Source organism: Streptomyces kronopolitis (assembly GCF_014646275.1).
Lineage (GTDB): Bacteria > Actinomycetota > Actinomycetes > Streptomycetales > Streptomycetaceae > Streptomyces > Streptomyces kronopolitis.
In genome coordinates, this window is sequence record NZ_BMND01000003.1 from 171,630 (window position 1) to 283,846 (window position 112,217).

General features: G+C 70.9%; 103 protein-coding genes and 2 pseudogenes (1 of these 105 only partly in view). 76 read left to right on the forward strand and 29 right to left on the reverse strand.

Translation table 11 applies throughout. The features are described 5' to 3' along the window. Positions 1-520 precede the first annotated feature (520 nt). Both IEY78_RS05010 and IEY78_RS05015 read right to left on the reverse strand, forming a co-directional pair. A complete protein-coding gene (locus IEY78_RS05010; protein ID WP_189096335.1) occupies positions 521-1,288 on the reverse strand; it encodes a DUF4097 family beta strand repeat-containing protein in 768 nt (255 codons plus the stop codon). A 149-nt stretch (positions 1,289-1,437) separates the two neighbouring features. Further along, positions 1,438-1,935 carry a MarR family winged helix-turn-helix transcriptional regulator gene (locus IEY78_RS05015; RefSeq protein ID WP_189096336.1) on the reverse strand — a complete coding sequence of 166 codons (498 nt, stop codon included), beginning with the start codon at positions 1,933-1,935 and terminating at the stop codon, positions 1,438-1,440. Between the two features lie 229 nt (positions 1,936-2,164). Here IEY78_RS05015 and IEY78_RS05020 point away from each other — a divergent pair, with 229 nt between their 5' ends. Next, entirely contained in the window at positions 2,165-3,874 is a 1,710-nt protein-coding gene (locus IEY78_RS05020; protein ID WP_189096337.1) for a DHA2 family efflux MFS transporter permease subunit, read from the forward strand. Positions 3,875-3,949: 75 nt separating this feature from the next. Here the strand turns inward: IEY78_RS05020 and IEY78_RS05025 are convergent, their stop codons facing one another. Continuing rightward, entirely contained in the window at positions 3,950-4,738 is a 789-nt protein-coding gene (locus IEY78_RS05025) for an SDR family NAD(P)-dependent oxidoreductase (protein ID WP_229699711.1), read from the reverse strand. Between the two features lie 485 nt (positions 4,739-5,223). On the opposite strand from IEY78_RS05025, the gene IEY78_RS05030 reads away from it, so the two are divergent. The 5 genes from IEY78_RS05030 (at position 5,224) to IEY78_RS05050 (ending at position 10,395) form a co-directional block, all read left to right on the forward strand. Beyond that, positions 5,224-5,679, forward strand: coding sequence for an anthrone oxygenase family protein (locus tag IEY78_RS05030; RefSeq protein ID WP_189096338.1), 456 nt, complete (start codon positions 5,224-5,226; stop codon positions 5,677-5,679). A 68-nt stretch (positions 5,680-5,747) separates the two neighbouring features. Next, the gene (locus IEY78_RS05035; protein WP_189096339.1) at positions 5,748-6,377 is read left to right on the forward strand and encodes a class I SAM-dependent methyltransferase; all 630 of its coding nucleotides are present in this window, start codon (positions 5,748-5,750) and stop codon (positions 6,375-6,377) included. 311 nt (positions 6,378-6,688) lie between these two features. Beyond that, complete coding sequence (locus IEY78_RS05040) at positions 6,689-8,584, forward strand: AfsR/SARP family transcriptional regulator (protein ID WP_189096340.1); 1,896 nt, start codon at positions 6,689-6,691, stop codon at positions 8,582-8,584. After that, complete coding sequence (locus IEY78_RS05045; protein WP_229699712.1) at positions 8,584-9,780, forward strand: cytochrome P450; 1,197 nt, start codon at positions 8,584-8,586, stop codon at positions 9,778-9,780. The genes IEY78_RS05040 and IEY78_RS05045 overlap by 1 nt, the downstream gene beginning before the upstream one ends. A 69-nt stretch (positions 9,781-9,849) precedes the next feature. After that, the gene (locus tag IEY78_RS05050) at positions 9,850-10,395 is read left to right on the forward strand and encodes a DUF1707 SHOCT-like domain-containing protein (protein WP_189096342.1); all 546 of its coding nucleotides are present in this window, start codon (positions 9,850-9,852) and stop codon (positions 10,393-10,395) included. Between the two features lie 72 nt (positions 10,396-10,467). Here IEY78_RS05050 and IEY78_RS05055 read toward each other — a convergent pair whose 3' ends face one another. Both IEY78_RS05055 and IEY78_RS05060 read right to left on the reverse strand, forming a co-directional pair. Then, a complete protein-coding gene (locus IEY78_RS05055; RefSeq protein ID WP_189096343.1) occupies positions 10,468-11,676 on the reverse strand; it encodes a cytochrome P450 in 1,209 nt (402 codons plus the stop codon). Positions 11,677-11,797: 121 nt separating this feature from the next. Further along, the gene (locus IEY78_RS05060; RefSeq protein ID WP_189096344.1) at positions 11,798-12,802 is read right to left on the reverse strand and encodes an acyltransferase domain-containing protein; all 1,005 of its coding nucleotides are present in this window, start codon (positions 12,800-12,802) and stop codon (positions 11,798-11,800) included. A 273-nt stretch (positions 12,803-13,075) separates the two neighbouring features. On the opposite strand from IEY78_RS05060, the gene IEY78_RS05065 reads away from it, so the two are divergent. The 17 genes from IEY78_RS05065 (at position 13,076) to IEY78_RS05145 (ending at position 26,303) form a co-directional block, all read left to right on the forward strand. Continuing rightward, the gene (locus IEY78_RS05065) at positions 13,076-13,405 is read left to right on the forward strand and encodes a TcmI family type II polyketide cyclase (RefSeq protein ID WP_189096345.1); all 330 of its coding nucleotides are present in this window, start codon (positions 13,076-13,078) and stop codon (positions 13,403-13,405) included. Then, positions 13,395-13,835: a cupin domain-containing protein gene (locus tag IEY78_RS05070; protein WP_189096346.1), complete on the forward strand. Its 441-nt coding sequence runs from the start codon at positions 13,395-13,397 to the stop codon at positions 13,833-13,835. Before IEY78_RS05065 ends, IEY78_RS05070 begins: the two co-directional genes overlap by 11 nt. Then, on the forward strand, positions 13,832-15,103 hold the full coding sequence (locus tag IEY78_RS05075; RefSeq protein WP_189096347.1) for a beta-ketoacyl-[acyl-carrier-protein] synthase family protein: 1,272 nt from the start codon (positions 13,832-13,834) through the stop codon (positions 15,101-15,103). Before IEY78_RS05070 ends, IEY78_RS05075 begins: the two co-directional genes overlap by 4 nt. Beyond that, the gene (locus tag IEY78_RS05080) at positions 15,100-16,356 is read left to right on the forward strand and encodes a ketosynthase chain-length factor (protein ID WP_189096348.1); all 1,257 of its coding nucleotides are present in this window, start codon (positions 15,100-15,102) and stop codon (positions 16,354-16,356) included. The genes IEY78_RS05075 and IEY78_RS05080 overlap by 4 nt, the downstream gene beginning before the upstream one ends. Before the next feature lie 46 nt (positions 16,357-16,402). Then, complete coding sequence (locus tag IEY78_RS05085; RefSeq protein WP_189096349.1) at positions 16,403-16,660, forward strand: acyl carrier protein; 258 nt, start codon at positions 16,403-16,405, stop codon at positions 16,658-16,660. 2 nt (positions 16,661-16,662) lie between these two features. After that, a complete protein-coding gene (locus tag IEY78_RS05090; RefSeq protein WP_189096350.1) occupies positions 16,663-17,139 on the forward strand; it encodes an SRPBCC family protein in 477 nt (158 codons plus the stop codon). After that, positions 17,136-17,594: an anthrone oxygenase family protein gene (locus IEY78_RS05095; protein ID WP_189096351.1), complete on the forward strand. Its 459-nt coding sequence runs from the start codon at positions 17,136-17,138 to the stop codon at positions 17,592-17,594. Before IEY78_RS05090 ends, IEY78_RS05095 begins: the two co-directional genes overlap by 4 nt. A 22-nt stretch (positions 17,595-17,616) precedes the next feature. Beyond that, positions 17,617-18,366, forward strand: coding sequence for an SDR family NAD(P)-dependent oxidoreductase (locus tag IEY78_RS05100; protein ID WP_189096352.1), 750 nt, complete (start codon positions 17,617-17,619; stop codon positions 18,364-18,366). A 1-nt stretch (position 18,367) separates the two neighbouring features. After that, positions 18,368-18,700 carry an antibiotic biosynthesis monooxygenase family protein gene (locus tag IEY78_RS05105; protein ID WP_189096353.1) on the forward strand — a complete coding sequence of 111 codons (333 nt, stop codon included), beginning with the start codon at positions 18,368-18,370 and terminating at the stop codon, positions 18,698-18,700. Further along, on the forward strand, positions 18,697-19,029 hold the full coding sequence (locus tag IEY78_RS05110; protein WP_189096354.1) for an antibiotic biosynthesis monooxygenase family protein: 333 nt from the start codon (positions 18,697-18,699) through the stop codon (positions 19,027-19,029). Before IEY78_RS05105 ends, IEY78_RS05110 begins: the two co-directional genes overlap by 4 nt. Before the next feature lie 31 nt (positions 19,030-19,060). Beyond that, positions 19,061-19,282: a DUF6059 family protein gene (locus IEY78_RS05115; RefSeq protein WP_189096355.1), complete on the forward strand. Its 222-nt coding sequence runs from the start codon at positions 19,061-19,063 to the stop codon at positions 19,280-19,282. 23 nt (positions 19,283-19,305) lie between these two features. Then, positions 19,306-20,349 (forward strand): dTDP-glucose 4,6-dehydratase, encoded by a 1,044-nt coding sequence (rfbB, locus tag IEY78_RS05120; protein WP_189096356.1) that lies wholly within the window; start codon positions 19,306-19,308, stop codon positions 20,347-20,349. Then, on the forward strand, positions 20,346-21,413 hold the full coding sequence (locus tag IEY78_RS05125) for a glucose-1-phosphate thymidylyltransferase (protein WP_189096357.1): 1,068 nt from the start codon (positions 20,346-20,348) through the stop codon (positions 21,411-21,413). The genes rfbB and IEY78_RS05125 overlap by 4 nt, the downstream gene beginning before the upstream one ends. 10 nt (positions 21,414-21,423) lie before the next feature. Continuing rightward, entirely contained in the window at positions 21,424-22,905 is a 1,482-nt protein-coding gene (locus IEY78_RS05130) for an NDP-hexose 2,3-dehydratase family protein (RefSeq protein ID WP_189096358.1), read from the forward strand. Next, on the forward strand, positions 22,902-23,921 hold the full coding sequence (locus tag IEY78_RS05135) for a Gfo/Idh/MocA family protein (protein ID WP_229699713.1): 1,020 nt from the start codon (positions 22,902-22,904) through the stop codon (positions 23,919-23,921). Before IEY78_RS05130 ends, IEY78_RS05135 begins: the two co-directional genes overlap by 4 nt. A 61-nt stretch (positions 23,922-23,982) precedes the next feature. Beyond that, the gene (locus IEY78_RS05140) at positions 23,983-25,608 is read left to right on the forward strand and encodes an FAD-dependent oxidoreductase (protein ID WP_189096359.1); all 1,626 of its coding nucleotides are present in this window, start codon (positions 23,983-23,985) and stop codon (positions 25,606-25,608) included. Then, entirely contained in the window at positions 25,605-26,303 is a 699-nt protein-coding gene (locus IEY78_RS05145) for an N-acyl homoserine lactonase family protein (protein WP_189096360.1), read from the forward strand. Before IEY78_RS05140 ends, IEY78_RS05145 begins: the two co-directional genes overlap by 4 nt. Before the next feature lie 66 nt (positions 26,304-26,369). On the opposite strand, the gene IEY78_RS05150 is transcribed toward IEY78_RS05145, so the two are convergent. The 3 genes from IEY78_RS05150 to IEY78_RS05160 all read right to left on the reverse strand — a co-directional run bounded on the left by IEY78_RS05150 (position 26,370) and on the right by IEY78_RS05160 (position 30,370). Then, on the reverse strand, positions 26,370-27,566 hold the full coding sequence (locus tag IEY78_RS05150) for a cytochrome P450 (protein ID WP_189096361.1): 1,197 nt from the start codon (positions 27,564-27,566) through the stop codon (positions 26,370-26,372). 131 nt (positions 27,567-27,697) lie between these two features. Then, positions 27,698-28,999, reverse strand: a complete 1,302-nt coding sequence (locus IEY78_RS05155; RefSeq protein WP_189096362.1) for a glycosyltransferase — start codon at positions 28,997-28,999, stop codon at positions 27,698-27,700. A gap of 174 nt (positions 29,000-29,173) precedes the next feature. Further along, the gene (locus tag IEY78_RS05160) at positions 29,174-30,370 is read right to left on the reverse strand and encodes an amidohydrolase family protein (protein WP_189096363.1); all 1,197 of its coding nucleotides are present in this window, start codon (positions 30,368-30,370) and stop codon (positions 29,174-29,176) included. Between the two features lie 267 nt (positions 30,371-30,637). On the opposite strand from IEY78_RS05160, the gene IEY78_RS05165 reads away from it, so the two are divergent. From IEY78_RS05165 to IEY78_RS05175, 3 genes are all read left to right on the forward strand, one after another. Then, positions 30,638-32,128: an FAD-dependent monooxygenase gene (locus IEY78_RS05165; protein WP_189096364.1), complete on the forward strand. Its 1,491-nt coding sequence runs from the start codon at positions 30,638-30,640 to the stop codon at positions 32,126-32,128. 74 nt (positions 32,129-32,202) lie between these two features. Next, positions 32,203-33,000 (forward strand): FkbM family methyltransferase, encoded by a 798-nt coding sequence (locus IEY78_RS05170; RefSeq protein WP_189096365.1) that lies wholly within the window; start codon positions 32,203-32,205, stop codon positions 32,998-33,000. Between the two features lie 98 nt (positions 33,001-33,098). Next, positions 33,099-34,217, forward strand: a complete 1,119-nt coding sequence (locus IEY78_RS05175; RefSeq protein WP_189096366.1) for a nucleotide disphospho-sugar-binding domain-containing protein — start codon at positions 33,099-33,101, stop codon at positions 34,215-34,217. Between the two features lie 65 nt (positions 34,218-34,282). On the opposite strand, the gene IEY78_RS05180 is transcribed toward IEY78_RS05175, so the two are convergent. After that, positions 34,283-34,714 (reverse strand): SCP2 sterol-binding domain-containing protein, encoded by a 432-nt coding sequence (locus tag IEY78_RS05180; RefSeq protein ID WP_189096367.1) that lies wholly within the window; start codon positions 34,712-34,714, stop codon positions 34,283-34,285. A 215-nt stretch (positions 34,715-34,929) separates the two neighbouring features. Here IEY78_RS05180 and IEY78_RS05185 point away from each other — a divergent pair, with 215 nt between their 5' ends. The 3 genes from IEY78_RS05185 to IEY78_RS05195 all read left to right on the forward strand — a co-directional run bounded on the left by IEY78_RS05185 (position 34,930) and on the right by IEY78_RS05195 (position 37,033). Next, positions 34,930-35,703 carry an NAD-dependent epimerase/dehydratase family protein gene (locus IEY78_RS05185; protein ID WP_189096368.1) on the forward strand — a complete coding sequence of 258 codons (774 nt, stop codon included), beginning with the start codon at positions 34,930-34,932 and terminating at the stop codon, positions 35,701-35,703. Beyond that, positions 35,700-36,704 carry a beta-ketoacyl-ACP synthase III gene (locus IEY78_RS05190; RefSeq protein ID WP_189096369.1) on the forward strand — a complete coding sequence of 335 codons (1,005 nt, stop codon included), beginning with the start codon at positions 35,700-35,702 and terminating at the stop codon, positions 36,702-36,704. Before IEY78_RS05185 ends, IEY78_RS05190 begins: the two co-directional genes overlap by 4 nt. A 68-nt stretch (positions 36,705-36,772) precedes the next feature. Further along, positions 36,773-37,033: an acyl carrier protein gene (locus IEY78_RS05195; protein ID WP_189096370.1), complete on the forward strand. Its 261-nt coding sequence runs from the start codon at positions 36,773-36,775 to the stop codon at positions 37,031-37,033. 212 nt (positions 37,034-37,245) lie between these two features. Here IEY78_RS05195 and IEY78_RS05200 read toward each other — a convergent pair whose 3' ends face one another. The 3 genes from IEY78_RS05200 to IEY78_RS05210 all read right to left on the reverse strand — a co-directional run bounded on the left by IEY78_RS05200 (position 37,246) and on the right by IEY78_RS05210 (position 39,356). Then, entirely contained in the window at positions 37,246-38,103 is an 858-nt protein-coding gene (locus tag IEY78_RS05200) for an NAD(P)-dependent oxidoreductase (RefSeq protein ID WP_189096371.1), read from the reverse strand. Between the two features lie 75 nt (positions 38,104-38,178). Beyond that, entirely contained in the window at positions 38,179-38,577 is a 399-nt protein-coding gene (locus IEY78_RS05205) for a SchA/CurD-like domain-containing protein (protein ID WP_189096372.1), read from the reverse strand. Between the two features lie 53 nt (positions 38,578-38,630). Next, positions 38,631-39,356 (reverse strand): SDR family NAD(P)-dependent oxidoreductase, encoded by a 726-nt coding sequence (locus IEY78_RS05210; RefSeq protein ID WP_229699715.1) that lies wholly within the window; start codon positions 39,354-39,356, stop codon positions 38,631-38,633. A gap of 1,229 nt (positions 39,357-40,585) precedes the next feature. On the opposite strand from IEY78_RS05210, the gene IEY78_RS05215 reads away from it, so the two are divergent. The 9 genes from IEY78_RS05215 to IEY78_RS05255 all read left to right on the forward strand — a co-directional run bounded on the left by IEY78_RS05215 (position 40,586) and on the right by IEY78_RS05255 (position 48,600). Beyond that, positions 40,586-41,566 carry a hypothetical protein gene (locus IEY78_RS05215; RefSeq protein WP_189096374.1) on the forward strand — a complete coding sequence of 327 codons (981 nt, stop codon included), beginning with the start codon at positions 40,586-40,588 and terminating at the stop codon, positions 41,564-41,566. Continuing rightward, a complete protein-coding gene (locus IEY78_RS05220; RefSeq protein ID WP_189096375.1) occupies positions 41,563-42,324 on the forward strand; it encodes a hypothetical protein in 762 nt (253 codons plus the stop codon). Before IEY78_RS05215 ends, IEY78_RS05220 begins: the two co-directional genes overlap by 4 nt. Positions 42,325-42,453: 129 nt before the next feature. Continuing rightward, positions 42,454-43,224: a hypothetical protein gene (locus IEY78_RS05225; protein ID WP_189096376.1), complete on the forward strand. Its 771-nt coding sequence runs from the start codon at positions 42,454-42,456 to the stop codon at positions 43,222-43,224. Then, entirely contained in the window at positions 43,221-43,850 is a 630-nt protein-coding gene (locus tag IEY78_RS05230) for a hypothetical protein (protein WP_189096377.1), read from the forward strand. The genes IEY78_RS05225 and IEY78_RS05230 overlap by 4 nt, the downstream gene beginning before the upstream one ends. Positions 43,851-44,981: 1,131 nt before the next feature. Next, entirely contained in the window at positions 44,982-45,191 is a 210-nt protein-coding gene (locus IEY78_RS05235) for a hypothetical protein (RefSeq protein WP_189096378.1), read from the forward strand. A gap of 683 nt (positions 45,192-45,874) precedes the next feature. Continuing rightward, positions 45,875-46,084, forward strand: a complete 210-nt coding sequence (locus IEY78_RS05240) for a hypothetical protein (protein WP_189096379.1) — start codon at positions 45,875-45,877, stop codon at positions 46,082-46,084. Between the two features lie 299 nt (positions 46,085-46,383). Beyond that, positions 46,384-47,922, forward strand: a complete 1,539-nt coding sequence (locus IEY78_RS05245; protein ID WP_189096380.1) for a toxin glutamine deamidase domain-containing protein — start codon at positions 46,384-46,386, stop codon at positions 47,920-47,922. After that, a complete protein-coding gene (locus IEY78_RS05250; protein WP_189096381.1) occupies positions 47,919-48,185 on the forward strand; it encodes a YrhB domain-containing protein in 267 nt (88 codons plus the stop codon). Before IEY78_RS05245 ends, IEY78_RS05250 begins: the two co-directional genes overlap by 4 nt. A 247-nt stretch (positions 48,186-48,432) precedes the next feature. Beyond that, positions 48,433-48,600, forward strand: coding sequence for a hypothetical protein (locus tag IEY78_RS05255; protein ID WP_189096382.1), 168 nt, complete (start codon positions 48,433-48,435; stop codon positions 48,598-48,600). A gap of 51 nt (positions 48,601-48,651) precedes the next feature. On the opposite strand, the gene IEY78_RS05260 is transcribed toward IEY78_RS05255, so the two are convergent. After that, positions 48,652-49,503 (reverse strand): LysR family transcriptional regulator, encoded by an 852-nt coding sequence (locus tag IEY78_RS05260; protein ID WP_229699716.1) that lies wholly within the window; start codon positions 49,501-49,503, stop codon positions 48,652-48,654. An 80-nt stretch (positions 49,504-49,583) separates the two neighbouring features. Between IEY78_RS05260 and IEY78_RS05265 the strand changes: the two genes are divergently transcribed. Together IEY78_RS05265 and IEY78_RS05270 are read left to right on the forward strand one after the other, a co-directional pair. After that, the gene (locus IEY78_RS05265; RefSeq protein ID WP_189096383.1) at positions 49,584-50,087 is read left to right on the forward strand and encodes a cupin domain-containing protein; all 504 of its coding nucleotides are present in this window, start codon (positions 49,584-49,586) and stop codon (positions 50,085-50,087) included. A gap of 230 nt (positions 50,088-50,317) precedes the next feature. Then, positions 50,318-51,523 carry a PP2C family protein-serine/threonine phosphatase gene (locus tag IEY78_RS05270; protein WP_189096384.1) on the forward strand — a complete coding sequence of 402 codons (1,206 nt, stop codon included), beginning with the start codon at positions 50,318-50,320 and terminating at the stop codon, positions 51,521-51,523. 68 nt (positions 51,524-51,591) lie between these two features. On the opposite strand, the gene IEY78_RS05275 is transcribed toward IEY78_RS05270, so the two are convergent. The 3 genes from IEY78_RS05275 to IEY78_RS05285 all read right to left on the reverse strand — a co-directional run bounded on the left by IEY78_RS05275 (position 51,592) and on the right by IEY78_RS05285 (position 54,098). Beyond that, positions 51,592-52,140, reverse strand: coding sequence for a DinB family protein (locus IEY78_RS05275; protein ID WP_189096385.1), 549 nt, complete (start codon positions 52,138-52,140; stop codon positions 51,592-51,594). A gap of 148 nt (positions 52,141-52,288) precedes the next feature. Continuing rightward, entirely contained in the window at positions 52,289-52,840 is a 552-nt protein-coding gene (locus IEY78_RS05280) for a hypothetical protein (protein WP_189096386.1), read from the reverse strand. A gap of 109 nt (positions 52,841-52,949) precedes the next feature. Then, positions 52,950-54,098 carry a hypothetical protein gene (locus IEY78_RS05285; RefSeq protein ID WP_189096387.1) on the reverse strand — a complete coding sequence of 383 codons (1,149 nt, stop codon included), beginning with the start codon at positions 54,096-54,098 and terminating at the stop codon, positions 52,950-52,952. A 461-nt stretch (positions 54,099-54,559) separates the two neighbouring features. Here IEY78_RS05285 and IEY78_RS05290 point away from each other — a divergent pair, with 461 nt between their 5' ends. Genes IEY78_RS05290 through IEY78_RS05300 form a run of 3 tightly spaced genes read left to right on the forward strand, consistent with a single transcriptional unit; the run spans position 54,560 to position 56,860 of the window. Continuing rightward, positions 54,560-55,015, forward strand: coding sequence for a MarR family winged helix-turn-helix transcriptional regulator (locus tag IEY78_RS05290; RefSeq protein WP_189096388.1), 456 nt, complete (start codon positions 54,560-54,562; stop codon positions 55,013-55,015). Next, entirely contained in the window at positions 55,012-56,037 is a 1,026-nt protein-coding gene (locus IEY78_RS05295; protein WP_189096389.1) for an ATP-binding cassette domain-containing protein, read from the forward strand. The genes IEY78_RS05290 and IEY78_RS05295 overlap by 4 nt, the downstream gene beginning before the upstream one ends. Continuing rightward, the gene (locus tag IEY78_RS05300; protein WP_189096390.1) at positions 55,997-56,860 is read left to right on the forward strand and encodes an ABC transporter permease; all 864 of its coding nucleotides are present in this window, start codon (positions 55,997-55,999) and stop codon (positions 56,858-56,860) included. The genes IEY78_RS05295 and IEY78_RS05300 overlap by 41 nt, the downstream gene beginning before the upstream one ends. A 147-nt stretch (positions 56,861-57,007) precedes the next feature. Here IEY78_RS05300 and yczE read toward each other — a convergent pair. Further along, a pseudogene (yczE, locus tag IEY78_RS05305) lies at positions 57,008-57,676 on the reverse strand (membrane protein YczE); the annotation flags it as partial. A gap of 115 nt (positions 57,677-57,791) precedes the next feature. Here yczE and yczR point away from each other — a divergent pair. Both yczR and IEY78_RS05315 read left to right on the forward strand, forming a co-directional pair. After that, positions 57,792-59,279: a MocR-like transcription factor YczR gene (gene yczR, locus IEY78_RS05310; RefSeq protein ID WP_189096391.1), complete on the forward strand. Its 1,488-nt coding sequence runs from the start codon at positions 57,792-57,794 to the stop codon at positions 59,277-59,279. 722 nt (positions 59,280-60,001) lie between these two features. Continuing rightward, positions 60,002-61,039 carry a methyltransferase gene (locus IEY78_RS05315; RefSeq protein ID WP_189096392.1) on the forward strand — a complete coding sequence of 346 codons (1,038 nt, stop codon included), beginning with the start codon at positions 60,002-60,004 and terminating at the stop codon, positions 61,037-61,039. Between the two features lie 221 nt (positions 61,040-61,260). On the opposite strand, the gene IEY78_RS05320 is transcribed toward IEY78_RS05315, so the two are convergent. Continuing rightward, the gene (locus IEY78_RS05320) at positions 61,261-62,418 is read right to left on the reverse strand and encodes a magnesium and cobalt transport protein CorA (RefSeq protein WP_189096393.1); all 1,158 of its coding nucleotides are present in this window, start codon (positions 62,416-62,418) and stop codon (positions 61,261-61,263) included. Positions 62,419-62,638: 220 nt separating this feature from the next. Here IEY78_RS05320 and IEY78_RS05325 point away from each other — a divergent pair, with 220 nt between their 5' ends. From IEY78_RS05325 to IEY78_RS05355, 7 genes are all read left to right on the forward strand, one after another. After that, entirely contained in the window at positions 62,639-63,028 is a 390-nt protein-coding gene (locus IEY78_RS05325) for a cell division protein SepF (RefSeq protein WP_189096394.1), read from the forward strand. Positions 63,029-63,083: 55 nt separating this feature from the next. Beyond that, positions 63,084-64,556 (forward strand): P-loop NTPase family protein, encoded by a 1,473-nt coding sequence (locus IEY78_RS05330; RefSeq protein ID WP_189096395.1) that lies wholly within the window; start codon positions 63,084-63,086, stop codon positions 64,554-64,556. Continuing rightward, a complete protein-coding gene (locus tag IEY78_RS05335) occupies positions 64,553-64,915 on the forward strand; it encodes a nucleotide pyrophosphohydrolase (RefSeq protein ID WP_189096396.1) in 363 nt (120 codons plus the stop codon). The genes IEY78_RS05330 and IEY78_RS05335 overlap by 4 nt, the downstream gene beginning before the upstream one ends. Positions 64,916-65,520: 605 nt before the next feature. Further along, on the forward strand, positions 65,521-65,976 hold the full coding sequence (locus IEY78_RS05340) for a DUF6099 family protein (RefSeq protein WP_189096397.1): 456 nt from the start codon (positions 65,521-65,523) through the stop codon (positions 65,974-65,976). Between the two features lie 465 nt (positions 65,977-66,441). Next, complete coding sequence (locus tag IEY78_RS05345; RefSeq protein WP_189096398.1) at positions 66,442-67,677, forward strand: arginine deiminase; 1,236 nt, start codon at positions 66,442-66,444, stop codon at positions 67,675-67,677. A gap of 133 nt (positions 67,678-67,810) precedes the next feature. After that, positions 67,811-68,815, forward strand: a complete 1,005-nt coding sequence (argF, locus tag IEY78_RS05350; protein ID WP_189096399.1) for an ornithine carbamoyltransferase — start codon at positions 67,811-67,813, stop codon at positions 68,813-68,815. Positions 68,816-68,996: 181 nt separating this feature from the next. Continuing rightward, positions 68,997-70,454, forward strand: coding sequence for an amino acid permease (locus IEY78_RS05355; RefSeq protein WP_229699718.1), 1,458 nt, complete (start codon positions 68,997-68,999; stop codon positions 70,452-70,454). 82 nt (positions 70,455-70,536) lie between these two features. Here IEY78_RS05355 and IEY78_RS35230 read toward each other — a convergent pair. Continuing rightward, positions 70,537-70,659, reverse strand: a pseudogene (locus IEY78_RS35230) (ATP-binding protein); the annotation flags it as partial. Between the two features lie 1,098 nt (positions 70,660-71,757). Between IEY78_RS35230 and IEY78_RS05365 the strand changes: the two are divergent. Both IEY78_RS05365 and IEY78_RS05370 read left to right on the forward strand, forming a co-directional pair. Next, positions 71,758-72,585, forward strand: a complete 828-nt coding sequence (locus IEY78_RS05365; protein WP_189096400.1) for an enoyl-CoA hydratase family protein — start codon at positions 71,758-71,760, stop codon at positions 72,583-72,585. A gap of 2 nt (positions 72,586-72,587) precedes the next feature. Next, entirely contained in the window at positions 72,588-74,912 is a 2,325-nt protein-coding gene (locus IEY78_RS05370) for a bifunctional salicylyl-CoA 5-hydroxylase/oxidoreductase (protein WP_189096550.1), read from the forward strand. A gap of 113 nt (positions 74,913-75,025) precedes the next feature. Here IEY78_RS05370 and IEY78_RS05375 read toward each other — a convergent pair whose 3' ends face one another. After that, on the reverse strand, positions 75,026-76,003 hold the full coding sequence (locus IEY78_RS05375) for a ScbA/BarX family gamma-butyrolactone biosynthesis protein (protein ID WP_189096401.1): 978 nt from the start codon (positions 76,001-76,003) through the stop codon (positions 75,026-75,028). A gap of 146 nt (positions 76,004-76,149) precedes the next feature. Then, positions 76,150-76,746, reverse strand: a complete 597-nt coding sequence (locus tag IEY78_RS05380; protein ID WP_229699719.1) for a ScbR family autoregulator-binding transcription factor — start codon at positions 76,744-76,746, stop codon at positions 76,150-76,152. Between the two features lie 213 nt (positions 76,747-76,959). Here IEY78_RS05380 and IEY78_RS05385 point away from each other — a divergent pair, with 213 nt between their 5' ends. After that, a complete protein-coding gene (locus IEY78_RS05385) occupies positions 76,960-77,988 on the forward strand; it encodes an MDR family NADP-dependent oxidoreductase (RefSeq protein ID WP_189096403.1) in 1,029 nt (342 codons plus the stop codon). A gap of 54 nt (positions 77,989-78,042) precedes the next feature. On the opposite strand, the gene IEY78_RS05390 is transcribed toward IEY78_RS05385, so the two are convergent. Next, positions 78,043-78,675, reverse strand: coding sequence for a TetR family transcriptional regulator (locus IEY78_RS05390; protein WP_189096404.1), 633 nt, complete (start codon positions 78,673-78,675; stop codon positions 78,043-78,045). A 450-nt stretch (positions 78,676-79,125) separates the two neighbouring features. On the opposite strand from IEY78_RS05390, the gene IEY78_RS05395 reads away from it, so the two are divergent. After that, complete coding sequence (locus IEY78_RS05395) at positions 79,126-79,890, forward strand: HAD family hydrolase (RefSeq protein ID WP_189096405.1); 765 nt, start codon at positions 79,126-79,128, stop codon at positions 79,888-79,890. 34 nt (positions 79,891-79,924) lie between these two features. Here the strand turns inward: IEY78_RS05395 and IEY78_RS05400 are convergent, their stop codons facing one another. Together IEY78_RS05400 and IEY78_RS05405 are read right to left on the reverse strand one after the other, a co-directional pair. After that, positions 79,925-80,773 (reverse strand): PaaX family transcriptional regulator, encoded by an 849-nt coding sequence (locus IEY78_RS05400; protein WP_189096406.1) that lies wholly within the window; start codon positions 80,771-80,773, stop codon positions 79,925-79,927. Positions 80,774-80,793: 20 nt separating this feature from the next. Next, positions 80,794-82,395, reverse strand: a complete 1,602-nt coding sequence (locus IEY78_RS05405; protein ID WP_189096407.1) for an AMP-binding protein — start codon at positions 82,393-82,395, stop codon at positions 80,794-80,796. Between the two features lie 205 nt (positions 82,396-82,600). Here IEY78_RS05405 and IEY78_RS05410 point away from each other — a divergent pair, with 205 nt between their 5' ends. The 6 genes from IEY78_RS05410 (at position 82,601) to IEY78_RS05435 (ending at position 89,163) form a co-directional block, all read left to right on the forward strand. Next, positions 82,601-83,734: an acyl-CoA dehydrogenase family protein gene (locus IEY78_RS05410; protein WP_189096408.1), complete on the forward strand. Its 1,134-nt coding sequence runs from the start codon at positions 82,601-82,603 to the stop codon at positions 83,732-83,734. 145 nt (positions 83,735-83,879) lie between these two features. Continuing rightward, entirely contained in the window at positions 83,880-84,686 is an 807-nt protein-coding gene (locus IEY78_RS05415) for a VOC family protein (RefSeq protein WP_189096409.1), read from the forward strand. A 150-nt stretch (positions 84,687-84,836) separates the two neighbouring features. After that, entirely contained in the window at positions 84,837-85,526 is a 690-nt protein-coding gene (locus tag IEY78_RS05420) for a response regulator transcription factor (protein WP_189096410.1), read from the forward strand. 94 nt (positions 85,527-85,620) lie between these two features. Continuing rightward, the gene (locus IEY78_RS05425; protein WP_189096411.1) at positions 85,621-86,283 is read left to right on the forward strand and encodes a Pvc16 family protein; all 663 of its coding nucleotides are present in this window, start codon (positions 85,621-85,623) and stop codon (positions 86,281-86,283) included. Continuing rightward, positions 86,280-88,361 (forward strand): ATP-binding protein, encoded by a 2,082-nt coding sequence (locus IEY78_RS05430; RefSeq protein WP_189096412.1) that lies wholly within the window; start codon positions 86,280-86,282, stop codon positions 88,359-88,361. Before IEY78_RS05425 ends, IEY78_RS05430 begins: the two co-directional genes overlap by 4 nt. 94 nt (positions 88,362-88,455) lie before the next feature. Continuing rightward, positions 88,456-89,163, forward strand: coding sequence for a DUF5701 family protein (locus IEY78_RS05435; RefSeq protein WP_189096413.1), 708 nt, complete (start codon positions 88,456-88,458; stop codon positions 89,161-89,163). A 10-nt stretch (positions 89,164-89,173) separates the two neighbouring features. Here IEY78_RS05435 and IEY78_RS05440 read toward each other — a convergent pair whose 3' ends face one another. Beyond that, a complete protein-coding gene (locus IEY78_RS05440) occupies positions 89,174-90,526 on the reverse strand; it encodes an RICIN domain-containing protein (protein ID WP_373294071.1) in 1,353 nt (450 codons plus the stop codon). 368 nt (positions 90,527-90,894) lie between these two features. On the opposite strand from IEY78_RS05440, the gene IEY78_RS34185 reads away from it, so the two are divergent. The 5 genes from IEY78_RS34185 (at position 90,895) to IEY78_RS05465 (ending at position 95,732) form a co-directional block, all read left to right on the forward strand. Then, a complete protein-coding gene (locus tag IEY78_RS34185; RefSeq protein WP_229699720.1) occupies positions 90,895-92,937 on the forward strand; it encodes an eCIS core domain-containing protein in 2,043 nt (680 codons plus the stop codon). Between the two features lie 54 nt (positions 92,938-92,991). Then, positions 92,992-94,569, forward strand: coding sequence for a phage tail sheath subtilisin-like domain-containing protein (locus IEY78_RS05450; RefSeq protein WP_189096415.1), 1,578 nt, complete (start codon positions 92,992-92,994; stop codon positions 94,567-94,569). Positions 94,570-94,639: 70 nt separating this feature from the next. Then, positions 94,640-95,083 (forward strand): phage tail protein, encoded by a 444-nt coding sequence (locus IEY78_RS05455; RefSeq protein ID WP_189096416.1) that lies wholly within the window; start codon positions 94,640-94,642, stop codon positions 95,081-95,083. Next, positions 95,083-95,577, forward strand: a complete 495-nt coding sequence (locus IEY78_RS05460; protein WP_189096417.1) for a hypothetical protein — start codon at positions 95,083-95,085, stop codon at positions 95,575-95,577. The genes IEY78_RS05455 and IEY78_RS05460 overlap by 1 nt, the downstream gene beginning before the upstream one ends. Further along, positions 95,574-95,732: a DUF6760 family protein gene (locus IEY78_RS05465; protein ID WP_189096418.1), complete on the forward strand. Its 159-nt coding sequence runs from the start codon at positions 95,574-95,576 to the stop codon at positions 95,730-95,732. The genes IEY78_RS05460 and IEY78_RS05465 overlap by 4 nt, the downstream gene beginning before the upstream one ends. A gap of 554 nt (positions 95,733-96,286) precedes the next feature. On the opposite strand, the gene IEY78_RS05470 is transcribed toward IEY78_RS05465, so the two are convergent. Next, on the reverse strand, positions 96,287-96,547 hold the full coding sequence (locus tag IEY78_RS05470) for a hypothetical protein (RefSeq protein ID WP_189096419.1): 261 nt from the start codon (positions 96,545-96,547) through the stop codon (positions 96,287-96,289). Between the two features lie 2,823 nt (positions 96,548-99,370). Here IEY78_RS05470 and IEY78_RS05475 point away from each other — a divergent pair. From IEY78_RS05475 to IEY78_RS05505, 7 genes are all read left to right on the forward strand, one after another. After that, a complete protein-coding gene (locus tag IEY78_RS05475) occupies positions 99,371-99,808 on the forward strand; it encodes a phage tail protein (RefSeq protein WP_189096420.1) in 438 nt (145 codons plus the stop codon). A gap of 1 nt (position 99,809) precedes the next feature. Beyond that, complete coding sequence (locus IEY78_RS05480; protein WP_189096421.1) at positions 99,810-100,592, forward strand: CIS tube protein; 783 nt, start codon at positions 99,810-99,812, stop codon at positions 100,590-100,592. Next, positions 100,589-102,508 carry a VgrG-related protein gene (locus IEY78_RS05485; RefSeq protein WP_189096422.1) on the forward strand — a complete coding sequence of 640 codons (1,920 nt, stop codon included), beginning with the start codon at positions 100,589-100,591 and terminating at the stop codon, positions 102,506-102,508. The genes IEY78_RS05480 and IEY78_RS05485 overlap by 4 nt, the downstream gene beginning before the upstream one ends. Before the next feature lie 75 nt (positions 102,509-102,583). Beyond that, entirely contained in the window at positions 102,584-103,006 is a 423-nt protein-coding gene (locus IEY78_RS05490; protein WP_189096423.1) for a GPW/gp25 family protein, read from the forward strand. Next, the gene (locus IEY78_RS05495; RefSeq protein ID WP_189096424.1) at positions 103,006-105,015 is read left to right on the forward strand and encodes a putative baseplate assembly protein; all 2,010 of its coding nucleotides are present in this window, start codon (positions 103,006-103,008) and stop codon (positions 105,013-105,015) included. Before IEY78_RS05490 ends, IEY78_RS05495 begins: the two co-directional genes overlap by 1 nt. Then, entirely contained in the window at positions 105,012-105,560 is a 549-nt protein-coding gene (locus tag IEY78_RS05500) for a phage tail protein (RefSeq protein WP_189096425.1), read from the forward strand. Before IEY78_RS05495 ends, IEY78_RS05500 begins: the two co-directional genes overlap by 4 nt. Positions 105,561-105,618: 58 nt before the next feature. Further along, positions 105,619-106,935: an NADase-type glycan-binding domain-containing protein gene (locus IEY78_RS05505; RefSeq protein WP_189096426.1), complete on the forward strand. Its 1,317-nt coding sequence runs from the start codon at positions 105,619-105,621 to the stop codon at positions 106,933-106,935. A gap of 774 nt (positions 106,936-107,709) precedes the next feature. Here IEY78_RS05505 and IEY78_RS05510 read toward each other — a convergent pair. Next, positions 107,710-108,171, reverse strand: a complete 462-nt coding sequence (locus IEY78_RS05510; protein WP_189096427.1) for an SUKH-3 domain-containing protein — start codon at positions 108,169-108,171, stop codon at positions 107,710-107,712. Between the two features lie 231 nt (positions 108,172-108,402). Further along, positions 108,403-109,932 carry a helix-turn-helix domain-containing protein gene (locus IEY78_RS05515; protein ID WP_189096428.1) on the reverse strand — a complete coding sequence of 510 codons (1,530 nt, stop codon included), beginning with the start codon at positions 109,930-109,932 and terminating at the stop codon, positions 108,403-108,405. A gap of 120 nt (positions 109,933-110,052) precedes the next feature. Between IEY78_RS05515 and IEY78_RS05520 the strand changes: the two genes are divergently transcribed. Both IEY78_RS05520 and IEY78_RS05525 read left to right on the forward strand, forming a co-directional pair. Next, positions 110,053-111,045, forward strand: a complete 993-nt coding sequence (locus IEY78_RS05520; RefSeq protein WP_189096429.1) for a DUF1648 domain-containing protein — start codon at positions 110,053-110,055, stop codon at positions 111,043-111,045. A gap of 1 nt (position 111,046) precedes the next feature. After that, complete coding sequence (locus IEY78_RS05525; RefSeq protein WP_189096430.1) at positions 111,047-111,406, forward strand: GntR family transcriptional regulator; 360 nt, start codon at positions 111,047-111,049, stop codon at positions 111,404-111,406. A 47-nt stretch (positions 111,407-111,453) separates the two neighbouring features. On the opposite strand, the gene sigJ is transcribed toward IEY78_RS05525, so the two are convergent. Beyond that, on the reverse strand, positions 111,454-112,217 hold the 3' portion of the coding sequence (gene sigJ, locus IEY78_RS05530; RefSeq protein WP_189096431.1) for an RNA polymerase sigma factor SigJ. 121 nt of this gene lie beyond the right edge of the window; only the last 764 of its 885 coding nucleotides appear in the window; the start codon falls outside the window, past its right edge; its stop codon occupies positions 111,454-111,456.

Below are 112,217 nucleotides of genomic sequence, written 5' to 3' on the forward strand. Positions count from 1 at the left end.
CGTATGGATGGGAGTGCACCGAACCTGATGCAGTGACGGGAGGGTGCCACGAGTCGTCTGTCGTCGGTTTCGGGGTGGCAGGGGGACGGCTGACGTGGTCTTGGGCCCGCATCGTTGGCTGGAGTGGAGACGGTTTCGCGGTCTGTACGAGTCCGGCGCGATCAGCCTGTGGCAGATCGCGCCGGAGACCGGACTGAACCGTCACACGGTCGCGAAGCACTTGTCGAGTGAGGCTCCGGTCGCGCCGCCGGAAAGGCTGGTCGAGGGGCGGCAGCTTCGGCGGGCGGTCGATGAGGTCGCTTTGCTCGTCGATGCGATGTGCAGGTCGGAGATCCTGCTGAAGGCATCTGTGATCCACGAGCGTCTGGTGCCGGAGTACGGGGTCGTCATCAACTACGAGCGGGTCAAGATCTACCTCCAGGAGGCCCGCCCCCGGTTCGTCGAGGAACTCGGCATCAGCCCGGGCGAATTGGCACGCTCGCTGACCGCCTACGGACCACTGACCCTTCGCATCCGTCATCTAGTCCGCGATGCGGGTACCTTCGGTTTTCTCCAGGTTGTCGCCGTTGAGCAGCACGACGCGGCCGGAGACGCTACTGGCCCAGATCGAGGCGCTGCCGCTGCCGAAGTCACCCTTGGCCTTGTGGTGTCCAGGCATCCTGACCGGGACGATTCCCCTGAACTGGCTGGAGACCCGTCCGTTGACGGACTCCAGGTGAACCCTGGCGTCAGCTGTCTCCGACAGGCAGACGCTGATGTCACCCGACACGCTCGACAGTTTCAGCGCACGGGTCCTGCGGGGTGTGGCGTACAGGGCGACAGTGCCGGACACGGACCGGATCTCGACGTCGCCGCTCAGGTTGATGGCGTCCACGTGTCCCGAGGAGGTCTCCACCTCCACGGCACCGGACAGCTGGTTTAGCGTGGTCCCGCCCTCCCCGTTGTGCACCTGGACGTCGCCCCGGCTGTCGCCGACCAGGACGTCGGCGGACACGGACCACAGGTCGAGATGGCAATGGCGTGGCACGGCGAGGTAGATGACGGCATGTTGGGACGGTCGGTGGCGCAGTCGGCCCTTCGCGACGTGTTGCCGGCCGGTGCCATGGTGCCCCAGGAAGAGTAGACCGTCCCGGTGCTGGACGCTGATCGGGTGCCGGTCGATCTCGGACACGTCCAGCGTGACGTCGTCGTCGTCCGTCCCGATCACCTGGATGCGTCCCCTGGCAGTGAAGGACCGGACGGCTGCCACCCCTTCCAGAGTCATGCGCCGCGGTCGATCGATCTTCAAGTGCGTCATTGCGCTCCTTTGTTCCCATGGACCGTCACGCCTGGTTCGGAGCCGATGAAGCCCCGGTGGGGATATCTCTGACGGGGGGCAGCGATATCCCCACCGAGGCGGCCGGTGGGCGGTTACCTGGATCGGTGTCCGGTGCGGGGTCAGCTGCGGGCAGCAGGCATGCCCGTGCTCTGCTGGAGCTTCGTCGCCTCGTTGTGGGTGGTCTCCGCCGCGTGGCTGACGAAGTCGAGGACCAGCGCCAGCTCGTGGTCGGCGTAGCGGGAGCACAGCTCCATCATCGAGTCCGTTATCGAACCGAAGAGTCCGAGGACCTTGTCGGGCACGTTCGGGTTGACAACGATGATCACCTTTCGCCGGTCGTTCGGATCCTGCTCCCGGTTCACCAGTCCGGCCTTCTCCAGGCGGTTGATCACTCCGGTGATGGCGCCGGAGGTGAGTCCGGAGACCTCGGCCAGCCGACCTGCGGTGACCGGCCCGGGGCCGGAGGACGCGAGGTCGAGGCACTTCAAGTCAGTTGGGCTGATGCCCAGTCGGTCGGCGATCGCCTGGTGGAACAGGACAGTCTCACCGCTGAGGCGGCGCAACTTCCACGAGAGCGCACCGACGAGGTCCTCCCTTGGGGGCAAGCCAGTTGACATGTGTGCTAAAGCCTCCCTAATATCTTGCCTCGTAAGATAAGATACTTCATGGTGGACGAGTTCTCAACCGTGCCGCTACTTCTTCTGACTCTCCCTGATCCAGGTCCAGCTCTCCCTCAGGCGGGGAAGCGCTGTTCATCTTGTCGGGTCGGGAAGCGTCTGGCCGTCTCACCCGCGACTGTTACGCGTTATGGACGTCGGGCCGTGGGCAAGCAACGAGGAGACTGATGTGACTGCAACCGATGTGGAAGTGCCCGCCGGTGCGGGCGGCAGCGCGGCCCAGAGCTCTCGACGATGGTGGGCGCTCATCGCCTTGCTCCTGGCGAGCTTCATGGACCTGCTCGACGGAACCATCGTGAACGTGGCCATCCCGTCGCTGCAAAGGAACTTAGGGACGAGCGACTCCGACGCTCAGTGGGTGGCCTCGGGGTACGCGCTGGCGTTCGCGCTGGTGCTGATCACCGGTAGCCGGCTGGGAGACATCTTCGGCCGCAAGAACCTGTTCATGATCGGCGTGGCCGGTTTCGTGCTCTCCTCGGTCCTCTGCGGAGCGGCCCAGGGCCCCGAGATGCTGATCGTCGCCCGCGTGCTGCAGGGCGCGATGGCCGCGCTCATGGTGCCGCAGGTGCTCTCCACCCTGATGGCGACCTTCCCGCCCAGGCAAGGGGCCATGGTGGCCGGCATGTTCGGCGGGGTCTCCGGCCTCGCTGTGGTCAGCGGTCCTATGCTTGGCGCGCTGCTGATCAAGGCCGACTTGTTCGGCCTGGAGTGGCGGTCGATCTTCCTGGTCAACGTCCCGGTCGGGATCATCGCGCTGATCGGCGCCGCCCTGTACGTGCAGAACACCAAGTCCGAGCATGTGCAACGAGTCGACATTGTGGGCAGTCTGCTGGTCACGGCAGCCATGCTGCTGCTGGTCTATCCCCTGCTCCAGGGCCGAGACCTGGGGTGGCCGGCGTGGACGTATGTGTCCATGGCGATGTCGGTTCCGGTGCTCGCGCTCTTTGCCTTCGTGCAGATCCGCAAGGGCCGCGCCAACAAGTCGCCGCTGGTTGAAATGAGCCTCTTCCACAAGCTCTCCTTCAACGCGGGTCTGCTCATCGGGTTCCTGTTCTTCGCCGGGCTGATCGGGTTCTTCTTCGTCTTCATGATGTACCTGCAGATCGGCCGCGGCTTCGAGGTCGTGCACGCGGGTCTCACCGCCCTGCCCTGGTCGCTCGGCATGGCGATTGGTTCGGCGGTCTCCGGCGCGGTCCTCGCCCCCAAGCTCGGCCGCAAGCTGCTCAGTACCGGGGCGCTGGTCATGTGTGCCGCCTTCGTCGGGCTCATCCTGACGCTGCACTACGAGGGCATCAACGCCTCGTCCTGGCAGATGCTGCCCAGCCTGGTGGTGGCCGGACTCGGCATGGGTGCTGTCGTCTCCTCGCTGTTCGGCATCGTGCTGGCGGCCGTGGAGCCGCGGGAGATCGGGTCCGCGTCGGGTCTGGTGAACGCCATCACCCAGGTCGGGGCCTCGGCCGGCATCGCGATCCTCGGCGTCGTCTTCTTCTCGCTGCTCGGCTCCCAGTCCACCGGTATCGCGGACCGGGTGACCCCGCAGCTGAGGGTCGAGATGTCGGCGGTGCACGTGCCCAGCACGGTCCAGGACCAGGTGATCGCGACCTTCCGGTCCTGCTACCACGACCGGATGGTGGCGAAGGACCCGTCGCAGACGCCCGCGAGCTGCGGCGGCGCCAAGTCCGGAGACGGGGCGACCGCCCAGGTGCCGGACTCCGTCAGTAAGCAGATGGCAGCGGTGTTCGAGCACACCGGCTCCCGGGCGAACGGTGAGAACTTCACCCTGGCGCTCCAGCGCACCCTGTGGTGCGCGGCGGGAGCCATGATGCTGGTCTTCCTGCTTTCCTTCCTCCTCCCGGCCCGCGCGCGGAAGTGGGGATAAGCACCGGGAGCACTGATCGCGGTGGAGTCAGGACCTTGATGTCCTGGCTCCACCGCGATCGCCGTGCCCCAGGTCCTAACGCCCCCAGAGACGTTCGAAGACGCGGTAGGACACCGAGCGCGGCAGGATCTTGCTCAGCTTGACGGCCGCCCGGTAGTGCCGCCCGGGGATGCAGACCGGCTCCCCGGACCGCACGGCCGCGATTGCCTCGCGGGCCACCTCGTCCCGGTCGAGCCAGACGAACTCCGGCAGGCGGATGCTGCGCATTCCGCCGTGCGCTCCGCCCTCACCGCGCCGGACGAAACCGGGGCAGAGCACTGTGGCGTGGACACCGGACTTGCGTGCCTCGCAGTACAACGTCTCCGTCATCGACGTAAGGAAGGCCTTGGTCGCGGCATAGGTCGCGCCCTGGGGCTGAGGGAGGAAGCCAGCAATGGACGAGACGTTAAGGATGCCGCCGTGCCGACGGGGGATCATGATGGACAGTGCCGCGTGGGTCAGCCGCAGTGGTGCCAGTACGTTGAGGTCCACCTTCCCCAGTTCGTACTCCAGCGGTTGGTCTGCGAGCGGGCGGGGGGGACGAGAGCCTGCACCGGCGTTGTTGACCAGCAGGTCGATCGGACGGTCGGGGTCGGTCAGCCGCTCGGTGACCGCGGCCAGTTCCTCCGGCACGGTGAGGTCGGCCGTCAGCACCTCGATGGACACCTGGTAGTGGCTACGGAGCTCCTCTGCCAGGCTCTTCAGGCGGTCACCGCGTCTCGCGACCACCACGACATCGGCCCCCTGCTCCGCCAATCGTCGGGCCAGACTCTGACCGATACCACTGGATGCCCCGGTCACCAGGGCGGATGTGTAGGTCACCATCCCGTGCCACCTTGTCTCTCGCTGGGCGCTCGCCAACCGGGCGAAGACGGAGCGCACGCCATTGTTTTGGCGACGATGCTGGCCAACGGAGCTAGCGCGCTGCTGGACAGCGGTAAGGCGGCGGCGAAAACAGCGTGAGGCCCCGTCGATCGCGACGAACCGGCCCCGCGGGCAGAAGTTGCGGACTCCCGCCGACCGATCACGACGACGGTCACCGGAACCCGAGACAGGGGCTGCACCCCGGCCTCGGCCGTCCACCCGAGGTTTTCGGTCAGATTTAGAACACTGGTTCTGCCCGGCAACGCGGGGTGAGCCGTGACCTGGTGGCATCAAGTCAGCTCGGTTGACTTGAAACCTTCCATGCCGCCACCGCCGCGTCCATTGAGCCGCTAGTGCGCTTATCGAACATCGGTCAGGTTGCAGGTCCAGGACTGCGGGACCTCTTCGAACAGGAAGAGGAGCGCGTGACAGAGAGGGAAACTCCAGTGGTCCAGCTTGTCGGAGTCGCGGTTCTGATCGGCAGCGGTCTCATATCCGGAGTCTTCTTCGCGGTTGCCGTCAGTGTTCTACCGGCGCTGAACGCGATGACACCTGACCGCTATCTGCAGGCCCATTCTCTGCTGGGCCAGGGGTATCACCCGACCATGCCGCTGTTGGTCAATGCGACCCTGGTGGCCGACATCGTGCTGGCCGTGGCCGCACCGTCCGCGACCATCCGCTCCCTGCTGATCACGTCGATTGTCGGGATCGTGGTGGTGGAGGCGGTCTCCCACCTCTGCAACGTGCCCTTGAACAAGGTGGTCAGGGGCACGGACGCCGATGCCGTTCCGGTCAACTGGCAGGATCCCCGTCCCAGGTGGCGCATGTGGCACATGATCAGGACCGTTGCGGCGCTCGTGGTCCTGCTGCTCAACAGCCTCGCGATCACGTTCGCCAACTGACGACGCCACACCGGGCCGGTTCCGGCCCGACCTCACACATGGGCAACACTCAGTCGAAGGGAACTGGGATGAGACCGTGGTTTTACACATGGCTGTACAAGCGAGGAGCCGCGTGGGAGCGCGTCGGTGTCAGCCCCGAGTTGCGCGAGCTCGTCACCGAGGGGCGCATCAAGGCACCGTCGCAGTCCGAAGGCCGTCCGCGCGCCGTTGACCTGGGCTGCGGTACCGGATCCAACGCTGTGTTTCTCGCTCAGAATGGCTTCGACGTTGTGGGAGTCGACTTTACCGATTTCGCCCTGGAGCGGGCCCGCGTGCGGGCCCGTGAGGCGGGCGTCGGACAGCACTGCCGATTCATCAACGGAGACCTCTCGGCGGCGGAGATCCCAGGTGTCGTCGGGCCGTTCGATCTGCTGGTCGACTACGGGACCCTGGACGACACCACCGGTTCCGTGAAGCGCGGCATAGTGAACACCGTGTTGCGGCTCTCGCGCCCTGGATCGCAGTTCTTCCACTGGTGTTTCGCGGCGGACAAGAAGGACCTGCCCTGGGTGGCTCGCAAGAGAATGTCCAGGCTTCTTCACACGGTCATGGCACCGGGAGAATCGGAGCGTCTTTTCGGCCACGCCTTCGACGTCGAACGGCTCCCCGATCCGCCCAGGCCCGCGCATGCCGCCTGCTTCCTCATGGTGCGTAGCTGAAACCAGCGGGATCAGGCCAGGGTGCAGCCCGGTGAGCGGCTGGATGAGCGCACGAAGCCGCGGCCGCAACCGCATCCCAAATGGGCCGTCAGTAATCGGCCAAAACGAAGGTGGAAAGGGCTGGAGGTAGTCGTCGGCAGCCATTCTGTGTGCAAGATCGTGCCAGTATCTATGGGATGTCGGATGCCTGAGCTTCAGGGGACGTGACCGGTCCGGCCGAAACGATATCGGCTGGCAAAACGCGTATGTTGCAGTAGAAGAGCATTCGAAGCTCAACGGGGGTCTGCATGCGATTCAGCATTCTTGGAAGTATGGAAGTGTACGACGGGGAACACCTGGTCACTCCGACATCGCCGAAATTGCGTCACGTACTGGCCGCTCTGCTTCTCCATGCAAATCGGCCGGTCCGGCCCGAGTCGCTGATCGAGGAACTGTGGCTGCACGAACCACCGGCGACGGCTGCCACCACGCTCCAGACCTACATCTACCGGCTCCGGAAGAAGCTCGGCCTGTACGAGGGGATTGGTGAGCGGGAGATCCTGGCCACGGTCAACTCGAGCTACCTCATGCGGGCCAAGGCGGAGCAGCTCGACGTGACTTTGTTCGAGCAGCTTTCCCGACTCGGGCAGGAGGCGCTCCAGGACGGCAAGCCCGAGCAGGCGTCTTCACTGCTCGGCGAGGCCTTGACCTTATGGCGCGGAAACATGCTGGAAGGCGTGCCGGTCGGTCCGCTGCTGGAGGCGCACCTGGTGCGCTTCGAGGAGGCCCGGCTGCGCGCACACGAGATGCGGATCGATGCGGGCCTGCAGATGGGCCAGCATCATGAACTGATCGCCGAGCTGAGGTCGCTGATCGCCAGTCACCCCCTGCATGAGGGGTTCCCCGCCCAATTGATGCTGGCCCTCTACCGTTCGGGCCGCCGACTGGAGGCGCTGGAGGTCTACCGTTCGCTGCGTCGTCGGCTCGTGACCGAACTGGGGCTGGACCCGTCGGGCGAGTTGGTGGGGCTGCACCGTGCCATCCTCAGCGCCGATCCGTCCCTGAATCTCCCCGCCGGAGAGCGGAAGGTCGTCCGGCTGAACAGCGGACCGGCTCAACTCCCGTATCAGAATTCCGATCTGGTCGTTCACAAGGGTCTGGCCGCGCAGCTGGAAGCGGTGCTGCGAACAGCTGCCGACCGGCCCCGGTACTGGGACGGCACAGCGGCTGTGGTCTCCCTTCACGGCATGCCCGGCGTGGGAAAGAGCACCTTGGCGCTGCGCACAGCGCATGAGTTGCGTCCGCTGTTCCCGGACGGTCAGCTCTACGTCGACCTCCGCGACCAGCACGGTCGGCCGCTGCCTTCCGCCGAGGCCGTCGACGGATTCCTGAGAGGGATCGGACTGCAGCCGGATTCGTCCGACCGGCTGGAGGACCGCGCGGAGCACTTCCGCGCCTGGAGCACGGACCGCAAGGTGCTGGTCGTCCTGGACAACGCGGTGTCCGCCGAGCAGGTGCTGCCGCTGCTGCCCAGCGGACCGCAGTGCGCGACCATCCTGACCAGCCGGTCGCACCTGGCCGGACTGGGCGAGGAGATAGCGCTCGAACTCTCGCTGCCGTCCGTCGAGGAGGGTGTCCATCTGCTTGAGTCCCTGCTTCCGGCCGGACAGGTGTTGCAGGACCGGCAGCATGCCGAGAAGGTCGTCCTGCTGTGCGGCCGCCTGCCGGCCGCCATCTGCGCGGCTGCGACCCAGCTCGGTTCGAGCCCCCAGTGGCGGCTGCGCGACCTCGCCGACTGGCTGGCCGACTCGGCGGGCAGGCTGAGCACCCTCATGTCGCCAGACGCAAGCCTGCGCAACACCCTCGAGCTCATCTGCCGGTCGTCCGGACACAGTGTTCAGAGGATCTTCGAGCGGCTGGGAATGCTTCCCGAGACGTTCACCCGTGAGGAACTCCTGGGCGGCGGCGACGATGTGGACGGCGCGCTGAAGCACTTGGTGGAATCCCGGCTGGTGGAGCGGGTCATCCGGATCGAGGACGGCAGTTATCGACCGGCTTATTGCTGTCATGAATTGGTAAGGCTGTATGCGCAGGAACGCTGGCGCGCGGCCATGCCGCGGCGGGAAGACCCCCTGCCGCCCGGGTCGTACCTCGGGCCGGTCACCACCCCTGATATGTTGCCCGACTGCGCAGTGCCGGGTGCCCGCCTGTATGTGATGGAGCGATGATGGACCAACACAGCGCGCTGCCCTTCCCGTTCCAGAGCCCGGGTGCGCTGGAGATGGCCGAGGAGTGGGAGCGGCTACGTCGCTCCTGTCCGGTCGCCCGCGTCGGTTTCGCGACCGGGGACAACGGCTGGCTGGTGACCCGGTACGAGGACGTGCGCACCGTGCTGACCGACGCACGCTTCAGCCGTGCGGCCGCGGCACTTCCGGACGCGCCGCGGATGCGTCCGCTGGCCGCCGACGCGGCGACCATCCTGTCGAAGGACGCGCCCGAGCACACCCGGCTGCACAAGCTCGTGGCACGAGCCTTCGGGAAGAAGCAGATCGAGCGGCTGCGCCCGTTCGTCGAGCAGACCACCCAGGAGCTGCTGGACGTGATGGAGCAGGCCGGCCCGTCGGCCGATCTGGTGGCCGACCTCGGGCTGCCCCTGCCGGTCGCCGTCATCTGTCAGCTGCTCGGCGTGCCCTTCGCCGACCGTGACCGGTTCTGCCGGTGGGCTGACGTGATGCTCAGCCTCGGCACTCATACCTCGGACCAGGTCCGGGCCGCGCGCTCTGAGCTCGCCGGCTACCTGGGGGAGCTGATCAAGGTCAAGCGCCAGAGGGAGGGCGACGACGATCTGCTGAGCACGCTGATCGGCGCCAGCGAGGCCGGCGACCGGCTGAGCGAACACGAACTCGTGGTCTTTGGTGTCACCCTGCTGATCGCCGGCTACCACACGACGTCGAGCACCTTCGCTAACGGAGCTCTGCAACTCCTGCGCCGCCCGGACCTGACCGCGAGCATCGCGGGGAACCCCGAGCGGATCCGGGCCACGGTCGAGGAGATCCTGCGGTACAGCACCGCCGGTGTCAACGGCGGAACCATCAGGGTCGCCACCGAGGACGTCGAACTGGGCGGGGTCCTGGTGCGGGCGGGCGAGGCGGTGCTGCCCGCGATCACCTCGGCGAACCGGGACGAGACGGTCTTCGCGAACGCCGCCGCCTTCGATCCCGACCGCGACCACAACCCCCACCTGGCCTTCGGGCTCGGGACGCACTATTGCCTCGGTTCCCAACTGGCCCGGCTGGAGCTGACAGTGGTCATCGATGGGCTGCTGCGCCGGTTCCCCAAGCTGCGCCTCGCCGTGCCGGAGGAGGAGCTGAGCTGTACTGCGGGCGTCATCCGGAGTCTGACGGCGCTGCCGGTCGTCTGGTGACCGCGATATCCCGCGAAACATGACTAGGCTACGGTCATGGCGACATGATCAGGAAAAGGGGTGCGGATCGTGGCAGACGATCTGGAACATCAGGAGCCGCCAAGGCCGTTGAGGATCTCTGACGCGGAACGCGATCGGGCCATCGAGCAGTTGCAGACCGCGCTCGGCGAGGGGCGTATCTCACTGGCCGAACTCGACAAGCGGCTTTCCCTGGTCTACTCGGCCGACACCAGGCCGGAGATCGACGCCGTCATGGCCGACCTGCCGGCCGCCCGTCCGCTGGAGGCGCTTGAGGTCCACCGGGTCAAGTCGATCGCGCGGATCCACGGTCGCTGGGAGGTGCCGGCGTTCCTGACCGTCGGCTGCTACGACGCTTTGATCCGGCTCGACTTTCGCCAGGCGTCCATCGGACACCCGGCGGTCCGCATCGACCTGTCCGCCGCCAAGAGCATCGTCCGTCTTCAGCTGCCCCCCGGGGCATCGGTCTCGGCCCACGGACTGGCGGTCCACAAGGGTCTCATCCGCAACCGGGTGGCCGACCGGAGCGGTCTCCCTGGCGGTACCGAGTTCATGATTACCGGCCATCTGACGAAGGCGCTGCTGTTCCTCAGGTGACATCCCGGCCCGCATCGGCCGGCAAATGGTTCGGGCCGCGCACCAGATCGGTGCGCGGCCCGAACCATGTGGTCACCACTGCACGGGAATCTCCACGAAGTTCTGGATCAGCGCGCCCTCGTTCCGCGGCAGTTCGTCCGCGGGAGCGGTGAGCCGCAGCTCGGGGAAGCGGCGCACCACGCCCTCCACGGCCACCTGCAGCTCCATCCTGGCCAGGGCGGCCCCGGCACAGAAGTGGATGCCGGTGCTGAAGGTCACGTGGTGGTTGTCCCGCCGGGTGATGTCGAAGGTCTCCGGGTCGGTGAAGACGTCGGGGTCCATGTTGGCCGACTCGATCGAGGGGATGATGCTCGAACCGGCGGGGATGAGGACGCCGCCGACCTCGATGTCCTCCTTGACGTAGCGCAGCATGGACAGCGAGGAGCCCATCACCTGGAGGCGCAGTAGCTCCTCGACGGCCGACGGCACGAGCGACGGATCGGCGTGCAGCCGGGCGAGGTCCTCGGGCCGGCTGAGCAGGACGACGAGGCTGGAGCCGAGCTGGCCGGCAGTGGTCTCGTACCCTGCGATCAGCAGCAGCATCACCCAGTAGACCAGCTCGTACTCGCTCAGGCCCGACTCGTCGTCGTCCTGGACCGCGATCATCGCGCTGATCAGGTCGTTGCCGTGCGTCTCCCGCTTGGCGGCCACGAACTGCTGGACGTAGGCGATGAGCTCGCCGCGGGCCCGGCCGATCTCCTCACCGGTGAACCGGCTCACCGACAGGAAGTGGTCCGTCCAGCTGCGGAACTTGTGCTGATCCTCAAGCGGGACCCCGAGCAGCTCGCAGGTCATCCGGATCGTCAGCGGGAACGCCAGCGCCTCGTTCAGATCAGCCGGGCGGGGGCCCTTCTCCATCGCGTCGAGGAGTTCTGCCACCACCTTCTCGGTGCGCGGCCGCAGCTCCTCGACCCGCCTGGGGGTGAAGGCCTTGGTGATCAGACGGCGCATCCGGGTGTGCTCCGGCGGGTCCGGGCTGATGTGCGGGTCCTGGAACATGACGTTGTCCTTCGTCATGCGGGCGGTACCCGGTCGGGTCAGGTCGCGGCTCACGCGCTCGTCGGACAGGACCGCCCGCATGTCCGCGTACCTGGTGATCAGCAGGGCCCGGTCTCCGCTCGGGAGCTCCACCGGGACGACTGGCTCGTCCCGGATGCTGCGCAGCTCGGCGGGCTGTTCCAGCGCGGACGGCCGCTTGAACGGGTACGGACACGCACCGGTTGTCCGGGGGCTCGTAGTCATGCGTCTCCCTCAGAGATGAGATCCGATCTGTTCGACCGGCTCGGTAGTGGTGCAAGTTGGGAACTTCGCTCCCAGCGCGGCCGGTTATGCCGATGAGACTCTGGCAGCCGGTGATGGACGATCACTGGACGCTCAGCCGGTGCCCTTCCGACCGAATCCGCCGTACAGCGCTCGGGAGCGCACCGTGCACGAGGTCGGCGGCGGCGCGCGCGGGTGGGAGCACGGCGACGACGTCGCTGCGTCCGGAGGCGATCGCCGGGTGCCGACGGGCCAGGCTCAGCAGGCTTTCGCCGGGACCGGCGTCGATCAGCAGGAAGTTGCCGTTGGCGAGGAGCCGGTCGAGCGCGGGGCCGAAGAGCACCGGCTCGGCGATCTGGCGGGCCCAGAAGCTGGGGTCGACGGCCTCCGCCGACCCCAGCGGGTGCCCGGTGTAGGCCGAGTAGAGCCGGACGGCGGGCGGGCGCAGGGCCGTCCGCGCGACGTCGGGCAGGGCAGAGGCGACGACGGGATCCATCAGCTGGCTGTGGAAGCCCTGGCGGGCCCGGGCCCGGCGGCACAGCACGCCCTGTGCGCGCAGCCGGCTCTCGGCCTCGGCGAGCGGCGCCTTGGCACCGGCCAGCAGGATCTGGCGGGGGCCGTTCAGCGCCCCGACCACCACCCCCTCGGGGAGCAGGGAGGCCAGCGTGTCGGGCGACGCGGCGACGGCCAGCATCCCGCCGGGAGGTGTCCGCGTCGCAGCCTCCGTCCGCGTGATCAGCAGCCGCACGGCATCCGGCAGGGACATCACGCCGGCGACGACGGCCGCGACGGCCTCGCCGACACTGTGGCCCAGCAAGGCCGCCGGGCGGACACCCCAGCTGCGGATCAGACGCGCCGTCGCGTAACCGAGGGCGAACAACAGCGGCTGAGCCTGCTCGGCCTCGTCGAGACCGTCCTCGCGCCCGGCCAGGAAGTCGGCCCGCAGCCGCTCCGCCCGCACCCCGAGCAGGTCGAAGACGTTCTCCATGGCGGCGGTGAACACCGGCTCGGCGCCGTAGAGGTGCCGTCCCATGCCAGGGTGCTGAGCACCCTGGCCCGCGAACAGCAGCACTACCGGGCGCGGGCCGGACTTGGCGGTGGTCTCCATGGACGCCTCCGAAGGCAATGGTCAGGCGCCCAAGGGCGGGGCGCCGCACACCGACCATGGGGTGGCGGAATCTCGGCCCACTAGCGGGCGGCTGGACCGCCGCTCTTACAGGGATGCCAGCTTCTCGCCAGCCCGCGTCCAGCGGAGCCGCCCAGCCTGGTGCACCGGGGGTCTGCCGGTGATCGAACCGGCCGTGACGCAACGGCGTGGTGCGCCCGGCCGGATCCCTGACACGTCCCCGCCACCTCACACCGTTCGACTCGGGGAGGACCCGTGTATCAGAACTTGATCGTTGCCCGGATGGATCCGTCGCAGGCGGATTCCGTCGCGGAGATCTTCGCGGAATCGGACGCTTCCGAACTGCCGCACCTGATCGGGGTGTCCCGGCGCTCGCTGTGGCGCTTCCACGACCTGTACTTCCACCTCGTGGAGGGAGACCAGGACGTCACCCCCAACCTCTACCGGGCCCGCAGCCACCCGCTCTACGAGGACATACACGTCAGGCTCGCGCGGCACATCCAGCCGTACGACCCGGCGTGGAAAGAGCCGAAGGACGCCATGGCCAGCCCGTTCTACACCTGGGAGAACAAGCGTGAGTGCTGAAGTGAAGAAGGTCGCCGTCACCGATGTGACACCGAACCTGCGCCGGGGCGGGGACGTTCGAGTCCTGCTCAGCCCGCTGACGGTCGGCGCCACCTCGGGATTCATGGGGACGGTCACGCTGGAGCCGGGCGAGTACGTGTGCGAGCACTACCACCCGTACTCCGAGGAGTTCGTCCACCTGGTCCGCGGGATCGTGAGCCTCACCATCGATGGCACGACGCTGGAGCTGCACCCGGGCGACTCGGCCATGGTGCCGATCGGCCTGCGGCACCGGCTGGTGAACACCGGCTGCGTCCAGGCGCAGGCCGTCTTCCACCTGGGCCCCTTGGCGCCCAAGCCCGAACTCGGCCACGTGGACACCGAGTTCCTGCCCGGCCACGAGGACGTTCCGGCGCCTCAGGTCGGCGGGCCGGTCGGGGCGGACGCATGAGGACGATGGATGTCGCGATCACCGGCATCGGTGTCATGGCCCCCGGAGGCCTGGGCTGTGACGCGTTCTGGGACCGCATCGTCTCCGGCGGGGCGGCCACCCGCCGGGTCAGCCTGTTCGACCCGACCGGGTTCCGCTGCCAGGTGGCGGCCGAGATCGACTTCGACCCGGCCGCCCACGGGCTGACGCCGCAGGACTGGCGCCGCATGGACCGGGCCGCACAGTTCGCGGTCGTGGCGATGGACGAAGCCGTGGCCGACAGCGGGCTCGACCTCGCCGGCATGGATCCCGGGCGGGTCGCCGTGACCGTGGGCAACGCGGTGGGCTGCACCACCGGGCTGGAAGAGGAGTACCGGGTCCTCAGCAACGACGGTCGGCAATGGGCCGTGGATCACACCTTTGCCGTCCCCCAGCTCTACGACTATCTGGTGCCCAGCTCGATCGCCACCGAGGTGGCGTGGCGGTCCGGCGCCGAGGGCCCGACCTCGGTGGTCTCCTCCGGCTGCACCTCGGGCATCGACGCCCTGGGCTACGCTGCCGGTCTGCTGGCCGAGGGCAGCGCGAACGTCGTGCTGGCCGGATCCGCCGACGCGCCGATCTCGCCGATTACCATGGCGTGCTTTGACGCGATCAAGGCCACCTCCACCTACAACGACGACCCGAGCGGGGCCTGCCGGCCTTTCGACCGGGACCGCCGGGGCCTCGTCCTGGGTGAGGGCGCCGCGATGTTCGTGTTGGAGAATGCCGACGACGCCCAGCGCCGGGGTGCTCATGTCTACGCCCACATCCTGGGCTACGCCACCCGCGCCAACGGCTTCCACATGACCGGCCTGCGCGCGGACGGCCGCGAGATGGCGGAGGCGATCACCGTCGCCCTGAACCAGGCCAAGTTGGACCCGAAGGACATCGACTACGTCAACGCCCACGGCTCCGGCACCAAGCAGAACGACCGGCACGAGACCGCGGCGGTCAAGACGAGCCTGGGAAGCCGGGCCTTCGAGATCCCGATGAGCTCTATCAAGTCGATGATCGGCCACTCCCTGGGCGCCATCGGATCCATCGAGGTGGCGGCCTGCGCGCTGGCCATCGAGCACGACGTGGTCCCCCCGACGGCCAACCTCCACGAGCGCGACCCCGAGTGCGATCTGGACTACGTTCCCCTGACCGCGCGTGAGCAGAAGATCTCCACGGCACTCTCGGTGGGCAGCGGATTCGGCGGGTTCCAGAGCGCGATCGTGATGGCCGCACCCGACAAGGCGGCGGCATGAGCGAATCGCGGGAACGGCAGAGCACCGACGGCGGCCGTGCGAGGGCGGTCTTCACTGGGATCGGTGTCGTGGCTCCCAACGGGAAGGGCACCGAGGACTGGTGGGCTGCCACCCTGGCCGGCAAGAGCGGGATCGACACGGTCCGCAGCTTCGACGCCCGCTCCTACCCGTCCCAACTCGCCGGAGAGATAAAGGGCTTCGACCCGGGGAAGCGTTTGTCGGCCCGGATCGTCGTCGAGACCTCGCGGATGAGCCACTTCGCCCTGGCCGCCACAAGGATGGCCCTGGACGACGCTACCGTGGACCTGTCGCAGATCCCGGAGTACGAACTCGGGGTGATCACCGCGAACGCCAGCGGTGGCGCCGAGTTCGGCCAGCGCGAGCTCCAGAAGCTGTGGCGCGGCGGTCCCAAGGACGTCAGCCCGTACATGTCCATTGCCTGGTTCTACGCCGCGACCACCGGCCAGATCTCCATCGGCCACGGGATGCGCGGGCCGTGCGGTGTGATGGTCAGCGAGCAGGCGGGCGGCCTGGACGCACTGGGACAGGCCCGCCGGGTGGTCCGCGACGGCACCCGCCTGGTCGTGACGGGTGGGAGCGACTCGTCCCTGTCGCCGGCCGGGTTCGTCTCGCAGCTGCCCACAGCAAACCTCACCACGGTCAACGATCCGGCCCGCGCCTACCTGCCGTTCGACACCGACGCTTCCGGCTTCGTGCCTGGCGAGGGCGGCGCGATCCTGGTGCTGGAGAACGCGGACACCGCACGGGAACGCGGTGTCGACCGCCCTTACGGTGAACTCGCGGGCTACGCCGCCACTTTCGACCCGCGCCCCGGCTCGGGACGTCCGCCTACGCTCACCCGCTGCGCGCGCGCTGCCCTCGCCGACGCACGGATGCGGCCTGAGGACATCGACGTCGTCTTCGCGGACGGGCACGGCACCGCAGAGAAGGACCGCCAGGAGTCGCGGACGCTGGCCGAGCTCTTCGGCCCACGGGCGGTTCCGGTGACGGTGCCCAAGACCACGACCGGTCGGCTCTACGCGGGGGCCGGCGCGCTCGACACCGCCGGTGCCCTGCTGGCGCTGCGCGACCAGGTCGTGCCGCCCACCATCCACGTCAAGAACCCGGTCGCTGCGTACGAGCTGGACTTGGTCATCGATCAGCCCCGCGAGACCGTGCTGCGGACCGCCATGGTCATCGCGCGTGGGCACGGCGGGTTCAACGCCGTCGCCATCGTGCGACTGGCCGACTGACCGACCGGCACAGCAGAACCACCACTGTGAAAACGGAGGCACGACCATGAGCGCTTTCACTCTCGACGAACTCAAGACCATGCTGCAGGAGGCGGCGGGCGTTGACGAGTCGGTCGACCTCAACGGCGCCGTGCTGGACACGCCGTTCAGCGGCCTCGGCTACGACTCGCTCGCGATGCTGGAGCTCGCGACCCGCATCCAGAACCAGCTGGGCGTGCCGATCCCGGACGACCACATCGAGTTCATGACCACCCCGCGGGCCGTCCTGGAGTACATCGACAGCCACCTGCCGATGGGAGCGTGACCATGACCGCACGGACCGAGAACACCGTGGTCATCGACGCCCCCATGGACCTGGTGTGGGAGATGACCAATGACATCGAGTCCTGGCCGCACCTGTTCGACGAGTACGCCGCGGCCGAGATCCTGGACCGCTCACCGGACGGGACCATCCGCTTCCGGCTGACCATGCTTCCCGACGAGGACGGCAAGGCCTGGAGCTGGGTTTCGCTGCGCAAGCCCGATCCCGCGACCCGCACCGTCCGGGCCCACCGGGTGGAGACTGGACCCTTCGAGTTCATGAACATCGCCTGGGACTACCAGGAGGCCGAAGGCGGCGTCCGGATGCGCTGGATGCAGGAGTTCCACGTACGGCCGGAGATGTCGTTCGACGACGCGGAGATGGCCGAGCACCTGAACACCAGCACCAAGGTCCAGATGGCCAGGATCAAGAAGTTCGTCGAAGAGGAGGCGGTCGGCCGCCGCGGGGAGTCGGGCCGATGAGCCAGATCCTGCTGCCACTGGCCCTGATCGGCAGCGGGATGGGGGCCGGCGGACTGATGATCGCCACGCTGGGAGGCGCGCCACTGCTGCTCAGCCTCCCCGCTGACCGCTACATCCCCGTCCACCAGTTCCTGGTCACCAGGTTCGATCCGTTCATGCCGATCTGCATGATCACGGCGATGCTCTCGGATATCGCCGCGGTCACGCTGACCGACGGTTCGGCCCACGGGCCCGAAGCTGTCGCGGCCGTGCTGCTTCTGGGCGCGATCGTGGTGTCGCTCGTCAAGAACGTCCCGATCAACAAGTGGATCGGAACGCTGGAGCCGGGGGTCGTACCGCCCGACTGGGAGCGGATCGACCCCCGGGTCCGATGGCGCAACTGGAACGTCGTCCGGACCGCCTTCGCGGTCACCGCGCTGCTGGCCAATGCGCTCGCAGCGGCACTCGCCCTGTAACTCCACACCTTACGGAGAGTCCATGAACCTGTCTCTCGACGGGCAGAACGTGCTCGTCACCGGCGGCACCCGCGGCATCGGCCGGGCCATCGTGCTGGCCGTGGCCACTGCCGGCGCCAACGTCATCACCTGCCACCGCAACGACACCGAGGACTCCCAGAGCCTCGCACGTGAGCTGAAGTCGGTGCCCGGCCACCACCACCTGGTGAAGGCCGACATCGGCCGGGCCGACGACATCGAACGGCTGCTGGACGAGTGCCGGAGCCGGTACGGCACGCTCAACACCCTCGTCAACAACGCGGGGGTCATCTCCCACATACCGTTCGCCGAACTGGCGCAGGACGAGTGGCAGCGCGTCATCGACACCAACCTCACCGCCCCGTTCCTGATCGCCCAAAAGGCGCTCCCGCTGCTCGCGGAGAAGCCCTCGATCATCAACGTCGGCTCCCGGGTGGCCACCGTCGGACTCGCCCTGCGCGCCCACTACACCGCCAGTAAGGCGGGCCTGATCGGGCTTAGCCGGTCGATGGCGAAGGAACTCGGCCCCAAGGGCATCCGGGTCAACGTCGTCGCGCCCGGTGTCATCGACACCGAGGAGGCGGCGAGGCTCACGCCGGAGGAGTACGAGGCGCTCCAGCAGCGGTACCGCCACATGACCGCCCTCGGCCGGCTCGGCCTTCCCGCCGAGGTCGCCTCGGTGGTCGTCTTCCTGGCCAGCCCCGAGTCGAGCTACCTGACCGGCGAGATCATCCACGTAGACGGAGGTATCTGACATGGCACACCCCGAGAAGGCCTTCCGGGTCCTGCTGCGGGTGGAGACCCGCCCCGGCATGGCGGCGGACTTCGAGCGGACCTGGCTGGAGATCGGCGCCGCGGTGACCTCCAACCCGGCCAACCTCGGCCAGTGGCTGATGCGCTCCACCGAGGAGGAGCACATCTACTACATCATCAGCGACTGGACCGACGAGCCCGGCTTCCGTGCCTTCGAGCACAGCGAGCAGCACGTCAAGCACCGTGAGCGGCTGCACCCCTTCCGCTCCGGCGGCTCGATGGCCACCATGCAGGTCGTCTGCCACCTGCCCAAGGCCGAGGCGGCGACGGCATGAGTGGCGAGATTCGGGTGATCATCTACTGCCGGGTGCCCGAGGAGGGAGACGCCCCGCTGGAGGCGGCCTTCCACCACATCAACGAGGACCTGGGCAAGGTGCCCGGTCTGCTGCGTAGCGAACTGCTGCAGTCCACCCTCGACGGCGAGAGCTGCTCCTTCGCCGTCCTGAGCTACTGGAAAGACGTCCAGTCGTTCCAGGCCTGGGAGCAGGGGGCGGCGCACCGCAAGCAGACCTCGCCGCTGCGCCAGTACCAGGACCGGGGCGGCAGCCGGCACTACGGGATCTACCAGGTGCGCGCCACCTTCGCGGTCCCCGAACAGGCCTGACGGCGCTTCACCACGAGAAAGGAGTCTGGCGATGCGCAGCCTGCTGCGTGCGCTGGTACTGAATCTGTACGAGGGATTCAAGGCGCTGGGAGCGATGCATTTCCCCCTTCCTCCGCAGAACCCCGGTGGACGAGTCCTGACGGAACCCCCGTCAGGCTCACCGGAGCGACTGATTCCCAGCATTTCAGCGACCGCGGCCGAGCGGTGGCTGTGCGACGAGCTGCGCCGGGAGATGCAGTGGCCGACCTTATGACCCGAGTAGAGAGAAGCCCTGTGATGTACCGTGCCGTCCCGGCCCGGACTGTGCTCGTCACCGGCGCGGCGGGCTTCATCGGCGCCAACTTCGTCCACTATTGGCGCAGGACGCATGCCGATGACACCATCATCGCCCTTGACGCGCTGACCTACGCCGGCAACCGGGAGAGCCTTGCGGCGGTGCGTGACGACGTGGTGTTCGTGCAGGCGGACATCGCTGACGGCGCCCGGATGGCCGAAATCCTGCGCGAGTACCGGGTACAGGTGGTGGTGAACTTCGCCGCCGAGTCGCACAACAGCCTCGCCGTCCTCGACCCCGGCAGGTTCTTCCGGACCAATGTGCTCGGCACCCAGACGCTGCTCCACGCGAGCCTGGACGCCGGGGTCGATCGGTTCCACCACGTCTCGACCTGTGAGGTGTACGGGGATCTGGCCCTCGACGGCATGGAGGTCTTCCACGAGGGGTCCCCGTACCGGCCCCGCACTCCGTACAACGCCAGCAAGGCCGGAGCCGATCACGCGGTGCGCGCCTACCACGAGACCTTCGGCCTACCGGTCACTATCACCAACTGCGCCAACAACTACGGGCGTTACCAATTCCCGGAGAAGGTCGTCCCGCTGTTCGTGACCAACGCGCTGCGCGGCCTGAGCCTGCCAGTCTACGAGTCCCGGCACAACCGGCGGGAGTGGATCCACGTCGACGACCACTGCCGTGCGATCGACGCGGTGCTCACCGACGGCGAGCCCGGAATGACCTACCACGTCGGAACCGGGGTGGAGGTGAGCGTTCAGCAGCTCGCCGACCTGATCCTCGACGAGCTCGGGCTACCCACCTCGCTGCAGACCACGGTGGCGGACCGGCCGGGCCACGACCGCCGGTACCTGCTGGACTCCAGCCGGATCAGGGAGACCCTGGGCTGGCAGCCGACCGTCGCGTTCGAGGAGGGCCTGCGGGAGACGATCCGCTGGTACCGCGACAACCCCGGCTGGTGGGAGCCGCTGCTGGAGCGCCGCCCGGTGGTGGAGGAGCGCGCCTGGTCGCCGTCCGAGGCCGGCGCCCGATGAAGGCCCTGGTTCTGGCCGGTGGTACCGGCTCGCGGCTGCGGCCCATCACCCACACCTCCGCCAAGCAACTCGTACCGATCGGCAACAAGCCGGTGCTGTTCTACGGCCTTGAGGCGATTCGGGATAGCGGCATCCGTGAGGTCGGGATAATCGTGGGTGAGACGGGCGCGGAGGTGCGGCGCGCGGTCGGTGATGGATCACAGTTCGGTCTGTCGGTCACCTACATTCCGCAGGAAGCCCCGTTGGGCCTGGCGCACTGCGTGCTGATCGCCCGTGAGTTCCTCGGGGATGACGACTTCCTTATGTACCTCGGCGACAACTTCGTCATCCATGGCATCCGCGATTTCGTCACCGAGTTCCTCGCCCGGCGCCCGGACGCGCAGCTGCTGCTGACCAAGGTCGCCAACCCCTCGGAGTTCGGGGTCGCCGAACTGGACCAGGGCGGCCGGGTGGTCAGGGTGGAGGAGAAGCCGAAGGAGCCCAGGAGCGACCTCGCCCTGGTCGGGATCTACATGTTCACCCCACTCGTCCACAGGATCGTGGCGCAGCTGCGGCCCAGCGCGCGCGGCGAGTTGGAGATCACGGAGGCTATTCAGGAACTGATTCTCCATCAGGCAGCCGTCAGCTCGCACACCATCTCCGGCTACTGGAAGGACACCGGGCGGGTCGAGGACATGCTGGAGTGCAACCGCATGGTCTTGGAGAACATCGCCCCCCGGATGGAAGGGAGCGTGGACGACGAGAGCGAGGCCGTCGGCCGGGTGGACATCGCCGAGGACGCGGTTGTCATCCGGTCCCGGCTGGTGGGCCCCGTGTCCATTGGGCCGGGAACGGTCGTCGCGGACAGCTACGTCGGACCGTTCACCTCGCTCGGGTCTGGCTGCCGGCTGGACCACACCGAAATCGAGTACTCAATCGTGATGGACCACTGCTCCATCAACGGGGTGAGCCGGATCCACAACTCGCTCATTGGCAAGAACGTGGAGGTCTCCCCAGCCGGCCCCGCGCCGCGTGGCCACCAGCTGGTCGTCGGCGACCACAGCCGGGTCCGCCTGAACTACTGAAGGAGAGAACATGTCGCACCGAGCCGACGCTCTCGCCGGCCGGGCCCGGCCCGACGACACCATGTTCCTGGCCGACCGGCTGAGCCTTTCCGCCACCACATTCGACAATCCCCGCTTCACGACCGAGGACGTCGTGCCCTGGCTGGAGCGGGCCCGGAAGGAGGGCGGCTTCGCCGTCGACCGGATCCCGTTCGCCGCGCTGGACCAGTGGAGCTTCGACCATGAGACCGGTAACCTCGGCCATAGCACCGGGCGGTTCTTCACCGTCGAGGGACTGCGGGTGACCGGTGGCGGCTGGTCCGCCGAGGGTATCACCCAACCGATCATCAACCAGCGGGAGAGCGGGATCCTGGGGATCCTGGTCCGTGAGATCGACGGCGTCCTGCACCTGCTCATGCAGGCCAAGATGGAGCCCGGCAACACCGGACTGGTCCAGCTGGGCCCGACCGTCCAGGCCACCCGGAGCAACTACACCCGCGTCCACCACGGCGGTCACACGCGCTATCTGGAGTACTTTGTCGGACCGGACCGCGGCAAGGTCCTGGTGGACGCGCTCCAGTCCGAACAGGGCGACAGCTTTCTGTACAAGCGCAACCGCAACATGGTGGTGGAGGTGTTCGAGGACGTCCCGGTGCACGACCACGACGTCCACCGCTGGATGACCCTGGGGCAGGTCCACTCCCTGATGGGGATCGACCACCTTGTCAACATGGACGTAAGGACCGTGCTGAGTTGCATGCCGCTGGGCCGGCAGCGCGGGGCGCTCGATGAATCCGTCGTCGGGGAGCCGGCCGACTCCTTCCAGAGCGCGCTGAGCAAGTCCCTGGACCGCAGCGAGCAGGCGGTCCACGGCGATCTGGAGCTGCTGACCTGGCTCCAGGACCTGAGGACGGAGAACTCCCATTCGGCCCGGCTGGTACCGCTGCGGGAGCTGGCCGGGTGGAGCACGGACGAGGGCGCCGTCACCGAACCGTCGAACAGCTGCGTCAAGGTGATCGCCGTCTCGGTCGAGGCCGGCACCCGAGAGGTGACCCGGTGGACCCAGCCGATGCTGCAGTTCCCGAGCCAGGGCGTGGCGGCCTTCCTGGCCAAGCGGATCGACGGGGTCCTGCACGTCCTCGTCCAGGGCAAGGCACAGCCGGGGATTCGGGACGCTATCGAGTTCGGACCGACCGTGCAGTGCGTGTCGCGGGACTGGCGCGCACTGCCGCAGGGCGAGTGGCCCCCGTTGCTCGACCTGGTCCTCGGCGCCCACGCCGGGCAGGTCCGGTTCAGCGCAGTGCTCCCAGAGGAGGGCGGCCGGTTCTACCAGCGGGACAACCTGTACACCGTCATCGAGGTCGGCGACGAGTTCCCGGACGCCGAACCCGACACCATGCGGTGGGCGACCCTCACCCAGCTCAAGGACCTGCTGCGGTGCGGCAATCACATCAACGTCGAGGCCCGGACCCTGATGACCTGCCTTCAGTCTCTCTGGCAGGGCCCGCAGTGACGGCGGACCGGCTGGCCGACGGGCGGCCCGGGACCGCCGAGCTCAGGATCGGGGTGCTCGGCTGCGCGGACATCGCCCGGCGCAGGATGCTGCCAGCCCTTGCGGCCAGGCCGGGCATCCGCGTCGCGGCGGTCGCGAGCCGCGCCCGGGAGAAGGCCAAGTCCTTCGCGATGCAGTTCGGTTGCGATGCCGACGACGACTACGAGCGGCTGCTCGCCCGGCCGGACCTCGACGCGGTGTATATCCCCCTGCCCACCGGCCTGCATGCGCTCTGGACGGCCCGGGCACTCGAGGCGGGCAAGCACGTGCTGGTGGAGAAGTCGGCCACCGGTACGCTCGCCGAGGCGCAGGACGTGGTCGCCCTGGCGCGCGAGCGTGGCCTGGCTCTGATGGAAAACTTCGCGTTCGTCCACCACAGCCAGCACGCGACTGCGAAGCAACGGCTGCTGTATGGCGAGATCGGTGAACTCCGAGTGCTGCAAGCATCGTTCGGCATCCCGCCGCGTCCGCCTGGGGACATCCGTTACCGGCGGGAGCTGGGCGGTGGGGCGCTGCTGGACGTCGGTGCCTATCCGCTGCGCGCCGCCCTGATGTACCTGGGCGATGGCGTCCAGGTCATCGGCGCGGTGCTGCGGGTCGGCTCGAACCAGGAGGTGGACACGGCTGGAAGCGTGCTTCTGGCCTCGCCGGACGGCGTCACCGCCGAGCTCAGCTTCGGGTTCGAACACGGCTACCGCAGCCACTGCGCGCTGTGGGGGACGGAAGGGCGGCTCGTACTCGACCAGCCCTTCACCCCGCCGACGACCGCCCGGCCCATCCTGCGGCTGTCCCGTCAGGACCACGTCCAGCAGTTCGTGCTCGACGCCGATGACCAGTTCGGCAACACTGCGGCGAGTTTCGCGGGGCTCTCCCAGGGGCCGGCCACCGTTCGTGAGGAGCAGTACACGCGGATCCTGCGTCAGGCCGCTCTGCTGAGCACTGTCCGGGACACGGCCCGGGTGCTGCGGTCGAGCTGACCGGCCGCGCCGACATACATGCCACCAAGCCGATCAACTGACCAGCCTCTGAGGAGAGATAATGGAAGATGTGAGCGTTTCCGTGCTCATCGTGGGAGGAGGGCTAGTTGGTCTTTCGGCGGCAGTCTTCCTCACCTGGCAGGGAGAGCAGCCGCTCCTCATAGAGCGCCACCCCGGAACCTCGCTCCACCCCCGGGCCCGCGGTGTGAACGTCCGGGCGATGGAGCTGTTCCGGCAGGTCGGCCTGGAGGACCGGATCCGGGCCACCGAGTCGGCCGTCGCGCTCGCCGACAACAGTGGCATCGTCCGGATGGAGTCCCTGGCCGGACTCCAGGCCCCGGGCTTCAACCGGGAGTACCTGGGCGAGGACGCGCGGGACGTCAGCCCCACCGGCTGGACCTTGTGCGAGCAGGACGACCTGGAGCCGGTGCTCCGGGCACGCGCGGAGGAAGACGGAGCCGACCTGCGCTTCGGGCACGAGCTGGTCGGGCACATCCAGGACGCCGAGGGCGTGACCGCCACCGTGCGCCACCGCCCCACCGGCGAGGAGTACGCGGTGCGAGCCCGCTACCTCGTGGTGGCCGACGGCGCCGGAAGCCCGATCCGCGAGCAGCTCGGCATTGCACGGCAGGGGCGTGGCCTCCTCGCGCGGTACCTGAACATCCACTTCCGTGCCGACCTCACCGAGGTGCTCGGGGAGCGGCGCTTCGTCATGGCGTACGTCCTCAACGATGAGGTGACCGCGGGGCTGCTGCCGATCAACAACACCGACCGGTGGCTGCTGCACGTTCCCCTGGACCCGAAGGCTGACTCCGACCAGGATGGCTGGGACGAGGCGCGCTGCGAAGCGGCCGTGCGGGCCGCGGCGGGTGTCCCGGACCTGCCGGTGAAGATCCTGGGGGCCCAGCCCTGGCAGGCGGCGGGACTGGTGGCCGAGACCTTTCGGGTGGGGCGGCTCTTCCTCGTCGGGGACAGCGCCCATGTCATGCCGCCGACGGGGGCGTTCGGTTCGGCCACGGGCATCCAGGACGCCCACAACCTCGCGTGGAAGCTGGCCATGGTGCTGCGCGGCGAGGCATCCGAGGCGCTGCTCGACAGCTACGAGGCCGAGCGCGAGCCGGTGGCCCGGACCACGGTACGGCAGACCGTGCTGCGCTCGCTGGACCGGCCCGGCCACGGCGAGCAGATCCCGGAAGGCGCGATCCTGCCCGACCACGTGGTCGCGCTCGGATACCGCTACCCGGTGCGCGATGTCGCTCCCGAGGACGTGCTGACGCGGGACGACGGTTCCGCCGCTCCGGGTACGCGGGCCCCGCACCTGTGGTTGGAGCGGGACGGTGTGCGGATCTCCTCGCTGGACCTCTACGACGGCTGCGGGATGGCCCTGGTGGCCGGGCCTGAGGCGGGGGACTGGCGCGAGGCCGCGTCCGGTGTCCCGGTGCCGATAACCGTCCACCGGATCGGGGCGGACCAGCTCACCGACCCGTTGCAGCGGTGGTCCAGGACCCACGGTGTTCCGCGCGATGGCGCCGTGCTCGTCCGGCCGGACGGATTCGTCCTGGACCGCTTCACTGGCGAGGCCGACCCCCGGACCGCCCTCACCGAGGCGCTGAGCACGCTGTTGGGAAGTCAGCCCGGTACCGACGCGGTCACCGCCGCCACGAACGATGTCAGGAGCCACGGATGAGGCTGCACCTGTTCAAGCTCGGCACCACTCCGATCGGCGCGCCCGTGCCGGGGTACCTCGTCCAGACCGAGGACGGCACCAACGTGCTGGTGGACACCGGGTTCTCGCGCGCGGCGGCGGGCCCCGGAGCCTTCATCAGCGTCGGACCCGACGAGGGCGTGGAGGCCAGGCTCGCTGCCCTCGAGCTGCGGCCGCAGGACATCCACCTGGTGGTGTGCACCCACCTGGACCCGGATCACGCCGGCAACCACGACCTCTTCACCGACGCCGAGTTCGTCGTCCAGCGCAGCCACTACGAGCTGGCGACGTCGAGTGAGCTGGGTCGGCTGGAGATGGCCAGGGGGAGCTGGGACCTGCCCCACCTGAAGTACCGGCGGGTCGAGGGCGACACCGAGCTGCTCCCCGGCGTGCTGCTTGTGGAGAGCTCCGGACACGTCCAGGGGCACCAGTCGGTGCTCGTCCGGCTGCCACGGACCGGCGCGGTGCTGCTGGCGGCCGACGCCATCCCCTCGACAGAGTTCCTCGACCCCGAGCAGCGGGCGATGACGCCGTTCGACGTGGACGAGGCCGCGGTCCGTGCGAGCACCCGCAGGCTGGTCGAGCTGGCGGAGGCCGAGGGCGCGCTGCTGGTCCACGGCCATGACGCGCAGCAGTGGCAGACACTGCGGACCGCGCCGACCGCGTACTACGACTGAGCCGTCCCACGGCGCGGGGCGGCGGGCAAGCCCGCCGCCCCGCGCCGTTCGTGCTGGACGGCTCAGTCACCACCGGACGGGCAGCGCCCGCGGACCGCGCTGCATGGTGCGCAGATCCCACTCCAGGTCCTCCACCGCCACGTCCAGGCGTAGTCCGGGGAAGCGGGCGACCAGCGAGCCCACCGCGATGGCGAGTTCCGCGCGGGCGAGCTGGGCTCCCAGACAGCGGTGCGGGCCGTGGCCGAAGCCGATGTGCGGATTGGGGCTGCGGGTCATGTCCAGCCGGTCGGGATCGGTGAACACGGTGGCGTCCCGGTCCGCGGAGATCACGGCCGGCAGTACGGCCTCGCCCGCGCGGACCAGGGTGCCGCCCAGTGCTACGTCCTCCAGTGCGACCCGCACCGTGCCGCCGCTGACCGCGGCCGGGGTGTACCGGACCAACTCGTCCACCGCGCCCTCGATCAGCTCGGGCTGCTCGCGGAGCAGCTCCCACTGCTCCGGGTGCCGGAGCAGTGCCAGCACGCCTCCGCTGATCGAGTGGGCCACCGTCTCCACCCCGGCGACGAGCAGGGTGACCCCGAAGGTCACCAGCTCGTCCTCGTCCAGGCGTTCCTCCTGGGGGGCGTTGGCGAGGTCGCTGAGCAGGTCGTCATCGGGCTGCCGGCGCTTCTCCTGGATCAGCTGCGCGAGGTAGCCCTTGAGTGAGGCCGTGGCACCCTCGATCTCCTCGGCGGAGTTCGCGGTGACGCTGAGGTAGACCTGGGACCATGCCCCGAACTGCTCCTGGTCGGTGACCGGCACACCGAGCAGCTCGCAGATCACCGTGACCGGCAGCGGCCTGGCGACCGTGGTGACCAGGTCGGCGCCCGGACCGGCCGCCGCCAGGGCGTCCAGCAACCGGTCGGTGGTCTGGTGGATGCGCGGCCGCAGCCCGTTGATCCGCCTGGTGGAGAACGCCCGCATGGCGATCCGGCGCAGCCGGGTGTGCTCGGGCGGGTCCATTGTGGTGATGGATCGGGCTTCCAGCGCCGCGCGCCGGGCCCGTGGAGCGCCGGCGCGGGCGGCGGCGGCCCGGCTGAAACGGGGGTCCGAGAGCAGCTGGCGGTTGTCTTCGTACCGGGCGGCGATCCAGGCCGGGTCCCCGGTCGGTAGCGCCACCCGGTGCAGGCCGTCCGTGGCGCGCAGGTCGTCGAACTCCGTGGCGGGGAGCCAGGGTTGGGCCGTTGGGAAGGGAAAGGGCGTTGCAGGATGTTCAGTGGTCACGTCTGTTTCCTGGTGAGGTGTGGTGTCCTGATGGGATATGAGGCCCCCCGCCTCGGGCCTGTCTCCGCGGACCGGTCAAGGCGAGGGTGGGGAACGGGAAGGGCTGGCGGGAGCTGCGACGGCCTCGAGGTTCAGCGGCGGGTCGCGAGGACCGGCCGCCGGGTCGCGATGAGCTCTTCGAGGAGCACCGCCACCTCCTGCGGCGCCCGGCGCCCGGCGAAGGCGGTGCGCATCGCGGACGCCTTCCGCCGGTAGCCGGGATCGATCAGGACGGTGCGCACGGCCTCGGCGAGGACTGGGACGGGCGGACGCTTCGACCGCAGGTCGATGCCGGCGCCGCTCCAGGCGAGCCGGGCGCAGACCTCGGGCTTGTCCTCCGTTACCCCGGCGGCCACGATCGGGACGCCGTGGGCGAGGGCGAGCTGGACCGTGCCGTAGCCGCCGTTGGTGACCATGGCGCTCAGGTGGGGCATCAACTCTGCGTAGGGCAGGAACGGTTCGACGTGGACGTTCGCCGGCAGCGAGGCGGGATCCAGGTCAGGGTGGGACGCGCCCGCTGTGGTCACGACGACGGTGATGTCCTGACCGGCCAGCGCTTGGACGGTCGGTACCACCAGCTCGCCCAGGTCGCGGGCGCCGGTGCCCTGGGTGACGAGGACGACGGGCCGGTCCTTCTCCAGCTTGGGCCACCAGTCGGGCAGCGGGCCGGGCGGAGGAACGGCTGGGAACAGCGGTCCGACGAAGTGCACCTGCTCGGGCAGGCGCCGGCGCGGGTACTCAAACTCGGCCACGGTCGCCTGCACGTACAGGTACGGGGTGAGGTTGGCGTCGAACGGGCTGGAGCGAACCGGTGACAGGCCGAGCTCCCGCCGGATGACGTTCATCTGGTCGAGCGGCTCCGGGAACCGGCGCCGTTCGGACGTCTCGGTGTACCAGTTGCGGATCCGCAGCCAGGGCTGCCCCCCGGGCGGCCAGCCCTTCCCGAACGGCGGCACCCACGGGTCCGGAATGGCCAGGGGCGCCACGCTGAGCGTCGCCCACAGCTCTCCGTGCAGCTCGTGAATGAGCGAGGCGGCGGCCATGGTGGAGTCGGCGAGCAGGACGTCCGCCCCGTACCGAGCCATCAGCGCCTTGAGGTCGCGGTACTGCCCCGGCACGGGGCGGACGAAGACGTGTTCCAGGAACCACGGTCCGCGGGCCTCGGACGGCAGGGACAAGAACTCGGGGTACTCGTCGGTCAGTCGGTCGAGGTCGACGAATCTGCCGTCCTCGGGCGGTGCGAATTCGGCACTGGAGCGTGCGACCCGGTCGGCATAGGCGGTGCCCGTGTACCAGATCACCCGGTGCCCGCGTTCGACCAGTTCGGTCGCGACCGGGCCGAACGGATTGACGTGACCGCTTGCGGCCAGGGTGGCCAAGAGGATGGTGGACATCATCCGCTCCGTTCGAGGAGTCGTGCCCGCCGCAGCGGTCGGCGAAGACACTGAGGTCAGCTGGCGGCCAAGGATCGTCCACCTCGCTGGACCCTGGCTGGACGCTCGCGCGGCCCGGCTGGACGCGTTCGTGCGGCGGGCTGTCGACTCCCGCTCACGCGGAGCGGGGGCTGTTCAGAACTGCCGGGTGACCTTGGCCCCGCGCTTCCAGATCCCCCGGATGGCCCGGGTGGCGCGGATGTTCAGGGTGGGGTCGCCCGCCACCAGGAGGAGGTCCGCGCGCAGACCGGGAGCGATCCGGCCCCGGTCGGACAGCGAGAAGATACGGGCAGGGTTCGCGGTGGCCGCGGTCAACGACTCTCGCGGGGTCAGCCCGGCGCGGACCAGCAGCTCCAGCTCCCGGTGCAGGCTGATGCCGTGCAGCCACATCACCGCGTCGGTCCCGGCCAGCAGCGGCACCCCGGCGGCGTGCGCCGAACGGACGGCGGTCTCGGCGGCCGCCACATCCACCGGGAGCCGTCGCGCGTTGCCCGCGCGGTGGCGCTCCAGCAGCGCCAGGTCCTCGGGGGCGAGCCGGCCGGCCACAGCCGGGTCGTCGGCGAGGGTGCCGAGCTCGGAGCTGCCGGAGAACAGCTCGACCATGCTGAGAGTGGGTATCGCGAAGGCCCCGTGCCGGGCTAAGGTCTCGCCGAATTCGGGCCCGGGCGCACGATCGACGAGCAGGTGGGCCAGACCGTGCGCGCCGGCCTCCACGGCGTCGAGGCCGGCCTGCACGGTACCGGTGTGGACGATGGTGAGCATGCCGCGCTCACGGGCCGCGGCGATGACCGCCGCCATGGTCTCCTTCCGGATCACCGGAAGCGTGCTGTCGTCCATGTGGCCCGAGACCTGGCCGTCGTCGTAGTGGACCTTGATGTAGTCCGATCCTTCGGCGATCCGGGCGTCGACGAAGTCGGCGGCCTCCTCGGGCTCGGTGAGAGTCGGGATCTCCGGGAAGCGCGCCGAGCCGTGCCCGCCGGGGACAGTGGCGGCGCAGCAGGCCGAGCGGAGGTCGGCGAGGGACGAACCGAGAGGGCCGTCCTGCTCCTTTTTCGCGGCGGCCATCTTGTCCGGGAAGTTCGCCATGTCCAGCTCGGTGGTGACCCCCCACGCCAGGGCCTGGCGCAGCGCGGCGCCGACGATGTGGGTGTGCGCGTCGATGAGCCCGGGGAGCACGGTGCACCCCTTGCCCTCCACCACCTCGGCGCCGGCCGGCACAGCGAGTCCGTGGCCGATCGCCTCGATGCGACCGTCCTCGACGACCACGGTGTCGTCGGAGGGGACGCGGTGTCCGTCGAAGATCCTTACGTCGCGAAAGACCGTCCGGGTCATGAGGCTCCTCCTGGGTATCCGGTGCTGCCATCGGGCGTCCACCGTGCGTCCAGCGCGCATGGTGAAGCTGGGGGCGGTTCCGGGGGTCTGCGCCCATGGAGGGGCTGTATCAGGAGGGACTCGACGGGGCTGTGGGAAGCCGGTCGGGGGCCACCGTAGGTGAAGAAGAGGGCGACTGTCCACGGGATGCGGAGCCACCCAGCGGCGTCAAGTCCTGTTCTTTGGTGGCGATATGACGGATATTCGGATGGGAGGAAAGCGGAGGCCATGGCATCGGAAACCGAGGTTTTGGTGGTGGGCGCGGGGCCCGTGGGCTTGACCTTGGCGATCGAGCTCGCCCGACGGCAGGTGGATTTCCGCCTCGTGGATCGCCGGGTGCGGCCGCGCCCGGGCACGCGCGGCTGCACCGTCTGGCAGCGCACACTGGAGACCTTCGACCTGATGGGTCTGCCGATGGTGGACTTTCGAAGGCGCGCGGTGGGTTACCAGCGCCGGGTCTACCACCCCTTCGGGGAAGCAGAGCTGGCCGTCAATCTGCACGAGGACGAGGGCCCGTACCCGCTCCCGCTGCTCATCGGCCAGCAGGAGACCGAGCGTGCGCTGACCGAGCGCCTGCGGGAACTGGGCGGCGAGATCGAGCGCGGGGTGCGCGCCGTCGACCTGGACCAGGACGCCGACGGCGTCTCGCTCACCCTGGAGCACGGTGACGCGGCCCGGGAAACGGTCCGGGCGGGCTGGGTGATCTCGGCGGAAGGCTCGCACAGTGTGCTGCGGGACGCGCTCGGCATCCCGTGGCACACGACCCGCTTCGGTGGGACGCAGCTCGTCCAGGTGGACGCCTTCGCGCTCGGGCTGCCGTCCGACGGCCCGGGTGAGGCGCACCTGTACATGACCGGGGACGGCTTCCTGGGGGACCTGCCGCTGCCTGACGGGCGACGCCGGCTGTTTGCCGCGGTCGCCGACCCGGATCCGGAGAACCGGCTCGACCCCTCAGTGGAGGAGGTGGAGGCGTACGTCCGGAAACTCTCCGGCGCGCCGGACGTCCGGCTGGAGTCACCCCTGTACAACTGGCGGGTCCGGCTGCACAACAGCGTCGCCGCCCAGTTCCGCAAGGGCCGCTGCTTCCTGCTCGGCGACGCCGCGCGCACCGTCATGCCGGTCACCGCTCAGGGCATGAACACCGGCATCCAGGACGCCTTCAACCTCGGCTGGAAGCTGGCCGCTGTCATCACCGGAGCCCCCGACCAGCTGCTGGACACCTACAACGCGGAGCGCCTGCCGGTCGCCCACGACCTGCTGACGCGCACCGAAAGATCGTTCTGGGGCGGTGTCGGCACGCCCCCCACGGCTGAGGCCGTCGCCGCCGGGGTCGGGAAGCAGCAGCAGGCCCGCGGCGAGAAGGCCGTGGACTACAAGAGCAGCCCGCTCAGTCGGCAGTCTGCGGAGCACCCGGGCCTGGCGGCCGGTGACCACGCCCCGCAGGTCGCGCTGCTCGGGGCGGACGGGACCGCGACCACCCTCTACGACGAGCTGCGCCATGGAGGGTGGGTGCTCATCACCACGGCTGCCACGCCCGGTGCCCTCCCCGGCGTCCGTGCGACGCGTCTGGCCGCGACCGCTCAGAAGACGGCCGGCTACTACGCGCTGGCCCCGGGCGAGGCGCTCCTGATCCGGCCGGACGGCTACGTCGGATACCGCAGCGCATCCGGTCGCGACGAGAACGCGGTCAGCTACCTGATCCGGGTCCTCGGCGGCTGAACGCCGTTCTTGCAGCGCATCGCCCTTGGGACGCATGGTCCTTGGGCGCACCGGGAGAAATAGGAGAGGCAGACATGACTGGACCAGCGGCAGCGCCAGCTTACGAGACCTACGAGATCACGCTTCCCGGCGGCCGGAAGGTCCTGAGCCCGGAAGCCAACCAGGGGGTCGCGCTGTGGCAGGACGTCGTGGACAACGACATCTACGCCCAGGCGGTGGCCGGCCTGTCGGCCGGTGACGTCCTCTTCGACGTGGGGGCGAACATCGGGTTCGCCGCCTACCTCTTCACTGACCTCGTGCCCGGCCTGCGGGTGTACTCCTTCGAACCCGCCGAGGCCTGCTACGCCTGCCTCAAGGTTAACGCGGCCCGTCAGCAGGCCGACATCACCGCGATCCAGACCGCCGTCGGTTCGAAGCCGGGGACGGCGGAACTGACCTACTACCCCAAGTCGCCCGCGCAGAGCAGCCTTTATCCGGACAGCGACGAGGACCGCCGCAACAGCACGACCTACCTGGTCAACAGCGGTATCGGTGCGGACGTCGCCGACGCGTTCCTGGCGACCATGCACCAGGGGCACACCTACCCGGTCGAGGTCACCACGGTGGCTGCGGCCGTCGACGAGTACGGCGTAGACGAGATCGCCCTGCTGAAGATCGACGTGGAGCGGGCAGAACAGGACGTCCTGGACGGCATCGGCGAGGCGGGCTGGTCCAGGGTCCGCCGGGTGGTGGCCGAGATCCACGACACTGACGGCCGGCTCGATGCCATCACCCGGCAGCTGTCCGAGCGCGGATTCACGGTCGAGGGCGGCCAGGAACGGCTGCTCGCGGGGACCAACGTCCATATGCTGCTCGCTGCCAGGGGCCGCTGAACAGCCTGACCAGGTCGGCAGGTTCGTCGACTCAGGAATGTGGAGGTCTCTTGAAAGTCCTGATGACGTCGATATCGGCCCCCGGGCATGTCACCCCCATGGTGCCGCTCGCCTGGGCGCTCCGTGGCGCCGGGCACGAGGTCGTGGTCGGTGGCCAGCCCAATCTGATGCCGGCCGTGCGCGGAGCGGGACTGTGCGGGCGGCCGATCGGGGAAGCCTTTGAACAACTGCTCCATCTGCGGAACATGCTGCCGGACGGCGCCACCCCGATCGAAGCGTGGGGACGTGTGGTCGACCCGTTGTACGCGAGTGCGGCGAGGACCTGGGCCCACCAGGCTCACCGCACGGTGGACGAGTACCTGGACTTCTGCCGGTCCTGGGCTCCCGACCTGATCATTTCCGAGCCGTTCGAGTTCTGCGCACGCCTGCTGGGCGGAGTCCTGGAAGTCCCGTGGGTTCGCCACGGGATCGGCCTGACAGGGCGGGCCGCGCGGTTCGAGCAGACTGCGGCCGAGGCTCTGATTCCGGTCGTCGGGCGGCTGGGGCTGAAGGAGGGCGCGCCGGAACCCGTGCTGACCCTCGACAACTGTCCGCCCTCGTTCGGGCAGACAGGTGCCGCGACGCACCGGCCCATGCGGTACGTCGCTTACAACGGAACGGGTGCCGTGCCGGATTGGGCGCTGAAACGCACCGGCGTGCGGCGCGTCTGCATCTCGCTGGGCACGCAGACGCTCGTGCTCAACGGCGTTCCGCTGCTGCGCCGGATCATCGAGGCGGTCTCCGGGACCGACGGCGTGGATGTGGTCGTGGCGCTTGCCGCCACGGACCAAGAGTCGCTGGGCACGGTTCCGGAGGGAGTGCGGGTCGTCGAGTCCCTGCCGCTGAACGTGTTCCTCGACCGGTGCGACGTGGTGATCCACCACGGTGGGGCCGGCAGCTCCCTGACGGCGACCGCGTTCGGCCTGCCCCAGCTGGTCGTTCCACAGTTCCTCGACCAGTTCGAGTACGGTGACCAACTGGCCGCCGTGGGCGCGGGGATCACCATGGACAGCGCGGAGAAGCAGAACGGCGTCCATGAGATCCGGAAGGCCGTGCTCGAACTCCTCAACAACCCAGTCCACGCGCGAAGTGCGCGGGGGCTGCGTGGCGAGATGCAGGCGATGCCGTCGCCCGGTGACACCGTCGCCGTGCTGGAGCGACTGGCCGCCAGTGTCTGATGGTCGGGCGTCGCCGCGTGCCGACGGGACGAGAGGCTGTGCGAGCCCCTCGTCCCGACGCGGTCTCAGGCGAGCTTGAACCAGTCCTTGAAACCGATCGCCGCGCCCAGGTCCCCCTCGGTGATGAGGCGCTTCTCGGCGCTGAGGTGGAAGCCGGTGGCCTCGCCGACGGACAGCAGCAGCAGATCCCCGAGCCCGACGGTCGTCACGGCCGTGGCGGACACGGCCGCCCCCCTGCGGGCCTGGCACTTGCCGTCGCCCACGGCGACGGTGTACTCCTGCGTACCCTCGGTCGTCGTGACGTTGAACTGGAACTCGCCCTGGACGCCGGACGCGTTCTCCGGGACGAAGGCCACCTGGTACAGGGCGAAGAGCGTGTCCAGGGCCTCCGCGGGGCCTCCGCAGAGCGCCACCGCCTTCGCCTCCGCTTCCTCGGCCGTGCCGCCTCCGATCAGCCCACGGAGTTCGGCGATGTTCTTCACGCGTGCTTCCATCATTGCTCCGATCTCACAACGCCCGGGACGTACCCCGGTTCGAGCTGCACCTTCGCACCTCCCGCTGGACGTCCTATAGACGCTGTGATCACGCACGGAGCGGGCGGGGTTGCCGGGGGCGCCGGCGGCGGTGACAGCTGCGGTCCAGCGACCTGCCAGAGCGCTGCACCAGGCTCGAGGGCGCAGGGCTGGCAGTCTCGAGAAAGGACCGGAACGGCATGGAGATCGTCGGAGACGGCTTCATCGCACACCACCTGCGCCCGTTGGCCCACCGGCATCCCGGCACCGTGGTCTTCGCTGCCGGCGTGTCGAGTGCCGGGTCCGTGGCCGAGGAGCAGTTCGCCCGTGAGGCGGACCTGCTCTACGCGGTGATCCGGCGCTGCACGGCCGACGGGCGGCGATTGGTGTATCTCTCGACCTGTTCGGCGGGGATGTACGGCGCGCAGGACAGCAGGGGCCGGGAGGACGAACCGGTCTTCCCCAGCTCGGCGTACGGGCGTCACAAACTGGCCCTGGAAGCGGTTCTAGCGGCCTCCCGGGCCGACCATCTCGTCTTCCGGGTGACCCACCTGGCCGGTCCAGGGCAACGGGCACACCAGTTGCTCCCGGGGCTGACCGAACAGATCCGCAGCGGCGCCCTTCAGGTGTACCGCGGCGCCTACCGAGATCTGCTCGACATCGACGACGCTGTGTCGATCTTCGACGCGCTGATGACGGTCGCCGAGCCGCCGCAGGTGGTCAACGTGGCCTCCGGTACCTCGGTCTCGGTCCAGGACATCGTCGCGCACATCGAACGGTCTCTGGGCACCGTGGCGCGAAAGACCTACCGCCAGGTCGTCGGCGCCTACACCGTCTCGGTCGATCGGCTCACACAAGTGGTGCCGGAGGTGGCCGAGCGGGTCCGTCGGCCGGACTACTACCGCACGGTCATCGACCGCTATCTGAGCGCGACGCTTCCGGCGGCTCCGGCTGCCACGGAAGGGAACCGATGAGGACCGCACGCCTGCTCACGACCGAGCGCCGGCACAGCCGTATCCTCGGCCTGGGCATCTACCGGCCCCGCAGGGTGGTGACCAATGCGGAGATCTGCGAGCGCATCGACTCCACCGAGGAGTGGATCGAGACGCGCTCCGGCATCGTCACCCGGCACTTCGCGTCGCCCGACGAGACTCTGCCGGTGATGGCCGCGGCGGCCGGATCCAAGGCCCTGGCACACGCGGGCCTGGAACCGGGACAGATCGACTGCGTGATCGTGGCGAGCATGTCGAACCTGGTCCAGACCCCGGCACTCGCGGTGGTCGTGGCCCATGTGCTGGGCGCACGACACGCGGCCGCCTTCGACCTCGCTTCGGCCTGCGCCGGCTTCTGCCAGGCACTGGCGGTCGCCGGTGACCTGGTGTCGTCGGGGGGAGCCGGACACGTCCTGGTGATCGGCGCGGAACGAATGACCGACATCGTCGAGCCGACCGACCGTGGCATCGCGTTCCTCTTCGCGGACGGAGCCGGCGCGGTGGTGGTCGGCCCGTCCGCCGAGCCAGGGATCGGACCGGCGGTACGCGGGGCCGACGGCACCTACGCGAAGGCTCTGCGGATGGACAGCGACTGGGGCTCGGTCAGGGACGACCCGAGCCTGCCGCGGCCGTACATGAGGATGGACGGTCGCAGTGTCTTTCGCTGGGCGGTGGGCCAGATAGTGCCCGCGGCGCGGCGCGCCATGGCGGCCGCGGGGGTCCGCCCCGAGGAGCTGGCCGCCTTCGTTCCGCACCAGGCGAACCTGCGGATGACCGAGGTCATGGTCGACCGCCTCGGCCTGCCGGACTCGGTGCAGGTGGCGACGGACGTGACGGTCAGAGGCAACACGTCGGCGGCCTCGATCCCGCTCGCGATGGAACGGCTGCTGAGCGAGGGCACGGTGCACAGCGGAGAGCCAGCGCTGCTCATCGGGTTCGGTGCGGGCCTGAACTACGCGGGACAGGTCGTCCTGATGCCGTGACAGCGGCAACTGCCATACATCGCACCGGATATGGATGGCAAACACCAGTACGAGAACGAGGAGAGGTAATGCGGGTATTCACTGTGGCGGACTTCCAGAAGAACGTCGACGCCTGCGTGGGCGTCGATGACGCGGTCGTCTTCGACGACGAGACCAACCTGGAGACCGCGTTCATCGACCTCGGGCTGGACTCGCTGGCCGTCTACGAGGTGTTCACGCGTCTGGAGGAGGACCTGGGATTCCCCATCCCGGACGAGGACATCGACAACCTCAAGACCCTCAGTGCGGTCCTGAAGTATGTGGAGGGCCGCCTCGCCGAGGCCCGGTAGGCGGGCTGAAGGACCGACTCGCCGGGCACAGGATTCCGATCCTGGGCCCGGCGAATTCGTGGTCGGCGTCGGATTCTCGGTGGACATCGCCTCTCTGGTGACCGTCGAGTCCATCGCGACCATTCGCGCATGGCGAGACCGGTGGGCGGCGGGACCGTCCAGTCCCGCCGCCCACCGGTCTCGTCGACCGGGCACGAATCCCGGCCGTTGGGTCAGGCTGACGCCTCACCGATGACCGCGGCGTCGAAGTCGCCCTTCCCGGCGGCGACCGCCCGCTCGAAGTAGGCCGACGCGGTCTCGGTCACGGTCAGCTCCAGGCCCAGGTCCCGGGCCTCCTCGACCACCAGACGCAGATCCTTGAGCATCAGACTGGTCCGGAAGGCCGCCGGCTGGAACTCGCCACTGCGCATCAGGTCGGCGCGGAATGACATGACCTTGGAACTGAACCCGCTCACCCCGATCGCGGCCAGCAGCAGGTCACGATCCAGGCCGGCCCGCTCGCCGTACCGCACGGCATCGGCCAGCGAGGCGACCTGAGCCCCCAGCAGGAGGTTGAAGGCCAGCTTCATGGCGGGCGCCTGGCCGACCGGCCCCAGCGGGATAACGCTGCTGCCCAGAGCCGTGAGCATGGGCTTGGCCGCCTCGACGTCCTCCGGGGCGCCGGAGGCGAGCACGCGCATCGAGCCCTCGCGTGCCTGCGACGGGTTGCCGATGACGCAGGCATCGATCCAGCGTGCGCCCGTCTTCTCCACTCGCGCACTCGCGTCGCGGGCGTACTTCGGCGAAACGGTGGAGGTGTTGACCACCAGAACATCCGCGCGCAACTCGATGTGGTGGAAGAGGATCTCCTCAACCGCGCCCTCGTCGGCAACGCTGAGCACGAGGACTTCGGCGGCGGCCGCGGCCTGGGCCGCCGAGTCGGCCAACTCGGCGCCGGCCTCCGCGACGGGCAGCGCTCGCTCCTTGGTCCGGTTGTACACGGTGACCCGGAACCCGGAGTCGAGCAAGCGGAGCGCCATTCCGCTGCCCATGCTGCCGAGCCCGATGAAGGCGATGTGTCGGCCGGTCATCTACGACCCTTCCGGTGACGGGTCCGCGGCGATCCCGCCGCGGACAGGACAGTTCGAACGTGCGAGGAGACGAACTCAGAGCTTGTCGAGGATCTCCGGCGGCAGGCTGTCCACCGAGAGCTGGGACAGGACTCGCATCGAGCTGTTCCGGAAGTAGGTGAGGAACCCCTCCACGGTGGTGGTGTCGCGCGGCTCGGCCAGGTATGGGGCGAGTTTGCGCTCGGCCTCCTGGACGCCGTCTTGGCCGGCCATGTGGCGACCCACGTCCTCCAGCGTTCCCTCGAACGTGATGAACCGCACCATCCGGTCGTCTTTGATGAACAGCGAGGTGGCCGTGATGCGGCCGATCTCGTTGCCGTTCTCGTCCCGGATGATCGGGGAGCCCGCCCGCTTGAAATTGGAGGCGGAGAAGATCTCGGCGATCTCCTCCTCGAATCCGGTCTTGATCTTGTAGGTGATGGCAGCGGTGGCCATGGGAGGTCCCTCCGGGTCGGTGGAATGGGGCGGATTGACGGCTGAACGGGGGGTTACAGCCCGCCGTCGATGTTCAGCGTGATGCCGGTGACGTAACGGGCGGCGTCACTGGCGAGGAAGAGCACGGCGTGAGCGACCTCATCGGCCGTCACCAGGCGTCCGAGGGCGGACATTCGGGACATTCGGGTCCGGACCGCGGCCGGGAAGCCGGAATCCAGGCCCATGTCGACGATGCCCGGGGCGACGGAGTTGACCCGTACGCCCTTCGGGCCGAGTTCCTTACTCAGAGCCCGGGTCAGTCCGGTGATCCCGGACTTGGCGGCGCCGTAGTGGGCACGCCCCGGCACGCCTCGCCCCGCGGCGGAGGAACCGATCGAGATCACCGACGCGTCTTGGGCGAGCAGGCCGAGAGCGCCTCGGGTCACCCGGTACGCGGAGGTCAGGTTGGTCTCTAGGACACGCTGCCACTCCTCCTCGGTCAGTTCGGCTAAGGGGGATGCGGCGTCGATGCCGACGTTGTTGACGAGCACGCCGATGTCGCGGCCCGCGTCGCGGCAGGCCTCCACCAGGCGGCCCACGTCCGCCGGATCGGTCAGGTTGGCCCGGACCATCCGGTGGTTGCCACCGATCTTTTCAAGTGCCCTCAGAACAGGTTTGGCTGACGTGTTGTCACTGTGGTGGCAACCGATGACGTCGGCGCCGGCGTTCGCCAGGGCCTGCGCCGTCGCGAAGCCGATCCCGCGCGTCGCGCCCGTGACAAGTGCCAGCTTGCCGTCCAACCGCAGATCCACTGCGCCTCCAAAACGGTGAACAGTTCGCTTCTACGGAGACTTTCGCGGGAAAGGCTGGAGGCTTGCTGGACCGCCCGTGTCACGCCGCCGGAGTGCCGTTGGAGTGCCGCCGGGATCGCCACCGAAGCGTCTGCGGAGTGCCGCCGGAGATCCGCGTGCTCTCGTGCTCGCCGACTTGCTGCCCTTCGCCGGGCCCTGACTGAAGCCGTTCTCCAAGGGCGGGAACACTCTGAGCACCGCCCTCGGACACGCCCACCGGTGCGCTCTCCGGGACGGCGGCACGTCCGGCCGAGCCGGCAGGTTTCACAGTGCGTGTGCTCGCCGGGTGCGCGCGCAGTGAAGGCGGGGAGGCCGATGGCGTACACGGCCATCCAGCTCTGGAAGCCCGTCGACCGGGCCGGCTCTCCCTGCCCGTGACGCTCGTTTGACGCTCCGGGGGCCTGACTGGCTACCTGAAGAGCCGCAAAATACTGCCTGACCTGGTGTTTCTTACCTTCCTGCCGCATGCGGCATGTTTCCGGTGACGCATCATGTGGAGTGCGTGGTCATTCTGGAGAAGGCGGCCAAGGGCGCCTGACCTGTGGTTTTGTCCGTGCGTGTGAGGCGCGGTGTGGGGGTTGCGGGCGGTGTCTTGACGCTGAGGTGACGGTCTCCGTGGCATTCTGACGCTCATTTGACGCTTGTCCTGATGGGTAGTCAGGTGCTTTACGCCACTGGTCAGATGGCCTGCTGGCCAGTGAGGCGTGGGCGGTTGTGGGGTTCCGACGGACGCCGCAGCAAGGGGCGCTCGGTTCGGGAATCGCGGACGTAGCGCACCACGGCGGCGCCGGGGTCGCGCGTGCAAGGCCTCGCCGGGCCGACCTGCACCAGGACGGGTCGTTGCCTGCCCGCCGACTCCTGGGCGTCCCCGATCCGCAGCAGCGTGCCGACCTGTCCGCCAACGCGTCGGGCGCCCGCGGCCGAAGGTGGCATCCCCCGTCTGCGGAGCCCCCTTATGTCCGTGGGCACCGAACTCAACCAGCCGCGAGTCGGAGCCGGTTGGTGCGGCAGCAGGAAGCGTCGCCGTGCGCCGGGGGGGCGGAGCGAAGAGGGGCTGACCGCTCCCTCCGGGGCAGGAGTGCCTGGTACGCGCGGGCGGTGCCGTCGCGTAGGTGTGGGGCATGGCGAGCAGGTGGACAGGGACATCGATGCGGCCGCGTACGGCACCGAATTCCTTCGTGCCGTACGCCACCCGGGCCGAGCGCGGAACTCGTGCGGGCAAGGGCCTGTCGTGCTGTACTGGCGAGGTGGAGCGGAAGCACGCACTGGCATCGGTCGCCCACCGGAGGCAACCCGGCGGCGCGGCTTCGGACAGTGCGAGTGACTGGCGGGCCGAGCAGGTGCGCACCCGGGTCCGGCTCATGATCGAGATCACGGCACGGGTAGGGGCGTACCGGAAAGGGCTGGTCGCGGCCGTTCGCCGGCTCAGCCCGGAGGAAGCGGCGATCCTCTCGGATCTGGAGCGCCACGGACTGCAGGTGCCCCAGTTGCACGACGTGCTGTGCGGCGGCCATGTGCTGGTTGACGAACCGCGGCTGTACGAGGACTGGCGGTTCGCCAAGGTGAGTCACGAGCGCCTTTCCAGCCACCACCGTGACATCGACAAGGCCCGCTATCCCGACATCGGGATGCGCGGGGACGTGGTGCGGGAGAAGCTGCACGGGCGCACCGCCCAGGGCACCTGGGTGCAGTTGGAGAAGACACCGGCTGCTTTCGGCGGGCGGAAGCTGCCCAGTGTGAGCGACCTCCGCCACCTCATGGACTACGTGGTCTACCGGATCACGCGCAGCAATGTCGGGCCCTGGGGGCTGTCCCGAATGACCGAACGGCGACCGCTGTACCTGTCGCCGTTCCTTGCCGTGCCGACGTCCCTGACACCTCCGGTCGCGCGGGTGCTGACCCAGGCCCTGCGCCGGATCGAGGAGGCCGACGACGCCACCGCCGTCTCTGCGGACCTGGCGGCTCGGTTCCCGCCCCCGGACCGGGAGGACCTCGCCGGCGAGCTGGGGCAGTCGTTGTCCGGCAGGGCGGGCCGTGGGCTGTTCGGCAATTCCGAGGTGTGGGTGACCGAGACCCTCTCACGCAGCGCCGCCGCGGTGCTCCGTGAGAGCCGCGTGCCGACTGCGGTGGAACCGTGGCAGACGGGAGGACCGTCATGAGCGATGACGATCAGCGCGATGTTCCCCCTGCGGCGCCGTCCGACGCGGGTGTGGCGTCCGCCCCTGCGGGGCTGGTCTCGGCCGTGGTGAACCTGGTCAACACGGGACCCGTGCTGCTCGGTGCGTACACCATCGCGGAACTCACCGCCGTGGACGCGATCGTGGACTTCCTGGAGGCCAGGCCGTCGGACGACGTGATCGCCGAGGCCGTGCGCTCGCTGGCGGCCCGACAACTGCTGCTGGCGGGTGACACGGGCGAGGAGGTCCAGGTGCAGGGCGACCTGGGCATCGCCGTGGCGTTCCAGCAAAGGGCCCGCATGGTGCTCGATGCCCGCACGACCGGGTCGGGGCCGGGTGAGCCGTGGCGGATCCTGTTGCTCCCCCAACCCGAGCGGATCTGTCTCATGGTCCGCATCGACGCGCTCGGCGTCCACCAGATGGGGCTGTACAAGCTCGACGAAGCCTTGAACGCGCTCACCGAGTGGCTCCCGCGAGGCCCGTCGGCGGACCCCGGAAAGTCAGTGGACACCGACGCCGTCCTCGCCGCCGCGGAGCGCTCCGCACTGATCACCGTCACCGAATACACCGCGCAGGGATCCGCCGAAACCGCGGGCAGCAGCAGGGACCTGGTGCTGGCCCGCAGCGGCGGACGACTGCACGTCCTGGCCCGCGACCCCGCCAACCGGGAAAAGCTGGTACCGGACCCTGACTCGGGCAAGGACGACGTAAACGAACGGCTCGTCGGCCTGCTGACGTAGACGACTGACTGCCCCTGCGGACAGCGCGCACGGCACCGCTCACGTACCACTCACGGGAACGGGCCCCGGATGGAAGGCCCGAGGCCCCGCCAGATCCCTTCGCTGAGGGAGAACCTCAAGCGGTCCACAGTGGCGCGGCTGGCGCCGGCGCCATGGAGCGGTGTTTCGCGGGAGGAGGCGCAGGCACCACTCTCTGTGGCATCCGCGCCGCCGCAGGAGCCCGCCGCCGAGATGTGGTTCTGGCCGCCCGAAGGGTACTTCGCCTTCCCTCTGGAGGACTGGCAGGAGCCGCTGGGGAAAATCTGGGAGGCGCTCCGGGAGATCCCCGGGACCGCCCAGGCGGATCCCTCTCCCCTTCAGCTGATGGAGCTCTTCGGAGGCATCCTGGGCATGCTGGAGGGGCAGGACGTCATCCATCTCTCCATCGGCGCCCACCCGGAGGAGGACGGCTCCGCCTTCATGCTGTCCGTCCTGACGGTGTCGGAACAACCGCTCGGGGTGGCCAGGCCCGCCCTGGCCCTCGCCGGGGCGCTCAAGGCCCTGGGCACGGGTGGCGCCACTCAAGTGAACATGGTCGACCTGCCCTGCGGGCCGGCTCTGCTCAGCGACGGCGTGGAACGCGCTCCGGCACCACCCGCCCGTGACGGGACGGACCCTCACGACGCCGAAGACTCCGTCTGGCGCGGCACCGTACTGATCCCCAGCCCCACTGGATCGTCGGTATACCTCATGCAGCTCACCACGGCCGCCCTTGCACATGCGGCCGAGTACCGGGAGATTTTGCTGGCCATGGCCCACACCGTTACGTTCGATTCCCCGGACGGTCCGAGTCCGGCCGAGGACCCGGCCGCCATCCGGCGACGCGAAGTCGAGGAACACACGCGGAAGGCATTCGGATGAGCCTGAATCGCTTGCCGGCCGACGGCCCGCAGATGCCGCCGATTGCGGGGAATGCCCTGGACGATCCGCGGATGCAGGAGGTCTGCCGATCCCTGCGCATACGGGTGTGGACACGCCTGGTGCCCTCGATCCTGATCGCCGTTGCCGTCGGCGTACTCGCCGCAATCGGCTCCCGCCCGGCTCAAATTGCCGCCATCTTCGTGGCAATCGCCTGTTTCGTGATGATGCAGATCGCCATCAGCAATGCCTTGTGGCTGCGGCGCATCGAACGCGTTCTCCGGGTCTACCCCTGGGAGCAGCGCCTCGGAGTCAAACGCCTCGATACCAACGAGCGACGATCCCGGAGCCCCCATGTCGTCAAGTTCTCCCGGGGCTCCGGCGAATGGCCCGCGGAGATGGTCATGAGCCCGGTCCTCGGCCACCGCACGTGGGAAGCGGACATGTCCGAGGCCATCTGGTTCGCGGGCGACGAACGCTTCGGCGGAGTGGTCGCCATTCCTGGTGGCCGGGCCCCGATGTTCACCAAGCCCCGGCAATGGGACCAGTTGGAAGCCCGCAGGGCAAAGGCCGGCGCCGATGAGGTGGGTCGAGCCCGTCGAGCCGGGCTCGACGGGAAGAAGTGGTAGGGGGCTTCATCGGCCCACGGCTCGGTATGCCCTGACGCCTCCGGGCAGCAACACGGGATGCGGGCCCGGGCGGCATCGCGCCCCAAGGTGACCCGCTGCATGCCTGCGGCGTGCGGCTGACCGACGTCCGGGACCACCCGCACGATACGCAACACGCGACAGTGGGCTCGGCACACGCCGACGGTCGGCCTGACCGTGGCCGGTGCCGCTCCCAGAGAAGAACGAGCAGCATATGCGGGAGGCGCGCCCCCCGGGGGCGTGTCTCCCGCACCATGATGACCATCGTCCTTGCGCACAACTCCCCTGCCATGCGAGGGGTGTTCGAGGTGCTCCCGAGGTGTTCGGCTGGACTGCGGCAGCGGGGTACGAATCGCCCTCGCCAGCAGGGAAGGGGCTGGCTTCGACAAGCTGGTCGACCAGACGCTTGAGGTCGTCCAAAGCGAGCCTGGAACGCTACCGACCAGGTCTTCGACTCTGCAGACGAATATCGGGTCCGCACGTTCTACGAGGTCTACCGAGACCGTGCGCATTTGAGGAGCATGAGGCGCAGCCCCACACCCAGCGCCTCTTCGCCGAGCGGGAGCAGGATCTGGAGCGGTTCGAGATGACGTACCTGAACACGGATCGGACGCCGAAGGGCTGACCGTTCCGGACCATTTCTGGAAGGCCGCAGGGTCGGCCTTCGGGTTGCCCCACGGCGTCGGCCTTCGGGTTTGCCCCGCGGCGCCGTCGTCGGGCCAGTACGGCGTGGCTTGCGTCCGCTAGTCGGCTGGCGTCCACGGTGGGTCAGGCGTGGTGTTCGTCGCGTCGCACCGCCAGCAGTCCCACTCGTCAGGCAGCCGGTACAGCTCCCGCCAGAACCCCGTCGGCTCGCCGTAGATGACGCATTCCGTACCGCACCACCCGCACACGAACTCGAAGTTCACCCATCCCCCTGTGGTCTCCACCTTGATAGCAGCCGAAGCACGCGACGGGCCGCGAAGCAAGGAAGACCCTCCGTTCCGGCGTCCTGGTTTCGGCCGGGGCACCGCTTTCACGTCAACCTGAGCCTGTTCGACTGACACGCCGGCCTGGCCAGCGGTACACCATGCCGAGATCCGCCACCCGGCGGACGACGGAGGGGACCGCCCGATGCTCACGATCAACGTGGCTGTACTGCTCGCCATCATCGTCTTCGTACGGCTACGGCGGCCCGTTGAGCCCCGCACCCGCCTCGACCAGATGTTCGGCATCACGGTGATCCTCGTGCTCGGTCTTCTCCTCGCCCCCACCGACTTCGGACACAGCGTCCTCGGCGCCGTCCAGCAACTGGTGGAGGGGATCGCGAAAGCGTCTCACTGACCGACAGCCACGGCGGTGTCGAGCTGTAGGCGCGCTGGCAATGCCCTGAGAGACGAGCGTGACAGCTGCGAGCAGCAGGTCACGCCGCGGCGCGGTGGGTCGGGCGGTGGAGACCATGACCGTCACCACTTCCCTCAGGCGGGCGGTCAGCGCTGACCAGTACGCCGGTGGCCACCAGCGTGTCGATGCACGCGGTGATCTGCCCGACGACGACCTGCGGTTCCTGGCCGGGCGAGCCCGCCGGTGCCGCTCCGGACGGTGAAGGCGCGCCAAGTCTTCGAGGCGCCCGGAGCGAGCATTTGCCATTGTCCGCGCCGGACGTCGAGCACCGCCGTGCCGTTCTCTGAAGTGGTAGTGGACATGAGGGGCGGGATCAGCACGGCGCCCTCAATACGGTCGACTGATCGGTCAGCCACCGGCACATCACGAGCAGCTGGTGCGGTCGGCGATGGCCGTGGCGCTCTGCGCCCGGCTGTCTGCGCGAGCGCTGCGTCGACGACAGCAGGGGCGATGAGCCTGGATGCCGCGAAGGGGGCTTGGCTGACGATCTGTACCTGCGGCTGCCTGACGCGCTGTGTACGGGCCCGTGCGCAGGACGAGCACATCCACGCCTCAGTGCGGCCCGATATCCAGCTCCGCGAAGTCGACGAATGGCAGGGCCACGGGCCTGCCCCGAAAGGAGAGTGCAGGTCGGGCTGGGCCTCCAGGCGGTCGGCGAGCTGGACACAGCCGGCCAGTGTGCGTACCGACTATCGGTGCTCGCGCCGGTCCGCACCTGCGAGTTGATCACCGCAGGGCCGACGGTGTTCGACATCAAAGAAGCCAGAGAAGTCGCCGACTACGCGAAGAGGGAGGCGCGGTGTGGTGGTGATTCCTGCTGGTCGGAGTTCTGACGGATCCGCGTGAGGCAGCGGCAGAAGGACCTGCGCGGAACGATCTTGCCGGGACCGTGAAGTCGCTGTGATGGAAGGCGAGTTAGCTCAAGCAGAATGAAACATATGTATGATTCTGCGTCAGAGGTGGTTCGGGGCACCGTTTGTGCTGGGTTGTGCGCCTGCGTGCTGCAACGTTCGTCGGCGACCTGTTTGAAGGTTGTCTCTTGTGCGCTGCCTCCCTGACCTGCTCCATTTCCTTACGCCTATGCTGTTGAGGGATCATGCAATTCCGCTGGAAAACTCGATTTGCAGCGTTCGTGGTGACGCTGTCCGTATTCTTCACCGGGGGGATGGGGGCGGCTGCAGCTGCCGAACCACGGAAACCCGAATCGGGGATAGAGAGATGCCTTTCCTTACCTCTGAAAGAGAGACTTTCATGCCTGAAGGAATCTCTTCACGATAAAAAGGTTGTTGCGGGGCTTAGCCTCATCGTCTTCTTCATCGCTGAACACGAGTGGCACGCAGAGGCCAAGAATCGCTTTCCCGACCTGTACAAGAAGTCTCAGGATCTGAAGAAGCTTGCCCAAGAGGTCAACTCATTCAAGGTGAAAGCGGAAGACTTCAAGGACGCGAAAACTGGGGCTGAGGCTGTTGCGATCCAAAAGAAGTTGATTGAAGGCCTCGAGAAGGAGTTTGATCTATTCTATCGGCCCGCAGTGGCATCGGCGCAGCTTGTAAAAGCCATGGCTGAGCTTGCGGTGCTGCTCACTCCAGTTCTGGGAATGGCCTCCGAGATTCTCGACGATAAGGAACTCTGGGCCACGGTTGGCAACATAAATTCCGGTCTCAGCGTGATGGATAAAGCCCTCACTGGCTTGAACACCGACGTGGCTCAGATGAACCGGGGCCTGGATGAGATGCACCAGGGCCTGAATAAAATGGATCAGGGCCTGGGCCAGATGAACCACGCACTTGATGGAATGAACCAGGCCATCGACGAGGCCAACCGGGCTATGGAGCGGACCAACCGCGCCGTCTCTGGAATGGACAAGGCTCTCGATGACTTGAATAAGAGACTGAAGAGCGGTGCCTTCTCGGAGGAAGGAAGCCCCTTCAAGGGTCTGGACCTTTCTGACGCCGGAGACTGGATCTTTGGGACTTCCAAGGCGGAGCAAGACAAGGCAAAGCAAGCCATCATCTCCGCCATAATGAACCTCCTTCCCGGCGTAGGGGACGCGAAGGGGATCGCCGAGCTCCTCACTGGAGCGGACTCGGTAACCGGAGAGAAGCTCTCCTCTGCCGATCGCGCCCTTGGGGCAGTGATCTTCCTGCGTTGGGTCAAAGCGGGAAGAGCGCTGATCAGGGCCGAAGATCTGTCCAGGGCCGTTAAGAACGAGAAAGCCCTCAACCGGATCGGAAACATCCGATGGGGGGAAGGCGGCGGAGGCAAGACCGTGCTCGGGGACTACTACAAGACGCCCGTGACCGAAGATCTGCGGAAAATCGTCAACCCTGGAAAGGGTGGAACCAACTGTCGCGCATGCGTCCTGGGAGTTGAGAAGACCCTCGATGGCGCGCCGGCCTCTGCTCTTCCCGAACTGGGCCGCGGGAATCTCCAGACGCTGGAGAAGTACTTTCCGGGAAAGCGGTTCAGGGATAGGTCGCTTTCCAATCTCGTCAAAGACATCAAATCTGCAGGCGACGGGTCGCGAGGTATTGTGTTCGGGGCAGATTCGCGTGGTGGCCACGTTTTCAATGTAATTAACCGCGACGGAGATGTAGTATTCTTGGATGGGCAGAGCGGTCACGCAGATCCTACAGGATACACAGGCTACAAGTTCATGAGGACAAAATGACGCTCAGTCGATCCGAAGCCCTGAAGTCGGCAGAAGAGCTGCTTGTAAGCGAAACGGGTCCCTACGATCCAAACCTCAAAATTGACTACGATCTCGTGATGGAAAGGGATGGGCTTCTCATCGTCCCGTACAACTCCGAAGAATACCTGGAGACGAGAGACTCGTATGTCATGCTGCTTGACTGCTGGCCCATTCTCGTGAACCTCGCTACGGGGCATGCCCGCATGGGTAAAATTGAGGAAAGAGAGTTGTGGCGTGACTAGGCTGCCTCTCTCCTCATAGCAGCCAATCAGCCAGGCACCTGCCTGGTTGCCGGCACCATGTCAGGTAGAGCACAGCCCCGTAGCGCAAATCGCTACGGGGCTGTGCTCTCGGTCTTGAGGCGCGTTCGGCGAGTGCCGGTCTCCGTGGCCTGAACTTCACGCGCCCTCAGGCGTCCGACAGCACGGGATGTTCGGGTATCGATCCAGGTCGTGGAACTGCGGCGCCACCCGCACTGCGAAGCAGGGGGTGGCGCCGGTCAGGTCGTACGAAACGGGAGGCTGCGATCCGGTCGGACTCGGTGCCGCGATCGGCCTGATGATGAGCGAGCGCGCCATGGTCGCCTCGGCCGCCGGCGGCAGCGTCCTCCCCAAGCTCGCGGGGATGAGCCCGAAGATCCTGCCCTCGGGGCGGTAGCCAGCGCAGCTTCCCCGTACCGGTTCCGTGCCCGGCCCCGCTCGTAGGCGTTCAGCGGCGGTACTCGGCCCGTGCGACTGTGATGAATGAGCGGATGAGGGGGTTGGTGTCGCCGGTGTTCCATGCGGCGACCACTCGGCTTGGTGTCATGTCGGTCAGGGGAATTGCGGTCAGATCTGTGGGCAGGTCGTGGCTGAGGGGGGACAGGCCGACGGTGCCGTTCCAGAGGACGGCGTGCAGGCATTCCTGGACGACGCGGACGACCGGGCCCTCGCGCGGCGTGCCGCCGTTCCAGTACGACTGCCAGGCCGGGTCGGTTCCCTCCGGGAACTGGAACCAGTGGCGGTCGGCCAGGTCGGCCAGTGTGAGGTGGTCGTGACGGGCCAGCGGATCGTCGGCGCGCAGTACCGCGCCGACCGGGTCGGTGCGGAGCTGGCGCACCGTCAAGGCGGTCTCGTCGAACGGTGCGCGGGTCAGGGCGACGTCGACCAGTCCGGCGCGCAGTCCGCAGGTCGGGTCGGTCAGGTCGGTGTCGCGGATGCGGATGTCGACACCGGGGTGCTTTTGCCGGAAGGCGGCCGCCAGCCTGGTGATGCCGGGGTCGGTGCCGTCGCCCAGGATGCCGACGGTGAGGGCCGCGGTGCCGGCCGCCGCGTGCACGCGGATGCGGAGGCCTTCGGCCCGGTCGAGGAGGGCCCGCGCTTCGTCGAGCAGTACGGCCCCGACCGGGGTGAGCGTGACGCCGGCGGGGGAGCGGGCGAGCAGCAGGGCGCCGATCTCCGTCTCCAGCTGCTTGATCGCCCGGCTCAGCGGCGGCTGGCTCAAGTGCAGTCGGGTGGCGGCCCGGCCGAAGTGGAGTTCCTCGGCGACCGCCACGAAGTAGCGCAGGGTGCGTAGCTCCACGCTGCCACGATATCCGCGGGGTATCGGCGTGCCGGAACGGGTCTTGGACACCCGCAGGGTCCCGGCGGTGCACTCGGAACATGACCGACGCAGCGAAGAGCAGTGAACCGCAGGCCGGACCCGCCGTATCGGTGGTCGGCCCCGAGGACGGCGAGCGGATCGTCCTCGGCTCCACGCGTATGCGCGTCCTCGAGGACGGCAGCCACACCGGGCACCGCCTGGGGGTCACCGAGTCCGTCCTCGCCCCGCACACCCCCGGACCGCCGCAGCACCGCCACGCCGAGCACGACGAGGGCTTCTACATCATCTCCGGCACGGTGCGGTTCACCGTCGGGGACAAGAACCACGACGCGACCGCGGGCACGTTCGTGATGGTCCCGCCCGGCGCTCCGCACACCTTCGCCAATGTGACGGACCGACCCGCCGTCATGCTCACCGTGCTCACCCCCGACCTGTATGTGCAGTACTTCCGGGACCTCCAGGACCTCCAGAGCATGACCGCCGACGGCAGGCCGATGACACCCGAGGCTGGCATCCGTGCGATGAGCCGCTATGCCACAGAGCCGGCCACCGACTTCGCCTGAGCGGACTGGGCGACACCGCCTGGCTGTCCGCCCTCGGCGCGCCGGGACCCGCCCGGCCGTCCCCGGGCCGCGTGGGCCGCGCTTCCGCGTCGGCGCTCGCCGCGCCAAGGTGAGATTGCCCGGCCTGACGAGCGGAAACTTGGCACGCCGTCAGTCGGCGTAATGGCCCGACAGGGTCGTCCTCCCGCGACAGGCTGTGGGTCTTGATCGCGGTCGTGTCGGGAGCCCGTGTGGACAGGTCGGGTCAGTGGATCTTCGAGCGGATCGGTCGTGACCGCCGGCCGGACCGGGGGCGCGCGGGCGGGCGGCTCGCGGCGATTGTCGACGACAGCGGCTTCGAGGTGCCTCGTCCGCCCGCGTGGATGCGCTGGCTGCCGCTGGCCTACGTCGTGTGGGTCCTGCTGCTGGAATTCGTGACCCCCACGCCCTGGGCGGTGAGTTTCCTGCTCATCGCGCTGCCGGTGACCGCCGCGTACACCCTCGGTCCCGTCGCGGTCGCGGCGGTCACCGTCTTCGCGATGGTGCTGGAGGGCGTGCTGGCCGGCACCCCCTGCTGCACGGGCCACAACGTGCACCAGCTGTGGGAGAACCACCATGTCGCCGCCTATATCGCCACCGGCCTGGTCGGCATCGTCGGTGTGGCGCTCGCCGCCCACCGCCGCCGCCAGGACCGGCAACTGGTCCGCGCCCATTCGGTGGCCGAGGCGCTGATGCGCACCCTGCTGCGGCCGGTGCCGCACCAGGTCGGGCAGGTGCTGGCGGCCGGGCTCTACCGGTCCGGCGAGGTCGGCAGCATGGTCGGCGGCGACCTCTTCGACATCCGCGCCACCCCGGCCGGCGAGCGCGCGCTCATCGGCGACGTCCGCGGCAAGGGGCTCCAGGCCGTCCGTACGGTCGCCGACCTCCTCGGCAGCTTCCGCGAGGCTGCCTACGACCAGGTGGATCTGAAGGCGGTCGCCGCCCGGATGGAGCGTTGCCTGACCCGTGAGGCCGAAGAGGTCCCCGACGACGAACTGTTCGTCACCGCCGCCCTGGTCGAGTACGACGCCGTCGCCCAGCAGGTGACCATCGTCAACCACGGACACATCGAGCCGGTGCTGATCTCCGGGGGCGAGGTGACCGCCCTCACCGGGCCCCCGGCCCTCCCGCTCGGCCTGGGCAACCTGGACGACGACGACCCCGTTGCCTACACCCATCCCTTTACCCACGGCGACGTGCTGCTCCTGTGCACCGACGGCCTCATCGAGGCCCGCGACCAGAACGGGGCCTTCTACCCGCTGCTCGACCGCCTCCGGTACCGCTTCGCCGGCCGCCCAGCCCCCGGCCCCGTCGACGTCATCGACTTCCTCAACACCGACCTGCCGCGCCACACCCGGGTCTTCCATGACGATGTCGCCCTTCTGGCGCTGGGGCCGTATGAGGTCGGTGGAACGTAGGTCTCCCGGAACCCGTCCCGTCAGCGACGTCTCGGGATCACGCGGTCAGACGTCCCCGGGGCACGCGGTCAGATGCCCGTCCGGCCGTCGAGGCGCTCGCGGAGGAAGTCGGCGTGGCCGCAGTGGCGGGCGTATTCGGCGATCATGTGGGTGTAGATCCAGCGCAGGGTGACCTGTCCGCCCATGAAGGGGCTGGTGTCGTCGAGGGAGTGGGTGGCGCAGTGCGCCCGGGCGCGGTCGATCTCGGCCTGCCAGAGCGGGAGTGCCTGTGCGTAGGTGGCTTCCTTGGTGAGGTCGAAACCCCCGTCGGCGCCCTTGGCACCCTTGGCGCCTTTAGCAGCGTCGGTGTCTTCCGTGCCGGTGCTGGACGGGAAGATCGGCGGGGCGTCCTCCTGGGCCAGGATCCGGCAGAACCAGTTCCGTTCGACCTCGGCCATGTGCTGGACGAGGCCGAGCAGGGTGAGGGGTGAGGGTGCCACCGCCGCCTCGCGGAGCTGGTGCTCCTCCAGGCCGTCGCATTTCTGGGCGAGGGTGGTGCGGTAGAAGTCCAACCAGCTCTCCAAGAAGGCTCGTTCATCGGCGTCCAGAGGCGGCATGACGCGTTCGGGAGTGCTCATGTCGTCATCGTGGCAGGGGGGTCTGACAATGCCCGGTGACCAGCGGAAAGGTGAGTGGGGAGGGCATGTGGGGGGAAGGAGGGGCGAGCCGAGTCGACGGTCCCGAGCAGCCCCGGGTGGCCCGACGGCCCGCGGTGGGATTCGCGGGTCATTCCGGTTGGTGGGCCGAGCGTGCTGCCTCCACGAAGTCCTCCAGTGCCGCCCAGAACGGGCGGAAGGCGGCATCGAATTCGAGCAGGTCGGTGGAGTCGTGACGGTCGTCGGCGTCGTGGGACAGGGCTGAGGTCATGGCCGCGTAGAAGGGGCCGGTCGCCTGCTGGAGGGCGAGCGCTGCGGCGGCTGCCGAGGGTGGGCCCTCCAGTTCGACGACGCGCGCGCAGCGCCGGATCTTGGCGTACTCGGCGACCTCGCGCTCCCGCAGCTCGCCGAGAGTGGCCGTACGGTCCGGGGAGCCGGGCTGCCGCAGGACGGCGGAGATCTCCCAGAGCAACTCGCCCATGTGATGGGTCTGTTCGATGAGATCCAGGTAGGCCGCGCGCCGGCTCTCCCGCAGCCGTTCGGCCCGCTGGGCGCCGGCGGCGATCTCGGCCTGGATCCTGGCGGCCTGGGTGCTGCCGCGGCCGGTGACCCAGCTGGCGAGCACCGCTGTGCCGCCCGTCACCGCCGCGATGGCCAGAGTCCATACCGTGCTGTCGCCCACGTGTCGCCACGATACCGAGCGGTGGCGGAGCCCGGGCGGCACGGTCGACCACTACTGTCAGCCTCGGTCTTTGTCTCGCTGTGCCCCGCTGCGCCCCTCACTCACCCCGCTACGACGGGAATTCGGCCGGTGGCACCGTGCTCGTGGTCGCGTTGCCGCCGACGACCTTGTTCAGGGTGAAGGTCAGCACCGTGTACTGCGTCCCGCCCGTCACCCGCACCGTTTTGAAGTGCGCCTGGTCGTCGAACTTCTCGAAGCTGCACTCGCGGGTGAAGGAGCTCTTCCGGCTGCTCCAGTCCTCGCCGGTGGTGAAATACACCGTGTAGGAGCCGCTGTTGACGTTCCGTATGGTCGCGTTCGACCCGTGGCGCACATAGACGGAGAACGCGGTGTGCTTGCCGCGGGTGAGCGCCACGACCGCATCGCGAGCCGTGCCGTTCCTGACGGTCAGCCGTCCCAGACCGGCCCGGCTGCCGTCGTGGACCAGGGCGCCGTTGGTGAGCCGTCGATGCTCGGCCCGTTCCGTACGCGGCAGGTGCACGGAGGTGTCGTAGCCGAGGGCGGTGAGGGCGTGCCCGGCGGACGTGAGGCTGTGCGGGCTCTGTGCCTTGCCGAGTTCGACGCGGGGTGCCGTGGCGCAGCGGCCTCCGTCACCGCGGGCGCTCTTGAGATCCTGTCCCAGGGCCCGTAGTGCGGAGACGAGTTGCGTGTTGGCAGGTGAGGCGTCGCCGGGAGTCGCGGCCATTTGCAGGGTGTCCGCCGCACTGTCCGCGCGGGACGATGCCGCGTCCAAGGCGGTGTTCAGGGCGCTGCCTTCGTGCGCGTCGTCCACCGCGCGCAGTGCCCGGTTGAGCGGTTCGAGGGCGCCGGTCAGTATGTGGCGGTAGGTGGCCCGGTCGACGGATGGTGTCGGGCTGGGGGAGGGGGCCGAGCTGTCCGCGGTGTCCGACGGGGCGCCGCTCGCGCCGTCCGACGAGCAGGCCGACAGCGGCAGCGAGAGGGCGAGGACCGCGGCAGCGAGGCCCGCCGCCCGGTGCCTGGTGCGCGGGCGGCGCCCCGGGCGCGGCAGCGAGGCGGACGCGCCGCGAGCCGCGTTGTGCGTGCGGCTCCCGTGCTGGCTGTGCGTGCGACTCCCGTCGTGGTCGCGAGCCGGGCTCCCGTCGTCGTCGCGAATCGGGCCCCCGTCGTTGTGGGTCAGTCCCCCGTTCGGGTCCGACGGTGTCCCGCCCGTCGCGCGCGCAGAGGTGTACGTCCCCATGAGTCCCCCGATTACCCCGGTATCCCCCGACATCCGGCAACCGCCGGAAGAACCAGGTTTCTCCGCCCGCCAAGGGGTGTCAAGGCCGTTGGTGGGGGCGGTAGTTGCATGGCGAGGCCGCCCATTTCCCACTTCCGTAGGGGGCGCCGGCCATGCGGGTGTTGGTGGGAGCCCCCTTTGATCTCGGCGGTCCCGAGTGCCCCTCTTCCGGGGCGGCCGAACCGCTCGACAGCCCGGCCCAGCTCAGCCCGACCCAGCCCGACCCGGCCCAGCCCGACCCGGCCCAGCCCGACCCGACCCGGCTCGACCCCCCGCCAGCGCCCCTCCGTACGGGTGCCGAGCGGGTCCCGCCCCGCCCGCTCATGGGGCCCCTGCGACAGACGGGACCCCCGGTAGGCCGTTAGAGCCCCCACCCGGCGCGCGCCCTCCCACTACCTCTCACTCAGAGCTAAAATTGGGGCATGGCTGCAGGGGAGTTCCCCGACTCGCTCGCCGAGGTGCTGGCCGGTGTCCAGCGGCTGATCAGGCGCCGGTTGCGGGCCGGGCTGACCGCACCCAGGCTGCGCGGCGCCGAGGTGGAGCTGCTGCGGCTGGTCGCGGACCGGCCCGGTATACGGGTGTCCGCCGCGGCCAGGGAACTCTGTCTCGCCGGGAACTCGGTCTCCACGCTGGTCAACCAGCTCGGCCGGGCCGGGTTTCTGCGCCGTGAGACCGCCGCCGACGACCGGCGCTCGGCCCTGCTCTACCCCACCCCGGAGGCCCGGTCGCGGCTGCGTGACTGGGAGACCCGCCGCAGCGCCCTGGTGAGCGAGCAGCTCGCGCGCCTCCCGGAGGCGGACCGGGCGGCGCTGGCCGCGGCCCTCCCGGCGCTGCGCAGGCTCGCCGACAACCTGCACGAGGAGGCGGAGGGCACATGACCACCGACGACGAGGGACGGCCGGGGGGCACGCCCGCTTCCGGCGGCCCGGACCGCGCGCCGCGCACGCCCGCTGCCCCCGCCCCCGGCACCCCTGCCCCGTCCGCGCCCCCTCCCGACGCGGTGACCTGCCGCGGTCTGCGGTACGCCTTCGGTGAGACCCGGGCCGTGGACGGCGTCGACCTGGCCGTCCGCCCCGGGGAGGTCTTCGGGCTGCTCGGGCCGAACGGTGCGGGCAAGACCACCGCGATCCGCTGCATCACCACCCTGCTGCCCGTCCCGGAGGGCATGGTGCGGGTCTTCGGGCACGACGCGTCCCGGGAGCGGATGGCGGTGCGCCGGCTGCTGGGGTACGTACCGCAGCAGCTGTCCGCGGACGCCGGGCTGACCGGCCGCGAGAACGTCGCGCTCTTCGCCCGGGTCTTCGACGTCGCACGCCGCGAGCGGGCGGCCCGCGTCGGCCAGGCGCTGGAGGCGGTCGGCCTCGCCGACGCGGCGGGCCGGCTGGCCAAGACGTACTCCGGCGGCATGATCCGCCGCCTCGAACTCGCTCAGGCGCTGGTCAGCGCGCCCCGCCTGCTGATGCTCGACGAGCCGACGATCGGCCTCGACCCGATCGCCCGTACCAGCGTGTGGGAACACATCAACGCCGTACGGGCCGCCACCGGCATGACCGTCCTGGTGACCACGCACTACATGGACGAGGCCGACCAATACTGCGACCGCGTCGCGCTGATGCACCACGGCCGGATCCGCGCCCTCGGCACACCGGACGAGCTCCGTGCGGCCCTCAGCGCCCGCCGCCGCGCGGCCCGGAACCCGGCCCCGCCCACCACCGCACCCTCACCGGGCGCCCCCGCCACTTCCCCCGCCCCTTCCTCATCGGCCCCATCGCGCCCGCCCGAGACCGCACCGACACTGGAGGACGTCTTCCGGGACGTAGCCGGCAGCGGCCTCGACGAGCAGTCTGGAGACTTCCGCGATGTCCGAAGCACCCGCCGCACCGCAAACCGAGTCGGCTGAACCGGCCACCGCCACCGACCGGCTGGACCTGCTGCTGGTCCCGCCGCGCGCCCGCCCCGGCTGGCAGGTGCTGCCCGCCAGGGTCGTCGCGATGTGCGTGGTCGAGCTGCAGAAGCTGCGCCACGACCGGACGGAGCTGTACACCCGCGCGGTCCAGCCCGCCCTGTGGCTGCTGATCTTCGGTGAGACCTTCACCCACATCAAGGCCATTCCGACCGGCGGCATCCCGTACATCGACTTCCTGGCGCCCGGCATCATCGCCCAGTCGGCCATGTTCATCGCGATCTTCTACGGCATCATGATCATCTGGGAACGGGATGCCGGCATCCTCACCAAGCTGCTGGTCACGCCGACCCCGCGGTCCGCCCTGATCGCCGGCAAGTCCTTCGCCGCCGGGGTCAAGGCGCTGATCCAGGCCGTCGTGGTGATCGTGATCGCCGCGCTGCTCGGCGTGGCGATGACCTGGAACCCGCTGCGGCTGCTCGCCGTCGCCGTCGCGGTGGTCCTCGGCTCGGCGTTCTTCTCCTGCCTGTCCATGACGATCGCCGGCATCGTGCTCACCCGCGACCGGCTGATGGGCATCGGCCAGGCCATCACCATGCCGCTCTTCTTCGCCTCCAACGCCCTCTACCCGGTGGCGGTCATGCCGGGCTGGCTCCAGGCGGTCAGCAAGGTCAACCCCCTGAGCTACCAGGTCGATGCCCTGCGCGGCCTCCTCCTGGGCACCCACGCGCATCTGGCCCTGGACTTCACCGTCCTGACCCTGGCGGCCGCTGCGGGCATCGCCGCGGCAGCGTCACTCCTGGGGCGCCTGGCGCGCTGAACGGGCCGAGCGCGCCGAGCCGGCTGAGGGGACTGTGCGGGTCGTGCGGGCTGACGCCGGGGCGGGCGCGGTCCGTTCGTGTACGGGGCCAAAACCGCGCCCCCACCCCACGACCGAACCCGCTTCCGGCGCCACGTCACGTGCGGGCACCACGTCACCTGCGGGCGCCACGATGCCGACAGCCCGACCACCACTCCGGTACACGCACCAGGGCAGGAAGAACTGAGTGATCGGGCCGACCGTAAGGGCGTACAGCACGGTCCCGATGCCCACGGTCCCGCCCAGCAGCCCGCCCGCGGCGAGTACGGCGAGCTCGACCACGGTGCGGACGAGCCGCAGGGAACGCCCGGTTACACGGGACGCACCGGTCATCAGCCCGTCCCGGGGACCGGGGCCGAAGCGGGCGCCTACGTAGACCGCGACCGACAGGCCGTTGAGCAGGACACCGCCGACGAGCAGGCCGACCCGGGCGGCCAGGCCGAGATGGGCGGGGACGAGCGCGAGGCCCAGGTCGGAGGAGCAGGCGAGGACGACGATGTTGGCGAAGGTGCCGAATGTCGGTCGCTGCTTGAGCGGGATCCACAACAGGAGCACGAGTATCCCCAGGAGGGCGCTGACCGTGCCGAAGCTCAAGGAGGTGCGGCGTTCCATGCCTTCGGTGAGCACGCTCCAGGGGTTGACCCCCAGCGACGCCCGGACCAGCAGCGACAGGCTCGCCCCGTACAGCGCGAGACCGGTGAACAACTGGGGAAGGCGTCTTCGCGGTTGCTCCCCCAGGGGCAGGTAGGTGAGCGGTGGCGGTGACGGGCGCGTCACGGAGGACCTCCGAGTTGTCGGGGTGTGCCGCACGGCGAGCTGTGCCGCGCGGCCGGCGGACGCGAGTCTGTACAGTGATTGGCCCAGATGGCATGGCCAATTCCGGGGGAGTGGTATGGCCGACTCGCAGGCGTTCCGGACCGTGGACGGGGCGCCCCGCGCGGGGCGCACACTGGGCAGCCGGCAGCTCGCCGCGCTGCTGCCCGACCCGGCGGGCATGCGGCCCGCCTATCGCCATCTGGCCCAGGCGATGAGCGCGTTGATCCTGGACGGGCGGGTCGCGTTGCACGTCAGACTGCCCGCCGAGCGGGAGCTGGCCACCGCCCTGCACCTCAGCAGGGCCACCGTCACGGCCGTGTACGACCTGCTGCGCGAGAGCGGTTACGCGCACAGCCGCCAGGGCTCCGGCACGTGGACGGCCCTTCCGGAAGGCCGCACTCCGAACGCCGTCAGTCGACTACTCGGACCCCACGACACCGCGATCGACCTGGCCAGGGCGGCTCCCGGGCTGCCGGAACGGATCCTCACCGAGACCCTCCTGCGGATCGCCCCTCAGCTGGGCGAGCACGCGCACACCCCCGGCTACCACCCCTACGGCCTGCCGGAACTGCGCGCCGCCATCGCCGAACGGTTCACCCGGCGCGGACTGGCCACGCTGCCCGAACAGATCCTGGTGACCTCCGGCGCTCAGCACGCCCTCACGCTGGTCATGGGTCTGCTCTGCCGCCCCGGGGACCGGGTCGTGGTCGAGGCTCCGTCTTACCCGAACGCGCTGGAGGCCATGCGGCGTGCCCAGCTCCGCACGGTGTCGGTCCCGGTGACCGACGCCGGCTGGGACATCGAGATCGTCGAATCGACCTTCCGCCAGGCCGTGCCCCAACTGGCCTACCTGATACCCGACTTCCACAACCCGACCGGTTGCCTCATGCCCGAGGAGGAGCGGACGCGCACCCTGTGGGCCGCGCAGCGTTCCGGCAGCTGGCTGGTCATCGACGAGACCCTGGCCGACCTCGCCCTCGACGTCCCCGCCCCGCCACCCTTTGCCTCCCGCGCCGCGCCCGGCACCACCGGCCGGCTCATCACCCTCGGCTCGATGAGCAAGTCCCACTGGGGCGGCCTGCGCATTGGCTGGCTGCGCGCCCCCTCGCAGCTGGTCACCGAACTCGCCGGGCAGCGGGTCGCCACCGACATGGGCGGCTCCGTACTGGACCAGCTGCTGGCCCTCGCGCTCCTGGACCGGGCCGGGGAACTGCTGCCGCCCCGTCTGGAGCAGCTGCGGGAGCAGCGCGCCGCCTTGGCCGCCGCCCTGGCCGAACACGCCCCAGCCTGGACCTGGAAACTGCCGCCCGGCGGGCTGTCGTTGTGGGTGGACCTGGGCCGACCCGTCGCCTCCGCGCTGGCCGAACGGGTCCTGGACTACGGAGTGCGGATCGAGGGCGGCGCCTGCTTCGCCGCCGACCCCGGCCTCTTCGAACAGCGCCTGCGCATCCCGTACACCACGACCCCCGACACCCTCCGCGAAGCCGTGCGCCGCATGGCCGTCGCCCTCGCCGACGGACTTCCGCGCTCGTCCGCCACCCGGCGACCCCACTGGGTCGTCTGAACACGTTCCGACCGACGGCTTCCGAAGGCGGGACGTGCAGCTTCGGGCCGCGGCCCAGGCTTCTCTCGGAAAGGCTCGCCAATGGAGCCGTTCGCGCATCGTTTTGACAGTGGCATGTCCGGCCGGCGGGTAAATAGCGAATAAGAGCAACACTCGCTTCTTCAATTCCCGTACGACGCAACGCATATGGGGAATCACCTAGCCGGCCCTCTGGCAGGGTGAGAGGAGTATCGGTGCACCAGAAGTGTGCCGGTGCCGTTCCACGGACTTTCGTGGTCTTCCCGGAAAACAAGGTTGGCCTCGTGCGTCCGTCCGCCCTTGCCTTCAGGTGCGCCCGCCGGTCAACCGGCGGCGGAATCCGCGGAGGTGGGACGTATGCGCTTACCCGCGCTCTGCCATCGGAGGGATGAGTGAGGTCGACCGGACCGCGGTGCGCGGTTCAGCCGGGCCGCCACCGCAGCGGTATGCGGTTTCGTGGTGCCCGGAGAGCCCTTTCCTCCTCAGCGCATTTAGTGCCGCCTGCGTGCGCGGGACGGCGCGTCCTCGCGTACGCACGTGACCGACCGCACCGCGTCCTCGCATGTGCCCGCGGCCGACCGCATCACGTCCGCTCAAGAGCTCCACCGGACCCGCCGCCGCCCGTGAGGCCTGCCGGGTGTGCGCCCCTTGCCCCTGTCGTGTGACCGAGACGCGACTTCCGCCGGTGTCCCAGGAGTATGACAATGCAACGAGCCGACGAATCCGCCGCGGTGGCCCTTCGGCCCTATATCAAGGCCCACTATCACTTCCAGTTCTTGAGCGCCGCCTTTCGCTTCGGCCTCTTCGAGATCCTCGAAAAGGACCCGGGGCTCACGGTCAAGGACATCGCCCTGCGGCTGGAATTGAACGAGCAGCCCACCCGCATCCTGCTGCTCGGCTGTACCGCGACCGGGCTTCTGCACAAGGACGGCGACGGGTACCACAACACCGCGCTCACCCGCCCCCTCGCGGAAAACCTCGACCAGGCGCCCGCGGCGTACATTCCCTGGGAGAGTCAGGGGATCTACCGCGCGATCAGCTGGTTCGCCGAGGCGCTCGACGAGGACTCGAATGTCGGCCTGCAACGGGAAATCCCCGGCACCGCACCGACCCTCTACGGGCGACTCGCCGAGAACCCGGAGCTGGAATCCGCCTTCCACACCATGATGGGTTCGGTGAGCCAGCTGGTCGCCGAGGAGATCGTGGAAAAGGTCGACCTCTCGGGCCATCGGCACCTCCTCGACGTCGGCGGTGGCACGGCCGTCAACGCGGCGAACCTGGCCAGGAAGTGGCCCCACCTCCGGATCACGATCGGCGACCTGCCCTCGATCGCGGCGCTCGCCGAGGAGAAGATCGCGGACATGGGGCTGGCCGACCGGGTCGACGCGGTCAGCCTCGACGCCTTTCACGACGAGTTCCCCTCCGGCCCGGACGCGGTGCTCTTCGCCCACTTCCTCGAAATCTGGTCGGCCGACCGCATCCGCGACCTGCTGGCCCGCGCCTCCCGCCAACTCCCCTCCGGAGGAGGTCTGTTCGTCGTCACCCCCTACCAGAACGACGACGAGACCGGCCCGGAGCGCTCTGCCTATCTCTCCGCGTACTTCCACACCATCGCGTCCGGCGAGGGCATGGTCTACACGCCCAAGGAGTACGAACAGTGGTTCACCGAAGCGGGCTTCGCCCCCACCCGGCGAGTACTGCTCGGCCCGGACGCCGTGGTGATCTGCGGCCGTAAGCTCTGACCCCTCCGTCTACCGGGAACCTCCAGTGCGGCGAGCCCCCATTACGGTCACCGCACCGGAGGTCTTCCCCGTACCGGGTGGATGGTTGTCCTGCCTGGCGCGGGCGGGCGGGCGGATGGCTCCGGACGGCCGCAGCTCGGTCCGGAAGGCACGACGCAAGGTCCGTACGTGGAACCCGTCCCTCCGTCGGCTCGGCCCGCCCCGGCCCCCGTCGCGCCTGTTCAGAGCCATCCCCGCCGTTTGAAGACGACGTACAGGCCCGTGCAGACCATCGCCATGAGGACCACTGCGAACGGGTAGCCGAGGGCCCAGTGGAGTTCCGGCATGCTGTGGAAGTTCATGCCGTAGATGGTGCCGACGAGTGTCGGGGCGAAGAGGATGGCGGCCCAGGCGGAAATTTTCTTGATTTCCTCGTTCTGCTCGAAGCCGGCCTCGGCCAGGGCCCGCATCTCCGCGTTCTGCTGCTGGTTCACCAGGGTCGCGTTGACGGTGAGGATGTCCTGGAGGGCCTGCCGGAAGCCGTCCACGCGCTCGGTGGTGTGCAGCGCGTGGTCGGCCACGTCGCGCAGATAGCGGCGCAGCTCCTCGTCGATGGCGTACTTCTCGAAGCCCGCGGTCAGGTTCTCCAGCATGCCGTTGAGGGGGCGGGTGGCGCGCTGGAATTCGACGACCTCGCGGGAGAGTTCGTAGATCCGGCGGGAGACGCCGGGGTCGCCGCCGAAGACCTCGGTCTCGATCTCGTCGATGTCGTTCTGGACCCCGTCGACGACCGGTGCGTAGCCGTCGACGACGGCGTCGAGGATCGCGTAGAGGACCGCTTCGGGGCCGCGCTTGAGCAGTTCGGGGGTGTCCTCCATGCGGTGGCGCACCGCCGAGAGGTCGGGGGCGCCGCCGTGCCGCACGGTGATCACGAAGTCGCGGCCGACGAAGACGTGCAGCTCGCCGAAGTCGACCTCCTCGGCGTCGTCGAGATAGCGCGCGGCGCGCAGCACGACGAACAGGGTCCCGCCGTACCGTTCCAGCTTGGGACGCTGATGCGCCTCCAGGGCGTCCTCGACGGCGAGGGGGTGGAGGTCGAACTCCGATGCCAGGGTGACCAGTTCGGCCGGGGTGGGCCGGTGCAGGCCGATCCAGGCGAGGGTGCCGGCGGCGGCACGCTGCTGCTGGAAGGTGTCGGCGAGCGTCTCGTGGGTGCTGACGCGGTGTCCGTCGCGGTAGAGGGCGGCGTGGATGATGCTGTCGCCGGATTCGGCCGGTGGTTCGGGGGTACCGGAGTCGGCCGGGGCGGTGGCGGGCGGGGGACCGGCGGGCCGCTTCTTCGCGGGTTTGCGCAGGCCGCGCAGGCCGCGCAGCCGACGGCCGGGAGGTTCAGAGCTCACGGTAGAACCGACCTCCGTCACAATGGGGATGAACAGGCACACAGAATCTCGACGCAGGATATCTGCCGCGGATGTCGGCACAGGTCAGGGGCCATGGTGCAGGATGGAAGGAGTGGGGACGCGGCGTGTGTCGCGTCCGCCGAGCTTTGTATGTTTATCTCTAGAATTGCGCGATGCAGATACCGCAGACAGCCAGCGCTCCCCTGGGTGAGGTGATTCGGTGAACGGCCCCGATGCCACCGACGAGCAGTGGGAAGGGCTCGCCGAGGTCGTCCCGCTCCGCAGCAGCCACGAATGGCCTTCCTGGCCCGACCACCGGGCGCTGCCCGAGGACGAACCGGCGGAGCAGCTGCGGCGCTTCATCGTCATCCGCGTCCAGACCTTCGCCGACGCCCGCGAGGTCGCCGAGTATTTGATGGCGCAGATCCCCGTCCTGCTGGACCTCAGCAGCGCCGACGCCGATGTCGCCAAGCGCATCCTGGACTTCTCCAGCGGCGTCGTCTTCGGGCTGGGCAGCGGGATGCACCGCGTCGACACCAACGTCTTCCTGCTGGCCCCCGTCGGCACCGAGGTCGAGGAAGAAGCGGCGGGCGCCATCCCCCGTTCGTAGGAAGAGCTGTTGGGCGTAACGGTTCTCCGCTCGGGGTACTGCTTAGCGTCCGTATATGAATACCGACAGTGTGCGGCCGGCGGTCACCGAGTTACGGCTGTCCGCGTTCAAGAGCCATCGTGGTGTCACCCTGCCGCTCGGCCCGCTGACGCTGCTGAGCGGCGGGAGCGGCAGCGGCAAGTCCAGTGCGCTGCAGGCGTATGCGATTCTGGCCCGGCTCGGCAGCGGGGAGTCGCTCGCGCGGGTCCTGGGGGAGGTGGCCGGCGGCCCGTCGGCGTGTGTGCCGGCGGGGGCGCGCCCCGACGAGCAGGGGCGGCGCGGCTTCCGTATCGGGTGCACGGTCGACGGCCCGGTCGGCCCCGTCTGCCTCGATCTCGCCGTACAGGCCGAGCCCGAACTGCGGATCGTCGGCGAGCGGTTGACCGGCGGCGGCGAGACCTTGCTGACCACCGCCCTCACCGACCCCACCCGCCCCGCGGTCCAGGCGGCCTGGCACACCGCGGGGACGACCCCGGTGACCCGTGCGCCGCTTCCCGACGACCGGCTGGGCACCTCTTTGCTGCCGCTGCGTGTCGCGGGTAAGACGGCGGGCCAGCGGCTGGTCCTCGCCGCCGCGGAACAGGTGGTGGTCGCGCTGCGGTCGGCGTTCGTGTGCGATCCGCGGCCGGAGGTCATGCGCTCCGTGGGGGCGGGCGGTGCGGGTGAGCAGCCTGGGGGCGTCGGTGGTGCGGCGGGGCGCGGGGGCGGTGCCGGGGCACGGCGGAACGGGCGTGCGCGGAGTGGCGCCGGGGGCGGTGCTTCCGGCAAGGCCGGGAGCGCACCGGGAGGGGCCGGTGGGGCAGGGGCCGCCGGTGCCTGGGGGGTCCGGGGGCGCAAGGGGAGTGCCGGGAGTGGTGTGGCGGGCGGCTGGGGCGACGGCGCACCGGAGCAGCACGACGAGGGACGGCTGCGCTCCGCCTGCGACAACCTGCCCACGGTGCTGGCGCGTACCGGCCGGGAGTGCGCACGGCGGCATGCCGTGCTGGTCGCGGCCGTACGGGAGGCCTGCGTCGGGCCCGTGGAAGGACTGCGTACGGTGCCGCATCCGCCGGCCGGAGCGGCAGCGTCCGTGGCCGGTGCGGTGGCGGGCGGTGGTGACGCTTCGGGCTCGCCGGGTGTGTGGGCCACGCCGGGGGCGCCGGGCGTGGAGCGGGTGCGGGCCGTCCTCGACCGGGGCGAGCTGGGGGAGCTGCCGGTCGAGCAACTCGGCGACGGTGAGCTGCGGTTTCTCGCGCTGGCCCTGGTACTGCTCACCGGGCCGGACGTCCTGGCCATGGATCCGGTCGGGGAGGTGCCGTCGGCCCATCAGCAGATGACGGTACTGGCGGACGGGATGGACCGCTGCATGGACCCCCGGCAGGCCCGTGAGCTGGTGTCGCTGGCCGTGCGGATGACCGAGCGCGGCCATGTGCGGCTCCTGGGGACGGTGCGCGATCCCGAGGTCGCCGCCGGACTGCCCGGCGTGCAGGTGCTACACCTGGGGGTATGAGTGAGGATCTTCATGCGCTGCAGCGACGGCTGGCCGAGTTCGCGGCCGCGCGGGACTGGCAGCAGTACCACACCCCCAAGAACCTGGCGGCGGCGCTCAGCGTCGAGGCCGCCGAACTCGTCGAGATCTTCCAGTGGTTGACACCGGAGGAGTCGGCGGCGGTGATGTCCCACCCGGGCAAGGCCGGGCGGGTCGAGGACGAGGTCGCGGACGTCCTGGCCTATCTGCTCCAGTTCTGTGAGGCGCTGGGGATCGACGCCCTGACGGCGCTCGCGGCGAAGATCGAGCGCAATGAGTCGCGCTTCCCGGCCGTCCGCTCGGCACGCCCGGACCGGGCGCGGGAGGGCGAGGAGGAGTAGGAGGGGTGGGAGGAGTGGGGGAGTAGGGCGACGAGCGGAGGGGCGGCCGGCCGCGGGGCGGGCCGCGGGTGAGCGGGGCGGGGGCGTGGGTCCCCGCCCCGCGGCGTGAGGTGAGGCCCCCCTGGCGTGACCTTGTACTGCCGTTGTCCGGGGCGGTCCTGGGGCATTTCGCGCCGGGGCCGGGGCCCCTGCGCGCTGGTCCTGCTGTCCCTTCCGCGCCGGTTCTGGGGTCCCTCGGCGTCGGTCCTTGGGCCTTGCCGCGCCGGCCTATCGGTGTTCTCTGCCAGCTCCCGCAACGCCGCTCCCGGCGTTCCCTCCGGTGTCCCTTTCGGCGTTCACTTCGCCGTTCACTTCGGGTGTCTTGCGTGACATGTGCCGGTGGTGTGAGGGGTGGGGAGGGCGTGGCGGGTGAGGAAGGCGCGCGGACGAAACGGCCCTTCCTCACTCTATGGAGTCATGGATCTTTCCACATCGCCTTGGTTGTCCACAGATTTGCGAATTCCCCTAGCTTTTTTGGGTGTTGGACCTCACTCTGGGTAGTGAAAAGAGTGCACGGTGCATGTGAGTGATGAGGACATGCGACTGATGAGGAGAGGAGGGAGCGGATGGACGCGGTGCGGATCATCGAGACCAGCCGACGCGGTGTGGCGGAGGCGAACACGGTTCAGGGAGTGATCGCCGAAGCCTGGCAGGCGCAAGCCCTGGCGGAGGCGATAGGCAGCCACCTCGCGATATTCGGGCCGTACGAAGTGCGGTCCAGGGCCCGGGGGCTGGGTGATGCGGGCGGGCGGTTCAGCGGGGGACTGCTGTGCCCGGCATCGGCCACCGGCGGGCCGCGGGCGGGTCAGCTGTCCGAAGTGCGCGACGTCAAGGAGGCATTAACCGGCCTGTGCCGATTGCTGCGGGAGGTGTGCGAAGCGCTGGTGGCCGTGGTGCTGCTGGCGGACGAGGACGGAATGTACTGGACGTGCGTCGAGGCGATGGACACCGTCGACGAATCGCGCGACCGCGTCGCCGGAATACTGGAGAAGCTGGAGGTGCGCGACCGGAACCCCGCCTGATGCGGGGCCGCCCCCACCACGACCGCCACAACCGCGTCCACGACCGCGCCCACGACCGCGTCCACGCGGAATGCGCCCCGAGCGGCACGTCACCACCACCGGGAGCACCGCCCCCAATCCCGATACGCCGCAGCCTGCCCGGCCGTCGCGCCCACCGACTCCTGTGCCGGACGGCTCCCGTCACCCTCCACCGTTCGACCGTCTCCTTACCGCCGCTGCTCGCCACCCGGGCCCGCGTCAGGGCCCGCGCCCGGCCTACACCTGACCCGCGCCCGGCCTGCACCCAGCCGCGCCCGGGCTCGCGTCAGGGCCTGCGCCCGACCCGCGCCCGGCCTACGCCCGACCCACGCCCGGCCCGCCCTCAACCTGCACCCGCCCCTACCCGACCAGCCCCCCGGCCGACTCAACCGATCCGACATCCCCCGACTCCCTCCGCGAAGTCGTCGGAGCGGCCAAGATGGGTGGATGGGATTCCAAGTCGACTCCGAGGCCGGGCGGCTGCGCCGGGTCATCCTGCACCGCCCCGATCTGGAGCTGAAGCGGCTCACACCCTCGAACAAGGACGCCTTGCTCTTCGACGACGTGCTGTGGGTGCGCCGCGCGCGGGCCGAGCACGACGGGTTCGCCGATGTGCTCCGGGACCGCGGGGTGGAGGTGCACCTCTTCGGGGATCTGCTGGCCGAGAGCATGCAGATCCCCGAGGCGCGCAAGCTCGTCCTGGACCGGGTCTTCGACGAGAAGGAGTACGGGCCGCTGGCCACCGACCACCTGCGGGCGGCGTTCGACGAGCTCGCGGTCCCGGAGCTGGTCGAGGCGCTGGTCGGCGGCATGACCAAACGGGAGTTCCTGGAGGGCCACCCCGAGCCGACCTCGGTGCGCTTCCATGTGATGGATCTGGACGACTTCCTGCTCGGACCGCTGCCCAACCACCTTTTCACCCGCGACACCTCTGCCTGGATCTACGACGGGGTGTCGATCAACTCCATGCGCTGGCCGGCCCGGCAGCGCGAGACCATGCACTACGAGGCGATCTACCGGTACCACCCGCTGTTCCGCGGTGAGGACTTCCACGTCTGGTCGGAGGGGCAGGCGGACTTCCCCTCGACGATCGAGGGCGGGGACGTCCTGGTGCTCGGCAGCGGTGCGGTGCTGATCGGGATGAGTGAACGCACCACGCCGCAGGCCGTGGAGCTGCTGGCGCGGGGGCTGTTCGCGGCGGGTTCCGCCCGTACGATCGTGGCGCTGGACATGCCCAAGCGCCGGGCGTTCATGCATCTGGACACCGTCATGACCATGATCGACGGGGACACCTTCACCCAGTACGAGGGCCTGGGCATGCTCCGCTCGTACACCATCGAGCCGGGGTCGGGTGACCAGGACCTCAAGGTCACCGACCATCCGCCGGAGCACATGCACCGGGCCATAGCGGCCGCGCTGGGCCTGTCCGACATCCGGGTGCTGACCGCGACCCAGGATGTGCACTCCGCCGAGCGGGAGCAGTGGGACGACGGCTGCAATGTGCTGGCGGTGGAGCCCGGCGTGGTGGTGGCGTACGAGCGGAACGTCACCACCAACACCTTCCTGCGCAAGCGCGGCATCGAGGTGATCACGATTCCGGGGAGCGAGCTGGGACGCGGTCGCGGCGGGCCGCGCTGCATGAGCTGTCCGGTGGCGAGGGACGCGGTGCCGGGGGCAGCCTGATGTGGTGATCCGTACCCTTCGGTGGTGGGGACCGGACCTCGTGCAGCCGGGGGCTCCGTATAGGGATACGTTCGTTCGTATACAATTCCAATATTCGAGTCCGTCCCGACTGCCGCGAACCAGGAGCCCACCCATGGCGATAGACCTCAGGGGCCGCCATTTCCTCAAGGAGCTGGACTTCAGCGCCGAGGAATTCCGCCGACTGATCGACCTGGCGGCCCAGCTGAAAGCGGCCAAGCGCGCCGGCACCGAGGTCCCCCGCCTCCAGGGCAGGAACATCGCCCTGATCTTCGAGAAGACCTCGACCCGGACCCGCTGCTCCTTCGAGATCGCGGCCGCCGACCAGGGCGCCTCGACCACCTACCTCGACCCGTCCGGCTCGCAGATCGGGCACAAGGAGTCGGTGAAGGACACCGCCCGGGTGCTGGGCCGGATGTTCGACGGCATCGAGTTCCGCGGCAGCCGCCAGTCCGACGTCGAGGAGCTGGCGGCCCACGCCGGGGTGCCCGTCTTCAACGGGCTGACCGACGAGTGGCACCCCACGCAGATGCTCGCCGACGTGCTGACCATGGCCGAGCACGGCGGGGGCCGCCCGCTGGAGGAGACCGCCTTCGCCTACCTCGGCGACGCCCGGAACAACATGGGCAACTCCTACCTCGTCACCGGCGCCCTGCTCGGCATGGACGTCCGGATCGTGGCGCCGAAGCAGCTGTGGCCCGAGGAGTCGGTCGTCGCGCAGGCGCGCGCGCTCGCCGGGGAGAGCGGCGCCCGCCTCACGCTCACCGACGACGTCGCCGAGGGCGTGCGCGGCGCGGACTTCGTCACGACCGATGTCTGGGTCTCCATGGGCGAGCCGAAGGAGGTGTGGGACGAGCGGATCATGCAGCTGGCGCCGTACGCGGTGACCATGGACGTGCTGCGCGCCACCGGCAAGCCGGACGTGAAGTTCCTGCACTGCCTGCCCGCGTACCACGACCTGGGCACGGCGCTCGGCCGGGAGATCCACGAGCGGCACGGACTGTCGTCGCTGGAGGTCACCGACGAGGTCTTCGAGTCCGCGCACTCCGTCGTCTTCGACGAGGCGGAGAACCGGATGCACACGATCAAGGCGGTGCTGGTCGCCACGCTCGCCCGCTAGGGGCGGGTGCGGCGCGGCCTCGCCCGTGCCGCCCGGCCGGTCTCCGGCGAAGGGCGATCATGCAGGTCAAGCGGTTACCATCGAGCCGCTCGCGGGGTTCGGACCCACCGGTCCGGACCCCGCCTTCGTGTGTGGCCCACCCGCGCCGCGCGCACCGCACCACCAGAGAGAGAACCGCCCCATGCGCCCGTCCGTCTCCCGCCGCCGCCCCCCGGAGGCGCTGCGCGCCGCACCTCCCGCGGCCTTGTCCGGACCGCGGATCAAGTCCCCCGACCTGCTCATCGCCGAGTCGGGCGCGGACCTCGAAGGCCACGGCCTCCGGCGCAGCATGGGGCTCTTCCAGCTCATCTGCTTCGGCATCGGCGCGATCGTCGGCACCGGCATCTTCGTCGGCCTGTCCGACACCGTCGCCGAGGCCGGTCCCGCCGTCCTCGTCTCCTTCGTGCTGGCGGCCGTCACCTGCGTCTTCACCGCCTTCTCCTTCGCCGAGCTGGGCGGCGCGATACCGGTCTCCGGCAGCTCGTACTCCTACGCCTACGCCACCCTCGGCGAGCGCACCGCCTTCCTCGTCGGCTGGTGCCTGCTGCTCGAATACGGCATCTCGATCTCGGCGGTCGCCGTCGGCTGGGGCCAGTACCTCAACGAGCTGCTCGGCAGCCTCACCGGCTGGCAGCTGCCCGCCGCGCTCTCCAACCCGCCCGGTGACGGCGGCATCGTCAACGTCCCGGCCGTCGTCGTGATGCTGCTCGCCGCCCTGCTGCTGGTCCGCGGCGTCCGGGAGAGCGCCCGGGCGACCGCCGCGATGGCCGTCCTGAAGCTCGCGGTCCTGGTCGTGTTCTGCGCGATCGGGCTCAGCGCCTTCCGGGCCGGCAACCTCACACCGTTCGCCCCGGAGGGCATCGCCGGCATCACCTCCGGCGCCTCGGTCGCCTTCTTCTCCTACATCGGCTTCGACGCGATCACCACGGCCGGTGAGGAGGTCAGGAACCCGCGGCGCAACATCCCCCTCGCGATCATGATCTGCATCGGCCTGGTCACCGTCCTGTACTGCCTGGTCGCGGCCTCCGCCATCGGCGCGCTCTCCGCCGGCGACGTGGCCGGCCGGCCCGCCGCGCTGTCGTTGATCGTCAACCGGGTCACCGACTCGGCCCTCGGCGGCGGGGTGATCGCCTTCGGCGCCGTCGTCGCCATCGCCTCGGTCGTCCTCGCGGTCATGTACGGGCAGACCCGCATCCTGATGTCGATGGCGCGCGACGGGCTGGTCCCGCGGATCTTCGAGCGGGTCTCGCCCCGGACGTCCACCCCCGTCGCCAACACCTGGATCGTCGCGGCGGTCTTCGCCGTGCCGGCCGCGGTCGTGCCGCTGGACGCGGTGATGAACCTGTCGACCATCGGGACGCTGGCGGTCATGGTGGCGGTCAACCTCAGCGTGATGGTGCTGCGCCGCACCCGCCCCGATCTGCCGCGCCGCTTCCGCGTGCCGCTCTTCCCGCTCAGCCCGCTGCTCGGCATCGCCTTCTGCCTGTACCTGGGCTACGGCACCGGCCCGGCGACCTGGCTCCAGTTCGCCGGGTTCCTGCTGGCCGGGGCGCTGCTCTACACCTGCTACGGGCGGCGCCGTTCGCGGCTGGCGGCCTGACCGCCTAGGTCCGCCGGGCCGGCCCGGTCACCGGCGAACCGGCCGCCCCGGCCCCCGCCGGCGGCACCGAACCCCGCCGGCCTCACCGCCGGCGCCGGTGGGGCAGGTCGGGAAGGGTGAACCAGACGGCCTTGCCGCACGCGGTCGGGCGGCAGCCCGCGTCCGAACTCAGCGAACGGAGCAGCAACAGGCCGCGGCCCGGCTCGCTGTGGCTCTGCGCGTTCCGGGCGGCCGCTTCGGCTGCTTCGGCCGCCTCCGCGGCATCGATGAACGAGGTGCCGGTGGCCCGCGGCTCCCTGGCCAGGGCGTCCGTGCCCGCCTCGGCGTCGTCCGCCTCCGCGCTCTCCCCGGCGTCGTCGCCGACCTCGTTCCCGGCCCCGTTCCCGGCCCCGCTCCCACCCTCGGTGCTGTCCCCGTTCCCGTCCCCGTCGCCGTCGCCGGTCCCGGCGCCCTCCGCACGCTGCGCCGGAACCCGGTCGTCGGCCTGCTGCTGACCGGCCGCCGCCGCACCCCGCTCCACCAACCGCACCGACCCCGAATCGTCCGCCGCCACCGCAGCCCCCGCCCCGACCGGCCCTGCATCGTCCGCCGCAACCGCAGCCCCCGCATCCCCCGACTCCGGCCCGGCCGTCCCCGCCTCGCCCGGCGCCTCGGCCGTCCCCGCCTCGCCCGGCGCCCCGGCCGCTCCCGCCTCGCCCGGCGCCACCGGAGGCGGGGCCGGGCCGTCGAGCAGGTCGTCGATGAGCATCGGATCGTTGTCGTGGACCTCGATCCGGCAGCCCTCCCGCGCGCGCTCCACCACCAGCTCGATGGGGTGCGTACCGGGGGTGTGCTTGAGGGCGTTGCTCACCAGCTCGCCGGTGAGCAGCTCCGCGGTCGTCCGGTCGGCGGTCATCTGCAGGTCCTGCATCGCGGTGCGGACCATCGCGCGGGCGACGGGTACGGCCGTCTCGCCGCGCGGCAGCGTGATGCGCCAGGTCGTAGGGGTCGGGGGTTCCAGCATGGGCCGTTGTTCCGTTTCGCAAGAAGCCAGGTCGGCCGTCCGAGGTCGATCCGTACGTCGACCCAGCTTAGGAAGCGCCGGGGCGACGAGGGAGGGGCCTGCGACGGGGACCGGGCGTGCCGGAGGTCGTGCCCGGACGGGACCTTCGACTCTTCTCCGCGCGGCCCCGGGGTGGCGGACGGCACCGACCGCGGGACGTTTATCGCGTCCTCGTGACGACAGTCATGAAGGGGTGATAGCTTCGAGGAGCATCCGGAACAGCATCCACCGGCCGACCGGTCAGAGGGGGCAGGCAGCCCGATGAGCCCGTTCGCAGGATCCGCCCGCAGTACAGAGCCCTGGCAGCACCTCCGCGTGACCAGGAAGGACGGGGTCGCCACCGTCACCCTCGCGCGCCCGGACAAGCTCAACGCGCTCACCTTCGAGGCCTACGCCGACCTCCGCGACCTGCTCGCGGAACTCTCCCGGGAACGCTCGGTGCGCGCCCTCGTCCTGGCGGGGGAGGGGCGCGGGTTCTGCTCGGGTGGCGACGTCGACGAGATCATCGGCGCCACCCTGGGCATGGACACCGCCCAGCTGCTGGACTTCAACCGGATGACCGGGCAGGTCGTCAGGGCGCTGCGGGAGTGTCCGTTCCCGGTGATCGCGGCCGTGCACGGGGTCGCGGCCGGGGCCGGTGCGGTCCTCGCGCTGGCCGCGGACTTCCGCGTCGCCGACCCCTCCGCCCGCTTCGCCTTCCTCTTCACCCGGGTCGGGCTGTCCGGCGGTGACATGGGCGCGGCCTACCTCCTGCCGCGTGTCATCGGCCTCGGCCATGCCACCCGGCTGCTGATGCTCGGCGACGCCGTCCGCGCCCCCGAGGCCGAACGGCTCGGGCTGATCAGCGAGCTGGCCGAGGAGGGGCGGGCCGACGAGGCGGCCGCGGCCCTCGCCAAGCGCCTCGCCGAGGGCCCCGCGCTGGCCCACGCCCAGACCAAGGCGCTGCTCACCGCGGAACTCGACATGCCGCTGGCCGCCGCCGTCGAGATGGACGCCGCCACCCAGGCGCTGCTGATGAACAGCGACGACTACGCGGAGTTCCACGCCGCCTTCACCGAGAAGCGGACGCCCAAGTGGCAGGGGAAATAGCCATGCGGGTCGCCGTCGTCGGCGGGGGACCGGGCGGGCTGTACGCCGCGGTCCTGCTCAAGCGCCTCGATCCCGCCCGGCAGATCACCGTATGGGAGCGCAACGCACCCGAGGACACCTTCGGCTTCGGTGTGGTGCTCTCCGACGAGACCCTCGGGGGCATCGAGCACGCCGACCCGGAGGTCTACCGCGCGCTCCAGGCCGAGTTCGTCCGCTGGGACGACATCGACATCGTGCACCGCGGCCGCACCCTGACGTCCGGCGGGCACGGCTTCGCGGCGCTGAGCCGGCGCCGGCTGCTGGCCGTGCTCCACCGGCGCTGCCGCGACCTCGGCGTCGAGCTGCGCTTTCGCAGCGAGGCCCCGCCCGCCGCCGAACTCGCGCGCACCCACGACCTGGTGATCGCCGCCGACGGGGTGCACAGCGCGACCCGCACCGCGCACGCCGAGGTCTTCGGCCCGCAGTTGACCACCCACCGCTGCCGCTACATCTGGCTCGCCGCCGACTTCGCCCTCGACGCCTTCCGCTTCGAGATCGCCGAGACCGAGCACGGCGTCGCACAGCTCCACGCCTACCCCTACTCCCGCCCGACGCCCGCCGGGCCCGGGCGGAGCCCCGCCGGGGCCGAACGGTCCCCGGGCGCCAGCACCGTCATCGTCGAGATGCGCGAGGAGGTCTGGCGCGCGGCCGGGCTCGACCGCTGCGACGAGCGCGAGTCCGCGCAGTGGTGCGCCAAGGTCTTCGCGGACGCGCTGGGCGGCCGGTCGCTGCGCGCCAACAACTCCAGCTGGATCGCCTTCCGCACGGTCGTCAACGACCGCTGGTCGCACGGCAACACGGTGCTGCTGGGCGACGCCGCGCACACCGCGCACTTCTCCATCGGCTCCGGCACCAAGCTCGCCGTCGAGGACGCGCTGGCGCTGGCCGCCTGCCTCCAGGAGCAGCCCGACACCGCCTCCGCGCTGGCCGCCTACGAGGAGGAGCGCCGCCCCGTCGTCGCCTCCACCCAGCGCGCCGCCCGCGCCAGCCTCGCCTGGTTCGAGGAACTGGCCACCTACCTGGACCAGCCGCCCCACCAGTTCGCCTTCAACCTCCTGACCCGCAGCCGCCGGGTCACCCACGACAACCTGCGGCTGCGCGACCCCGGCTTCGTCACGGCCGTCGAGCGCGAGGCGGGCATCGAGGCCAGTACCCCGCCCATGTTCACCCCGTTCCGGCTGGGCGGGCTGACCCTGCGCAACCGCGTCGTGGTCTCCCCGATGGACATGTACTCCGCGGCGGACGGCGAGGGCACCCCGGGCGACTTCCACCTCGTCCACCTCGGCGCCCGCGCCCTGGGCGGCGCCGGGCTGGTGATGACGGAGATGGTGTGCGTCAGCCCCGAGGGGCGGATCACCCCCGGCTGCACGGGGCTGTACGCACCGGGCCACGAGACCGCCTGGCGCCGGGTCACCGACTTCGTCCACACCTCCGCGCCGGGCACCGCCATCGGCGTGCAGCTCGGGCACTCCGGCCGCAAGGGCTCGACCCGGCTGATGTGGGAGGGCATCGACGAGCCGCTCCCGGAGGGCAACTGGCCCGTCGTGGCGGCCTCCCCGCTGCCCTACCGCCCCGGCGTCAACCAGCTCCCGCACGCCCTGACCGGGCCCGAACTCGTAACCGTCCGCGAGCAGTTCGTGGCCTCCGCCGAGTCCGCCGCGCGCGCCGGCTTCGATCTGCTCGAACTCCACTGCGCCCACGGCTATCTGCTCTCCGGCTTCCTCTCCCCGCTCACCAACCGGCGCACCGACGCCTACGGCGGCGACCTCACCGCCCGGCTGCGCTTCCCGCTGGAGGTCTTCGACGCGGTCCGCGCCGTCTGGCCGGCCGAGCGCCCGATGACGGTCCGGATCTCCGCGACCGACTGGGCGGACGGCGGCACCACGGCCGACGACGCGGTGGCCATCGCCGAGGCCTTCGCCCGGCACGGCGCCGACGCCATCGACGTCTCGACCGGGCAGGTGGTCCCCGACGAACGCCCCGACTTCGGCCGCTCCTACCAGACCCCGTTCGCCGACCGGATCCGCAACACCCTCGGCGTGCCGGTGATCGCGGTGGGCGCCCTGTCCTCCTGGGACGACGTCAACTCCCTGGTGCTGGCCGGGCGCGCGGACCTGTGCGCGCTGGCCAGGCCGCATCTGTACGACCCGCACTGGACGCTGCACGCCGCCGCGGACCAGGGGTACACCGGACCGGGCGCGCCCTGGCCGCTGCCGTACCGGGCGGGCAGCCGCACCCCGCCCACCGGACGTACCGACGCGCCGAAGCCCCGCCTCACACTGCGGTGACGGGGAGGCACGGGCAGTGGGGCGGGGCCGTTGGGGGGCCGGGCCGGCGGACGGTCGGGCGGACGGCGCGGGAGCGCGGTCTCAGCGGGCCGACGGGCCGGCGGTGCGGCCGGTCAGGGCGTCGGCACGCTGGTGATCCGGGCCGAGACGACGGGCTTGTCGTGCTGTTCGACGGTGACGGTGGACTGCCGGCTGCCGTCGTCGGCCCGCTCGGTGGTCCGCGCCCGCACCCAGGACGGCGCATCGAGTTCGGCGTAGCGCGCGAACGTGCACTCCAGGGAGGTGGGGAGGGTGCTGCCGGGGGTGTCGGCCTGCGCGGCCTGCCGGGCGGCCTCGATCATCAGCATCCCGGGCGCGTGGTCCACGGGGTGGTCGAAGAGCACCGGGTGCGAGGTGTCCACCCGCAGCTGCCAGCGGTCGGCGTGCTCGGTGGGGGAGAGCACCACATCGCGGTCGTGCTCCCGGGCGACCAGCCGCGGCTCGACGGCCTGCGGCACGGGCAGCTTCCGGGAGTTGGCGAGGTCGAGGTCGCTGTACTCGCCGCGGAGCCGGCGGTAGACCGCCGGGCTGTGACAGGAGTAGTCGAGGGCCGCGGTGGCCAGTTCGGCGCCGTCGCACAGGATCCGGAACTCCTGGCGGGCGGTGGCCAGCCGCTTGCCGCGGAAGACCATGTCGTGGTCGGTGACGTGCAGTTCGATCTCGGCGGGCCGTCCGGTGGTGCGCAGTGCCTCCGGTAAGAGGTCGTAGCGGACCCGCTGCCAGATGATCGGGTGGTCGAGCGGCACCTGGTGGGCGACATGGCTGAGTAATATCCCGGCCTGCCGCATGGTCTCTATCAGCAGGATCGGATCGTGCAGACCGTGGCGCGGGCCGTAGAAGGTGTGGGCGCGCGGCCACTGGGCGCTGATCACCCAGCTGTCGGAGCTGCCGGGGCGCCAGTCGGTCAGGAACACCTCCGAGATGGCGGTACGGTGCACGTACTCCCGCGGCACCGTCGTGGTGAGAGCGGACGGTCGGCTTCCGTTGGCGTCCTCGCCTCCGATGTCAGGGCGCTCATCGCGCACATGCGGCGCGAGCGTGGCGCTGGCCATAGATGTTCCTCTCTGAAGTGCGGCTCTCCGCGCCCCCGGCGGGCTGAGCCTGTGTCACCGTCCTGGCACCCTAAGATACGGACCATGTGGTTTGTTTTCCAGTGCCGTACGGGCCCCGGCTGCGATCGGGGCGGTGGACGGTGGGGTCAGACCGGGATCGTCACACAACGGCCGTGCGGATCCAGGTGACTCAGCGCGCCGGGCGACGCCAGACCCGGCAGGGTGTGCTTCCACAGCGCCGTGACGCGCTCCGGGAGGTCGGCCCGGTTGGTGGCGGCCCGGGAGAACAACTGGACGCCCATGTAGGCCGCGACGAAGAACTCGGCCGCCCGGTCCGGTGCCACGCCGGGCAGTAATTCCCCGTTGTCGCGGGCCTCGGTGAACATCGTGGTGATGATGTCGGTCCACGCCTGGTAGGGCACCAGCGGGTTCTCGCTGAAGGTCGTCTCCACCGCGATGCGGGTGCCGGCCTGCAGCAACGGATCGCTGCGCAGGGCCAGCGCCACCTGGTGGGTGAAGTCGATGGCGTCCTGCAGCCGCGACTCGCTGACCTGTGGCAGAAAAGGATCGGTCTGCTCCGTGATGACCGCGCGGGCCAGTGCGTCCTTGGACGTGAAATGGAAGTACACGGCGCCCTTGGTGACCCCGGCGCGCTGGATGATCTCTGCCATCGTGGCGGCCTGGTACCCGCGGGTGCCGATGACATGAGCCGCCGCTTCGAGGACGGCCCGTCGGGTGCGCACTGCGCGTTCCTGCTTGACCACCGATCATCCTCCGTATGCTCTCTTGGAGTTGTTGTGCCTGAGTGCGACCCGCCGCCCGTGGCCGCGCAGTCTATTTCCGCATCATAAAGAAGCCAACCATGCGGTATTGATTCGCGCCCGCTTCGGTGGCGTGATCCCGCGTCGTGGTCCGGTACGGCACCGAAGAGTGATACGAGCGCGAGGAGCTGTCCGATGTCCCCCACCGTCGTCCCCGCCATACCGGCCGTCCACCGCGAGGTCCGCCTCGCCGACCAGGCCGAAGGCGAAGTGACGGCAGGTCACTTCATGATCGCCGAGGTCCCGGTGCCGGTCCCCGGGCCGGGGCAGGTACTGGTGCGTACCCGTGTGATGGCGGTGACCGCCGCGATGCGGACGCAGATGACCAAAGTGCCGCTGCCGATGCCGTCATTCGTCCCGGGGCAGGCGCTGTGGGGCGCCGCGGTCGGCGAGGTCGTGGCCGCGCCCGGCGGCGGCTTCACCCCCGGGGAGCTGGTCCACCATCCCTACGGCTGGCGGGAGTTCGCGGCGGTCGACGAGTCGCGCGTGCGGCGGCTCGACCGGGACGCCCTGCCGACGCCCGCCGCGCACCTGTCGCAGGGGGCGACCGCCTGGGGCGCGCTGCGCCGGGCCGCGGAGGTGCGCCCGGGGGACACCGTCTTCATCACCGGCGCCGCCGGCGGCGTGGGCAGCCTGGCCGGGCAGCTCGCGCGCCGGATGGGGGCCGGCCGGGTCGTGGGCAGCACCGGCTCGGAGCGCAAGGCGGCCCGGCTGCGCGCCGAGTTGGGGTACGACGACACCATCGTGCGCGGCGCCGGGCCGATCGAACGCCAGCTGCGCCGGGCCGCGCCGGGCGGGATCGACGTGCTGCTGGACACCGTGGGCGGCGAGCAGCTCCCGGCGGCGCTGGCGGTGGCTCGTCCCGACGCGCGGTTCGCACTCGTCGGCGCGCTCTCCAGCCAGTTGGGCGGCAGCGGCGGCGCCCTCACCCCGCTGGAGCTGGACACCGGGCTGATCATCACGCGCCGGGTCACGCTGCGCGGCTTCGGGCTGCACGCGCACCCGGACCTGCCGCGGGAGTGGACCGAGGAGTTCGGGCGGGGGCTGCGGGACGGCTCGCTGAGCTTCCCGCACACCCTTCTCCAGGGGATCGAACAGGCGCCGCAGGCGCTGTGCGAACTCACACAGGGGCGTCATATCGGGGCCGTACTGGTCGAGTTGTAAGGGCGGGAGCGACGGGCGGGGCGCTGCTGACCGGGCCGGCGGCGCGGCTCCCGGTCAGCCGGCCGCCGGGAGCTGCGCGGGCGCCGGGATGCCCGCGGCGATCCGGGCCGGCGCGGTCGGCAGCAGGCCCCACATGCCGACGATCGACTCCTCCTCCCACCACGTCCCGTCCTCGCTCCCCAGGTGCAGCAGACCCACCACGAGCGAGGTCAACAGCTGGGCCGTCCGGCGCGGTTCGGTGTCCGACGCGTGCGAGCCGGCCGGACCGCACGGCCCGCAGGTCACCGCCTTGTCGAGGAAGAGCGCGTACCAGCGCTGCTCCAGGGCGTAGATGCCGAGCCCCGGCGCGGTCTCCGGCCGCAGCCGCAGTCCGGCGCGCAGCACGGCGTCCGTGCGCACCCGGCCGAACAGTTCGACGGTGAAGTCCCGTACGGCGGTGGTCAGGGGCTGCGGGGAGCGGGTGAAGGCCTCCTCCACCTCCTGGAGGGTGGCGAGCGCGGCGTCCCGCACCGCGAGGGTGAGGTCGTCCTTGGACGTGAAGTGGAAGTAGAGGGCACCTTTGCTCAGCCGGGCCCGCCGGCTGATCTCGACCATGCCCGCTGCGGGAACCCCCTTCTCCAGGAAGGTCTCTGCGGCCGAGCGGATGAGTGCCTGGCGGCTCTGGATGGCGCGATGCTGGGTGGGCACGGTGTCCGTCCCGTCTCTAGTACGGCTGCGAGCTCAGTGCAGTCTACATAGAAAACCAACCATGCGGTTCGGTATGCTTCCCCGGATTGGCCGGAACTGGCGCTCCCTGACGCGAAGCTGACGCCCGGTCGCCTGTTCGGATCTTCGCGGGCTCAAGGGGTGCGGTGCGTACCCAGTCTGGCCGTGCCGCGCGGCGTTGTCGACCCGTCAGGAGCGACAACGATGCATTGACAAACAGCGCAGGCGGTTTTTAAATCTCCGAAGGCGGTAAACGGGACGAGGTCTTCCGACGCAGCCGCCGCGACGGTCGCGTACCGCCCCAGGACAGTGGTGCGCCATGGCGAGACCGCCTCTGCCCACACCAGTCGTCGACCGCAGGCCGCCCGACCAGCCGAGCCAGCAACGTCACCCGAGCCCCTGCACCCATAGGAATCCGGAAAGGTCTCAGCCATGCGCGTAGCAACGGAAGTCGGCGAACGTCCCGTGAGAGGCGCGCGGGGCGCCGGCGGTGAAACCATCAGGGCCGCCGTCTTCGATCTGGACGGCACCCTCGCCAACACTCTCCCCGCGATCAGCAAACTTCTCGTCAAGGTCGCATCCGAGCAGGGCTGTGCGGTGACCCCGCGGCAGGCCGCCGCCGCGATCGGCAAGCCCCCCGGCCCCGCGTTCGGCCGGTTGCTGGGCCTGCCCGAGGAGGACGGCCGGGTGCAGGCCGCCATCTCCCGCTACCGCGAGCTGTTCTCCTACGAGGTCCTGTGCCAGGGCCCGCAGCTGCTCTTCCCCGGTGTGACCGCGGGGTTGTCCGCGCTGCGTGCCCACGGCGTCGAACTCGCCGTCGCCACGTCCAAGACGACCCGCAGCGCCGAGGCGCTCCTCGACGTCATGGGCATCCGCGACCTGGTCGGCCCGGTCATCGGCCAGGACATGGTCCGGCGCGGCAAGCCGCACCCGGAGATGGTGCTGCGTGCCGCCGGCCGGCTCGGTGTCGCGACGTGGCAGAGCGCGTACGTGGGGGACACCGTGGGGGACATGCGGATGGCCGTCACCGCGCGCATGGAGCCGGTCGCGGTGACCTACGGGGTCGGCAAGTTCGGCGAGCTGGCGGGGGTCGCCGGCACCCGGATGTGCAGCTCCTTCAAGGACGTGGTCTCCGTGATCGCCGCCGCCAGGCCGCGGTCGGGCGTGCCGGTGGGGGCCCAGCAGCGCCGTCGCTGAGACCGGGGGAGCGGGGGAGGCAGGGGAGGGGGCGCTAGGCCCCGGCAGTCAGCTCGTGTGCGTAACGGGCCCCGGCGGTGTGCAGTTTGGCGTGCAGCAGGCCGAACACCTCCGCCGCGCGGCCGCCCGGCCAGTCCTCCGGCAGGAGGGGAGAGGGCAGTCCGGGATCCGCATAGGGCAGCTGACGCCAGGCGTCCAGCGCCAGCAGATAGTCACGGTAGGCCGCCTCGGGGGGAACCGGGCGGCGCGGTGACCATCGGCGCAGGACGGGCTCCTGCGCGGCGAGGAAGGCGCGGTGCGCCGCGGCCACGGCATCGAGGTCCCACCACCGCGCCACCGCGTCGGCCGTGGGGGCGAAGCCGGCGTGGCTGCCGGTGAACAGGTCGACGTACGGGTCCAGTTGCAGCCGCTCCAGGGTGTGCCGGGTCTCCTCGTAGAGCTGTGCGGGGGCGATCCACACCCCCGGCGCGGCGGTGCCGAAGCCCAGCCGCGCCAGCCGGGAGCGCAGCAGGTGCCGCTTGTGCCGCTCCTCCTCGGGGACGGAGAAGACGGCCAGCACCCAGCCGTCGGACAGCCGCGCGGCCGGCCGGCCGAAGATCCGGCGGTCGCCGTCCTCCAGGAGCTGGCGGGCGTCGTCGGACAGTCCGTAGGCCGCCGCCCCGGTGTCCGTCCGGGCGGGGACCAGCAGTCCGCGCCGCTTGAGCCGGGAGACCGCGGAGCGCACCGACGGCGGATCGACCCCGAGCGCGCCGAGCAGCCGGATCAGCGCGGCGACCGGCACCGGAGCGGCCCGGCCCGTACCACCGGGCTCGCCGCGTCCGTAGGCGCCGTAGAACGTCACGATCAGGGACCGTGGGGTGCGCTGCGTCTGCTGGTCGTTCACCGGGTCACTCTACGGTCGGCCTAGCGGGGGTCGCGCAGCCGGAAGCGCTGGAGCTTGCCGGTGGGGGTGCGGGGCAGGGCGGTGTGGAAGACGATCTCGCGCGGGCACTTGTAGGGCGCGATCCGGGTCTTGGTGAAGGCGCGCAGGGCCGCCACCGTCGCGTCGTCGGGGGCGACTCCCGCCCGCAGGACGACATGGGCGACGACCAGCTGTCCGCGGTGCTCGTCGGCCCGGCCGACCACCGCCGCCTCGGTCACATCGGGGTGCCGCAGCAGCGCGTCCTCCACCTCCGGACCCGCGATGTTGTAGCCGGCCGAGATGATCATGTCGTCCGCGCGGGCGACGTAGCGGAAGTAGCCGTCGGGCTCGCGGACGTAGGTGTCGCCGGTGATGTTCCAGCCGTCCCGGACGTACTCGGTCTGCCGGGCGTCCGCGAGATAGCGGCAGCCGGTCGGCCCGCGGACGGCCAGCAGCCCCGGTTCGCCGTCCGGTAGCGGGGTGCCGGCCGCGTCCACCACCCGGGCCTGGAAGCCGGGGACCGGCAGGCCCGTCGTGCCGGGCCGGATCGCCTCGTCGGCGGCCGAGATGAAGATGTGCAGCAGCTCCGTGGCGCCGATGCCGTTGATGATCCGCAGGCCGGTCGCCTCGTGCCAGGCCTGCCAGGTCGCGGCGGAGAGGTTCTCGCCGGCCGAGACGCAGCGGCGCAGCGAGGAGACGTCGTGCCCGGCGAGCTTGGGGAGCATCGCGCGATAGGCGGTCGGCGCGGTGAACAGCACCGAGATCCGGTGCGCGGCGATGTCGCCGAGCAGCCGCTCCGGCCCGCCCCAGTCGGCGAGGTAGGCCGAGGCGCCGGCCCGCAGCGGGAAGATGACCAGCCCGCCGAGACCGAAGGTGAAGCCCAGCGGCGGGCTGCCGGCGAACACGTCGTCCGGCTCGGGGCGCAGCACCTGCGCCGAGAAGGTGTCCGCGATGGCGAGCACATCGCGGTGGAAGTGCATGCAGCCCTTGGGGCGCCCGGTGGTGCCCGAGGTGAAGGCGATCAGCGCGACATCGTCGGCCGCGGTCGGCACCGCCGGATACGGCGCCCCGCCCGGCCGGGCGAGCCGGCGCAGGTCGTCCGGGCCGTCCCCGCCGAAGGGGGTGATCCGCAGCTCCGGGACGCCCGCCCCGGCGAGATCGTCGACCGCGCGGACATCGCACAGCGCGAACCGCACCCGGGCGATGTCGCAGATCGTGGCCAGCTCCTCGGGGCGCTGCGCGGCCAGCACGGTCACCGCCACCGCCCCCGCCTTCATCACGGCGAGCCAGCAGGCGGCCAGCCACGGCGTGGTGGGGCCGCGCAGCAGGACGCGGTTGCCGGGCTCCACCCCGAGCGGGCCGGTGAGGGCGTGGGCGATGGCGTCCACCTGGTCCCGCAGCTCGCCGTACGTCCATACCGGGCCGTCGGCGTCACGGAGCGCGGGCCGGTCGGGGCCGAGCCGGGCGATGGTGGCGTCCAGCAGCTCGGCGCCGCAGTTCAGGTGGTCGGGATAGCCCAGATCGGTGAGGTGCGGCCACTGGTCGGGCGGTGGCAGCCGGTCGCGCGCGAAGGTGTCGGCGTGCGCCGAGGGCCGTAGCTCCATGGCGGGTGCCCCCTTGGGCGGGTGGCCGACGGGCGGCCGGTGGTGGGAGGGGGACTGCAAAGGCCGGTACGGAACCGGTGGGAAGGCTCGGGGGACTGCTCGTTCCGCGGGTCGGGTACTGCCGTTCGGATCCGTCGTCAGCGTAACGTGTTCGTGACGGCAGTCAACAGACCGCGATAGAGGACCGTTACCAGGGAGCCGCCTCGTGACCGTATTCGCGCTGGGACCGGATGAGCGCAAATGGTGTGCCGAACTGCGCGCGCTCACCGCGGAGCGGCTGCGGCCGCTGGCGGAGCAGGGCACCGAGGGCCGGGTCAACCGTCCGCTCGTCGCCGCCCTCGGCGAACTGGGCCTGCTGCGCCGCCTGTTCCCCGCCGACGGCGCCCTGCGCGCCCTGGACCTGTGCCTGCTGCGGGAGTCCCTCGCCCAGGAGTGCACGGAGGCGGAGACCGCGCTGGCGCTCCAGGGGCTGGGGGCCTATCCGGTCGTGCAGTCCGGGACGGCGGCGCAGCGGGCGCGGTGGCTGCCGGAGGTCGGCGCGGGCCGGGCGGTCGCGGCCTTCGCGCTCAGCGAGCCGGGCGCCGGTTCGGACGCCGCGGCGCTGTCGCTCGCCGCCGAGCCGGACGGGCCGGACGGCTGGCGGCTGACCGGCGAGAAGTGCTGGATCTCCAACGCCCCCGAGGCCGACTTCGCCACGGTCTTCGCCCGCACGGGCGGCGGCGCGGGCGCCCGCGGCGTCACTGCCTTCCTGGTCCCCGCCGACCGTCCCGGACTGACCGGCGAGCGCCTGGACATGCTCAGCCCGCACCCCATCGGCACCCTCGTCTTCGACGGCACGCCGGTGACCAGGGCGGACGTCCTGGGTGAGGTGGACGCGGGGTTCGCCGTGGCGATGGCCACGCTGAACCTCTTCCGGCCCAGCGTGGGCGCCTTCGCGGTCGGCATGGCGCAGGCCGCGCTGGACGCGGCACTGGCACACGCCGGCGCGCGCACCGCGTTCGGCGGCCCGCTGAAGGACCTCCAGTCCGTCGGCCACCAGCTCGCCGAGATGGCCACCCGGGTCGAGTCCGCCCGGCTCCTGGTGTACGCGGCGGCCTCCGCGTACGACACCGGGGCCCCGGACATCGCGCGCCGCTCGGCCATGGCCAAGCTGCTGGCGACCGAGACCGCCCAGTACGTCGTCGACGCGGCCGTGCAGATCCACGGGGCCCGCGCGCTGCGCCGCGGCCACCTGCTGGAACACCTCTACCGGGAGGTCCGTGCACCGCGCATCTACGAAGGGGCCACGGAGGTGCAGCGCTCGATCATCGCCAAGGAGCTGTACCGGGAACGGAGCTGAACCGCGCGCCCGCTGCGTGCCGGCACCGCCTTCCGGCCCTGTGACGACCCGGTGAGCGGGCCCGTCGGCCGGGGCCGGCCGACGGGCGGGTGTCAGTGCCGGATGGCAGGCTGAACAGCAGAGAGGATCCGCGAAGGGAATCGCCATGATCACTACCGACGCCGTCCCCGGCTCCCCCTGCTGGCTCGATCTCGGCGCCCCTGATGTCGAGGTCGCCGCGGCGTTCTACCGAGCCGTGTTCGGCTGGCGGTCCGCGCCGCAGAGCGGTCAGGAGGCGGGCGGCTACACCCTCTTCCGGCTCGACGGCAGCGCGGTCGGCGCGGTGGGTCCGCTCACCGAGGACGGCGCCCGCTCCGCCTGGACGCTGTACTTCCACACCCCCGACGCGGACGCCACGGCCAGGGCGGTGGAGCGGGCCGGCGGCACCGTGCGGGTGGCCCCCGTCGAAGTCGGCGCGGACGACGGCCGGTTCGCCCAGTTCACCGACCCGCAAGGGGCGCAATTCGCCGTCTGGCAGCCCCTGAAGGACCCGGGCCTCGAAGCCGCGGACATCCCCGGCGCGCTGTGCTGGACCGAGCTGTACACCACCGACGCGGCCGCCGCGCGGGCCTTCTACTCCACCGTGTTCGGCTGGAGCACCCGGGACATGCCGCTCCCCGGCGGTGGCGGCGGCACCTACACCCTGCTCACCCCCGCGAACAGCGGCGAGGACCGGACGCACGGCGGCCTCATGGAGGTCCCGGCCGATTTCCTCGGCCGCGGCGGAACGCCGTACTGGCACCCGGTGTTCGCCTCGCGGGACTGCGATGCCACCGTCGGCCTGGTGACGGGCAACGGCGGAACCCTGTCGATGGGTCCGGAGACCGCCGAGGGCGTCGGCCGCCTCGCTGTCTGCACGGACCCCGCGGGCGCGGAGTTCGTGGTGCTGACCCCGGAGGAGACGGCGGGGTGAGCGGGCAGGCCGGGGGAAGAGCGCGGGGCCGGGCCGCAGGCTCCGGGCGGGCGTGGTGCCGGGGCGCGTTGATCGTCCGGTAAGTGATTGTTGATCGCGTTCAGGCACTCTGCGGCTATCTGCCGGCGGGGGATGAGATGAGGAACGCGAATGCCCCAGAAACGTGTCACGGTGACCGTGCATGCCTCCGACCCGCTCAGCCGGGCCGGCGTGGTCAGCCATCTGCAACTGGAGCCCTCCGTCGAGATCGTCCCGTACCGGGGCGGCGCGGTGGACGGGGAACGGGGTGACGGAGTGTGGGGGAGGGGCGGCGGGGAGGCGGCGGGGGCCGTGGCCGTCACGCTCGTCGACCGGTTCGACGAGTCCGCCGCGGCCGAGCTGCGGCGCCTGGTGCGCGGCGGCGAGCAGCGGGTGGTGCTGATCGCGCGGGATCTGCGCGAGCCGGACCTGCTGACCGCCGTAGAGTACGGCGTGCGGGCCATTCTCTGGCACCACCAGGCCACCCCGCGGCGGCTGTTACGGGCGGTGCAGAGCGCGGCGCGCGGTGAGGGCCATCTGCCGCCGGACCTGATCAGCACGCTGCTCACCCAGGTGGGACGGCTCCGGCGGTCCGCGGTGACCTCCACCTCGGTCGCGCTGACGCCGGCGTTCGGGATGGCCGCGCGCGAGGTCGATGTGCTGCGGCTCATCGCCGAGGGGCTGGACACCCGGCAGATCTCCGAGAAGCTCGCCTACTCCGAACGCACCGTCAAGAACGTTCTGCACGGCCTGATGACGCGGCTGCACCTGCGCAACCGCGCGCACGCCGTCGCCTACGCACTACGAGAGGGATACATCTGATGCGCTCCGGAGCTGCTGCGGAACCAGGGGAACCCGGGGAACCAGGGAAGAACACCGGCGTCGCGCACGCCCGCCCGCGGACGGGGGAGCGGGGATGATGCACGAGGTCGACGAGGCGCTGCGGCGGGTGCTGCGCCGCGGGGCGCTGCCGGACGGGGCGGGCGACGTAGCGTTCGAGGCGCCGAGCCGCGACTGGGCGGCGCGGCGCAACACCCCCACGCTCAACGCGTATCTCTACGACATACGCGAGGACGTGGCCCGCCGCGAGCGCGGGGCGATCGCGGAGCGGGACGCGCGCGGCGTGGTGGTGCGCAGACGCCAGCCGCCGCGCTGGTTCCGGCTGTCCTACCTGGTCACGGCCTGGACCAGTCGCCCGGAGGACGAGCACCGGCTGCTGTCGGCCGCGCTGGGCTGCCTGCTCGGGCAGGAAACTCTGCCCCCGGAGGCACTGACCGAGGCGCTCCGGGCACTGGCGGCGACGATCCCGCTCACGGTCGCGGTGCCGCCTCCCGAGTCCCGCTCGATCGCCGACATCTGGTCCGCGCTCGGCGGCGAACTCAAGCCGTCCCTGGACGTGGTGATCACCGTGCCCTTCCCGGTCACACCCTCGTACGAGGTGGCGCCCCCGGTCACCGAGGGCGCCGCGGTGGTCGTCCGCGGCGTGGACGGCACGCCGGACGACTCCCGACTCCGGATGCTCCGGTCGGTCCCGGAGGCCGAGCCGTCCGGGACGAGCCCTCGCGCGGGTGAGCGGTGAGCGGGACGGCGGCGCGTGCCGACACGACGGAGTGCGAGGACGCGGCGGAGCGCGAGGACGCGAGCGGTGCGCTGCTCGGGCGGCTGGCGCGGCTGCGGGAGCGGGTGGCCGGGCTCGTCGAGCGGCGCAGCGCCGGCGACCCCACGGCCTCCGACCCGCTGCGCGGCCTGTATGTGACCCCCGAGACGGCCCGGCGGCTGGCCGCGCGGCCGCCGGAATCCGCTGCGGCGGAGGCGTGTGACGACGCGGCGGGAGCGGCGGAGGCGGAAGCGGGGGCAGCGGACCGGTCCGGGGCGCTCGCCCGGCAGTTCGGGCTGTCCGCCCTGGACCTCGCCCTCCTCGTGGCCGCGCTCGCCCCCGATGTGGACCGGAGCTTCGAGCCGCTCTACGGCTACCTCAACGACGATGTCGGGCGCCGCCGCGCCACCGTCGCCCTGGCCCTGGAGCTGGCCGGCACCGGCCCGCACGAGCCGTCGGCGCGCGCCCGTTTCCACCCCGCCGCGCCGCTGCTCTCCGGCGGGCTGCTCGTCGTCGAGGACGCGGACCGGCCGCTGCCCGGCCGGGCGCTGCGGGTGCCGGAGCGGGTGGTGGCCCATCTGCTGGGGGACGAGGGACTCGACCCGGAACTCTGCGGTGGCGGCGTGGAGTTGCTGCCGTCCGGTGAGGGGCCCGGGGAGGGCCAGGACGGCGACGGGGAGGGGTTCTTCGGGCGGCTGGCCGTCCTCGCGGGACAGCGGCCGCTCGCCGCGCATCTGCGGGAGCGCCGTCCCGGTGCCGCCGCCGGGCCGGTGAGCGACGCGCTGCGGGGCGCCGGCCTGCCCGTGCTGCGGTACCGGCCGGAGGGCGGCCAGGACGGCGGCGCGGTTCCGCTGGGCGCGCTGCTGCGCGAGGCGCGGCTGCGGCGGGCGGCGCTCGTCGTGGGGCCGCTGCCGGAGCGGCCCGGAGGGCTCGTCCGGGCGCTGGCGGGCCGGGACGTGCCGGTGGTGTTCCTCGGCAGTGAACCGTTCGACCCCGGCTGGGCGCCCGACGCCGGGCTGCTCGCGCTGGACGCGCCGCACGGCGCGGTGGCGCCGGCCGAGGTGTGGCGCAACGAACTCGGCTCTGTGGAGGCCGACTTCGATCTCGGCGCGGCCGTGGCGCCCTACCGGCTGGCCGCCTGGCAGATCCGCCGGGCGGCCCGCGCGGCCACCGCCCTCGCCGCCTTCGACGGGACGCCGCTGACCGCCGCCCACGTCCAGCGCAGCGCACGCCAGCAGTCCGCCCCGCTGCTGGACCGGCACGCCCGGCGGGTGCGGCCGGCCGTCGGCTTCGACGGGTTGGTCCTGCCGCCCGAACCGCTCGCGCTGCTGCACGAGTTGGTGCAGCGGGCCCGCCACCGTGAGCAGGTGCTCGGCGCGTGGGGGCTGCGTACCGGCGGCGGGCGCGGCAGGGGCGTGGTGGGCCTGTTCGCCGGGGAGTCCGGCACCGGGAAGACGCTCTCCGCCGAGGTCGTGGCCGGGGAACTGGGCCTGGACCTCTACGTGGTCGAGCTGTCCGCGGTGGTGGACAAGTACGTGGGGGAGACCGAGAAGAACCTGGAGCGGATCTTCTCCGAGGCGGATCGCACGGACGCCCTGCTGCTCTTCGACGAGGCCGACGCCGTCTTCGGCAAGCGCTCGGAGGTCAAGAGCTCGCACGACCGCTACGCGAACCTGGAGAGCGCGTATCTGCTCCAGCGGCTGGAGGCGTTCGACGGGATCGCCGTGCTCACCACCAACCTGCGGGCCAACATCGACGACGCCTTCACCCGGCGGCTGGACCTGGTGGTCGACTTCCCGTTCCCGGACGCTGAGCAGCGGACCGCGCTGTGGCGTTCCTGCCTGACGGCCACGCCGTGTGCGGACGACCTCGGGCTGGAGGCCTGCGCGAAGGAGTTCGAGCTGTCCGGCGGGGCGATCAGGTCGGCCGCGGTGACCGCCGGATACCTCGCCGCGGGCCGCGGCGCGCCGGTGTCGGCCGAGGACATCCGGGCCGGCGCGCGGCGCGAGTACCGCAAGATGGGGCGGCTGGTGCCGGACGCGTCGCCGTTGTGGCACTGAGACGAGAGACGGGCAAAGCCGCCGGGCCGGGAATGTTCCGGCCGGGCGGCTCGTTGGCCCTGGGCCCGTCCACGCCGACGCCCCAGGGAGCATCGTGCACGAACCCACGCCCGCCGCCGCCCGCCCCACCGCTCTCCCCGCCCTCCCGGCACCGCGCACGCAGGCCGCGCTCCTGATCGAGCGGGGCGTGCACACGATCGCCGGGCTGTCCGCCGACGAGCTGTACGCCTTCGCAGAAGCGGCCGAGTCGGCCGGGACCGCCGCAGCTCCCGGGGGCGGCGGGCTCGGCGGCGCCCTGCTCGCCGTCCACCCGGACCGCGCCCCGGCCTCCGCCCTCGCGCCGCTGCTCCGCCGCGAGGGCACACCCGGCTTCGTCGTCACCGACATGCAGGACGTCGACCGCTTCGCGCCGCTCGACACCCTCGTGCTGCCCGACGCGCCGCTCTACCTCGTCACCGGCCCCGAGCGCGGCGACGAGCTGGCCAACCGGAGCCCGAACGAGGCGCTGCCCGCCCTCACCGCCCGGGACCGCACCCCGCTGCTGCTCACCGAGGGCATCCACTGGGTGCTGCAACAGCCCGCCGTCCTGGCCCGCAACCACTGCTTCATGACCATCGGCTCCCGCCTGCGCAAGGCCGACGGCACCCTGGACGCCCGCACCCCGGCGGTCTGGATCAGCAACGGCACCGGACGGGACGGCCGCGAGCGCCGCAACGCCCCCAAGGTCGGCTGGTGCTGGGCCGGCAACCGGCACACCTGGCTGGGCTTCGCCTCCGCGACGGGCCGCCGCGGAGCGAACTGAGCGCCCGCGCTCACTGCCCGTCGGCGATCTTCCAGTCCTGCCGCTCGTTGGGCCCGTCGCTGCACGCCCAGGTGACCGCACCCTTGTCGTTCTGCATATCGGTCAGGCACTCGTTGTTGGACGTGTTGACGATGCGGGTGCGGCCGTCGGCCGCGTCCTCCAGCCGCCACTTCTGGTTCGTGGGCAGCTTGCCCGAACGGAGGTCCTCCGCGGAGACCGCCTCGATCTGGACCTCGTTGGTGCCGGCCTTCGTGTCGACGACGCTGCCCGGGGCGCTGGCCGCCTCCAGGGCGACGGTGTTGTTCTCGGGGAAGTGGTGGATGACCCACCACTGGTTGCGGCCGAACTCGTCAGCCGTCCATTTGGGGTTCTGGCCGACCTGTGTGCCGTCGGTCTGATCCCCCTGGTTGACCTGGAGGTACCAGCCGCCGTTGACGGCGCTGCGGATCGTCTGCGCCTGCGGGCCCTCGTCCTTCTTGTCGTCGCCGCCCTTGGGCGCCTTGTCCGCGGGCTTCTCCGGGGCCGACGGGGCCTGCGACGGCTGCACGGACGGCGCCGGGGGCGCCGGCTTCTTGGGCGGCTCGATCGGGCGCGCGGCCTGGCCGGGCTTCTCCTTCGCGGCGGTGGTCACCGAGGGCTGGGCGGTGAACCACAGCGCCACGAACGCCAGCACCGCCGCCATCAGCAGTGAACACAGCGCCATCGCCCAGCGCGGCAGCACCGACAGCTGAAGGTAGCTGCCGTGCAGCTCCGTCGGCTCCGGCACGCCGGCGCGCAGCGCGGAGACGGTGAAGGGGTGCTTGTTGCTGCCGCCGATCCAGCTGACCGTGCCGGGCCGGATCCGGAGCTGTGCGAAGGCGGCGCGTCCCGGGGCGACCTGCACCGAGCCCGGCTGCGCCTCGACGCTGAGGGCGTCACTGTTCTCCCGGCCGGACAGCGAGACCGTCAGCGGCTGGTTGCCGAGGTTGTCCACGGCGACCGCCGCCTTGGCACGCCACCGGCCGCGCACGGCCAACGGGACCAACTCGCAGCGGAGTTCGGTGAACGGACCGACCGTGACCTGCCCCTCGACCACATCGCGGATCTCCGGGTGCTCGGCCGGCTCGACGCGGACGCCGAACGGCGTCGGCCCGGCCACGGCGTCCGGCGTCCGCGGGGGCGCGAAGGTCACCTGCGCGGTGCCCTCGGCCCCCGGGTACAGCCGCAGCACCTCCGGCTCCACCCGCGTCCATCCCGCGGGGTCGCCGACCGGCCGCAGCCGGTACTCCTCGACGGTGTCGCCCGTGTTGCGCAGGCGCAGCCGTACGCTCGCGGCGGCACCCGGGTCAACGGTGATCGCGGCCGGTTCCAGTGAAGTCCACATACTCACCCGGGCAGTCAACTCGTCCGGCGGGCACGGGGCAGTGTCCGCGAGGGCAGAACGGGGGGCAGAGCCGGGTGTCCTGACGGCCGGTGCACGGGGCGGCTGCCCGCACGCCGGAGCGGCGCAGGGCCACCCCACGACCCGGGACACCGCAGCTCAGGCCGCCTCCGGACGTCGCCCCGCCGGCCCCCGGACACCGGCCGCACGACGCCCTCGTGGCCGAACGGGCAGCCCGCTCTGCCCCCGCCGGCGCCCGTTCGTCTCTACACCGGGGCCCGCCCGGGCGCGAGGATCGACAGCGTACGAACGGGAGCACATGACCGGCGGTGACCAGCGCGGGTCGGCAGTGAGCGGGACGGGGGAATGTCATGCGGTCGCATGACCGGCGGCCGGAATCCGGCCGCGAGCACGCACAAGCGGCCCCCGCTGCGCGCACGACCACCGCCGATGCGGCCCGGACGGCCGTGGGCCGGTCCGGACCTCTCGTCCCGGAGGCCGTCGCCGTCCTCCAGCGGACCGCGGGCAACGCGGCCTTCTCGGCCGCCCTGGCCGCCGACGAGCAGCACCGGCGCGGCGCGGGCTGCGAACACCCCGCACCGTCCGTGCAGCGCTCGCCCGTCGCGGACGTCCTGCGCACCCCGGGCCGTGCGCTCGACGACCCGGTACGGGCCGACATGGAGTCACGCCTCGGCGCCGACTTCTCCGACGTGCGCGTCCACACGGACGCCGCCGCCCACGAGTCGGCCGCGGCGGTCCAGGCCCATGCGTACACGTCCGGTGCGCACATCGTCTTCCAGCGGGGGCGCTACGACGGCTCCTCGGCGGCCGGCCGCCACATGCTCGCCCATGAGCTGACCCATGTCCTCCAGCAGCGCTCCGGGCCGGTGGCGGGCACCGACCGCGGCGACGGGACCAGGGTCTCCGACCCCGCCGACCGGTTCGAGCGGGAGGCGGAGGCGAACGCCTCGCGGGCGCTGCGCCGCACCGCGCCCGTGCAGCGCGGCACGGAGCCGGAGACGGAGGCGGGGCCGGAGCCGTCGGCATCGGCCGGGTCCGTGGTGGCCGGGCACGGCGCCCAAGTGCAGCGGGTGGAAACGGGGCCCCTGGCCGGGCAGTTGGCCGAGCCGTGCGCCGATCCCGCCGTCCAGCAGCGCGTCGAGGCCTACGACGCGCTGACCGACCAACGCCCCAAGGAGCGGCTGCACCTGCTCGGTGAGATCGCCGACCTGCTGCACCGGCACGGCGACCAGGAGCAGCTGCCGCACTTGCGGAAGGCCGTCGAGGCCGAGATGCAGCGGCAGTCCGCGCGGCTGTCCCGGCTGCGGCGCGCCACCGCCGACGAGGACGGCCCCTACGAGCTGATGACCGAGGAGGGCCTGCTCTGGAACTCCCCGGAATTCGCGCACAGCACCGGCGCGCTCGGCCTGACCGGGCAGAGCTATGTCGCCGAACTCTCGCACCGCAACCTGGCGGCCATGCGGTCGGAGAACAGGGACCGCGGGCAGAAGAAATTTTTCTCCAAGGAGCGCAGCGAGCCCGCGTGGATGGAGCCGGTGCGCCGGAAGCTGCGGCAGGCCCTGCTGGGCGCCGAATTGCACCACTACACCCCGAGCAAACGCGCACGCGCCATGCTCACCGACGGCGCCGTGCAGCCGAAGACGAGGCTGGAGCTGGAGAAGCCGGAATTCGCGCACAACACGACGGCCTATGACGAGGCGGGACTCGCCAATACCGGATTCGTCTTCTTCGTCATCGAGGCCCCGGGAGCGTTCCGCGGCACCCGTTTCGCCAAGGATCCCGAGGACGAGGTCGACACGCCGGCGTGCGTCCATCTCCCCCTCCAGCAGTCGGGTCTGCTCAGCAGCGGCTGGGTGATGCTCTCCGATTTCGCCCAGCGCGAGTACCCCGAGATCCGCTCGGCCGCGCATGACCGGGCCGACACGGACTCGGCGCTTCCCACCCGCGAACTCAAGGACCCCGCCACCCACACCCGGCTCGTCCGCAAGTTCGCCCTGGGCGCCGGTGACATCGAGGCGGACGACTTCCTCGCCGTGGCCGACCGGCCGGACGCCGAACGCGCGGCGTCCTCCCTCGTCATTCCGCAGGTCCGGGGCGATGAGAAGAGCACGCAGAACTACTACGACGACGAAGGAAAGGCCGTTTCGTACCAGGAACGGCTCTTCCAGAACATCCTGCACGGCCCCGACATCATCCCCGGTCTCACCGAACGCGCCGTGCTGGAGATCGCGCGCTTCGAGCGGAGCAATCCGAAGCTGGCGGACAGCTTGAAGGGCATGAGCGGCGAGGCCTTGATGCATTACCTCCTGAAGCACTTGCTGAGGCCGCAGGCCATGCTGCCGAAGGCGGCACGGATCGCCGAGGAGAACATCTCCTACGACGTTTCCACCTGAGTGCGACGCGCCGCCATCCCGTTTCACCCCCACGCCTACTAGGAGCAACGTTCCATGCCCAATTACCTGTCGCCCGGCGTATACGTCGAGGAGGTCGCCAGCGGATCCCGGCCCATCGAGGGCGTGGGAACCTCCGTCGCGGCCTTTGTCGGACTGGCGCCCACCGGCCCGCTGAACGAGCCGACGCTGGTGACGAACTGGTCCCAGTATGTCGCGGCCTTCAGCGAATTCACGGACGGCTACTACCTGGCGCATTCCGTGTACGGATTCTTCAACAACGGCGGGACGGCGGCATACGTCGTGCGGGTGGGCGGCACCGCCGACGGCCCGCAGCCCGCCGGGGCCTCGGAGGCGGCGCCCAGGGCGCTGACCGCCGGTGAGCCGGTGGCGCTGGGCACCTTCAAGGTCGCCGCTCTCGCGCCCGGTTCCGCCGCGGGCGGTGCGCTCACCGTCGAGGTGCAGGAGCCCGAGGGCGAGGGCGGCGCCGACCGGTTCAAGCTCGTCGTCAAGGACGGCGACAAGGTCGTCGAGAGCTTCGACGTCAGCGCGAAGAAAAGCGCCCGGAACTATGTCGTCGCGCAGGTCAAGCAGCGGTCCAAGGCGATCGTCGTCGAGGAGGCCGTCGCGGCCGCGCAGCTGGTGAAGCCGGACGCCCAGGCCGTCACGCTGACCCCGCCGGCCCCGGCGCCCGCCGCCCCCGTCGCGCGCGGCGCCGTCGAGCGGCTGGACTCCGGCCGGTTCATCGGTGACTCCGCCGACCGCACCGGCTTCGGCGGCCTGGAGGCCCTCGACGAGGTCAACATGGTCGCCGTGCCCGACCTGATGGCCTGCTACCAGCAGGGCCTCATCGACGAGGAGCAGGTCCGGGCCGTCCAGCTCGGGCTCATCGCGCACTGCGAGCTGATGGGCGACCGGATGGCCGTCCTCGACCCGCCTCCCTCGCTGAACGCCCGCGACATCCGCAAGTGGCGCCAGGAGACCGCCGGTTACGACTCCCGCTACGCGGCGCTCTACTACCCGTGGCTCAAGGTCTTCGACCCGACCTCCGGCCAGTCGCGCGTCGTCCCGCCGTCCGGCCACATGGCGGGCGTGTGGGCCCGCAACGACTCCGAGCGGGGGGTCCACAAGGCGCCGGCCAACGAGGTCGTCCGCGGGGCGGTCGATCTGGAATTGCAGATCACCCGCGGTGAGCAGGACCTGCTCAATCCGGTCGGTGTGAACTGCATCCGGTCCTTCCCCGGACGCGGAATCCGGGTGTGGGGCGCGCGGACCCTGGCATCCGATCCGGCGTGGCGCTATCTGAACGTCCGGCGCTACTTCAACTACCTCGAGGAATCGATCCTCATCGGGACGCAGTGGGTGGTGTTCGAGCCGAACGACGAGGCGCTGTGGGCCCGTATCCGGCGCAACATCTCGGCATTCCTGGTCAACGAGTGGCGCTCGGGCGCCTTGTTCGGCCAGCGGCCCGAGGACGCCTTCTACGTGAAGTGTGACGCGGAGGTCAACCCGGTCGAGTCCGTTGACCTGGGAAGGGTCATCTGCGAGATCGGCATCGCGCCGGTCAAGCCCGCCGAGTTCGTGGTCTTCCGGCTGGCGCAGTTCTCCGGAGGCGGCGGAGAACTGGAGGAATAATCCTCCCTCCCGTTCCCTCCCCTCGCCCGTACCGGCATTCTCCTACCTACCGCAACAGGAGTGAAATCTCATGGCCTTTCAGCCAGGTGATGCAATTGCAACACACAATTTCGGCCTCCAGATCGACGGCGTCATGGTCGAATACCTTCAGGAGGTCAGCGGCCTGACCATGGAGCAGGACGTCATCGAATACCAGCAGGTGTCGGCGGCCGGAAAGCCCGTCGTGAAGAAGATGCCCGGCACGAAGAAGGCCGGCGAGTGCACGGTGACCCGCGGTATGACGGAGAGCTCCGCGTTCAGCGAATGGATCAACAAGTCCATCGCGGGTGACATGGGTTCGGCCCGCAAGAACGCCACCATCATGATGATGGACTACCAGAACAACCCGGTGAAGCGTTACAACATGCGCAATGCCTGGTGCAGCAAGGTGGAGACCAGCGGGGTCAAGGCGGGCGACGCGGCCGCGCTGACCGAGCAGGTCACCATCGTCTTCGAAGAGTTGGTCATCGAATAATGCGGCGCGCAGGCCCGGGAGCGCGGACGGCCGCCCCGGCGAATACGGCACCGCCGGCGGACGCCGCACCGGCGGCGGAGACGGCGGGCGCGGCAGCCGTGCCCCGTGCGGCGGTGCGTGAACCACTGCGGACGGAGTTCGAGTTCGAGCTGCCGCGCGGATTCGTCGACGAGTCCGGCACCGTCCACCGCAACGGCGCGATGCGTCTGGCGACGGCGCGGGACGAATTGATTCCGCTGCGGGATGTGCGCGTACGCGAGAACCCGGCGTATCTGTCGGTCGTGCTGCTCGGCCGGGTCATCACCCGGCTCGGCACGCTCGGGTCCGTGCACGACGGAACGGTGGAGAACATGTTCGCCTCCGATCTGGCCTTTCTGCAGGACTTCTACCGGCAGATCAACGCCGAGGGGCACACCCGTGCCGCCGTGGCCTGCCCGCATTGCGAGGAGTCCTTCGAGGTGGAGCTGGCCGGGAGCCGCCTGGGGGAATCGTGACGTACGCGGCTGGTCGGATCGAGGAGGAAGTCGCCTATCTGGCCTACCACTTCCACTGGGGGCTGGACGACATTCTCGACCTCGAACACGCCGACCGGCGCGCGTACGTGGCACAGAGCGCGGCCCTGGTCGAGCGGGCCGAAGGGAAGCAGTGACGGGGGATGAGTGTGTTGGGGTGGCTGCGGGGGCCGCGGGGTGCGCGGGGCGTGCGGGGCGCGGAGCGTGTGCGGGAGTCGGAGGCCGGGACATCGGTGGAGGCGGCCGGGAGTGAGGGAAGCCCGGCGGGTCAGGGCGCCCGGGGGAGCGGCCGGGCGGGTGGCTGGGCTGCGGTGCCTCCCGTCCAGCGGGTCCTGGGGGCACCCCGCACCGTCGCGGAGACCGGCTTCGCCGCGTCGCTGAGCGCGCACCGCGATCCGTCCTTCGGCGGCGAACTCGGCCATGACGTACGCGCCTCGGCACCCGCCGGAATGCTCCACGGCGTCCTCACCCCCCTTCCGGCAAGCGGTGTGGGGACCCCGCTCGGCCTCGACCTCCCGGCTCTGCGACTGCCGGTGGCGGGGCGGGGCGGGGAGGAGGGCGTGGGGGAGGTTGCGGGTGGGGTTGTGGGTGAGGCTAGGGCGTTTGGGGCGGGGGGCTCGGGTGGTTCGGTGGGCGGGGGCGGTAGTGGTGTGGGGGCGGCGCGTCGGGGTTTGAAGCGGGCGGTGGATGTTCAGCGGGTGTCGGGGGTGTCGGGGGTGTCGGCGCGGTCGGGGCCGTCGGCTTCTTCTGTCGCGTCTGCCGCGTCTGCCGCGTCTGCGCCGTCGGATTCGTCTGCGTCTTCTGCGTCGTCTGCCGCGTCTGCGCGGTCGAGGGCGGGGGCGTTGGGGTCTTCCGCGTCGGTGGTCAGGGTGCGGGAGTCGGTGCGTCCCGCGTTGGTGTCGGCGCCGCGGGCGGCCGGTCTGCCGGTGCGCCGGGTGAGGGCGGTGGGCAAGGGGCCGGCCTCCTCGGCTGCGTCCGGACCTGCGGCGTCGGCTGCCGCAGCGCCCAGGCCGGTTGCCGCAGCGCCGGTGTCGGCTGCTGGGGACTCGGCACCTGACATTGGGGCGTCCGCGCCGGTCATCCGGGCGTCCGCGCCGGTCATCGGAGCGTCGGCACCGGTTGTCGCCGACCCGGCGCGCGGGGCCGATGCCCGGCCCACAGCTGTCCCGGGCCCGATCCCCCTGCCGGGATCCGGGGCACCCGCCGCACCCTCCGGGGAGGCGGCGGTGACGCCGGCCCCTGTCGCTGTACCGCCCGATACTCCCGTGCGGGCAGTACAGCGACGGGCGGCCGTGCGCCGGGCACCGGGGGCCGCACCGGAATCGGGAGGTCCACCCGTGGTCGTCCCCGAGGCGAGTGGCCCCGGTCGTGGCCTTGGTCGTGGCCCGGATCCCGTGACCGCGTCGCCGGGCAAGCCGGGTGGAGAGGGAGCGTCTAGGCCGGTGTCGGCGACCAAGCCTGCGGGCGAGGGGGCGACCGCGTCTGCGCCGTTGTCGGCGCCCACGCCTCCGTCGTCGGTCGCGTCTGCATCCCCGTCCCGGGCGGTGCCGGCTTCTGCGCCCGCTTCCCGGCCCGTGCCGTTGTCCGCGCCTGCTCCTGCGCACCAGCCTGGGCCTCCGCCCGCGTCTGCGCCCGCTTCCGCGCCTGCGCCTGCGCCCGCGTCTGCGTCGCGGCCCGGGCCGTTGTCTGTGCCTGCGTCCGGGCCCGGGCCTCTGCCCGCGTCTGCGCCCGCGCCCACTGCGGCATCCCCTTCCACCCCCACGTCCGCCTCCCCGCCCACGCCCGCTGACGCGTCCCCGTCTCAGGCGAAGCCCGTCCCCGCCGTTCGGCCGGGCGCGCAAGAGTCGCGGACGGAGCGGCCTCAGACGGGCAACTCCGTACAACGCACGACGTCAACGCGGCCACTGCGGGCGGGACTTGGGGCACCGATTCAGTCTTCCGGCAGGCCCATCGAGCCGGCGAAGCTGCCCGAGACCGGCGGATCAGAGGCCACCGCCGCGCAGAGTGGGATACGGACGCGGGCCACGGCCCAGGAGAACGTCACTGCCCCTGCCCCTGCGCCTGACCCTGCACCCGCAGCCCCGAGCACTGGTCCCGCCCGCAATACGATGCGCGCGGCGTCGGGGGACGAGCGTCGGGAGGTGCAACGGTCGGCGAGCGCCGATGCGCCCTCGGGACCGACGCGCGATGCCGCAGGGAACCTCCAGCCCATGCCGCGTACCGGTCGCCGGCGCCCACTGATCGGCGCACCGTTCGTACCGCGTGAGCGGTCGGAGGGGGCGAAGGGTGCGACGGCTCCAACCCCCGTTCAACGGGCGGGTACACCGTCGGCCACGCCCTCGCCCGCCCCGGCGCCCAGGCCGGTTACCTTCGAAGCCGGGCCGACGCCTGTGCAGCGTGCGAATGTGCCGTCGGCCCCGTCGGCCCCGTCGGCCCCGTCGGCTGCGTCGCCGCGTGACGCTGCGGTGTCGCCGTCGGCCGTCCCCAAGGTGGTGACGCCCGTCCAGCGCGCGAGTGCACCCTCGTCGGTACCGTCACGTGACCCCGCCGTCCCGACTGCTCCCCACGAACTCGGCCCCGTACCCGTGGGACCGACACCGGACACATCCCGCCAGGCCGTCGTACAACGGGCCGCCGCACGCACGGCACGCACCGCACCACGCGCCACACACGTAGCGGGAGGGAGCGACGCGTCGTCGCCGCAGGCTTCGGTCCGGGACGCAGGGACGTCCCCCACGCCCACCCCCGCACCGATGGGTGAGGCGACGAGGGCGAGGAGGGCCAATGTCGCGCCTGACGCCTCCGGAGCACAGTCGTTGCTGCGTACGGCGGTTGAGGCGGCACCGCCGCAGCCGGGCCCCCGGCCGGGTGTGCGGCGCGCCCCGCTCGCGACGGCACGGGCACTGGTCTCCCGGGAGTTCGGCCAGAACAGCAGCGGACACCTCGGGCGAACCGGAACCCCGACACCGCCCGCAGGGCTTCGCACCACGCCCGCCGCACCGCTGCGAGCAACGCCCACCAGCACACCCCACCCGGGAAACCCGACACAGCAAGCACCGGCTCCGCACCCCGTGGCCCCGCAGCCACTCACCTCACCACGGACCCTGCAGCGAGCCTCAACTGCCGTGCCCTCAGCCCCACCGGCCCAACCCCTAATGCCCCTCGCAGCCCCAACACCAGCCCTGGCAGCACCGTCTGCCCCCGCCATGCCCTCCACCCCAGCCACACAACGACGCACCCTCACGTCACCCACGCCACCAGTCCCACCCATCGCACCCTTGGTCGCCCCCGCCTCCCCGGCCCCGCTCGTGACCACCCGCGCGCCTCACCCCGTACAACGCACCCGCCACGCCACACCCACAACCCCCACGGTCACCTCAGCTGGCACCCCCACAAGTGCCCCGCCGACCACCCCACCACCTCCCTCGCTAAACACCCCAACAAACACCTCCCCACCACCCCCCACCCCCCTCCAGCGCACATCCGCACCCCCCAACCGCCCCTCACCCCCCGCTCCCACCTCAGCCCCAACCCCAACCCCAACCCCAACCGCACCCCCCACCACCCCCGCCGAGCTGGACGAACTCGCCCGCCGCCTAGTGACGCCGCTGTCCCGACTGCTACGGGCCGAACTGCGCAGCGACCGCGAACGCATCGGCCGACTACGCGACCGCGGCCGCTGACCCAACCGACCGCCGCCGGCCACCACCCCCTCAGCCGGACCCCACCCCCTCAGCCACTCCCTCACCCACCCACCCACCCAGAAAGCCACCCCATGCCCGCGACCCAGGACCCCGGATCCACCGTCTTCTTCAAGTTGTCCATCGACGGCCAGGACCTCGGGCTGTTCAACGGCTGTGACGGGCTGGCCTCCGAGGTGGAGGTGGAGCAGCGGCAGGAAGGCGGCAACAACGGATTCGTCTGGCAGCTGCCCACCCGCGTGACGCACTCCACGATCCGTCTCACCCGCCCGCTCACCGCCGACACCTCCCGCGTGGCGGCCTGGATCTCGTCCATCGCCACCGGTATCCGCCGGCCCACCGCCCAGATCGCCGCCCTGCGCGCCGACGGTTCGATCGTCGCGCAGTGGGGGCTGGTGGAGGTGCTGCCCGTGCGGTGGCAGGGGCCGAGTCTGGACCCGGCCAGCCCGGGGGTGGCGACCGAGACGCTGGAGATCGCGCACCACGGATTCACCGACGCGGGAGGTGCCTGAGATGCCCGCGCCGACCGGCGGCAAGGCGGGCGCGAGCCTCGTGCGGGCCGCGCTCGCGATCCATCAGCCCCCCACCGACCTCGGCGGCTCGCTCGGCGGCCGGATCGGTGAGGTGGAGTTCCAGTTCAACCCGACCCAGTTGCAGCTCGGGCGGGAGGCGGAGTGGCACACCCAGGCCGCCGTCGCCTACACGCGCGGCGCCCCGCCGAAGTTCACGGGTGCCCGGCCGGCCACGCTCCAGCTGGAGGTGTTCCTGGACGCCTCCGGCACCCCCAACGCAGGGAAGGTGCAAAAGCAGGTGGAACTCCTGCTCTCCTGCTGCGAGGTGACCCCGCAGAGCGTCAGCTCCAAGCGCCCGTCGCCGCCGTGGGTCCGCTTCTCCTGGGGGGCGTTCAACACCGTGCAGTTCGTCGCGTACGTGACGAGCGTCAGCGCCACCTACACGCTGTTCAACCCGACCGGCGAGCCGATCCGCGCCACCTGTTCGCTGTCCCTCACCGAGGTGGCGATGCCCACCAAGGGACAGAACCCCACCTCCGGCGCGCTCTCCGCCCGCCGCATCCACCGCACGGTCGCGGGCGACTCGCTGGCCTCGCTGGCGTGGCGGGAGTACGGGGACGCGACCCGCTGGCGGCTGATCGCGGAGGCGAACGAGATCGACGACCCGATGCGGCTGCGGCCCGGCACCGAGCTGCTGCTGCCCGCCGCCGACGAGGGCCCGCCCGAGGGCGGTCCCGTCCACAGCCCCACCGGGCACCCCACCCTCCAGGAGGCCCAGCGATGAGCGAGAAGACGTACACCAGCGTGCTGCACGTCGAGATCGGCGGCACGGTGCTGCCCGACCGGCTCGCCGCCCTCCTCACCGAGGGCTGGGTGGACGCCAGCGTCAACGTCCCGTCCGCCTTCCAGCTCACCTTCTCCGACCGCGGCTCCGACATCCTCCAGACCTTCCCGCAGCTGAAGATCGGCGCGAAGGCGGTGCTGTCGCCCTTCACCGACGGGCAGCGCGGCACCCCCATGCTGACCGGCGAGATCACCGCCCTCGAAGTGGACGCGGACGCGAGCGGCAAGTCGCTGGTGGTCCGGGGCTACGACCCCGGGCACCGGCTGCTGCGCAACCGCCGCGTCGCGGGCTACCCCCAGATGACCGCGAGCGATATCGTGCGCCGCCTCGCCGGCCGCAACAAGCTCGCCCTCGGCACGGTGGAGGCCACCCGTACCGTCTACGAGCTGGCCACCCAGCCCAACATCACCGACTGGGACTTCCTGCTGCGGCTGGCCCAGGAGAACGACGTCCACCTCTCCTTCGACCCGCAGGGCAAGCTGCGGTTCGCCAAGCTGGCCCCCGCCTCCTCCGCGCCCGCCGACACCACCCCGGCCGCGCAGAGCCCCTACGTCCTGGAGTTCGGCCACAACGCGCTGCACAGCCGGATCGCGGTCACCGCCGCCGGGCAGGTCGCCAAGGCGGGCGCGCGCGGCTGGGACATGCGCGCCAAGCGCGCCCTGTCCGCCGAGTCCCCGGCCACGACCAGCAAGGACATCGTCGCCGACCTCGCGCCCGGAGCGCTCAGCAAGCCCTTCGGCAGCTCCGAACTCACCGCCACGGACACCCCGTTCACCACCCAGGCCCAGGTCACCCATGCCGCCCGGGCGCTCGCCGACGACGTGGCGGGCTCGTTCGCCGAACTGGAGGTGGCGGTCACCGGGAACCCCCAGCTGACCCCGGGCCGGCCGGTCGCCCTCAAGGGAGCCGGCTTCCCGTTCGAGGGGAAGTACACCGCGACCGGCGTACGCCATGTCTTCGAGTCCGGACGGCAGTTCACCACCTGGCTGACCGTCTCGGGCCGGCAGTTCCGGTCGCTGTACGGGCTCGCCTCCGGCGGCGCGGAGGCGGCGCCGCCGATGCCGGGGGTGGCGATGGCACTGGTCAGCAACGCCAAGGACCCGCTGAAGCTGGGCCGGGTCAGGCTGCGTTTCCCCTGGCTGTCGGACACCTACGAGAGCGACTGGTGCCGGGTGGCGCAGCTGGGCGGGGTACGGGGCGGCGGGCTGATCCTTCCCGAGGTCGGCGACGAGGTGCTGTGCGCCTTCGACCGGGGCTCGCTGGAGCATCCGTACGTCCTGGCCGGGCTCTACAACGGCAGGGACAAGCCGACCCCCGACCCGGACGGGCTGCCCGCGGTGGACCCGACCAGCGGCCGCATCAACTGGCGCTCCCTCGCCTCCCGCAGCGGCCACACCGTCGAGCTGGTCGACGCCAAGTCCCGGATGAAGAGCGGCATCCGGCTGCAGACCGGCAACGGCAGGCTCACCGTCCACCTCGACGAGACGCGCACCCAGGTCACCGTCCGCAGCGACGGCTCCGTCTCCATCACCGGGACGAGGAACGTGAGCATCAGGGCGGGCGGCAATCTGTCGCTGACCGCGGGCGGCTCGCTGACGATGAGCGCCGGCGGGGCGGTCGACATCAAGGCGGGCGCGAAGTTCGGCGTCATGGCGGGCGCCGTCGCGGACATCAACGCGACCGGCGCCATCAGCCTGAAGTCGGCCGGCGCGGTGGCCGTCAACTCCGTCGGCGCGGTCTCCGTCAGCGCGGTCGGCGCGGTGGCCGTCAACGCCGGTGCCGCGGCGGCCATCAACTCGCCGGCCACGGTCACGCTGAACGCACCGGCCGTCCTGCGCAACGGCATTCCGTTCTAGGGGATCCAGGGGATCCAGGGGATCTAGGGGGCGTGAGGAACGTGAGGGACGTGTATTCCAAGGGGGGCACCGGACATGAGTGAGCAGTTCGTCGGCGCGGGCTGGACCTTCCCGCTGCGCACCGACCCGGCCGGCGGCATCGCGCTGGCCCGCCGCGAGCGCGAGATCGAGGAGTCGATCCGGCTCGTCCTGGCCACCGCGCCCGGTGAGCGGCCGATGCGGCCGGAGTTCGGCTGCGCGGTGCACGACATGGTCTTCGCGCCGGTCAACGAGGCCACGGCCGGCCGCATCCGCTACGAGGTGCGGTCCTCGCTCGACCGCTGGGAGCCGCGCATCGAGGTCCAGGACGTCGAGGTGAGCCCGGCGCCCGACGAGCCGTCCGTGCTCTTCATCGACGTGCGCTACAGCGTGCGCGGCACCAACAACCCGCGCAGCCTCGTCTTCCCCTTCTACGTGATCCCGTCCTCGGAGTCACCGTCCACCGAAAGCGACGCCTGATGGCCCTGCCCGCACCCCACCTCGACGACCGCCGCTTCCAGCAGTTCGTCGACGACGCCAAGCGCTATGTCCAGCAGCGCTGCCCCGAGTGGACCGACCACAACGTCTCGGACCCCGGTGTGACCCTCATCGAGGCCGTCGCGCACATGGCCGACCAGATCGTCTACCGCCTCAACCGGGTGCCGGAGAAGAACCACCTCGCCTTCCTCGACCTGCTCGGCGTCACCCTCTTCCCGCCCTCCGCGGCCCGCGCCGACGTCACCTTCTGGCTCTCCGCCCCGCAGCCCGAGCCGGTGGTGCTGGCCGCCGGGACGGAGGTGGCCACCGGCCGCACCGAGACCGAGGAGGCGGTGTCCTTCGCCACCGAGGACGATCTGACCGTCGTGCCCTGCGAACTGGACGCCGTACTGCGGCAGGAGGCGGGGACCACCCCCGTCGACTGCAGCCAGGACATCTTCGCCGGCAGCGATGTCGCCGTCTTCACGGCCGCCCCGCAGCCGGGGGACTGCCTGCTGTTCGGGCTGTCGGCGGCGGTGCCGCGGTGCGCGGCCGTCCTGCGGCTGGACAGCCGGGTGGACGGCGTCGGCGTCGACCCGCGCCAGCCGCCGCTGGTCTGGGAGGCGTGGACCGCCGACGGGTGGATCGGGTGCGAGCTGGCGGAGGACTCCACCGGCGGCCTCAACCGGCCCGGCGAGGTCGTGCTGCACGTCCCCGCGGGGCACCTCGTCTCGCGGGTCGGCCGCACCGACTCCGCCTGGCTGCGCTGCCGGGTCGTGGAGGCCGCACCCGGCCAGCCCTTCTACAGCGCCTCGCCGACCGTCCGGTCCGCGTCCGCGTTCACCATCGGCGGCACGACCGCGGTCGCGCACGCCGAGGTGGTGCGGGACGAACCGCTCGGTGAGTCCGCGGGCGTGCCCGGCCAGCGGCTGCGCCTGGCCCAGGCGCCGGTCGTCGCCGACCGCCCGCCGCTCCGGCTGGAGGTCTCCGACGGGGACGGCTGGCAGGAGTGGCAGGTCGTCCCCGACTTCGCCGCCTCGGGCCCGTACGACCGGCACCTCACCCTCGACGCGTCCACCGGCGAGATCGCCTTCGGCCCGGCCGTGCGCCAACCGGACGGCGAGGTGCGGCAGTTCGGGGCGGTGCCGCCCAAGGGCGCGGTGCTGCGGGCCGCGTACTACCGCACCGGCGGCGGGCGCAGCGGCAACGTGGCGCGCGGCGCGATCCAGGTGCTGCGCAGCTCCATCCCGTTCGTGGCGCGGGTGGAGAACCGGGAGGCGGCGCGCGGCGGGGTCGACGGCGAGACGGTGCGGGAGGCGAAGGTGCGGGCACCGATCGCGCTGCGCGCCCAGGAACGGGCCGTGACCGCCCGCGACTACGAGGAGCTGGCCCGGCGCGCGGCCCCCGAGGTGGCCCGGATCGCCTGCCTCGCGGTCGACCCCGCGGAGCCCACCGCGGGTGCGAGCACCGGCACGGCGGGGCAGGGCGGCGCGGCGGTCCGGACCGGCGAGAACGCCGTGCGCGTCCTGGTCGTCCCGCAGGCCGTCCCGGACCGCGGCGGACGCCTGCGCTTCGAGCAGCTGGTACCCGGCGAGGAACTCCTCGGCCGGATCACCGGGTTCCTGGACGAGCGCCGCCCCCTGGGCACCCGCCTCGCCGTCGGCCCGCCCTTTTACCAGGGCGTCACGGTCGTCGCGACGCTGCACTCCTTCCGGGCCGCGCACGCCGAGCGGGTGCGGGCCGAGGCCCTGGACGCGCTGTACGCCTACCTCGACCCGCTGACCGGCGGCGCGCACGGGGACGGCTGGCCGTTCGGCCGCCCCCTGCGCTCCGGTGAGATCTTCGCGGCCCTGCAGCGCGTACCCGGTGTGGAACTCGTCGACGAGGTCCTGCTGCACCCCGCCGACCCGCTCACCGGCCGCCGCGGCGATGCCACCGACCGCATCGAACTCGCCCCGTCCGCCGTGCTGTTCCCGTTCGACCACCGCGTCCGCGTGATCGAGGCACGATGAGGGGCACCCCCGCGGCGTCGGTGACCCCGCACCCCCTGGGCGCGGCGCTGCCCGCCGTCTACGCCGACGACGACTTCACCCAGCGCTTCGTGGCGGGCCTCGACGTGGTCCTCGCCCCGCTCTTCCACGTGCTCGACTGCCTGGAGAGCTACTTCACGCCGGCCCTCGCCCCGGAGGACTTCATCGACTGGCTGACGAGCTGGGTCGGCACCGAACTCGACGGCACGGAACCGCTGGCCACCCGCCGCCGCGCGGTGGCCACGGCCGTCTCGCTGCACCGCGTCCGCGGCACCCGGCGCGGCCTGTCCGAGGCGGTCCACCTGGCCTTCGGCGTACGCCCGGAGATCGCCGAGAGCGGCGGCGCGACCTGGTCCGCCCGCCCCCTCGGCCCGTTCCCCGGCTCCCCGGGCCCCGGCCTGCGGGTGACCCTGCGGGTCCGCGACCCCGCCGCCACCGACCCGCACCGCCTGCACGCCGTCGTCGCGGCGGCCCGCCCCGCCCACCTCCCCTTCACCGTCGAGGTGGCTCCGCTCCTCGCCCCCTGAAGCCCGCCCCGCGCGTGCCGACGCCACGCCCGAAGCCCTCTCCGAAGGAACCTGCCCCATGGCCACCGACCACCCCACCTGCCCGGACTGCGGCGCCCCGGCCCCCCAGACGGGCCAGTCCTTCTGCGACTCCTGCGGCGCCTTCCTCCGCTGGGACCGCCCCACGACCCCCACGCCCCCGACGACTTCACACCCCACACCCCCGGCCCCCGCACCACCCGCGTCCCCACCGGACACGGCCCGGGCCCATCCCGCGACGAGCGGCCCGGACGACGGCACCGGGCGCCCGGCTGCCCCGTACGCCACCCCCGGACGCCCGGCCGCCCCGCACGCCGGCGCTAGGCCCGCCGCCACCGATCCCCGGACCGGCGCACCGGCCCCCGGGGGCGCCACCCCACCCTCCGACCCGCACCGGCCCGGCGCCGAGGACCCGACCACCCCGCTCCCGGCAACCGCCGCAGCCCCCGGCGAGGGTCCGGCGCACCCCTCCACACCCGCCGCGAGGCCCGCCCCGCCCGGCGAGCGCCAGGTCTCCGAGACCGGCATCCGCGCCCTCCTGGTCCCCGTACCGGACGCCCTGCCCACGGCGCCCCCCGAGGCACCCGGCGGCGTGCTGCCCGGCCGTCCCGAAGCGGCCCGGCCCCGCGTCCGCACCCCGCATGCCGCCCCCGAGCCCGAGAACGCGCTGCCCTGCCCGACCTGTGCCAAGCCCAACGCCCCGGCCCGCCACTTCTGCCACAGCTGCGCCACCCCCCTCACCCCCTCCACCCGCCCGGAGGCCGAGGGCCCGTACGCCGGGGAGCGCCCGCGCCTGCACCGCGACCGCACCCGGTGGATCACCCGCGCCGTGGTGGCCGCCGCCCTCGCCGCGGTGGTGGCGGGCGGCATCATCGGCGGTCCACCGGCCGCCCGGGCCGTCCAGGACCACTTCGCCGACCGCGTCCAGGTGCCCGCCGCCACCTGGAAGGCCTCGCACTCCGGCCCCGGACACGGCGCGAAGCTCGCCTTCGACACCTACTCCAACACCTGGTGGGGCACCGGCTACTCGGGCGCCTCCGACGGCCAGTACCTGGAGGCCGGCTTCGGCCAGCCCACCGACCTGCTGAACGTGGTGATCACACCCGGCGCCTCCGCCCGCACCCCCCAGGCCGCCGACCCGGCCCGCCCCCACGAGTTCGACGTCCTCGTCACCGACTCCGCCGGCCAGCAACACCTCTCCCACTACCGCCTCAACGACGGCGGCCCCCAGAACATCGACGTCCACGTCCGCGCCGCCCTCACCGTCCGCCTCATCCTCCACTCCGCCTACGGCACCACCGACAAAAAGCAGGTCGCCATCGCAGAACTGGAGTTCTTCGGACGGTCGGGGGGCTAGGCGGGGGTGGCGGGGCCGGCCGCCTCGGCCACCCCGTTCGGGGTGGCCCGCAACCACGAACTCCAGCCGGTTCACGTCTCTGGTCGCAGCCAGCGCATGCGTGGCGTCCGTGCGCTGCCGCTTGCTCGCTCTGACCGGCCCGGCCGCCCTCAGCTCCGCATGGCCTCGGGGCGTTGCAGCATCCACAGGTGGACGCCGCTGCCGCTTCTGACGGTTGCGGTCGGAGGCAGCGCGACGACTGCCGGCGACCAGCGGGGCGTTCAGCGCGGTGGCCCGTCCGGCGAGGGCTGCCAGCCGCCCGCGTCCGGAAGGTCTGCGCTGCTGAGCCAGTGCGAAACCTCGGGGCTGCCAGGGACGGCGGGGGCCATCAGGCCAGGGGCCGTCGGCGATCTCGCAGTGCCAGCCGTCGTCCGGCGACCGAGGTACTCATCGAGGCCGCGCCGATCGGCCTGCTCCCGGCGCATGCGAAGGTCCGGCGGGACGGGTACCGGGGAGAGACGGGGCCGACCGGCACGGCGTAGCAGGTGACCCGCCATTGCCCGCGTCCCTGCTTGGCGGCGTGGGCTCGTGTGCTGCTGGTTGGCCCATGAGGTTCGAGTCCCCGGCGGAAGCCACAAACGCGGGCTGGTCGTGCCGCGCCCCGGCGATCTGCCCTGAGTGTTGCAGACACTGCTTGCCCCGGTTCACCGGGGACCGTCCGGCGATCCATTGGCGCACTCACGCGGCGTCCGTCCCCAAGGGCCATGACGAGATTCGCCGGGGACGGCTCCGGTCTCAGAAGAACGTCTTGTCCCAGTCGCCTGCGACAAGCGCCCGGACCGCGTTGCCGAAGCCGCTGGCGACCCGCTGGATTCCGGCGTCACCGGCGAGGTAGACGTCGCTGTTGTCGGCCAGCAGAACGGCCTCCTGCGTATCGGTGGCCGTTCCGACAAGCACGACGGGACGGCCGATGCGCTTGCCGAAGATGCGCACACTCCTGGGGAGTGAGTGCGCCGAGTCCATCGTCTCCTCCACCGAGGTGGTGAGGAACGTCTCGCTGAAGCGGTAAGACCAGGTCACGGTGAACTCGCCATAGGTTTCGAGGAATTCCCGGATACCAGCCGTGAATTCGAATCCTTCCTCTTCGTATCGTCGACGCGCCTCCGCGATATCCAGAGGGTGGATCTCAAAACGGGCCCTGTCGGCAAGGGAGTTCCGCAGCGCTTCGAGTTCCCGACGTTCGGTGTTCCCGTTCATCCCGTGAGTACCTCTCGTCCGAATCCCGGCACCCAAGTCTGGCAGTTGGCGCACATCTTGAACTTCTTTCCCTTGGGGTTGACGGTCACCAGGTCGATGTTCTTGGGATCCGCGCCGACCGGCAGAAGCTCGGTCCTGGCGCAAAGTCCCAGAGAAGTCCCAGACATGCCGCCGCACCCCCTCCTGTCCCGTATTCACGCAGGGCAGAAAGGGTGCGGCGGCACCCGCCCCTCAGATGTCCCGGAAGATCTCGATCTGCGCCCCGATCGAGTTGAGGCGTTCCGCCAGGTCCTCGTAGCCGCGGTTGATGACGTAGACGTTGCGCAGGACGGAGGTGCCCTCGGCGGCCATCATGGCCAGGAGGACGACGACGGCGGGGCGCAGGGCCGGGGGGCACATCATTTCGGAGGAGCGCCAGCGGGTGGGGCCGTCGAGGAGGACCCGGTGCGGGTCGAGGAGTTTGACCTGGGCGCCGAGGCGGTTGAGGTCGGTGAGGTAGATGGCGCGGTTGTCGTAGACCCAGTCGTGGATGAGGGTCTGGCCCTGGGCGCTGGCCGCGATGGCCGCGAAGAAGGGGACGTTGTCGATGTTCAGGCCCGGGAACGGCATCGGGTGGATCTTGTCCAGGGGGGCCTGGAGCTTGGAGGGGCGGACCGTCAGGTCGATCAGGCGCGTGCGGCCGTTGTCCGCGGCGTACTCCGGGCTGCGCTCGTGGTCCAGACCCATCTCCTCCAGGACCGCCAGCTCGATCTCCAGGAACTCGACGGGGACGCGGCGGATGGTGAGTTCCGACTCGGTCACCACGGCCGCGGCCAGCAGGCTCATGGCCTCGACCGGGTCCTCGGAGGGGGCGAAGTCCACATCGCGTTCGATGTGCGCGGTGCCGTGGACGGTGAGGGTGGTGGTGCCGATGCCGTCGACCCGGACGCCCAGCTCCTCCAGGAAGAAACACAGGTCCTGGACCATGTAGTTGGAGGAGGCGTTGCGGATGACCGTGACGCCGTCGTGGCGGGCGGCGGCCAGCAGCGCGTTCTCGGTGACGGTGTCGCCGCGTTCGGTCAGCACGATCGCGCGCTTGGGGGAGACGGCGCGGTCCACCTCGGCGAGGTAGGTGCCGTCGGTCGCGGTGATCTCCAGGCCGAAGTGGCGCAGCGCCGTCATGTGCGGGGTCACGGTCCGGGTGCCGAGGTCGCAGCCGCCCGCGTAGGGCAGTTTGAAGTGGTCCACGCGGTGCAGCAGCGGGCCGAGGAACATGATGACGCTGCGGGTGCGGCGGGCCGCCTCGGTGTCCATCGCGTCGAGGTCGAGTTGGGCGGGCGGCACGATCTCCAGGTCGTTGCCGTCGTTGATCCACCGGGTCCGTACGCCGATGCTGCCCAGCACTTCGAGGATGCGGTAGACCTCCTCAATGCGGGCCACCCGGCGCAGAGTTGTGCGGCCGGCGTTCAGCAGCGTGGCGCACAGCAGCGCCACGCAGGCGTTCTTGCTCGTCTTCACGTCGATGCCGCCGGACAGCCGGCGGCCGCCGACCACCCGCAGATGCATCGGCCCGGCATAGCCGAGCGAGACGATTTCACTGTCGAGCGCCTCGCCGATTCGGGCGATCATCTCAAGGCTGATGTTCTGATTCCCGCGCTCGATGCGGTTGACCGCGCTCTGGCTGGTGCCGAGCGCCTCCGCGAGTTGTGACTGGGTCCAGCCACGGTGCTGCCGCGCGTCACGGATGAGCCTGCCGATGCGTACGAGGTAGTCGTCTGCCATGAGGTGAACGTATCTCAGATATGAGATGGGTGCGCAATTGCTCTTGCCTGGGTTGTTCTCCTACTATGCGAACAAGTGAAGGGGAGTCATGAAGGCGGTTACCGAGTCTCAGGGGGAGTCATGAAACGTGTGCAGGGTGCCGTTCCGGCCCGGGGCGGCCGGCGGCGGGCCGTGGTCGCCGCCGGTCCGTTCCTCGTCGTGTTCCTCACGCTCGCCGGAGTCTGGACGGCGCTGTCGGGGCGGCTGCCCGACCCGCTCGCCACCCATTTCCGGGCCGCGGGCCGGGCCGACGGCTTCACCTCCGTACAGGGCTTCGCGACCACGTCCCTCGCCCTTCTCCTGCTCTTCGGCGCCGTGGTCGGCTTCTTCGTCCAGCTGCGGCCGGATGCCCCCGAGGCGCCCTGGGTGATCGCCGGCGGGTACACCCTCGCCACCGTGTGGGGTTACGCCGTGTGCGTGACGCTGCTGAGCAACGCCGACGTGGCCGAGGTGTCCACCGTTCGGGTGCCGCCGTGGATCCTGGCCCTCAGCATCCCGGTGGCGCTGCTCGCCGGGGCGCTGGGGCGGCTGCTCGCCGGAGCGGCACCCGCCGGGCCCCGCCGGCCGCGCGGAGCGGTGTCCCGGCTCGACCTCCCTGCGGCCGAGACGGCCGGCTGGTCACGCACCATCAGCTCGCACCCGCTGTTCGTGCTGGGGGGCCTGCTGCTCGGTGCCGGGCTGGCCGTCGGCTCCCTCGCGGATTGGGCCGGCGGCGTGGGCCTGCTGTTCGGCGCCGCCGTGGTCCTGCCGATGGCCTCCGTCCGGGTGACCGTGGACCGGCGGGGGCTGACCCTCGCGCCGACGCTGCTGTCCTCGCGCTGCCGCTTCCGGCGGATCCCCCTGGACCGCATCGCGGAGGCCGGCAGCCGGCGGATCGCCTGCTTCGCCGAGTTCGGCGGCTGGGGCTACCGCATCAGCGCCGGCCGCAGCGGCTTCGTGCTGCGCTCGGGAGAGAGCATGGTGGTACGGCTGACCAACGGCAGGGAGTTCGTGGTGACGGTCGACGACGCCGCGACCGCCGCCGCACTGCTCAACACGTACGCCGACCGCGCCCGTTCGCACCAAGGAGGCTGAGGTGCTCTTCCGCGTCGACCCCGGCTCGTCCGTCCCGCTCGGCGACCAGATCGCGGCCTGTGTCCGCGGCGCCGTCGCCGACGGCACGGTGGACGCCGGCGAGCGGCTGCCCGCCGCCCGCGAACTCGCCGCCTCGCTCGGCGTGAACGTCCATACGGTGCTGCGGGGTTACCAGCGGCTCAAGGAGGAGGGCCTGATCGAACTCCGCCGCGGCCGCGGCGCGATGGTCACCGGCTCCGCCTCCCCCGCCCGCGCCCGCCTGGGCGAGACCGCCGAGCGCCTGATCGCCGAGGCCCGCCATCTGGGCCTCTCCGACGAGGAGATCGTCACGGTGGTACGGACGGGGCTGACGGGGCGGTGAGAGGGCGCCCACCCCGGTGAGAGGGCACGGGCCTCCTACCGCCGCCCTCAGTCGTTGAGGAACCCCAGATCCAGCCGCCGCAGCCGTGCCGGGTCGGCGAGGATGTCGATCTCGACGACCTTCCCGTGGGCGAGGGTGAAGCCCATGACCGACAGCGGCTGCCCGTCCGGCGCCGTGACCAGCCCGGGGGCGCCGTTGACCAGTGCGAGCCGGGCGAACGGCGCGAACCCGGAGAACAGCAGGGCCTGTTCGACGACCGCCCGCGCCCCGCGCACCAGCTTCGTCATCCCGCCGCGGGCACTCCCGCCGTCGGCGCGCAGCACCACGTCCGGGTCGAGGACGGCGAGCAGCGCGTCGAAGTCGCCGCCGCGCGAGGCGGCGAGGAAGGCCTCGACCACCTCCCGCTGCCGGGCGAGATCGGGGTCGGGGGCCGGGGCGGTGCCCTGGACGCGCCGCCGGGCCCGGCTGGCGAGCTGCCGGGCGGCGGCGGGCGTGCGGTCGACGATCGGCGCGATCTCGTCGAAGGGCAGCGCGAACATGTCGTGCAGGACGAAGGCCAGCCGTTCGGCGGGGGAGAGGGTCTCCAGGACGACGAGCAGCGCCAGCCCCACGGAGTCGGCCAGCACCGCCGCGTCCTCCGGGCCGTCGGCGTCCAGCCGGCGCACGACCGGCTCGGGGACATGCACCTCCAGCGGCTCCTCGCGCCGGGCCGAGCGCCGGCGCAGCTGGTCCAGGCACACCCGCCCCACGACCGTCGTCAGCCAGCCGCCCAGATTCTCCACACCGTCCGCGCCGGACCGGTCGAGCCGCA

Excerpts from the sequence above, each read along its gene's own strand:
- IEY78_RS05015 (WP_189096336.1), bottom strand. The coding sequence starts at position 1,935 with ATGTCAACTGGCTTGCCCCCAAGGGAGGACCTCGTCGGTGCGCTCTCG.
- IEY78_RS05025 (WP_229699711.1), bottom strand. The coding sequence starts at position 4,738 with ATGGTGACCTACACATCCGCCCTGGTGACCGGGGCATCCAGTGGTATC.
- IEY78_RS05035 (WP_189096339.1), top strand. The coding sequence starts at position 5,748 with ATGAGACCGTGGTTTTACACATGGCTGTACAAGCGAGGAGCCGCGTGG.
- IEY78_RS05040 (WP_189096340.1), top strand. The coding sequence starts at position 6,689 with ATGGAAGTGTACGACGGGGAACACCTGGTCACTCCGACATCGCCGAAA.
- IEY78_RS05045 (WP_229699712.1), top strand. The coding sequence starts at position 8,584 with ATGGACCAACACAGCGCGCTGCCCTTCCCGTTCCAGAGCCCGGGTGCG.
- IEY78_RS05055 (WP_189096343.1), bottom strand. The coding sequence starts at position 11,676 with ATGACTACGAGCCCCCGGACAACCGGTGCGTGTCCGTACCCGTTCAAG.
- IEY78_RS05060 (WP_189096344.1), bottom strand. The coding sequence starts at position 12,802 with ATGGAGACCACCGCCAAGTCCGGCCCGCGCCCGGTAGTGCTGCTGTTC.
- IEY78_RS05075 (WP_189096347.1), top strand. The coding sequence starts at position 13,832 with ATGAGGACGATGGATGTCGCGATCACCGGCATCGGTGTCATGGCCCCC.
- IEY78_RS05080 (WP_189096348.1), top strand. The coding sequence starts at position 15,100 with ATGAGCGAATCGCGGGAACGGCAGAGCACCGACGGCGGCCGTGCGAGG.
- IEY78_RS05085 (WP_189096349.1), top strand. The coding sequence starts at position 16,403 with ATGAGCGCTTTCACTCTCGACGAACTCAAGACCATGCTGCAGGAGGCG.
- IEY78_RS05090 (WP_189096350.1), top strand. The coding sequence starts at position 16,663 with ATGACCGCACGGACCGAGAACACCGTGGTCATCGACGCCCCCATGGAC.
- IEY78_RS05095 (WP_189096351.1), top strand. The coding sequence starts at position 17,136 with ATGAGCCAGATCCTGCTGCCACTGGCCCTGATCGGCAGCGGGATGGGG.
- IEY78_RS05100 (WP_189096352.1), top strand. The coding sequence starts at position 17,617 with ATGAACCTGTCTCTCGACGGGCAGAACGTGCTCGTCACCGGCGGCACC.
- IEY78_RS05105 (WP_189096353.1), top strand. The coding sequence starts at position 18,368 with ATGGCACACCCCGAGAAGGCCTTCCGGGTCCTGCTGCGGGTGGAGACC.
- IEY78_RS05110 (WP_189096354.1), top strand. The coding sequence starts at position 18,697 with ATGAGTGGCGAGATTCGGGTGATCATCTACTGCCGGGTGCCCGAGGAG.
- IEY78_RS05115 (WP_189096355.1), top strand. The coding sequence starts at position 19,061 with ATGCGCAGCCTGCTGCGTGCGCTGGTACTGAATCTGTACGAGGGATTC.
- rfbB (WP_189096356.1), top strand. The coding sequence starts at position 19,306 with ATGTACCGTGCCGTCCCGGCCCGGACTGTGCTCGTCACCGGCGCGGCG.
- IEY78_RS05125 (WP_189096357.1), top strand. The coding sequence starts at position 20,346 with ATGAAGGCCCTGGTTCTGGCCGGTGGTACCGGCTCGCGGCTGCGGCCC.
- IEY78_RS05130 (WP_189096358.1), top strand. The coding sequence starts at position 21,424 with ATGTCGCACCGAGCCGACGCTCTCGCCGGCCGGGCCCGGCCCGACGAC.
- IEY78_RS05140 (WP_189096359.1), top strand. The coding sequence starts at position 23,983 with ATGGAAGATGTGAGCGTTTCCGTGCTCATCGTGGGAGGAGGGCTAGTT.
- IEY78_RS05145 (WP_189096360.1), top strand. The coding sequence starts at position 25,605 with ATGAGGCTGCACCTGTTCAAGCTCGGCACCACTCCGATCGGCGCGCCC.
- IEY78_RS05155 (WP_189096362.1), bottom strand. The coding sequence starts at position 28,999 with ATGTCCACCATCCTCTTGGCCACCCTGGCCGCAAGCGGTCACGTCAAT.
- IEY78_RS05160 (WP_189096363.1), bottom strand. The coding sequence starts at position 30,370 with ATGACCCGGACGGTCTTTCGCGACGTAAGGATCTTCGACGGACACCGC.
- IEY78_RS05165 (WP_189096364.1), top strand. The coding sequence starts at position 30,638 with ATGGCATCGGAAACCGAGGTTTTGGTGGTGGGCGCGGGGCCCGTGGGC.
- IEY78_RS05170 (WP_189096365.1), top strand. The coding sequence starts at position 32,203 with ATGACTGGACCAGCGGCAGCGCCAGCTTACGAGACCTACGAGATCACG.
- IEY78_RS05175 (WP_189096366.1), top strand. The coding sequence starts at position 33,099 with ATGGTGCCGCTCGCCTGGGCGCTCCGTGGCGCCGGGCACGAGGTCGTG.
- IEY78_RS05180 (WP_189096367.1), bottom strand. The coding sequence starts at position 34,714 with ATGATGGAAGCACGCGTGAAGAACATCGCCGAACTCCGTGGGCTGATC.
- IEY78_RS05185 (WP_189096368.1), top strand. The coding sequence starts at position 34,930 with ATGGAGATCGTCGGAGACGGCTTCATCGCACACCACCTGCGCCCGTTG.
- IEY78_RS05190 (WP_189096369.1), top strand. The coding sequence starts at position 35,700 with ATGAGGACCGCACGCCTGCTCACGACCGAGCGCCGGCACAGCCGTATC.
- IEY78_RS05195 (WP_189096370.1), top strand. The coding sequence starts at position 36,773 with ATGCGGGTATTCACTGTGGCGGACTTCCAGAAGAACGTCGACGCCTGC.
- IEY78_RS05200 (WP_189096371.1), bottom strand. The coding sequence starts at position 38,103 with ATGACCGGCCGACACATCGCCTTCATCGGGCTCGGCAGCATGGGCAGC.
- IEY78_RS05205 (WP_189096372.1), bottom strand. The coding sequence starts at position 38,577 with ATGGCCACCGCTGCCATCACCTACAAGATCAAGACCGGATTCGAGGAG.
- IEY78_RS05220 (WP_189096375.1), top strand. The coding sequence starts at position 41,563 with ATGAGCGATGACGATCAGCGCGATGTTCCCCCTGCGGCGCCGTCCGAC.
- IEY78_RS05230 (WP_189096377.1), top strand. The coding sequence starts at position 43,221 with ATGAGCCTGAATCGCTTGCCGGCCGACGGCCCGCAGATGCCGCCGATT.
- IEY78_RS05235 (WP_189096378.1), top strand. The coding sequence starts at position 44,982 with ATGCTCACGATCAACGTGGCTGTACTGCTCGCCATCATCGTCTTCGTA.
- IEY78_RS05250 (WP_189096381.1), top strand. The coding sequence starts at position 47,919 with ATGACGCTCAGTCGATCCGAAGCCCTGAAGTCGGCAGAAGAGCTGCTT.
- IEY78_RS05265 (WP_189096383.1), top strand. The coding sequence starts at position 49,584 with ATGACCGACGCAGCGAAGAGCAGTGAACCGCAGGCCGGACCCGCCGTA.
- IEY78_RS05275 (WP_189096385.1), bottom strand. The coding sequence starts at position 52,140 with ATGAGCACTCCCGAACGCGTCATGCCGCCTCTGGACGCCGATGAACGA.
- IEY78_RS05285 (WP_189096387.1), bottom strand. The coding sequence starts at position 54,098 with ATGGGGACGTACACCTCTGCGCGCGCGACGGGCGGGACACCGTCGGAC.
- IEY78_RS05290 (WP_189096388.1), top strand. The coding sequence starts at position 54,560 with ATGGCTGCAGGGGAGTTCCCCGACTCGCTCGCCGAGGTGCTGGCCGGT.
- IEY78_RS05295 (WP_189096389.1), top strand. The coding sequence starts at position 55,012 with ATGACCACCGACGACGAGGGACGGCCGGGGGGCACGCCCGCTTCCGGC.
- IEY78_RS05300 (WP_189096390.1), top strand. The coding sequence starts at position 55,997 with ATGTCCGAAGCACCCGCCGCACCGCAAACCGAGTCGGCTGAACCGGCC.
- yczR (WP_189096391.1), top strand. The coding sequence starts at position 57,792 with ATGGCCGACTCGCAGGCGTTCCGGACCGTGGACGGGGCGCCCCGCGCG.
- IEY78_RS05315 (WP_189096392.1), top strand. The coding sequence starts at position 60,002 with ATGCAACGAGCCGACGAATCCGCCGCGGTGGCCCTTCGGCCCTATATC.
- IEY78_RS05330 (WP_189096395.1), top strand. The coding sequence starts at position 63,084 with ATGAATACCGACAGTGTGCGGCCGGCGGTCACCGAGTTACGGCTGTCC.
- IEY78_RS05335 (WP_189096396.1), top strand. The coding sequence starts at position 64,553 with ATGAGTGAGGATCTTCATGCGCTGCAGCGACGGCTGGCCGAGTTCGCG.
- IEY78_RS05340 (WP_189096397.1), top strand. The coding sequence starts at position 65,521 with ATGGACGCGGTGCGGATCATCGAGACCAGCCGACGCGGTGTGGCGGAG.
- IEY78_RS05345 (WP_189096398.1), top strand. The coding sequence starts at position 66,442 with ATGGGATTCCAAGTCGACTCCGAGGCCGGGCGGCTGCGCCGGGTCATC.
- argF (WP_189096399.1), top strand. The coding sequence starts at position 67,811 with ATGGCGATAGACCTCAGGGGCCGCCATTTCCTCAAGGAGCTGGACTTC.
- IEY78_RS05355 (WP_229699718.1), top strand. The coding sequence starts at position 68,997 with ATGCGCCCGTCCGTCTCCCGCCGCCGCCCCCCGGAGGCGCTGCGCGCC.
- IEY78_RS05365 (WP_189096400.1), top strand. The coding sequence starts at position 71,758 with ATGAGCCCGTTCGCAGGATCCGCCCGCAGTACAGAGCCCTGGCAGCAC.
- IEY78_RS05370 (WP_189096550.1), top strand. The coding sequence starts at position 72,588 with ATGCGGGTCGCCGTCGTCGGCGGGGGACCGGGCGGGCTGTACGCCGCG.
- IEY78_RS05375 (WP_189096401.1), bottom strand. The coding sequence starts at position 76,003 with ATGGCCAGCGCCACGCTCGCGCCGCATGTGCGCGATGAGCGCCCTGAC.
- IEY78_RS05385 (WP_189096403.1), top strand. The coding sequence starts at position 76,960 with ATGTCCCCCACCGTCGTCCCCGCCATACCGGCCGTCCACCGCGAGGTC.
- IEY78_RS05395 (WP_189096405.1), top strand. The coding sequence starts at position 79,126 with ATGCGCGTAGCAACGGAAGTCGGCGAACGTCCCGTGAGAGGCGCGCGG.
- IEY78_RS05405 (WP_189096407.1), bottom strand. The coding sequence starts at position 82,395 with ATGGAGCTACGGCCCTCGGCGCACGCCGACACCTTCGCGCGCGACCGG.
- IEY78_RS05415 (WP_189096409.1), top strand. The coding sequence starts at position 83,880 with ATGATCACTACCGACGCCGTCCCCGGCTCCCCCTGCTGGCTCGATCTC.
- IEY78_RS05420 (WP_189096410.1), top strand. The coding sequence starts at position 84,837 with ATGCCCCAGAAACGTGTCACGGTGACCGTGCATGCCTCCGACCCGCTC.
- IEY78_RS05425 (WP_189096411.1), top strand. The coding sequence starts at position 85,621 with ATGATGCACGAGGTCGACGAGGCGCTGCGGCGGGTGCTGCGCCGCGGG.
- IEY78_RS05440 (WP_373294071.1), bottom strand. The coding sequence starts at position 90,526 with ATGTGGACTTCACTGGAACCGGCCGCGATCACCGTTGACCCGGGTGCC.
- IEY78_RS34185 (WP_229699720.1), top strand. The coding sequence starts at position 90,895 with ATGCGGTCGCATGACCGGCGGCCGGAATCCGGCCGCGAGCACGCACAA.
- IEY78_RS05450 (WP_189096415.1), top strand. The coding sequence starts at position 92,992 with ATGCCCAATTACCTGTCGCCCGGCGTATACGTCGAGGAGGTCGCCAGC.
- IEY78_RS05455 (WP_189096416.1), top strand. The coding sequence starts at position 94,640 with ATGGCCTTTCAGCCAGGTGATGCAATTGCAACACACAATTTCGGCCTC.
- IEY78_RS05460 (WP_189096417.1), top strand. The coding sequence starts at position 95,083 with ATGCGGCGCGCAGGCCCGGGAGCGCGGACGGCCGCCCCGGCGAATACG.
- IEY78_RS05475 (WP_189096420.1), top strand. The coding sequence starts at position 99,371 with ATGCCCGCGACCCAGGACCCCGGATCCACCGTCTTCTTCAAGTTGTCC.
- IEY78_RS05480 (WP_189096421.1), top strand. The coding sequence starts at position 99,810 with ATGCCCGCGCCGACCGGCGGCAAGGCGGGCGCGAGCCTCGTGCGGGCC.
- IEY78_RS05485 (WP_189096422.1), top strand. The coding sequence starts at position 100,589 with ATGAGCGAGAAGACGTACACCAGCGTGCTGCACGTCGAGATCGGCGGC.
- IEY78_RS05490 (WP_189096423.1), top strand. The coding sequence starts at position 102,584 with ATGAGTGAGCAGTTCGTCGGCGCGGGCTGGACCTTCCCGCTGCGCACC.
- IEY78_RS05495 (WP_189096424.1), top strand. The coding sequence starts at position 103,006 with ATGGCCCTGCCCGCACCCCACCTCGACGACCGCCGCTTCCAGCAGTTC.
- IEY78_RS05500 (WP_189096425.1), top strand. The coding sequence starts at position 105,012 with ATGAGGGGCACCCCCGCGGCGTCGGTGACCCCGCACCCCCTGGGCGCG.
- IEY78_RS05505 (WP_189096426.1), top strand. The coding sequence starts at position 105,619 with ATGGCCACCGACCACCCCACCTGCCCGGACTGCGGCGCCCCGGCCCCC.
- IEY78_RS05510 (WP_189096427.1), bottom strand. The coding sequence starts at position 108,171 with ATGAACGGGAACACCGAACGTCGGGAACTCGAAGCGCTGCGGAACTCC.
- IEY78_RS05515 (WP_189096428.1), bottom strand. The coding sequence starts at position 109,932 with ATGGCAGACGACTACCTCGTACGCATCGGCAGGCTCATCCGTGACGCG.
- IEY78_RS05520 (WP_189096429.1), top strand. The coding sequence starts at position 110,053 with ATGAAACGTGTGCAGGGTGCCGTTCCGGCCCGGGGCGGCCGGCGGCGG.